The 115,343-nt window shown below is 66.1% G+C and carries 95 protein-coding genes, 1 tRNA gene and 4 pseudogenes (2 of these 100 running past the window's edge); 70 read left to right on the forward strand and 30 right to left on the reverse strand.

Annotated features, from left to right (window positions below; genetic code table 11):
- The 11 genes from AADZ55_RS10380 to ilvA all read left to right on the forward strand — a co-directional run.
- Window positions 1–1,082 carry the 3' portion of a lysophospholipid acyltransferase gene (locus tag AADZ55_RS10380; RefSeq protein WP_085324830.1) on the forward strand. Its footprint begins 856 nt before the window's first position, so the window shows 1,082 of its 1,938 coding nt (coding positions 857–1,938); its start codon lies beyond the left edge, outside the window; it ends in the stop codon at window positions 1,080–1,082.
- Window positions 1,083–1,210: 128 nt separating this feature from the next.
- Window positions 1,211–1,444 (forward strand): hypothetical protein, encoded by a 234-nt coding sequence (locus AADZ55_RS10385; RefSeq protein ID WP_242670072.1) that lies wholly within the window; start codon window positions 1,211–1,213, stop codon window positions 1,442–1,444.
- Between the two features lie 9 nt (window positions 1,445–1,453).
- Window positions 1,454–3,205, forward strand: coding sequence for a fumarate reductase (quinol) flavoprotein subunit (gene frdA / locus AADZ55_RS10390; protein WP_085324727.1), 1,752 nt, complete (start codon window positions 1,454–1,456; stop codon window positions 3,203–3,205).
- 2 nt (window positions 3,206–3,207) lie between these two features.
- Window positions 3,208–3,951 (forward strand): succinate dehydrogenase iron-sulfur subunit, encoded by a 744-nt coding sequence (gene sdhB, locus AADZ55_RS10395; RefSeq protein WP_085324728.1) that lies wholly within the window; start codon window positions 3,208–3,210, stop codon window positions 3,949–3,951.
- A complete protein-coding gene (locus AADZ55_RS10400) occupies window positions 3,948–4,328 on the forward strand; it encodes a fumarate reductase subunit C (protein ID WP_085324729.1) in 381 nt (126 codons plus the stop codon). The genes sdhB and AADZ55_RS10400 overlap by 4 nt, the downstream gene beginning before the upstream one ends.
- On the forward strand, window positions 4,325–4,702 hold the full coding sequence (gene frdD / locus AADZ55_RS10405; RefSeq protein WP_085324730.1) for a fumarate reductase subunit FrdD: 378 nt from the start codon (window positions 4,325–4,327) through the stop codon (window positions 4,700–4,702). The genes AADZ55_RS10400 and frdD overlap by 4 nt, the downstream gene beginning before the upstream one ends.
- Before the next feature lie 67 nt (window positions 4,703–4,769).
- Window positions 4,770–5,378, forward strand: coding sequence for a TetR/AcrR family transcriptional regulator (locus AADZ55_RS10410; RefSeq protein WP_085324731.1), 609 nt, complete (start codon window positions 4,770–4,772; stop codon window positions 5,376–5,378).
- Window positions 5,379–5,537: 159 nt separating this feature from the next.
- Window positions 5,538–5,969, forward strand: coding sequence for an MmpS family transport accessory protein (locus tag AADZ55_RS10415; protein WP_423202375.1), 432 nt, complete (start codon window positions 5,538–5,540; stop codon window positions 5,967–5,969).
- A complete protein-coding gene (locus AADZ55_RS10420) occupies window positions 5,966–8,839 on the forward strand; it encodes an RND family transporter (RefSeq protein WP_085324733.1) in 2,874 nt (957 codons plus the stop codon). Before AADZ55_RS10415 ends, AADZ55_RS10420 begins: the two co-directional genes overlap by 4 nt.
- 31 nt (window positions 8,840–8,870) lie before the next feature.
- Window positions 8,871–9,317 carry a nitroreductase family deazaflavin-dependent oxidoreductase gene (locus tag AADZ55_RS10425; protein ID WP_085324734.1) on the forward strand — a complete coding sequence of 149 codons (447 nt, stop codon included), beginning with the start codon at window positions 8,871–8,873 and terminating at the stop codon, window positions 9,315–9,317.
- A gap of 34 nt (window positions 9,318–9,351) precedes the next feature.
- On the forward strand, window positions 9,352–10,641 hold the full coding sequence (ilvA, locus tag AADZ55_RS10430) for a threonine ammonia-lyase (protein ID WP_085324735.1): 1,290 nt from the start codon (window positions 9,352–9,354) through the stop codon (window positions 10,639–10,641).
- Between the two features lie 47 nt (window positions 10,642–10,688).
- On the opposite strand, the gene AADZ55_RS10435 is transcribed toward ilvA, so the two are convergent.
- A complete protein-coding gene (locus tag AADZ55_RS10435) occupies window positions 10,689–11,378 on the reverse strand; it encodes a pyridoxamine 5'-phosphate oxidase family protein (protein WP_085324736.1) in 690 nt (229 codons plus the stop codon).
- A 41-nt stretch (window positions 11,379–11,419) separates the two neighbouring features.
- Between AADZ55_RS10435 and AADZ55_RS10440 the strand changes: the two genes are divergently transcribed.
- Window positions 11,420–12,751: an aminotransferase class I/II-fold pyridoxal phosphate-dependent enzyme gene (locus tag AADZ55_RS10440; protein ID WP_085324737.1), complete on the forward strand. Its 1,332-nt coding sequence runs from the start codon at window positions 11,420–11,422 to the stop codon at window positions 12,749–12,751.
- Window positions 12,752–12,792: 41 nt separating this feature from the next.
- On the opposite strand, the gene treZ is transcribed toward AADZ55_RS10440, so the two are convergent.
- The 6 genes from treZ to AADZ55_RS10470 form a co-directional block, all read right to left on the reverse strand.
- Complete coding sequence (gene treZ, locus AADZ55_RS10445; RefSeq protein WP_085324738.1) at window positions 12,793–14,541, reverse strand: malto-oligosyltrehalose trehalohydrolase; 1,749 nt, start codon at window positions 14,539–14,541, stop codon at window positions 12,793–12,795.
- On the reverse strand, window positions 14,534–16,828 hold the full coding sequence (gene treY / locus AADZ55_RS10450; RefSeq protein ID WP_085324739.1) for a malto-oligosyltrehalose synthase: 2,295 nt from the start codon (window positions 16,826–16,828) through the stop codon (window positions 14,534–14,536). Before treY ends, treZ begins: the two co-directional genes overlap by 8 nt.
- Before the next feature lie 3 nt (window positions 16,829–16,831).
- Window positions 16,832–19,015, reverse strand: a complete 2,184-nt coding sequence (gene glgX, locus AADZ55_RS10455; protein WP_085324740.1) for a glycogen debranching protein GlgX — start codon at window positions 19,013–19,015, stop codon at window positions 16,832–16,834.
- Between the two features lie 37 nt (window positions 19,016–19,052).
- The gene (locus AADZ55_RS10460) at window positions 19,053–21,239 is read right to left on the reverse strand and encodes an acyltransferase family protein (protein ID WP_085324741.1); all 2,187 of its coding nucleotides are present in this window, start codon (window positions 21,237–21,239) and stop codon (window positions 19,053–19,055) included.
- Window positions 21,240–21,340: 101 nt separating this feature from the next.
- Window positions 21,341–22,123 carry an NlpC/P60 family peptidoglycan-binding protein RipD gene (ripD, locus tag AADZ55_RS10465; protein ID WP_341286290.1) on the reverse strand — a complete coding sequence of 261 codons (783 nt, stop codon included), beginning with the start codon at window positions 22,121–22,123 and terminating at the stop codon, window positions 21,341–21,343.
- A 218-nt stretch (window positions 22,124–22,341) separates the two neighbouring features.
- Window positions 22,342–22,791: a hypothetical protein gene (locus AADZ55_RS10470; RefSeq protein ID WP_207569066.1), complete on the reverse strand. Its 450-nt coding sequence runs from the start codon at window positions 22,789–22,791 to the stop codon at window positions 22,342–22,344.
- Window positions 22,792–22,874: 83 nt separating this feature from the next.
- On the opposite strand from AADZ55_RS10470, the gene AADZ55_RS10475 reads away from it, so the two are divergent.
- The 7 genes from AADZ55_RS10475 (at window position 22,875) to AADZ55_RS10505 (ending at window position 28,750) form a co-directional block, all read left to right on the forward strand.
- On the forward strand, window positions 22,875–24,203 hold the full coding sequence (locus AADZ55_RS10475; protein ID WP_085324832.1) for an adenosylmethionine--8-amino-7-oxononanoate transaminase: 1,329 nt from the start codon (window positions 22,875–22,877) through the stop codon (window positions 24,201–24,203).
- A 4-nt stretch (window positions 24,204–24,207) separates the two neighbouring features.
- A complete protein-coding gene (locus tag AADZ55_RS10480) occupies window positions 24,208–25,434 on the forward strand; it encodes an 8-amino-7-oxononanoate synthase (protein ID WP_085324743.1) in 1,227 nt (408 codons plus the stop codon).
- On the forward strand, window positions 25,431–26,123 hold the full coding sequence (gene bioD, locus AADZ55_RS10485; protein WP_085324744.1) for a dethiobiotin synthase: 693 nt from the start codon (window positions 25,431–25,433) through the stop codon (window positions 26,121–26,123). Before AADZ55_RS10480 ends, bioD begins: the two co-directional genes overlap by 4 nt.
- The gene (locus AADZ55_RS10490; protein ID WP_085324745.1) at window positions 26,123–26,632 is read left to right on the forward strand and encodes a 2'-5' RNA ligase family protein; all 510 of its coding nucleotides are present in this window, start codon (window positions 26,123–26,125) and stop codon (window positions 26,630–26,632) included. Before bioD ends, AADZ55_RS10490 begins: the two co-directional genes overlap by 1 nt.
- A 151-nt stretch (window positions 26,633–26,783) precedes the next feature.
- Complete coding sequence (gene bioB, locus AADZ55_RS10495; protein ID WP_085324746.1) at window positions 26,784–27,833, forward strand: biotin synthase BioB; 1,050 nt, start codon at window positions 26,784–26,786, stop codon at window positions 27,831–27,833.
- A gap of 12 nt (window positions 27,834–27,845) precedes the next feature.
- A complete protein-coding gene (locus tag AADZ55_RS10500) occupies window positions 27,846–28,073 on the forward strand; it encodes a hypothetical protein (RefSeq protein WP_085324747.1) in 228 nt (75 codons plus the stop codon).
- An 11-nt stretch (window positions 28,074–28,084) separates the two neighbouring features.
- The gene (locus tag AADZ55_RS10505) at window positions 28,085–28,750 is read left to right on the forward strand and encodes a DUF2567 domain-containing protein (protein WP_242670076.1); all 666 of its coding nucleotides are present in this window, start codon (window positions 28,085–28,087) and stop codon (window positions 28,748–28,750) included.
- Between the two features lie 5 nt (window positions 28,751–28,755).
- Here the strand turns inward: AADZ55_RS10505 and AADZ55_RS10510 are convergent, their stop codons facing one another.
- The gene (locus AADZ55_RS10510; protein ID WP_085324834.1) at window positions 28,756–30,096 is read right to left on the reverse strand and encodes a lipase family protein; all 1,341 of its coding nucleotides are present in this window, start codon (window positions 30,094–30,096) and stop codon (window positions 28,756–28,758) included.
- 247 nt (window positions 30,097–30,343) lie between these two features.
- Entirely contained in the window at window positions 30,344–31,054 is a 711-nt protein-coding gene (locus AADZ55_RS10515) for an NUDIX hydrolase (protein WP_085324749.1), read from the reverse strand.
- A 48-nt stretch (window positions 31,055–31,102) separates the two neighbouring features.
- Between AADZ55_RS10515 and nadA the strand changes: the two genes are divergently transcribed.
- The 4 genes from nadA to AADZ55_RS10535 are packed head-to-tail and all read left to right on the forward strand — an operon-like array spanning window position 31,103 to window position 35,412.
- Window positions 31,103–32,152: a quinolinate synthase NadA gene (nadA, locus tag AADZ55_RS10520; RefSeq protein ID WP_085324750.1), complete on the forward strand. Its 1,050-nt coding sequence runs from the start codon at window positions 31,103–31,105 to the stop codon at window positions 32,150–32,152.
- Window positions 32,152–33,762 carry an L-aspartate oxidase gene (locus AADZ55_RS10525; protein ID WP_242670074.1) on the forward strand — a complete coding sequence of 537 codons (1,611 nt, stop codon included), beginning with the start codon at window positions 32,152–32,154 and terminating at the stop codon, window positions 33,760–33,762. Before nadA ends, AADZ55_RS10525 begins: the two co-directional genes overlap by 1 nt.
- Window positions 33,762–34,619: a carboxylating nicotinate-nucleotide diphosphorylase gene (nadC, locus tag AADZ55_RS10530; protein WP_085324752.1), complete on the forward strand. Its 858-nt coding sequence runs from the start codon at window positions 33,762–33,764 to the stop codon at window positions 34,617–34,619. The genes AADZ55_RS10525 and nadC overlap by 1 nt, the downstream gene beginning before the upstream one ends.
- Before the next feature lie 34 nt (window positions 34,620–34,653).
- Window positions 34,654–35,412 carry a class I SAM-dependent methyltransferase gene (locus tag AADZ55_RS10535; protein WP_085324753.1) on the forward strand — a complete coding sequence of 253 codons (759 nt, stop codon included), beginning with the start codon at window positions 34,654–34,656 and terminating at the stop codon, window positions 35,410–35,412.
- 19 nt (window positions 35,413–35,431) lie between these two features.
- On the opposite strand, the gene AADZ55_RS10540 is transcribed toward AADZ55_RS10535, so the two are convergent.
- Window positions 35,432–35,842 carry a nitroreductase family deazaflavin-dependent oxidoreductase gene (locus AADZ55_RS10540; RefSeq protein ID WP_085324754.1) on the reverse strand — a complete coding sequence of 137 codons (411 nt, stop codon included), beginning with the start codon at window positions 35,840–35,842 and terminating at the stop codon, window positions 35,432–35,434.
- A 71-nt stretch (window positions 35,843–35,913) separates the two neighbouring features.
- Here AADZ55_RS10540 and hisD point away from each other — a divergent pair, with 71 nt between their 5' ends.
- Genes hisD through AADZ55_RS10585 form a run of 9 tightly spaced genes read left to right on the forward strand, consistent with a single transcriptional unit; the run spans window position 35,914 to window position 43,518 of the window.
- Window positions 35,914–37,269 carry a histidinol dehydrogenase gene (gene hisD / locus AADZ55_RS10545; RefSeq protein ID WP_085324755.1) on the forward strand — a complete coding sequence of 452 codons (1,356 nt, stop codon included), beginning with the start codon at window positions 35,914–35,916 and terminating at the stop codon, window positions 37,267–37,269.
- Window positions 37,266–38,408 carry a histidinol-phosphate transaminase gene (locus AADZ55_RS10550; protein WP_085324756.1) on the forward strand — a complete coding sequence of 381 codons (1,143 nt, stop codon included), beginning with the start codon at window positions 37,266–37,268 and terminating at the stop codon, window positions 38,406–38,408. Before hisD ends, AADZ55_RS10550 begins: the two co-directional genes overlap by 4 nt.
- The gene (hisB, locus tag AADZ55_RS10555; protein WP_085324757.1) at window positions 38,405–39,037 is read left to right on the forward strand and encodes an imidazoleglycerol-phosphate dehydratase HisB; all 633 of its coding nucleotides are present in this window, start codon (window positions 38,405–38,407) and stop codon (window positions 39,035–39,037) included. Before AADZ55_RS10550 ends, hisB begins: the two co-directional genes overlap by 4 nt.
- Window positions 39,034–39,666, forward strand: coding sequence for an imidazole glycerol phosphate synthase subunit HisH (gene hisH / locus AADZ55_RS10560; RefSeq protein WP_085324758.1), 633 nt, complete (start codon window positions 39,034–39,036; stop codon window positions 39,664–39,666). The genes hisB and hisH overlap by 4 nt, the downstream gene beginning before the upstream one ends.
- A 9-nt stretch (window positions 39,667–39,675) precedes the next feature.
- Window positions 39,676–40,413: a bifunctional 1-(5-phosphoribosyl)-5-((5-phosphoribosylamino)methylideneamino)imidazole-4-carboxamide isomerase/phosphoribosylanthranilate isomerase PriA gene (gene priA / locus AADZ55_RS10565; RefSeq protein WP_085324835.1), complete on the forward strand. Its 738-nt coding sequence runs from the start codon at window positions 39,676–39,678 to the stop codon at window positions 40,411–40,413.
- Window positions 40,414–40,441: 28 nt separating this feature from the next.
- Window positions 40,442–41,236 carry an inositol monophosphatase family protein gene (locus tag AADZ55_RS10570; protein ID WP_085324836.1) on the forward strand — a complete coding sequence of 265 codons (795 nt, stop codon included), beginning with the start codon at window positions 40,442–40,444 and terminating at the stop codon, window positions 41,234–41,236.
- Window position 41,237: 1 nt separating this feature from the next.
- Window positions 41,238–42,035, forward strand: a complete 798-nt coding sequence (gene hisF / locus AADZ55_RS10575; RefSeq protein WP_085324759.1) for an imidazole glycerol phosphate synthase subunit HisF — start codon at window positions 41,238–41,240, stop codon at window positions 42,033–42,035.
- Window positions 42,032–42,379, forward strand: coding sequence for a phosphoribosyl-AMP cyclohydrolase (hisI, locus tag AADZ55_RS10580; RefSeq protein ID WP_085324760.1), 348 nt, complete (start codon window positions 42,032–42,034; stop codon window positions 42,377–42,379). Before hisF ends, hisI begins: the two co-directional genes overlap by 4 nt.
- 56 nt (window positions 42,380–42,435) lie before the next feature.
- A complete protein-coding gene (locus tag AADZ55_RS10585) occupies window positions 42,436–43,518 on the forward strand; it encodes a calcium:proton antiporter (protein ID WP_085324761.1) in 1,083 nt (360 codons plus the stop codon).
- Here the strand turns inward: AADZ55_RS10585 and AADZ55_RS10590 are convergent.
- Window positions 43,495–43,974: a peroxiredoxin gene (locus AADZ55_RS10590; protein WP_085324762.1), complete on the reverse strand. Its 480-nt coding sequence runs from the start codon at window positions 43,972–43,974 to the stop codon at window positions 43,495–43,497. The genes AADZ55_RS10585 and AADZ55_RS10590 overlap by 24 nt on opposite strands.
- A gap of 106 nt (window positions 43,975–44,080) precedes the next feature.
- Between AADZ55_RS10590 and AADZ55_RS10595 the strand changes: the two genes are divergently transcribed.
- The 11 genes and pseudogenes from AADZ55_RS10595 (at window position 44,081) to AADZ55_RS10645 (ending at window position 56,144) form a co-directional block, all read left to right on the forward strand.
- Window positions 44,081–45,634 (forward strand): anthranilate synthase component I, encoded by a 1,554-nt coding sequence (locus AADZ55_RS10595; protein ID WP_085324837.1) that lies wholly within the window; start codon window positions 44,081–44,083, stop codon window positions 45,632–45,634.
- Window positions 45,624–46,319, forward strand: coding sequence for a TIGR02234 family membrane protein (locus tag AADZ55_RS10600; RefSeq protein WP_085324763.1), 696 nt, complete (start codon window positions 45,624–45,626; stop codon window positions 46,317–46,319). The genes AADZ55_RS10595 and AADZ55_RS10600 overlap by 11 nt, the downstream gene beginning before the upstream one ends.
- 89 nt (window positions 46,320–46,408) lie before the next feature.
- Window positions 46,409–47,227: an indole-3-glycerol phosphate synthase TrpC gene (trpC, locus tag AADZ55_RS10605; RefSeq protein ID WP_085324764.1), complete on the forward strand. Its 819-nt coding sequence runs from the start codon at window positions 46,409–46,411 to the stop codon at window positions 47,225–47,227.
- Window positions 47,228–47,262: 35 nt separating this feature from the next.
- The gene (gene trpB / locus AADZ55_RS10610) at window positions 47,263–48,519 is read left to right on the forward strand and encodes a tryptophan synthase subunit beta (RefSeq protein ID WP_085324765.1); all 1,257 of its coding nucleotides are present in this window, start codon (window positions 47,263–47,265) and stop codon (window positions 48,517–48,519) included.
- Window positions 48,519–49,331, forward strand: a complete 813-nt coding sequence (gene trpA, locus AADZ55_RS10615) for a tryptophan synthase subunit alpha (RefSeq protein ID WP_085324766.1) — start codon at window positions 48,519–48,521, stop codon at window positions 49,329–49,331. Before trpB ends, trpA begins: the two co-directional genes overlap by 1 nt.
- Entirely contained in the window at window positions 49,331–51,046 is a 1,716-nt protein-coding gene (locus tag AADZ55_RS10620) for a prolipoprotein diacylglyceryl transferase (RefSeq protein ID WP_085324767.1), read from the forward strand. The genes trpA and AADZ55_RS10620 overlap by 1 nt, the downstream gene beginning before the upstream one ends.
- 282 nt (window positions 51,047–51,328) lie before the next feature.
- A pseudogene (locus tag AADZ55_RS10625) lies at window positions 51,329–51,723 on the forward strand (NINE protein).
- Window positions 51,713–52,144, forward strand: a complete 432-nt coding sequence (locus AADZ55_RS10630; protein ID WP_085324770.1) for a DUF2752 domain-containing protein — start codon at window positions 51,713–51,715, stop codon at window positions 52,142–52,144. Before AADZ55_RS10625 ends, AADZ55_RS10630 begins: the two are co-directional and overlap by 11 nt.
- 111 nt (window positions 52,145–52,255) lie before the next feature.
- Window positions 52,256–53,674, forward strand: a complete 1,419-nt coding sequence (pyk, locus tag AADZ55_RS10635; protein WP_085324771.1) for a pyruvate kinase — start codon at window positions 52,256–52,258, stop codon at window positions 53,672–53,674.
- Window positions 53,675–53,726: 52 nt separating this feature from the next.
- Window positions 53,727–54,611, forward strand: coding sequence for an acyl-CoA thioesterase II (locus AADZ55_RS10640; RefSeq protein ID WP_085324772.1), 885 nt, complete (start codon window positions 53,727–53,729; stop codon window positions 54,609–54,611).
- 76 nt (window positions 54,612–54,687) lie between these two features.
- Window positions 54,688–56,144, forward strand: a pseudogene (locus AADZ55_RS10645) (bifunctional lysylphosphatidylglycerol flippase/synthetase MprF).
- On the opposite strand, the gene cydC reads toward AADZ55_RS10645, so the two are convergent.
- The 8 genes from cydC to AADZ55_RS10685 all read right to left on the reverse strand — a co-directional run bounded on the left by cydC (window position 56,078) and on the right by AADZ55_RS10685 (window position 65,707).
- On the reverse strand, window positions 56,078–57,856 hold the full coding sequence (gene cydC / locus AADZ55_RS10650) for a thiol reductant ABC exporter subunit CydC (protein ID WP_085324773.1): 1,779 nt from the start codon (window positions 57,854–57,856) through the stop codon (window positions 56,078–56,080). The pseudogene AADZ55_RS10645 and the gene cydC sit on opposite strands and share 67 nt — an antisense overlap.
- Window positions 57,853–59,475, reverse strand: coding sequence for a thiol reductant ABC exporter subunit CydD (gene cydD / locus AADZ55_RS10655; protein WP_278248592.1), 1,623 nt, complete (start codon window positions 59,473–59,475; stop codon window positions 57,853–57,855). The genes cydC and cydD overlap by 4 nt, the downstream gene beginning before the upstream one ends.
- A gap of 62 nt (window positions 59,476–59,537) precedes the next feature.
- On the reverse strand, window positions 59,538–60,578 hold the full coding sequence (gene cydB, locus AADZ55_RS10660; RefSeq protein WP_085324775.1) for a cytochrome d ubiquinol oxidase subunit II: 1,041 nt from the start codon (window positions 60,576–60,578) through the stop codon (window positions 59,538–59,540).
- Window positions 60,579–60,596: 18 nt separating this feature from the next.
- On the reverse strand, window positions 60,597–62,054 hold the full coding sequence (locus AADZ55_RS10665; protein ID WP_085324776.1) for a cytochrome ubiquinol oxidase subunit I: 1,458 nt from the start codon (window positions 62,052–62,054) through the stop codon (window positions 60,597–60,599).
- Between the two features lie 78 nt (window positions 62,055–62,132).
- Window positions 62,133–62,723 (reverse strand): HdeD family acid-resistance protein, encoded by a 591-nt coding sequence (locus tag AADZ55_RS10670; protein ID WP_085324777.1) that lies wholly within the window; start codon window positions 62,721–62,723, stop codon window positions 62,133–62,135.
- Window positions 62,724–62,750: 27 nt separating this feature from the next.
- Window positions 62,751–64,079 (reverse strand): adenylate/guanylate cyclase domain-containing protein, encoded by a 1,329-nt coding sequence (locus tag AADZ55_RS10675; RefSeq protein WP_085324778.1) that lies wholly within the window; start codon window positions 64,077–64,079, stop codon window positions 62,751–62,753.
- 141 nt (window positions 64,080–64,220) lie between these two features.
- A complete protein-coding gene (locus tag AADZ55_RS10680; protein WP_207569067.1) occupies window positions 64,221–65,552 on the reverse strand; it encodes an adenylate/guanylate cyclase domain-containing protein in 1,332 nt (443 codons plus the stop codon).
- Window positions 65,553–65,630: 78 nt separating this feature from the next.
- Window positions 65,631–65,707: transfer RNA gene (locus tag AADZ55_RS10685), tRNA-Leu, on the reverse strand.
- A 91-nt stretch (window positions 65,708–65,798) separates the two neighbouring features.
- On the opposite strand from AADZ55_RS10685, the gene AADZ55_RS10690 reads away from it, so the two are divergent.
- The gene (locus AADZ55_RS10690) at window positions 65,799–66,458 is read left to right on the forward strand and encodes an ANTAR domain-containing response regulator (protein WP_085324779.1); all 660 of its coding nucleotides are present in this window, start codon (window positions 65,799–65,801) and stop codon (window positions 66,456–66,458) included.
- A gap of 44 nt (window positions 66,459–66,502) precedes the next feature.
- Here the strand turns inward: AADZ55_RS10690 and AADZ55_RS10695 are convergent, their stop codons facing one another.
- Together AADZ55_RS10695 and AADZ55_RS10700 are read right to left on the reverse strand one after the other, a co-directional pair.
- Window positions 66,503–67,705, reverse strand: a complete 1,203-nt coding sequence (locus AADZ55_RS10695) for a lipid-transfer protein (protein WP_085324780.1) — start codon at window positions 67,703–67,705, stop codon at window positions 66,503–66,505.
- On the reverse strand, window positions 67,705–68,241 hold the full coding sequence (locus AADZ55_RS10700) for a Zn-ribbon domain-containing OB-fold protein (protein WP_085324781.1): 537 nt from the start codon (window positions 68,239–68,241) through the stop codon (window positions 67,705–67,707). The genes AADZ55_RS10695 and AADZ55_RS10700 overlap by 1 nt, the downstream gene beginning before the upstream one ends.
- Before the next feature lie 132 nt (window positions 68,242–68,373).
- Between AADZ55_RS10700 and polA the strand changes: the two genes are divergently transcribed.
- Window positions 68,374–71,055, forward strand: coding sequence for a DNA polymerase I (gene polA / locus AADZ55_RS10705; RefSeq protein ID WP_085324840.1), 2,682 nt, complete (start codon window positions 68,374–68,376; stop codon window positions 71,053–71,055).
- On the opposite strand, the gene AADZ55_RS10710 is transcribed toward polA, so the two are convergent.
- Window positions 71,052–71,684 carry a LysE family translocator gene (locus tag AADZ55_RS10710; RefSeq protein WP_085324782.1) on the reverse strand — a complete coding sequence of 211 codons (633 nt, stop codon included), beginning with the start codon at window positions 71,682–71,684 and terminating at the stop codon, window positions 71,052–71,054. The two genes, polA and AADZ55_RS10710, sit on opposite strands and share 4 nt — an antisense overlap.
- 181 nt (window positions 71,685–71,865) lie before the next feature.
- Between AADZ55_RS10710 and rpsA the strand changes: the two genes are divergently transcribed.
- Window positions 71,866–73,311: a 30S ribosomal protein S1 gene (rpsA, locus tag AADZ55_RS10715; RefSeq protein ID WP_085324783.1), complete on the forward strand. Its 1,446-nt coding sequence runs from the start codon at window positions 71,866–71,868 to the stop codon at window positions 73,309–73,311.
- 14 nt (window positions 73,312–73,325) lie between these two features.
- On the forward strand, window positions 73,326–74,540 hold the full coding sequence (gene coaE / locus AADZ55_RS10720; RefSeq protein ID WP_085324784.1) for a dephospho-CoA kinase: 1,215 nt from the start codon (window positions 73,326–73,328) through the stop codon (window positions 74,538–74,540).
- A 39-nt stretch (window positions 74,541–74,579) separates the two neighbouring features.
- Here the strand turns inward: coaE and AADZ55_RS10725 are convergent, their stop codons facing one another.
- A complete protein-coding gene (locus AADZ55_RS10725; protein WP_085324842.1) occupies window positions 74,580–75,023 on the reverse strand; it encodes a DUF402 domain-containing protein in 444 nt (147 codons plus the stop codon).
- A gap of 136 nt (window positions 75,024–75,159) precedes the next feature.
- Between AADZ55_RS10725 and uvrB the strand changes: the two genes are divergently transcribed.
- Together uvrB and AADZ55_RS10735 are read left to right on the forward strand one after the other, a co-directional pair.
- Window positions 75,160–77,325, forward strand: coding sequence for an excinuclease ABC subunit UvrB (gene uvrB, locus AADZ55_RS10730; RefSeq protein ID WP_207569068.1), 2,166 nt, complete (start codon window positions 75,160–75,162; stop codon window positions 77,323–77,325).
- On the forward strand, window positions 77,322–78,740 hold the full coding sequence (locus AADZ55_RS10735; protein ID WP_085324785.1) for an MFS transporter: 1,419 nt from the start codon (window positions 77,322–77,324) through the stop codon (window positions 78,738–78,740). The genes uvrB and AADZ55_RS10735 overlap by 4 nt, the downstream gene beginning before the upstream one ends.
- On the opposite strand, the pseudogene AADZ55_RS10740 reads toward AADZ55_RS10735, so the two are convergent.
- Window positions 78,729–80,436: pseudogene (locus AADZ55_RS10740) on the reverse strand (glycosyltransferase family 39 protein). The gene AADZ55_RS10735 and the pseudogene AADZ55_RS10740 sit on opposite strands and share 12 nt — an antisense overlap.
- 189 nt (window positions 80,437–80,625) lie before the next feature.
- Here AADZ55_RS10740 and AADZ55_RS10745 point away from each other — a divergent pair.
- Window positions 80,626–81,066 (forward strand): universal stress protein, encoded by a 441-nt coding sequence (locus tag AADZ55_RS10745; protein WP_085324786.1) that lies wholly within the window; start codon window positions 80,626–80,628, stop codon window positions 81,064–81,066.
- Window positions 81,067–81,088: 22 nt separating this feature from the next.
- Here the strand turns inward: AADZ55_RS10745 and AADZ55_RS10750 are convergent, their stop codons facing one another.
- Window positions 81,089–81,775, reverse strand: a complete 687-nt coding sequence (locus AADZ55_RS10750) for an MBL fold metallo-hydrolase (RefSeq protein WP_085324787.1) — start codon at window positions 81,773–81,775, stop codon at window positions 81,089–81,091.
- A 106-nt stretch (window positions 81,776–81,881) separates the two neighbouring features.
- Here AADZ55_RS10750 and uvrA point away from each other — a divergent pair, with 106 nt between their 5' ends.
- Window positions 81,882–84,803: an excinuclease ABC subunit UvrA gene (gene uvrA / locus AADZ55_RS10755; protein ID WP_085324788.1), complete on the forward strand. Its 2,922-nt coding sequence runs from the start codon at window positions 81,882–81,884 to the stop codon at window positions 84,801–84,803.
- Window positions 84,804–84,902: 99 nt separating this feature from the next.
- Here uvrA and AADZ55_RS10760 read toward each other — a convergent pair whose 3' ends face one another.
- From AADZ55_RS10760 to lysX, 3 genes are read right to left on the reverse strand one after another with little or no spacing between them, the layout of a single operon-like run.
- The gene (locus tag AADZ55_RS10760) at window positions 84,903–85,160 is read right to left on the reverse strand and encodes a hypothetical protein (RefSeq protein ID WP_085324789.1); all 258 of its coding nucleotides are present in this window, start codon (window positions 85,158–85,160) and stop codon (window positions 84,903–84,905) included.
- Between the two features lie 9 nt (window positions 85,161–85,169).
- Window positions 85,170–86,639: an alpha/beta hydrolase gene (locus AADZ55_RS10765; RefSeq protein ID WP_085324790.1), complete on the reverse strand. Its 1,470-nt coding sequence runs from the start codon at window positions 86,637–86,639 to the stop codon at window positions 85,170–85,172.
- A 57-nt stretch (window positions 86,640–86,696) separates the two neighbouring features.
- Window positions 86,697–90,032, reverse strand: coding sequence for a bifunctional lysylphosphatidylglycerol synthetase/lysine--tRNA ligase LysX (lysX, locus tag AADZ55_RS10770; RefSeq protein ID WP_085324791.1), 3,336 nt, complete (start codon window positions 90,030–90,032; stop codon window positions 86,697–86,699).
- A gap of 418 nt (window positions 90,033–90,450) precedes the next feature.
- Here lysX and infC point away from each other — a divergent pair, with 418 nt between their 5' ends.
- From infC to AADZ55_RS10790, 4 genes are all read left to right on the forward strand, one after another.
- Window positions 90,451–91,056, forward strand: a complete 606-nt coding sequence (infC, locus tag AADZ55_RS10775) for a translation initiation factor IF-3 (RefSeq protein WP_085324844.1) — start codon at window positions 90,451–90,453, stop codon at window positions 91,054–91,056.
- Window positions 91,057–91,096: 40 nt separating this feature from the next.
- Window positions 91,097–91,291, forward strand: a complete 195-nt coding sequence (gene rpmI, locus AADZ55_RS10780; RefSeq protein WP_085324792.1) for a 50S ribosomal protein L35 — start codon at window positions 91,097–91,099, stop codon at window positions 91,289–91,291.
- A gap of 61 nt (window positions 91,292–91,352) precedes the next feature.
- The gene (rplT, locus tag AADZ55_RS10785) at window positions 91,353–91,742 is read left to right on the forward strand and encodes a 50S ribosomal protein L20 (RefSeq protein ID WP_085324793.1); all 390 of its coding nucleotides are present in this window, start codon (window positions 91,353–91,355) and stop codon (window positions 91,740–91,742) included.
- Between the two features lie 18 nt (window positions 91,743–91,760).
- Window positions 91,761–92,531, forward strand: coding sequence for a TrmH family RNA methyltransferase (locus AADZ55_RS10790; RefSeq protein WP_085324794.1), 771 nt, complete (start codon window positions 91,761–91,763; stop codon window positions 92,529–92,531).
- Between the two features lie 6 nt (window positions 92,532–92,537).
- Here AADZ55_RS10790 and AADZ55_RS10795 read toward each other — a convergent pair whose 3' ends face one another.
- Window positions 92,538–93,593 (reverse strand): oxygenase MpaB family protein, encoded by a 1,056-nt coding sequence (locus AADZ55_RS10795; RefSeq protein WP_085324795.1) that lies wholly within the window; start codon window positions 93,591–93,593, stop codon window positions 92,538–92,540.
- A gap of 361 nt (window positions 93,594–93,954) precedes the next feature.
- On the opposite strand from AADZ55_RS10795, the gene AADZ55_RS10800 reads away from it, so the two are divergent.
- From AADZ55_RS10800 to pheT, 5 genes are all read left to right on the forward strand, one after another.
- A complete protein-coding gene (locus AADZ55_RS10800) occupies window positions 93,955–94,896 on the forward strand; it encodes a PE family protein (RefSeq protein ID WP_085324796.1) in 942 nt (313 codons plus the stop codon).
- A gap of 102 nt (window positions 94,897–94,998) precedes the next feature.
- Window positions 94,999–95,913, forward strand: a complete 915-nt coding sequence (locus AADZ55_RS10805; protein ID WP_207569070.1) for an adenylate/guanylate cyclase domain-containing protein — start codon at window positions 94,999–95,001, stop codon at window positions 95,911–95,913.
- A 21-nt stretch (window positions 95,914–95,934) separates the two neighbouring features.
- Complete coding sequence (locus tag AADZ55_RS10810) at window positions 95,935–96,729, forward strand: rhomboid-like protein (RefSeq protein WP_085324798.1); 795 nt, start codon at window positions 95,935–95,937, stop codon at window positions 96,727–96,729.
- A 195-nt stretch (window positions 96,730–96,924) separates the two neighbouring features.
- A complete protein-coding gene (pheS, locus tag AADZ55_RS10815; RefSeq protein WP_207569071.1) occupies window positions 96,925–97,974 on the forward strand; it encodes a phenylalanine--tRNA ligase subunit alpha in 1,050 nt (349 codons plus the stop codon).
- Complete coding sequence (pheT, locus tag AADZ55_RS10820) at window positions 97,974–100,487, forward strand: phenylalanine--tRNA ligase subunit beta (protein ID WP_085324799.1); 2,514 nt, start codon at window positions 97,974–97,976, stop codon at window positions 100,485–100,487. The genes pheS and pheT overlap by 1 nt, the downstream gene beginning before the upstream one ends.
- Before the next feature lie 122 nt (window positions 100,488–100,609).
- Here pheT and AADZ55_RS10825 read toward each other — a convergent pair whose 3' ends face one another.
- A complete protein-coding gene (locus tag AADZ55_RS10825; RefSeq protein ID WP_341286291.1) occupies window positions 100,610–103,681 on the reverse strand; it encodes a PE family protein in 3,072 nt (1,023 codons plus the stop codon).
- A 655-nt stretch (window positions 103,682–104,336) separates the two neighbouring features.
- Between AADZ55_RS10825 and argC the strand changes: the two are divergent.
- The 10 genes and pseudogenes from argC to AADZ55_RS10875 form a co-directional block, all read left to right on the forward strand.
- Window positions 104,337–105,396, forward strand: a pseudogene (gene argC, locus AADZ55_RS10830) (N-acetyl-gamma-glutamyl-phosphate reductase).
- Entirely contained in the window at window positions 105,393–106,607 is a 1,215-nt protein-coding gene (gene argJ / locus AADZ55_RS10835; RefSeq protein ID WP_085324802.1) for a bifunctional glutamate N-acetyltransferase/amino-acid acetyltransferase ArgJ, read from the forward strand. Before argC ends, argJ begins: the two are co-directional and overlap by 4 nt.
- The gene (gene argB, locus AADZ55_RS10840; protein WP_085324803.1) at window positions 106,604–107,494 is read left to right on the forward strand and encodes an acetylglutamate kinase; all 891 of its coding nucleotides are present in this window, start codon (window positions 106,604–106,606) and stop codon (window positions 107,492–107,494) included. Before argJ ends, argB begins: the two co-directional genes overlap by 4 nt.
- On the forward strand, window positions 107,491–108,681 hold the full coding sequence (locus AADZ55_RS10845) for an acetylornithine transaminase (RefSeq protein ID WP_085324804.1): 1,191 nt from the start codon (window positions 107,491–107,493) through the stop codon (window positions 108,679–108,681). Before argB ends, AADZ55_RS10845 begins: the two co-directional genes overlap by 4 nt.
- A complete protein-coding gene (gene argF, locus AADZ55_RS10850) occupies window positions 108,678–109,604 on the forward strand; it encodes an ornithine carbamoyltransferase (protein ID WP_085324805.1) in 927 nt (308 codons plus the stop codon). The genes AADZ55_RS10845 and argF overlap by 4 nt, the downstream gene beginning before the upstream one ends.
- Window positions 109,601–110,083, forward strand: coding sequence for an arginine repressor (locus AADZ55_RS10855; RefSeq protein ID WP_085324806.1), 483 nt, complete (start codon window positions 109,601–109,603; stop codon window positions 110,081–110,083). The genes argF and AADZ55_RS10855 overlap by 4 nt, the downstream gene beginning before the upstream one ends.
- Before the next feature lie 12 nt (window positions 110,084–110,095).
- Window positions 110,096–111,301 carry an argininosuccinate synthase gene (locus tag AADZ55_RS10860; protein ID WP_085324807.1) on the forward strand — a complete coding sequence of 402 codons (1,206 nt, stop codon included), beginning with the start codon at window positions 110,096–110,098 and terminating at the stop codon, window positions 111,299–111,301.
- Entirely contained in the window at window positions 111,298–112,710 is a 1,413-nt protein-coding gene (gene argH / locus AADZ55_RS10865; RefSeq protein WP_085324808.1) for an argininosuccinate lyase, read from the forward strand. The genes AADZ55_RS10860 and argH overlap by 4 nt, the downstream gene beginning before the upstream one ends.
- 109 nt (window positions 112,711–112,819) lie before the next feature.
- Complete coding sequence (locus AADZ55_RS10870) at window positions 112,820–113,881, forward strand: type III polyketide synthase (protein WP_085324809.1); 1,062 nt, start codon at window positions 112,820–112,822, stop codon at window positions 113,879–113,881.
- A gap of 203 nt (window positions 113,882–114,084) precedes the next feature.
- A protein-coding gene (locus AADZ55_RS10875; RefSeq protein ID WP_085324810.1) for a type I polyketide synthase crosses the window boundary here: on the forward strand, window positions 114,085–115,343 show its start. The gene runs 5,131 nt beyond the window's last position; the window shows 1,259 of its 6,390 coding nt (coding positions 1–1,259); the start codon lies at window positions 114,085–114,087; the stop codon falls past the right edge of the window.

Here is a 115,343-nt window from a genome sequence, read left to right on the forward strand (position 1 = left end):
ACTTCGGCGAGCCGCTGCCGCTGCGCAAGCGCCTCGAGGAGATGCGCGCCGACAGGTCGGGGATCGGTACCGAGATCGAACGCATCGCGTTGGACGTCGAGCACCGGATCAACCGCGCTACACCGGTAACTCCTACTGCCGTGGTGAGTTTGGCGCTGCTGGGCGCGGACCGCTCGTTGTCCATCAGTGAGGTCCTGGCGACGGTCCGCCCGTTGGCCAGCTACATCGCGGCCCGCAACTGGGCGGTGGCCGGCGTGGCCGATCTGACGAATCGGTCGACGATCCGGTGGACCTTGCACGAGATGGTCGCCTCCGGCGTGGTGAGCGTCTACGACGCAGGCACCGAAGCCGTCTGGGGTATCGGCGAGGACCAGCACCTGGTCGCGGCGTTCTACCGCAACACCGCGATCCATATCTTGGTCGACCGGGCCATCGCGGAGATGGCGTTGCTGGCGGCCACCGAGGTCGCTGAGGTCGCTGGGGTCTCCGGGAACGCCGAGACCGCTGGGGTCGCCGCGACCTCCGCGACCTCCGAGAACTCCGTGAGCGGCTGGGTTTCACCGGCGACCGTGCGTGACGAGGCGTTGAGCTTGCGCGAGTTGCTGAAGTTCGAGTTCTTGTTCTCCGGCCGGGCGCAGTTCGAGAAGGACCTCGTCGACGAGGTGCTTCTCATTGGGCCGGTGGCCGACACCACCAAGCCCGCGGCCGCAGCCGATGTGCGGCGGCTGCTGGAATCGGCTGACGTGCTGCTGGCTCACCTGGTGCTGCGGCCGTTCCTCGATGCGTACCACATCGTCGCCGACCGGCTGGCCGCCCACGAGGACGACGTTTTCGACGAGGATGTGTTCCTCGCCGAGTGTCTGCAGGTCGGCAAGCAGTGGGAGCTGCAGCGCAGAATCGCCAGTGCCGAGTCGAGGTCGATGGAGCTGTTCAAGACCGCACTGCGGCTGGCTCGACATCGGGAGCTGGTCGACGTTGCCGATTCTGCGGACATCGCCAAACGCCGACAGCAGTTCGCCGACGAGATCGCTACGGCGACAAGACGGGTCAACACACTCGCAGAACTGGCCCGGAGGCGATGAGCGGGGCGTTTCTAGTTCTGCGCCGCGAGTCGTCCATCACGAACGGGTCAAACGGTGGACGCGCAATCGCGCCGGGCATAGGCTGAACGTGATCTAGATCACTTGCCAGCAACGGAGGAGGCGGGACTATGGTCGCGACCACGACGCACTTCCCGAAGCAAAAGGCGCCCTGCGGGCACATGGTTGACGGCGACCACCACGTCGAGCGCGACGACGAGGGCCTCACCTATGACGACTTGAGGTACTCCTGCGGGTGCCGCGAAATCCGGCATTTCTACCACGACGGATCCATGCGGCTACGCACGATTCGACACAATGGAAAAGTGTTGCGGGACGAGCACAGCGGCGATCACGAAGCGTAAGCCACCGCGATGACCGCCACGCACAACATCGTGGTGATCGGGGGTGGCGGCGCGGGTCTGCGCGCCGCAATAGCGATAGCCGAAACGAATCCGCACCTCAGCGTGGCGATCGTCTCCAAGGTGTACCCGATGCGCAGCCACACCGTCTCGGCAGAGGGTGGTGCTGCAGCGGTCGTGGGTGACGACGACAGCCTCGACGAACATGCGCACGACACCGTGTCCGGTGGCGACTGGCTGTGCGACCAAGACGCGGTCGAGGCCTTCGTGGCCGAGGCGCCGAAAGAGTTGTTTCAGCTCGAGCACTGGGGTTGCCCCTGGAGCCGCAAGCCTGATGGGCACATTGCCGTTCGCCCATTCGGCGGAATGAAGAAACTCCGTACCTGGTTTGCCGCGGACAAGACGGGATTTCACCTGCTGCACACCTTGTTTCAGCGTACGCTCGCATACCCCGACATCGTGCGCTATGACGAGTGGTTCGCGACCACGTTGCTGGTCGATGACGGCAGGGTATGCGGTCTGGTCGCCATCGAGCTGGTGAGCGGGCGCATCGAAACGATTCTCGCCGACGCGGTGATCCTGTGCACCGGCGGATGCGGGCGGGTGTTTCCGTTTACCACCAACGCGAACATCAAGACCGGCGATGGAATGGCGCTCGCGTACCGGGCGGGCGCCCCGCTGAAAGATATGGAATTCGTCCAATACCACCCCACCGGACTGCCGTTCACCGGGATCTTGATCACCGAGGCCGCACGAGCTGAAGGCGGCTGGCTGCTCAACAAGGACGGCTACCGCTATCTGCAGGACTACGACCTCGGCAGGCCCACGCCCGAGCCCAAGCTGCGCAGCATGGAGCTCGGGCCGAGGGATCGTGTGTCCCAGGCGTTCGTGCACGAGCACGAGAAGGGAAGGACGGTCGACACCCCGTACGGACCTGTCGTCTACCTCGACATCCGGCACCTCGGCGCCCGCGTGATCAACGAGAAGTTGCCCTTCATCCGTGAGCTGTGCCGCGACTACCAGCACATCGACCCGGTGAACGAACTTATCCCCGTGCAACCCGTAGTGCACTACATGATGGGAGGCGTCCACACCGATATCGATGGCGCCGCAACGCTTCCGGGGCTATACGCCGCGGGCGAAACAGCATGCGTGAGTATCAATGGCGCCAACCGACTGGGCTCGAACTCGCTGCCGGAGCTGCTGGTATTCGGTGCTCGAGCGGGCCGCGCTGCCGCGGATTACGCAGTGCAACTTGGAAAGACGGACCGCGGCCCGTCGTCCGCGGTGCGGGCTCAGGCACGCACTGAGGAGTTGCGGCTGGAACGCGAGCTCAGTCGCCATGCTGCGGGAGGCGAACGAATCGCGGACATTCGGGCGGATATGCAAGCGACGTTGGAAACCGCCGCGGGAATTTACCGGGACGGTCCCACCCTGACCAAAGCGGCCGACCAGATTCGAGTGCTGCAGGAACGATTCGCCAAGGCTGGCATCGACGATCACAGCCACACGTTCAATACCGAGCTGACTGCGTTACTCGAGTTGTCGGGGATGCTCGACATTGCACAGACGATCGTCGAATCTGGTTTGCGCCGCGAAGAATCCCGTGGTGCGCATCAACGAACCGACTTTCCGAACCGCGACGACGAGCATTTCCTGGCGCACACACTGGTTCATCGAGAATCCGACGGAACAGCGCGAGTCGGCTACCTTCCGGTCACGATCACGCGCTGGCCCCCGAGCGAACGCGTGTATGGGAGGTAGGGATGGCGGACCGAATCGTCATGGAGGTATCCAGGTATCGGCCCGAGACCGAGTCGGAGCCGGTCTTTGAGGCCTACGAGGTTCCCCTCACCCGCGAGTGGGCGGTCCTCGATGGTCTGAACTACATCAAGGATCACCTCGACGGAACGCTAACCTTCCGCTGGTCGTGCCGCATGGGTATCTGCGGCAGCAGTGGCGTGACCATCAATGGCGACCCAAAACTGGCGTGCGCGACGTTCCTTGCCGACTACCTGCCCGGACCGGTACGAGTGGAGCCGATGCGAAACTTCCCGGTCATCCGCGATCTCGTCGTCGATATCAGTGACTTCATGGCCAAGCTACCGAGCGTCAAGCCCTGGATCATCCGGGACGATGAGCGCTCCGTCGAGGATGGCGAATACCGGCAGACCCCGGCCGAATTGGACGAATTTAAGCAGTTCAGCATGTGTATCAACTGCATGCTGTGCTACTCGGCATGCCCGGTCTATGCGCTGGACCCCGACTTCCTCGGTCCCGCGGCCATCGCGCTGGGGCAGCGCTACAACCTGGACTCGCGCGACGAGGGCGCGCCGGATCGCCGGGACGTGCTCGCCGCGGCCGACGGCGCGTGGGCGTGCACCCTGGTGGGCGAATGCTCGACGGCGTGTCCAAAAGGCGTCGATCCGGCCGGCGCGATCCAGCGCTACAAGCTGACCGCGGCAACGCACTCACTGAAGAAGCTCCTGTTCCCGCGGGGGGCCCAATGACCACCTATCGTCAGCCGGTCGACCGGTATTGGTGGGCCAAACGGCGGTCCTACCTGTGGTTCATGCTGCGCGAGAAGAGCTGCGTGTTCGTGGCCTGGTCCGTGCTGTATCTGGTGCTGCTGGTGCGCGCCGTCGGAGCGGGTGCAGATACCTACCAACGATTCCTGGACTTCAGCGCCCATCCGCTCGTGGTTGCGCTCAACATCGTCGCGTTGATTTTCCTACTGCTGCACGCAATTACCTGGTTCGGTCTGGCGCCTCGTGCGATGGTCATTCATATTCGGCGCCGCCGCGTTCCTGCCCGCGCGGTCCTTGCGGGGCACTACGCGGCATGGTTGGTGGTGTCGGTGGCCGTTGCCTGGATGGTCATTTCATGAATGGCGCGACGCCGGATCGAAGGGCTCGCCGTCCGTCAGCAGAGCCTTTCCTGTGGCTGCTGTTCAGCGCGGGGGGCATGGCGACCGCCCTCGCTGTGCCCGCCCTGTTGTTCCTATTTGGATTGGCGTTTCCGCTTGGGTGGCTCGCTGCGCCGGACCACGCCCACCTGCTGACGATGGTGCGCAATCCGATTATCAAGCTTGGTTTGCTGGGCCTTGTGGTGTTGGCCCTGTTCCACGCGGCACACCGGTTCCGGTTCGTGCTCGAACACGGGCTGCAACTGGGCCGGTTCGACCGGGTGATCGCCATGTGTTGTTACGGCACGGCCGTGTTGGGGTCGGCGGCCGCGGGTTCGGTATTGCTGACCGCGTGAGGCCGTTGGCCGGGCGCTTCGGTCACCGACACGGTACGGTACTGGCCGGTACTGCCACGGCGGCTCTATGGTAGGCGCTGTGACCCAGATAGCGGATCGCCCCACTGGACCCTCACCCTGGTCGCCGCGCGAGACCGAGTTGCTTGCGGTCACGTTGCGGCTGCTACAGGAGCACGGCTATGACCGGTTGACGGTGGACGCCGTTGCGGCGAGTGCCCGCGCCAGCAAGGCGACGGTGTATCGGCGCTGGCCATCGAAGGCGGAACTGGTGCTGGCCGCGTTCATTGAAGGCATCCGCCAGGTCGCGGTGCCGCCAGATACCGGCACGCTGCGCGACGATTTGCTGCAACTGGGGGAGCTGATCTGCCACCAGGCGTGCCAGCACGCCAGCACCATCCGCGCGGTGCTCGTCGAAGTGTCGCGCAATCCCGCTCTCAACGACGTCTTGCAGCATCAGTTCCTCGACCAGCGGAAAGCCCTGATCCAGTACATCCTGCAGCAGGCCGTCGACCGCGGTGAGATCTCCGGCGCGGCCGTCAACTACGAACTCTGGGACCTGTTGCCTGGCTACCTCATCTTCCGGTCCATCATCCCCAACCGGCCCCCCAATCACGACACGGTGCAAGCCCTTGTCGATGACGTGATACTCCCCAGCCTCACCCGATCTGCCGGCTAAAGCGCGGGTGCGAACGGGTGGGCAACCCGTGTCTTGTAGCGTCCGGTCCCGTACCGTACTGTTAAAACCGCAGATCCCCGCTGCAAGCATGGAGCGTTGTCCATGTCCGAGCAATCGCGTCGCCGGTTATCGAAAGGCTAACGGGTGAATGGGATTTCGGTGACTGGTCTGGTCAAACGCGGCTGGATGGTGTTGGTGGCCGTGGCGGTGATCGCGGTCGCGGGATCTAGCGTCTATCGGCTGCATGGCATCTTCGGTTCGCATAATGACACGTCGACTGCGGGTGGCATCGCGAATGAGATCAAGCCTTTCAACCCCAAGCGAGTAACCCTCGAGGTCTTTGGCGCGCCCGGGACCGTGGCAACGATCAACTATCTGGACGTCAATGCTGCGCCGCAGCAAGTCCTCGATACCACCCTGCCGTGGTCGTACACGATAACGACGACACAACCCGCGGTCTTCGCCAACGTTGTCGCGCAAGGCGACAGCAGTTCCATCGGCTGCCGTATCACCGTCAACGGGGTGGTCAAGGACGAAAGGATTGTCAACGAAGTGAGTGCCTATACGTTCTGCCTCGACAAATCCTCATGAGTAACCATCAGGTGCGGCGGCCGTTGGTGCCGCACACCATCCGACGGCTTTCGCTGCCGATCCTGCTGTTCTGGGTGGCCCTGGCCGCCATAACCAATATTGCCGTACCGCAATTGGAGGTGGTCGGGGAAGCGCACAACGTCGCACAGAGTTCCCCGGACGCACCGTCGCTGCAGGCGATGAAACGCATCGGCAAAGTGTTCCGCGAGTTCGATTCCGACAGTGCGGCGATGATTGTCCTGGAAGGCGATGAACCCCTGGGCGACGATGCCCACCGGTTCTATGACACCCTGATCCGCAATCTCTCCAACGACACCAAGCATGTCCAGCACGTTCAGGACTTCTGGGGCGATCCGCTGACGGCGGCGGGCGCACAGAGCACCGACGGCAAAGCCGCCTACGTTCAGGTCTATCTTGCCGGCAATCAAGGCGAGGCTAGATCGATCGCGTCCGTTGACGCGGTGCGCGACATTGTGACTCACACGCCACCACCGGCTGGGGTCAAGGCCTATGTCACCGGCGCGGCGCCGCTCATCACCGATCAGTTTCAAGTGGGCAGCCAAGGAACCGCGAAAGTCACCGGGATAACTCTCCTGGTGATCGCGGTGATGTTGCTTTTCGTCTACCGTTCGATCGTCACCATGATCCTCGTGCTCGTCACGGTTCTTATCGAGTTGGCGGCGGCCCGGGGAATCGTCGCCTTCCTCGGAAACTATGGGATTATCGGGCTCTCGACGTATGCGACCAATCTGCTGACGCTACTGGTCATCGCCGCCGGTACGGACTACGCGATCTTTGTCCTCGGCCGCTATCACGAGGCGCGCCACGCTGGACAGGATCGGGAAACGGCCTTCTACACAATGTTTCGCGGGACCGCCCACGTCGTCTTGGGTTCGGGCCTGACCGTTGCCGGAGCGGTGTATTGCCTGAGCTTTACCCGGCTGCCCTACTTTGAAAGCCTGGGCGTTCCCGCCTCGATCGGCGTCGTTGTTGCCCTGGCGGCAGCGCTGAGCCTGGCCCCGGCCGTTCTCACCATGGGTAGCCATTTCGGTCTCTTCGAACCCAAGCGCACGATGAGGACTAGGGGATGGCGGCGCATCGGCACGGCCATCGTGCGTTGGCCCGGCCCAATTCTTGCGGTGACGTGCGCAGTCGCATTCGTTGGTCTGCTCGCGCTGCCGGGATACCAGACCAGTTACGATGCCCGCGACTACATGCCCGCTACCGCCCCGGCCAATATCGGCTACGCGGCCGCGGAGCGGCATTTCTCTCAGGCGCGGCTGAATCCCGAACTGCTGATGATCGAGACCGATCACGATATGCGGAATCCGGCCGACATGCTCATCCTGGACCGGGTCGCCAAGGCCGTCTTCCACCTCCCCGGTATCGCCTTGGTGCAGGCCATGACCCGGCCCTTAGGAACCCCGATCGACCACAGCTCGATACCGTTTCAGATCAGTATGCAAAGCGTCGGCCAGATTCAGAATCTGAAATACCAGAGGGACCGCGCAGCCGATTTGCTGAAGCAGGCCGCGGAGCTGGGGAAGACGATCGCCATTCTGCAACGTCAGTATGCCCTACAGCAGGAGCTGGCGGCCGCTACTCACGGCCAGGCAGAAAGCTTTCACCAAACGATCGCTACGGCAAATGAATTGCGAGACAGGATCGCCACCTTCGATGACTTCTTCAGACCGATTCGTAGTTACTTCTACTGGGAAAAGCACTGCTACGACATCCCGAGCTGTTGGGCGCTGAGATCGGTCTTCGACACCATCGACGGTATCGATCAGCTCGGCGAGCAGCTGGCGAGTGTGACCGCAACCCTGGATAGGTTGGATGCGATCCAGCCGCAACTGGTGGCGCTGATACCGGAACAGATCGCCAGCCAAGAGATCAATCGGGAGCTGGCGCTGGCAAACTACGCCACCATGTCGGGGATCTACGCGCAGACGGCGGCCTTGATTGAAAACGCGGCCGCGATGGGACAAGCATTCGATACCGCCAAGAACGACGATTCCTTTTACCTGCCTCCGGAGGCTTTCGACAATCCCGATTTCCAGCGTGGCATGAAATTGTTCCTGTCGCCGGACGGTAAGGCCGCTCGCATGATCATCTCCCATGAGGGCGATCCCGCGACCCCCGAAGGCATCTCGCATATCGACTCGATCAAGAGGGCAGCTCACGAGGCCGTCAAGGGAACTCCCATGGCGGACGCCAAGCTCTATATTTCCGGCACCGCCGCGACCTTCAAGGACATTCAAGACGGCGCCAAGTACGACCTTTTGATCGCCGGAATTTCCGCGCTCAGCCTGATCTTGCTGATCATGATGATCATCACGCGAAGCCTGGTTGCAGCGCTCGTTATTGTGGGTACGGTAGCGCTGTCGTTAGGCGCTTCTTTCGGCCTGTCCGTGCTGGTTTGGCAGCACATTTTCGGTATCCAGCTGTACTGGATCGTGCTTGCGTTGGCGGTCATCCTGCTCTTGGCTGTGGGATCGGACTACAACCTGCTCCTGATTTCTCGATTCAAGGAGGAAATCGGCGCCGGATTGAAGACCGGCATTATCCGTGCGATGGCCGGCACCGGCGGGGTGGTCACCGCTGCCGGCTTGGTGTTCGCCGCCACGATGTCCTCGTTCGTATTCAGTGATCTGCGGGTGCTCGGCCAGATCGGGACCACCATCGGTCTCGGGCTGCTTTTCGACACGCTGATCGTGCGTGCGTTCATGACGCCGTCCGTCGCAACGCTACTCGGGCGCTGGTTCTGGTGGCCGCAACCAGTGCGCCCGCGGCCTGCCAGCAAGATGCTTCGGGCGTATGGACCACGTCCTTTGGTTCGTGACCTGCTGCAGCAGCGACCGGAGGGCTAAACCGCCCCTACAGTGCCCCTAAAGTGGTGACATGCCGCTTTCAGGGGAATATGCGCCCAGCCCACTGGACTGGTCGCGCGAGCAAGCCGACAAGTATATGGAGTCCGGCGGAACCGACGGTACGGTTCTGCAGGGAAAGCCAGTTATCCTGCTGACCACCGTCGGGGCCAAGACCGGCAAACTCCGCAAGACGCCGTTGATGCGAGTCGAGCACAACGGCGAGTACGCAATCGTCGCATCGCTGGGTGGGGCGCCGAAGAACCCGGTCTGGTACTACAACGTCGCGAAGAACCCGCGGGTCGAGCTGCAGGACGGCACCGTCACCGGCGACTACGACGCCCGCGAGGTGTTTGGCGACGAGAAGGCCATGTGGTGGAAGCGCGCCGTGCAGGTCTGGCCGGACTATGCCGCCTACCAGACCAAGACGGACCGCCAGATTCCGGTGTTCGTGCTGAGCCCGGTGCCCGCGGGCAGGTAGGCGAGCGGATGGGAGGGCGTGGCACCATTAACCGGTGTCCGCCGAACTGAGCCAGACCCCCAGCAGCTCATCGCTGCCGTTACTTTCCGCGGCAGACATCGACCGTGCCGCCAACCGGATCGCCCCGGTGGTCACGCCCACCCCGTTGCAACCCAGCGATCGGTTGTCGGCGATCACTGGCGCCACGGTCTACCTCAAACGCGAAGACCTGCAGACGGTGCGCTCCTACAAGTTGCGCGGGGCCTACAACCTCTTGGTGCAGTTGTCCGACGAGGAACTGGCCGCCGGCGTGGTGTGTTCCTCGGCGGGCAACCACGCGCAGGGCTTCGCCTACGCGTGTCGCTCACTGGGGGTGCACGGTCGGGTCTACGTGCCCGCGAAAACACCCAAGCAGAAGCTTGACCGGATCCGCTACCACGGTGGAGAGTTCATTGAGTTGATCGTGGGCGGATCGACCTACGATCTCGCCGCTGCGGCGGCGCTTCAGGACGTCGAACGCACCGGCGCCACGCTGGTGCCGCCGTTTGACGATCTGCGTACCATCGCCGGCCAGGGCACGATTGCCGTCGAGGTGCTTGGCCAGCTCGACGACGAGCCGGACCTGGTGGTGGTCCCGGTGGGCGGCGGCGGCTGCATTGCCGGCATCACCACCTACCTGGTCGAGCGGACGGCGAACACGGCGGTGCTGGGTGTCGAGCCGGCTGGTGCCGCCGCCATGATGGCCGCGCTGGCGGCCGGCGAGCCGGTCATGTTGGACCACGTCGACCAGTTCGTTGATGGCGCCGCGGTGAATCGGGCGGGCACGCTGACCTATGCCGCACTGGCCGCAGCCGGAGACATGGTGTCGATCACCGCCGTCGACGAGGGTGCGGTGTGCACCGCGATGCTCGATCTGTATCAGAACGAGGGCATCATCGCCGAACCCGCGGGTGCGCTGTCGGTCGCCGGCCTGTTGGAAGCCGACGTCGAGCCCGGGTCGACCGTGGTGTGCCTGATTTCGGGCGGCAACAACGACGTGTCCCGTTACGGGGAGGTATTGGAACGCTCGCTGGTCCACCTGGGCCTCAAGCACTACTTCCTGGTCGACTTCCCCCAGGAGCCCGGTGCGCTGCGCCGATTCCTCGATGATGTGCTCGGACCCAACGACGACATCACCATGTTCGAGTACGTCAAACGCAATAACCGGGAGACCGGCGAGGCGCTGGTGGGTATCGAGCTGGGATCGGCAGCGGATTTCGATGGCCTGCTGGCCCGGATGCGGGCGACCGAGATTCACATCGAAGCCCTTGAGCCCGGTTCACCGGCATACCGCTACCTGTTGTAGTGGCGCCTGCGGGCATTCGGCCGTGAGCGTCCCAAGTTGTACGGGTTTCACGGCGTGTCGGCGTACAGACATGCGCGCTCGGCCGGTTCGCACAGGTATGACGGCAGCGGCGCGGTGGGATCGAGGTCCTCATCCGGCTCCGGTGGTCCGGCCATCAGTCTGAGCGGCACGACGCCGGCCCAATGCGGCAGCGTGCGGTCTGCTGGATCGTCGACCGCACCGCCGCTGCGAATCTTGGCCGAGACTTCGACGAGGTCAAGGGCGAGCACCGCGGTGGCGGCAAGCTCGCGTGCGTTCGGGGTCCGGCAGTCCGCAGCGCGTCCGGATCGGATGTGCTCGAGCAGCGCATGCAGAGCCCGTAGCTTTTCGGCCTGATCCGCGACGACACGTGCCGCACCCACCACGACCACCGAGCGGTAGTTCAGGGAATGGTGCATTGCCGCCCGGGCCAGCACCAGCCCGTCCACCAGGGTCGCCGTGACGCAGACCGGCAGGCCCGACGGCGCCGCCTTGGCTGCCAGCATTGGGCCGCTGCCACTGGAGCCGTGCAGATACAGGGTTTCGTCGAGGCGAGCGTGCGTTGTCGGCAACACCACTGGCTTACCAGCGCTGATGTAGCCCAGGTGGCAGATTAGCGCCTCGTCGAGGATGCGATGCACGATTTTGCGGTCGTAGCGAGCGCGTTCCCGATAGCGGGTGGGCGTGGTTCGTGGTGTGGGGCGGTACGCGGTGTCCAACGGATTGCCTTCGAATATTGTACTAATTCATAATAATTTCTGTGCCAGTACAACACATCTTAGCGGGGTCGGGTGCCGCGGCAATAGCCGCCAGCGTGGAGGACGCCATCTCGCGGGGTGCCCTGGCGCCCGGCGATGCGCTGCCGCCGGTCCGCGAACTCGCCGCCCAGCTCGGGGTGAACGCCAATACCGCCGCCGCGGCCTATCGCCTGCTGCGCGATCGTGGGGCGGTCGAAACCGCGGGACGGCGCGGTACCCGAGTGCGGGACCGGCCGGCGACCACGCCTCGGTCCCTGCTCGGGCTTGACGTCCCCGCAGGTGTGCGCGACCTGTCGACCGGCAATCCGGACCCTGCGCTGCTACCCACCGCAGACGCGCGATCTCCGCAATCCGGTTCTCGCCCAACACCGCTGCTGTATGGGCAGCCGGCAATGTCGCCAGAGCTGGTCGCATACACCCGCGCCGCGCTGAGGGTGGATGGCGTCCCGGCCGATCACGTCGCGGTGACCAGCGGGGCGCTGGATGGTATCGAGCGCGCGCTCGTCGCTAACCTGCGTCCGGGTGACCGGGTGGCCGTCGAAGATCCGGGCTGGGCTAACCTGCTTGATCTTCTTGCGGCGCTGGGACTTTCGGTTGAGTCGTTGCGGGTCGACGATGACGGGCCGCTGGTTTCCGACCTCGCCCGAACGTTGGACCGCGGTGTGCGGGCAGTCGTCGTTACCACTCGTGCGCAGAACCCGACCGGCGCGGCGCTAACCGCCGATCGCGCCGCGGCGCTACGCAGCTTATTGGCCGGCCGGGCCGAGGACCTGCTGCTCGTCGAGGACGACCACTGCGCCGGTATCGCCGGCGCGCCGCTACACCCGCTGGCGGGCTCGACCAACCGCTGGGCTTTCGTGCGGTCCGCATCAAAGGCGTACGGCCCCGACCTGCGGCTCGCCGTCCTCGTCGGAGATCAGCGCACCGTCGAGCGGGTGCACGGACGTCTTCGGCTCGGGCCGGGTTGGGTGAGCCACCTATTGCAAGATCTCGCGGTCAGTATGTGGTCCGATGAGGCGTCGACGCGCCTCATCCGCAGGGCCGAGGAGCGTTACACGGACAACCGCGCGCGACTACGCGCTGCGTTGGCCGCGCGCGGCGTCACCGCGTACGGCCGATCCGGGCTGAACGTATGGGTGCCCGTATCCGATGAGACGGTCGCGATCACCCGACTGCTCAACGCGGGCTGGGCCGCGGCTCCGGGAACACGGTTCCGGATTCACACCTCGCCGGGGATGCGCATCACCATCGCGGACCTGACGACCGACGAGACCGATTCACTGGCTGACGCGGTCGCCGAGGCGGTGCACGGCGCCGGTCGTCGGAGCGTCTAAGGCGGAGCGAGCGATGAGCAGTGCACGTCTAAAGTGGCTCATCATTGGCGCAACAGATCCACTGCCCGCAGTATCGCGAACGAGTGGGCAGGAAGCTCAGTGCTTCTATCACCGATGATCGGCGAATCCCAGGCCAGCATCAGCTCACCGCTGACCGGGACACTTGTCGCCTCGGTGCCGAGGTTGCAGGCGATGATCAGCCGGCCGCGGCGCATCACGACCCAGCGTTGCTCTTCGTCGTAGTCGACAACCAGGTGGTCCAGCCAGGGGTCAGCCAGGTCGGCCTCGGTGCGCCGCACGGCGATCAGATCGCGGTAAAGGCGGTGCAACCTGGCGTGTTCGCCGGAGTCCGGTTCGCCCCAGTCCAGCTTGGAGCGCAGGAATGTCCGCGGGTCTTGCGGGTCGGGAATGTCATCGGCGTCCCAACCGTGTTCGGCAAACTCCGCTCTGCGCCCCTCGGCGGTGGCGAGTGCGAGTTCGGGTTCTGGATGTGAGCTGAAGAACTGAAACGGGCTCGACGCCCCCCACTCCTCGCCCATGAAAAGCATTGCGGTATAGGGTGACCCGAGGGCCAGCGCGGCTTTGATCGCCAACTGGCCGCCGGTCAGATTCTGGGACGGACGGTCTCCGAGGGCGCGGTTGCCGACCTGGTCGTGGGTGCAGGTATAGGCAAGCAGTCTGCTGGCCGGGATCCTGGAAGTGTCCAACGGACGCCCGTGCCGCCGTCCCCGGAACGACGAATACGTGCCAGCGTGGAAGTAGCCGTTGCGCATCGTGTGGGCGAGAGTGGCCAGCGAGCCGAAGTCCGCATAGTAGCCTTGGCGCTCGCCGGATACCGCGGTGTGGATGGCGTGGTGGATGTCGTCATTCCATTGCGCGGTGATCCCGTAGCCGCCTTCCTCGGGCGGGGCGATCAACCGCGGGTCGTTGAGGTCGCTTTCGGCGATCAGCGACAACGGACGGCCCAACTGCCTCGACAGCCAGCGGGTCTCGTCGGCGAGTTCCTCGAGGATGTGGATGGCGGTAGTGTCCACCAGCGCGTGCACGGCGTCCAGCCGCAAGCCGTCGACGTGGAAGTCGCGCATCCAGCGCAGCGCACAGCCGATGATGTAGCGGCGCACCTCGTCGGAGCCGGCGTCGGCGATGTTGATGCCTTCCCCCCACGGATTGCTGGCCGAGGACAAGTACGGGCCGAACCGCGGCAAGTAATTCCCCGACGGACCGAGATGGTTGAACACCGCGTCGATCAACACACCCAAACCGCGAGTGTGGCATGCGTCGACGAGCCGGATCAGGCCGTCGGGACCGCCGTAGGGTTCGTGCACGCTGTACCACAGCACACCGTCATATCCCCAGCCGTGGGTTCCGGCAAAGGAATTGACCGGCATCAGCTCGACGAATTCGATGCCGAGATCGACCAGGTAGTCCAGCTTTTCGATAGCGGAGTCGAAAGTTCCTGCCGCAGTGAAGGTACCGACGTGCAGCTCGTAGATCACCGCGCCCTCGACCGACCGCCCGGGCCAGTCGGCGTCGGTCCAGGCCGCATCATGCGCCCCGGGCGGCTCCCACAGCTGGGAGCGTGCGTGTACCCCGTCGGGTTGCCGGGCTGATTGCGGGTCGGGAAGCACGGTGGGGTCATCGTCGAGCAGGTATCCGTAGCGGGCATCCGCCCGTGCCGCCACGGTCGTGTGCCACCATCCGTCGTCGGAGCGGGTCATCGCATGTACTGCGCCGTCGACGTCGAGGTGGACCAGCGTGGGTTTGGGTGCCCACACCCGGAATTCAGGCATCGCCGCGCACCAGCAGCACCACGGGCAGATTCGCGAACAGTTCGCCGGCCGGCGTCTGCCCGCTGGCCGCGGATCCGGTCAGGGTATCCGTCCAACAGCCGTTGGGTAGCGGCAGCACGGTGTCGCCCCAACCGGTTTGCTGGAGCCGGACCGTCCAGCGGGTCACCGCCACGAGGACGTCGTCACCGCGGCGGAAAGCAACGATATGATCGGCGGCCGGGCCGGTTGCCAGCACCGGTTGATATTCGCCGAGGAAGCAGTCCGGACGGGCGCGCCGCAGTCGAAGCGCCGCGGAAACCACTCGAATTTTAGGGTGCTGCAACGCGTTGAGCGCGGCACGCCGAGCGGCGAAGTCGACGGGACGGCGGTTGTCCGGGTCGACCAGGCTATCGTCGAATAGCTCGCTGCCCTGGTAGACGTCGGGTACGCCGGGCACCGTCAACGCGAGCAACTTCTGAGCGAGCGCGTCACTTTCGGCGTGCGAATTGAGGTGCGCCACGAGTCCGGTGAGCTCTGATGCCAGCGGACCGTCGAGCACCAGATCAAGCCAGCGGTGCACGTCGTCCTCGAACGCTTGGTTCGGGTTGTACCACGAGGTGTGCCATGCCGCTTCCCTGATCGCCTTCTCAGCGTAGGAGTGCAGCCGGCCGCGCAGCGGGGCGCTGAGCTCTGCGCTCACTGGCCACACCCCGAAGACGTTCTGCCACAAAAAATGTCCGGTCGCGGCATCAGGCGCGGGTGCAATGGTTTGGGCGCGGGTGACGAACTTCGCCCACAACGACGGCACTTGGGAGAGCACGCCGATGCGGGCACGCACGTCCTCGCTGCGTTTGGTGTCGTGGGTGGACACCGTGGTCATCGTTTGTGGCCACAACCGGGCACGTGCGGCGGCGCTGTGATGGAACTCCGCGGCGCCGACAGCAAACCGGCGCGGTTCGCCTCCCACCTCATTGAGCGACACCAGCCGGGCATCGCGGTAGAACATGCAGTCCTCGACGGCCTTGGCCGTCACCGCGCCGCACAGTTGCTGTAGACGCACGGCCGGTTCGCCGCCGCGGGCCAGGGCAGCGGCAATCACCTGCAGAGCGGGCGCCAATTGTGGTGTCGCCGTCTGGGTTTCAGCTAACGCCTTGGGCAGGACCGCGGCCTGGCCGGGGTAATCGCAGCGATAGACACCGATGTGGCTGAGCAGTGCTGCCACCGCGGCGGGCAACAACGGATGATCGGCACCGGCCGCCGCGGCGATGCACCGCCGCAATCGACGAAGTTCGCAGGCTAATGTGTCGACAGCCGCTTGGATCTTGAGGTCGGCCAACATCGCCGGCATCTCGTGATAGTCCATACCGGCGGATTCGACCAGCACTGTCAGCGCTGCCTCCCCTTGGGGGTCGATCAGTATGCCGCCTACTTCGCGCAGCACGTCGTAGCCGGTGGTGCCGGCCACCGGCAGGGCGGGATCCAACGCCTCGTCGACAGCGAGGATCTTTTCCACCACGATCCAAGCGTTCGGGCCGAGCAATTCGCGCAGCCGGGCCAAATAACCGCAGGGATCGGATAATCCATCGGGGTGGTCGATCCGCACGCCGTCGACGAGTCCCTCGGCGAACCAGCGAGCGACTTCGGCGTGGCTGGCGTCGAACACCGCGCGATCTTCCTGTCGCAGCCCCGCCAGTGAGGTGATCGAGAAGAAGCGGCGATAGCCGCACAGTCCGCTCCGCCAGCCGACCAGCCGATAGTGTTGGCGGGCGTGTATCTCGGGGCCGGTGCCCTGGTCGGTGCCGGGCGCGATCGGCAGCGCCAGATCGCCCAGCCGCAGTAGGTGGCCGTCGGCGCTGAGGTTGGCGACGTCGTCGTCAGAACCTAACAGCGGCAGGATGATCCGACCATCACCGAGCTCCCAGTCGATATCGAAGAACTCGGCATACGCCGAGGACCGGCCGAACTTCAACACATCCCACCACCACGGGTTCTGTTCGGGTCGGTCGATCCCGACGTGGTTGGGCACAATGTCGACAATCAGGCCCATGCCGCGCGCACGCGCCGCCGCGGAAAGCCGCGCCAGGCCGTCCGGGCCGCCCAGCTCGGGTGACACCTTCGTCGGGTCGGTGACGTCGTATCCGTGGGTCGACCCGGCGACCGCGGTCAGGATGGGGGACAGGTACAGATGCGATACGCCAAGATCGTCGAGGTAGTTCAGCAGGTTCTCGGCGTCGGCGAAGGTGAACCCGAATCCGCTCGACGGACCACGCATCTGCAACCGGTAGCTGGATACAACCGGAAAAGTCATGTGTCACAGAGTCTTACGTAAGACTAGAAGTGAGCGGGCGGCCCGTGAAATGTTGTCAGCGGCCGCCACCGTCAGGTCGGTGTCACCGACGGGATTGTTGGTATCCAGCTCTGCGGTCCACTGCTGCGCATAGTCGTCGTTCGGCATCACGAATTCCACGTCGTGGTCGTGCGCGTTGAAGCACAACAGGAATGAATCGTCTACGACCCGTTCGCCGCGGGCGTTCGGTGAGATGATGGCTTCGCCGTTGAGGAACACCGTCACGCACTTGTCGAACCCCCGGCCCCAATCCTCGTGTGTCATCTCCCGGCCGCTCGGCGTCAGCCAGGCGATATCGCGCACTTCGTCGCCACTTCGGATCGGTTCACCCTCGAAGAACCGGCGCCGGCGAAACACGGGATGCTTCTTGCGCAAGCTGGTCGCCTTGCGGGCAAAAGCCAGCAGATCGGCATTCTTGTCCACCAATGACCAATCCATCCAGGACAGTTCGGAATCCTGGCAGTAGACGTTGTTGTTGCCCTGCTGCGTGCGGCCGATCTCGTCGCCATGCGCAAGCATCGGCGTGCCCTGGCTGACCATTAGCGTGGCCCAGATGTTGCGCATCTGCCGGGCACGCAGCGCCAGGATGTCGGGGTCGTCGGTGGGGCCCTCGACGCCGCAGTTCCAGGACCGGTTGTAGCTTTCCCCGTCACGGTTGTCTTCGCCATTGGCCTCGTTGTGCTTCTCGTTGTACGAAACCAGATCGGTGAGTGTGAATCCGTCGTGGGCGGTGACGAAATTGATACTGGCACTGGGCCGGCGGCCGGTTGCTTCGTAGAGGTCCGATGAGCCGGTGAGCCGGGAGGCGAACTCGCCGAGGGTGGCCGGCTCGCCTCGCCAGTAGTCGCGCACGGTGTCGCGGTACTTGCCGTTCCACTCCGTCCACAGTCCCGGGAAATTGCCGACCTGATATCCGCCCTCGCCGACATCCCATGGTTCGGCGATCAGCTTTACCTGACTGACCACCGGATCCTGTTGCACCAGATCGAAGAACGCCGACAGGCGGTCGACGTCGTAGAACTCGCGGGCCAGGGTTGATGCCAGATCAAACCGGAACCCGTCGACGTGCATTTCGGTCACCCAGTACCGGAGCGAGTCCATGATCAGCTGCAGGGTGTGCGGGTGGCGGGCATTGAGGCTGTTGCCGGTGCCGGTGAAGTCCTTGTAGAACCTCAAGTCCTCGTCCACCAGCCGGTAGTAGGCGGTGTTGTCGATGCCGCGAAAGTTGATCGTCGGGCCCAGGTGGTTGCCCTCGGCGGTGTGGTTGTAGACGACGTCGAGGATGACCTCGATGCCGGCTTCATGCAGGCTGCGCACCATCGTTTTGAACTCGGCCACCGCGCTACCGGCTTGCCGGGTGGATGCGTATTGATTGTGCGGGGCGAAGAATCCGAAGGTGTTGTAACCCCAGTAGTTTCGCAAGCCGAGGTCCAGCAGCCGCGAGTCGTGCAGGAACTGGTGCACCGGCATCAATTCAAGGGCGGTGACATTGAGCTCCTTGAGGTAGTCAATGATCACCGGGTGGGCCAGCCCGGCATAGGTGCCGCGGAGTTCGGGCGGGACACCGGGATGGGTCTGCGTCATGCCTTTCACATGCGCTTCGTAGATCACGGTCTCGTTGTAGGGCGTGAGCGGTGCCCGGTCGGTCGCCCAGTCGAAGAACGGGTTGATCACGACGCTGGTCATGGTGTGGCCGAGCGAGTCGACCATCGGGGGAGTGCCGGTGTTGCCCGAGTCACCGTTTGCGTCGACCGCGCCCAGGTCATAGGAGAAGAGCGCCTGGCCGAAGGTGAAATCGCCGTCGAACGACTTGCCGTACGGGTCGAGCAGCAGCTTGCTGGGGTCACAGCGATGGCCGGCCGCGGGGTCGAACGGTCCGTGGACCCGAAACCCGTAGCGCTGGCCGGGGGTGATGTTCGGTAGATAGGCGTGCCAGACATACCCGTCCACCTCGTCGAGGGAGATCCGCGACTCGGCGCCGTCGTCGGCGATCAGGCACAGCTCAACCTTCTCGGCGATCTCGGAGAAGAGCGAGAAGTTGGTGCCGGCTCCGTCGTAGGTAGCCCCGAGCGGATAGGCGCTGCCCGGCCACACGGTGGGCAGGGTGGGCCCGGTCTCGCCGGAGGCCTCGGCGTTGTTCGACGGCATCACACGACTGTATCCAGGTGCCCGGCGGGTGCGGGCGTCACCACCAACCGGTGTTCGCCGCGATCTGCCGGCCGAGCTCGCTGGTCATCGTCCGCATGTAGGTGGGGGTCAGATGATGACTGTCGCGGTAGACCAGAACGTTTCCCTCGACCGCGCGGCAATCGTCGGGGCGGCATATGGCGTCGGACATATCGAGTGGCTTCAGCAGCGGGAACTGCGCGAGGAAGTCGAGGGTGGGATTCCGATCCGCCAGAACCTTGGAACGCGGGAGTCCGCAGGATTGCGGGTTGCCCCCCTTGGCCAGGCAGTCCGCCGGGGTAAACGGTTGGCCGTCTTTGACCAGCCATGGGGTATCCCGCATCGCCAGGACGGGAATGTCGTTGTCGGCGAACGTTTGCCAGATCCCGATGTAGGTTGCCGGCATCACGTCGCCGGGTTTGATGTTCCACGGTCGGGTCGAGGTCGTGAACACGTAGTCGGGGTGGTCGGCGACCAGCTTGTCCATCGTCGATTGCACCCAGTCGCGACACTGCGGATATGGGGCGTTGTTGCCCATGATCAGCGGGACTTCCTCGGTCGACAACGGGCAACCCATTTTGAGGTACGTCACCACCTTGAAGTGGTGCATGCGACCGAGCAGATCCAGTGCGGTGAGCCAATGTTCGGCGTGCGAACCCCCGGCCAGTGCGATGGTCCGGGGCGCGTCCGCGTCGCCGTAGGTGCAGTTGACCAGTGCCGGGTTGACGAAGTCGCTGATGCAGCCGTCCTGGGTGGAGACCGGCAGGTCGTCTTTGACTTCCAGGACGGTTGGCCGCATCCGCAGCTTGGGCACCCGGACGTGGTCGGTCAGAGCACGCGCACCGGGATAGTCGCGGGAACTCAACCCGCTCAGCTCTTTGCCTGCGGCGCGCTGGACGATGACGTGCTCGCGCCAAGTGAACGAGGTTGCGGTTAGGGCGACCCCAAGCAGCGCCACCACCGATCCCAGCGCAATCGTCGGCCGGCGCAGGCGCATTCGCCAGGGAATCGACCAGACCACGGTCGGCGATGTCGCGCCGGCGGGTGCCCGATATCGCAATGGGTCCTCGACCAGCCGGGTGGTCAGGTATGCCAGCAGCCCGGATACCAGCAGCACTGCCGTGCCTTCGACAAAGTTGGCGTGCCGGTGGCCGGTGTAGGAAAGCCAGAAGATGAGCAGCGGCCAATGCCACAGGTACAAGGAATAGGCCATTGCGCCCAGCGCGACCAGGGGGCCAGTGGCTAACAGACGATTGGGCAACGGCATCCGGTTGCGGGTACTGGGCTGGCCCTGCCGGTTGGCCCCGGCAAGGATCATCAGCAGCGTGGCTGCGACGGGTACCAGCGCCCACGGACCCGGAAATTCCTTGACGCCGTCGATCAGCGCGCCGCACGACACTATCGCCGCCAGTGAGACGGTGGCCACGGCGGTGCGCAGCCACATCGGCCACCGCACATAGGGCACCAGCGCACCGACCAGCACCCCGGCCAGCAACTCCCATGCGCGCGCGAAACTGTTGTAGTAGGCGGTCGCCTGGTAAGCCTGATGCGCAACGATCGCGTAGACGAACGAGGCCACCGTCAGCCCGCTCAGCAGCACCACGAACATGGTCCGCAGGTGCGGTGCCCGCGGGCCCCGAAACAGACCGCGCAGCAGGTAGGCGCACCCGGCAACCAGCAGCAGGAAGGCGAGATAGAACTGCCCCTGCACCGACATCGACCAGATGTGCTGCAAGGGGCTAACCGCTTCACCGGCCCGCAGATAGTTGGACACCGTGCCAGCCAGTTCCCAATTCTGGTAATACCCCAGGCTCGCCAGGCTCTGGTTAGCGAACGCCTCCCACCGAGTCTGCGGTTGCACGAGGATGGTGAGCAGTGCGCAGCCGGCGAGGACGACGACCAGCGCCGGGAGTAGCCGGCGGACCAGTCGGATCACTTCGGCTACCGGTGAGAGTGACAGATCCGGGTTGAGGGCAGCGCGAAGTATCTTTCCGCCGAAGAAGAACCCGGACAGCGCCAGGAACACGTCGACACCGCCGGAAACCCGGCCAAACCACACGTGGAAGACCGCCACCAGCGCGATCGCAACGCCGCGCAAGCCGTCGAGATCGTGCCGGTAATAACCCGTCGTACGCGTCCCCATGGTGATCGGAGCGAGCGGCTCCGCAGTGGTGGCCGATGGAGGAGGAGGTAACAGCGACAGCATGATCGACTGCTAATTTACCCAACCCGCCACCTGAATTTCTCGCTGAGCAGCGGGGAGCAAGGTGGCGGGCGTTCGGGAGGGGCAGAGATCAACCGGGAAAGTTACCGCCTGGTACCGATGGAACCCGGTTGCAATGGTGCCTGCTGGACCGGTGCCTGCTGGACCGGTGCCTGCTGTACTGGTGCCTGCTGTACTGGTGCCTGCTGTACTGGTGCCTGCTGTACTGGTGCCTGCTGTACTGGTGCCTGCTGTACTGGTGCCTGCTGGACCGGTGCCCGTGGTATCGGTCCTTGCTGCACTGGTGCCTGCTGTACTGGTGCCTGCTGTACTGGTGCCTGCTGGACCGGTGCCTGCTGCAATGGCGCCGGCTGGGTCCCGAGAGGCTGGGTCCCGAGAACCCGGACCAGGTAGGGCATCATGTCGCGGCCGCGCACGGGCGAGACTTGGACGGCATCGCCCACCTCCAGCATCTTGTCGTTCCCGAGGTACATCGCGACGCTTTGTGTCCCTTCGGGACCGTAGAAGATCAGGTCTCCCTTGCGTGCCTGCTGCGGCGGCACCTTCTGGCCGACCTTGTACATCTCGCCCGAGGAGCGTGGCAGCTTGATCCCGGCGGCGCCGTAGGCGTATTGGATCAGGCCCGACGCGTCGAAACCGACGGTGTAGATTCCCGTACCTTTCCCGCGACTCGGGCCGGTGATACCGCCGCCGGCCCAGGAGAACGGCACGCCGAGCTGGGACATGCCGCGCGCGATCACGGCGTCGGTCACCTGCCGGTAATCGATCGGGCGCGCGGCCGGGTCTGCGGCCGCAAGACCGGGTGCGGCCACCATCGGGGCGAGCATCATTCCCAGACCGATCGCGAAGGCGTAGATGCGTTTCATTTGGGTTCCAACCTTCCTGACCGTGCTGTATTCACACCAGTCACTACAGCCACTTTGGCAACAGAAGTGAGTCAGGGCCAGATCCACCAGGGTTTTTTTGTCGTAACGTGACCAGACGGTGACTGCCCACCTAATCCGGTGTGCGCAGTTGTGATTTCAGTCTCACCGGGACCCGCCGGCCCGCACCGGCGGGGCGACGTGTGATCGGTTGCCGGCCGTCAGTGCCAGTAGCGTTCGCTGAAGCCGGTCATCGCGTAGCCCGCCACAGAGGTGAGGGTGATGACCGCGATCGAGATGATCGGCCAGAAGGACATGTACCAGCCCTTCAACATGGATACGAACGGGCCGATTACGGCCGCGGCTATGGCGGCACCGATGCCGCCCCACACCACCGGGTAGATGTAGTAGTTGATGCCGAATGGCACCGGTGGGCAGTCATCCGGCGGGCACACGTTTTCGGTGAAGGCAAAGAGCTGTGCCGGCCAGCTGGTCATCGTGACCAAGGCCAAAAGCACCGCAAGTATCGCGACGGTACCTACCGCGTCCCAGGGAGCTATTCGCAGCGTGAGTACCCGCGGTGGGGTCTGATCGTCGAAGTCGTCGGGAAACGACTGGGATTCGGTGCCAGGGTCGGGGTGAGTCTCCTCAGGCTGATTCGGCGGTGCCATGCCTGCATGCTCCCGGATGGCAGTGGTTTTGGCGACCCGCAGCTGCGATGGGCCGCGGTGTGGCTGCGTTACCCTCGGTCTCCATGGCTGTGGCGTCTCAGGGGCTAACGCCCGAGCAGGTCAGTGCGATCGACGCCGCACACCTGTGGCACCCGTATAGCACCATCGGCGGTTCGAATGATGGGGGGGCGTTGCCGCCCGTGGTGGCGGTGGCCGCCCACGGCCCCTGGTTGACGCTGGTCCGCGACGGCCAGCTGATCGAGGTACTCGACGCGATGAGCTCCTGGTGGACCGCGATCCACGGTCACGGCCACCCGCTGCTGGACGCGGCGCTGGCCACTCAACTGCGCGTGATGAATCACGTCATGTTCGGTGGGCTGACCCACGAGCCGGCCGCCCGGCTGGCGAAGCTGCTGGTCGATATCACCCCGGCGGGTCTGGAGACGGTCTTCTTCAGCGACTCCGGGTCGGTGTCGGTGGAAGTCGCGGTGAAGATGGCGCTGCAGTACTGGCGCAGCCGTAAGCTGCCCGGCAAGCGGCGGCTGATGACCTGGCGGGGCGGCTACCACGGCGACACCTTCACGCCGATGAGCATCTGCGACCCCGATGGCGGCATGCATTCGCTGTGGACCGATGTCCTGGCCCGCCAAGTGTTCGCCCCACAGGTGCCGCGCGACTACGACCCCGGCTACAGCACCGCGTTCGAGACGCAACTCGCGCAGCACGCCGACGAACTGGCCGCCGTGGTCGTCGAGCCCGTCGTACAGGGTGCGGGCGGGATGCGCTTCCATGACCCGCGGTATCTGCGCGATCTGCGCGACATCTGCCGGCGCCACGAGGTGCTGCTGATCTTCGACGAGATCGCAACCGGCTTCGGCCGCACCGGCGAACTATTCGCCGCCGACCACGCCGGGGTGAGCCCGGACATCATGTGTGTCGGAAAGGCGCTCACCGGCGGATATCTCAGCCTGGCGGCGACCCTGTGTACGACCGCCATCGCGCGCACCATCAGCGTCGGTGAGGCCGGCGCGCTGATGCACGGCCCCACTTTCATGGCCAATCCGCTGGCCTGTGCGGTGTCGGTGGCCAGCGTTGAGGTGCTCCTCGGCCAGGACTGGCGCTCCCGCATTGCCGAGATCGGCGCCGGGTTGGCGGCCGGGCTGCAAGCCGCCCGAGGCTTGCCCGCCGTGAGCGATGTGCGGGTATGCGGCGCCATCGGCGTCATTGAATGCGACCGGCCGGTCGACCTGGCCGTCGCCACCCCGGCGGCGCTGGACGGCGGCGTCTGGCTACGTCCGTTCCGCAACCTGGTCTATGCGATGCCGCCCTATATCTGCGAACCCGCCGAGATTGCGCAGATCACCTCCGCGATGGTCGAGGTCGCGCGCGTCGTCGCTTCTCGTAGGCTCTAGGGCGATGAAGGCACCGATCGACACCCCCCCGAAAGCGGGTGGCGCCCCCGCACCTCTGGCCTGGCTGGAGGAGGTAGAGCGGAAACGCCGCCAGGCCGGGCTGCGTCGCGCGCTGCGGCCGCGTCCAGCCGTGGCCACCGAGTTGGATCTGGCATCCAACGACTACCTCGGTTTGTCCCAACATCCCATGGTCATCGACGGTGGCGTCCAGGCGCTGCGGGTCTGGGGTGCCGGTTCCACCGGTTCGCGCCTGGTCACCGGCGATACCGAGCTGCACCAGGAATTCGAGTGCGAACTCGCCGACTACGTCGGGGCATCCGCGGGGTTGCTGTTCTCCTCTGGCTACACGGCCAATCTGGGAGCCGTCGTCGGTTTGTCCGGTCCGGGCTCCCTGTTGGTGTCCGACGCCTACTCGCATGCGTCTCTGGTGGATGCCTGCCGACTATCGCGGGCCCGGGTGGTGGTGACGCCGCACTGTGATGTCCGGGCCGTGGATGCTGCCCTGGGCTCGCGTGCGGAGCAGCGCGCCGTAGTCGTCACCGACTCGGTATTCAGCGCCGACGGCACATTGGCCCCGGTTCGCGAATTGCACGAGGTCTGCCGGCGCCACCGTGCGCTGCTCCTCGTCGACGAGGCGCACGGCCTCGGCGTGCGTGGTGGTGGACGCGGGTTGCTATACGAGCTGGGGCTGGCGGGTGCGCCCGATGTGGTGATGACCACCACCCTGTCGAAGGCGCTCGGCAGCCAGGGTGGCGCGGTGCTCGGGCCGGCGCAGGTGCGTGCTCACCTGATCGATGCCGCCCGGCCTTTCATCTTCGACACTGGCCTGGCTCCGGCGGCGGTGGGCGCCGCGCGTGCCGCGCTGCGCGTCCTGAAGGCCGAGCCGTGGCGGCCCGAGGCGGTGCTGCGCCATGCCCGCGAACTGGCCCGAATCTGCGATGTAGCGCTCGGCGGCGATGCGGGCCGCGGCGAAGCCGGGCGATTCTGGTCCGAGATACCGCAGTCGGCGGTGGTGTCGGTGATCCTCGGTGATCCAGAGGTGGCCCTGGCCGCCGCGACGGCCTGCCTGGACGGCGGCGTGCGGGTGGGGTGTTTCCGGCCCCCGACCGTGCCCACCGGGACCTCTCGGCTGCGGCTTACCGCCCGCGCGTCCCTTCACGCCGCCGAGCTGGAAATGGCCCGGCGGGTGCTGACCGACGTCCTTGGCGGACGTCCGGTGGCGCGTCGTTGACCGTCCTGGTCGTCACGGGTACCGGTACCGGGGTCGGCAAGACGGTCGCGACCGCGGCGCTGGCGTGTTGCGCGCGTCAGGCCGGCATCGACGTTGCGGTGTGCAAACCCGTTCAGACCGGCACTGAGCCCGGTTCTGGCACCGGTGATGACGACCTCGCCGAGGTGCGTCGACTGTCCGGAGTGACCGTGCTCGCCGGGTTGGCGCGGTATCGCCTGCCGTTGGCTCCGGCGGCTGCGGCCGAGCAGGCCGGGATGCCGTTGCCCACCCGCGACCAGCTGGTGCAGCTCATTGGCGGCTTGGAATGTCCCGGACGGCTGACATTGGTCGAGGGTGCTGGCGGGCTGCTCGTCGAAATCGCCGATTCGGGTGTGACGCTGCGTGATATCGCCGCAGACCTGGGTGCCGCGGTGCTAGTGGTGGTCACCGTGGAATTGGGTACCCTCAACCACACGGCGCTGACGCTTGAGTCACTTGTCGTACCAGGGGTTTCGTGTGCCGGATTGGTTATCGGCAGTTGGCCGGTGAAGCCTGGGTTGCTGGAGGACTCGAATCGGACCGCGTTGACTCGGCTGGCTCCGGTGCGGGCGGCACTGCCCGCAGGAGCTGCGTCATTGAATGCAGCCGAGTTCGCGGCGATGAGCGTGACGGCGTTCGACCGCGACTGGGTAACCGCGTTGGTCCGTTGATGGTGCATTCGATCGAGCTGGTCTTCGACCGCGATACCGAGGCAACGATCCGTCGCATCTGGGACAACCTGGCTGGCGCCGGAATACCCAGCCAGGCGCCGGCCAGTCGTCCGCACGTGACGCTGGCCGTTGCCGAGCGCATCGACGCCGATGTCGACGAGTTGCTGAGTCCGCTTGCCGAGGGGCTGCCCCTGGGCTGCCTGATCGGCGCGCCGGTGCTGTTCGGGCGGTCCAATGTCGTGTTCGCGCGGCTGGTGGTGCCGAGCAGCGCTCTGTTGGACCTGCATGCGCGGGTGCACCGGCTGAGCCTTCCGTATTTGGCGCCGGGGCCGATGTCCAACAGCCTGCCCGACCAGTGGACGGCACATGTCACGTTTGCCCGCCGGGTCGGTGGCGCTCAACTGAGCCGGGCGCTGCGCATCGCCGGCCGGCCGCCGCAGCTCGATGGCCACTTCACGGGCTTGCGCCGCTGGGACGGCAACAAGCGCATCGAGCACCTCCTCGGCTGACTCAGCTGATCCAGCGAAAGCCCAGTAGGGCTCGGTGGGGGGTGACCGGATCACGTTTGTGCGGCCGGGCACGGCTACCCTAGGTTGGCAATTCCGTGCTCGACCAGCTTGGGCACGGATGGACGTGACAAGAACCCAGGGGAGTACTTGAGTGACTCAGGCGGCGACTGAACCGACCACCGACGCCGGCCGGGATGGCGTGGACAGCTCGGACATTCTGGCGGTGGCCCGCCAGCTTGTGCTGGAGCGCGGTGTGGGTTTGAGCCAGGACCAGGTGCTGCAGGTGCTGCAGCTACCCGATGATCGGCTGGAGGAGTTGCTGGCGCTCGCCCACGAGGTGCGGATGCGCTGGTGCGGACCCGAGGTCGAGGTCGAGGGCATCATCAGCCTGAAAACCGGTGGTTGCCCGGAAGATTGCCATTTCTGCTCCCAATCCGGCCTCTTCGCTTCGCCGGTGCGCAGCGCCTGGCTGGATATTCCCAGCCTGGTCGAGGCGGCCAAACAGACCGCCAAGTCCGGCGCCACCGAGTTCTGCATCGTGGCGGCGGTGCGCGGACCCGACGAGCGGTTGATGGCCCAGGTCGCAGCCGGTATCGAGGCAATCAACAACGAAGTCGAGATCAACATCGCCTGCTCGCTGGGGATGTTGACGGCCGAGCAGGTGGACCAGCTCTCGGCGATGGGCGTGCATCGCTACAACCACAACCTCGAGACCGCCCGCTCGTTCTTCACCAATGTGGTCACCACGCACTCTTGGGAAGAACGCTGGCAGACACTGTCGATGGTGCGCGAGGCCGGCATGGAAGTGTGCTGCGGTGGCATTCTCGGCATGGGGGAGACGCTGGAGCAGCGTGCGGAATTCGCGGCGAACCTGGCCGAGCTGGGCCCCGACGAGGTCCCGTTGAACTTCCTCAACCCGCGGCCCGGTACCCCGTTCGGCGACTTGGAGGTGATGCCGGCCAGCGAGGCGCTGAAGTCGGTGGCCGCCTTCCGGCTGGCGTTGCCGCGCACCATGTTGCGTTTCGCCGGTGGCCGCGAAATCACCCTGGGCGACCTCGGCGCCAAACAGGGCATTCTGGGCGGCATCAACGCCGTGATCGTCGGGAACTACCTGACCACGCTGGGCCGACCCGCAGAAGCGGACCTGGCGCTGCTCGACGATCTGCAGATGCCGATCAAGGCGCTCAACGCCAGCTTGTAGGAACTCGCAGCAGTGGTTCGGGATCTGGGTGGGCCGGTGGGAGCCGGGATCTACAACGTCTACACCGGGGAGCCGGTTGGCACGCCCCCGCCCACCGCGGCGCAGTTGGGCCTTGAGCCTCCTCGGTTCTGTGCGGAATGCGGGCGCCGGATGGTCGTTCAGGTTCGACCCGACGGCTGGTGGGCTCGCTGCTCCCGGCACGGACAGGTGGACTCGGCCGACTTGGAGGCACAGCGGTGACCGACCAGTCGCTGCCTTCGGTGCCGTCCGGCCCCGAGCTTTCCGGCGCACCGCGCACATCGCGGACACGCGCGATCCTCGCCGTGGTATTGGGTCTGTCGGCGACCGGCGTGTTGGTCGGTGGGTTGTGGGCGTGGATTGCTCCGCCGATCCACGCCGTGGTGGCCATGACTCGCGCGGGTGAGCGGGTGCACGAGTATCTGGGCAGCGAATCGCAGAACTTCTTCGTCGCACCGTTCATGCTGCTGGGGCTCTTGGGTGTGCTGGCGGTGGTGGCGTCAGTACTGGTGTGGCAATGGCGGGAACACCGCGGACCGGGGATGGTCGTGGGGCTTTCGATCGGGTTGTCCGCCGCGGCGGCGTTCGCCGCTGCGGTTGGCGCACTACTGGTTCGGCTGCGTTACGGCGCGTTGGACTTCGACACGGTGCCCCTTTCCGGCGGTGACCACGCGATAACGTACGTCACTCAGGCACCGCCGGTGTTTTTCGCCCGACGGCCACTGCAAATTGCCGCCACTTTGATGTGGCCGGCTGGCACAGCATCGTTGGCATATGCACTGCTTGCAGCCGGGACGGCGCGCGACGACCTGGGCGGATATCCGGCTGTCGATCCGCCGTCGAGCACGCCTACGGAAGCCCCGGAAGCTCCTGACGCCCCACCAGCACCGGTGTCATAGCGGCGTCAGAGCGGACGGCGGCTCAGCTTCCTGCCGGTGATGACCTTGGCCGCGATTACGGCCAGCCGCGCCATTCCCGCGTAGGTCATCGGGTTGAACATGGTCGGCCACGTGGTCCGAATGAGATGGTCGGTCAGGGGCCGCCGGGCGAACCGGTCGGCGAGCCAGCGAAGCGTCATCGGGGCAGACAGCGGGTGCAGGCAAACATGTTCGCTGAACGCGTCGCGATGGTAGGTGACGTCGGCGCCGCCGGCTGAGTAGGCGTCGGCGAGCGCGTCGATGTCATCGACGTCGATGAGGTAGTCGTGCACTGCCTGCACGATCAATACCGGTGGTGTGGGCACGGCGGCGCCCAGCTTGATGTCGTCGAAGACGTGGGAGACCTCCGGTGTCGACAAGATGTCCTCAAGCGGTTCGTCGAGGAAGTCACCCATGTCTCTGCCGGCCATCCGGAGAACCGCGCCGACGGTTGTCATCTTTTCCAGCTGCTGGAGCAGCTGGCGACCCTCGTCGTTGGCGTGTTTCTTGATCACCCGGTCCAGATCGGGGTAGCTGTGTTGGAGCGCAGCCACGACCAACGCCGGCAAACCGGCAAAGAAGGTGCCGTTGAGGCGGCGGAACGTGTGGCCAAGGTCACTGACGGGGGATCCCAGCACCGCACCGACGATGTCCAGCTCGGGTGCGTATTCGCCACACGCTTCGGCGGCCCACGCGCTGGCCAGTCCGCCGCCGGAGTAGCCCCACAGCCCGATCGGCGCTGTTGGGGACAACCCGATGTGTTCGGAGCTCAGGGCAGCCCGGATCCCGTCCAGGATTCGGTAGCCGGGTTCATGCGGCGAGCCCCATAGCCCCTTCATCCCCTCATGGTCGGGCACCGATACCGCCCATCCTTCGGCAAGTGCGGCGCTGATCATCAGCAGCTCCAGCTGGGGCAGTGAGCCCAGGGCCTTGGCACGCCGCCGCAGTGCGTAGGACGGAAAACAGCGAGACGACATCGCATCGATAGCGCACTGATACGACAGCAACGGGCAGGTCTGCCCCGGAGCAAGCTCTTCGGGGACGATCACCGTGGTCACCGTCGCCTCGGGGTTGCCGTACATATCCGTCGTTCGGTACAGCAGCTGGGTAGCCGTGATGGGCTGTGGAACCAAGCCCAGAAACGCCAGCTCGACGCCGCGCGAGCGCAGCACCGTTCCGGGCGCAGCGTGCTGGTAGCCGGCGGGTGGGAAGTAGAACGGATCGTCGGATGGCAGCAGCGGTCGAACTTTGCGCTGCAATTCCTCATGCGACGGCCGGCCGATCCATTCGGCGCCGGTCGCGCCCGCCAAATTGCCGAGCTCTACCACTAAGGCTCCCTTCATGGCCATCGGGCATTCTCGCGCGCGAGTGTTCAGGTCAACGGAATGGCAGCGCGGTTTGCCCGTCGAAGTCCTGCGCCGGCACGCATTCGGCGCCAGCTGCCCTTATCCGGCTCTTATAGTCTTATCCAAGCTACAGGATTCGAGGGCCCACCCAGACCGCAGCGCTGCGTGGCGCCTATCACATGCGCATTACAACTGGGCTGCCCGGATGCTCCTGGGGCGCACGCGACGATCAGAGCTGGCCGGGAGGCCGCAGTGCGGCGAACTCGTCAGTGACCCTGAGCTGGGAGTCGGTAAACCGGTACAGCGCCGCGGGGCGGCCACCACTGCGGCCGGACTGCGCGATGGTTCCGGTCTGGGTGATGACTCTGCGACGGGCAAGCACTCGCTGCAGGTTGGTTGCGTCGACCTGGTAGCCCAGTGCGGCGCCGTAAATGTCGCGGAGCGTCGAGAGTGCGAATTCTCTTGGAGCCAAAGCGAATCCGATATTTGTATAGGACATTTTGGCAACCAGTCTGGTGCGGGCATGGGTCACCATCGGGCCGTGATCGAATGCCATCAGCGGCAGCGAACTCACCGGGTGCCAGCGGGTGTCTGCCGGCAGCTCGGGGGTGGCGGGAGAGGGCACCAACCCCAAGTAGGTCGACGCGATCATCCGGATGCCCGGCAGCCGGTGCGGGTCGGAAAACACCGCGAGCTGTTCCAAATGGGACAGTTCGCGCAGATCTACCTTCTCGGCCAGTTGGCGCCGAACCGAGGTGGTCATGTCTTCGTCGGTGCGCAGCCGTCCGCCCGGCAACGACCATGCGCCACGTTGTGGCTCCCTTGCGCGTTCCCATAGCAGCACGTTGAGCTGCGGCTTTTCCGTACCGCGGCTCGTCGGAACGCCACGGACCTGAAATACCACGGCCAGCACTTCGTGGGCGGTGCTACCATGGGCCATGTTTTCGATTATAAGTCGAAAACCTCCTGGAGTGCGGAAGGAGCGGTAATGACGGTGCTGAATCGTACCGACACGCTCGTGGATGAACTGTATGCCGACATCACCAACTCGCCGATCGGCTACGCCGGGGTTGACGGTGACGAACAGTGGGCTACCGAGATTCGCCGACTGGCGCAGTTGCGTGGGGCCACCGTACTGGCGCACAACTACCAGCTGCCCGCGATCCAGGATGTCGCCGACCACGTGGGGGATTCGCTGGCGCTATCGCGGATCGCCGCCGAGGCACCGGAGGACACCATCGTGTTCTGCGGGGTGCACTTCATGGCCGAGACCGCAAAAATTCTCAGCCCGGACAAGATCGTGCTGATCCCGGATCAGCGGGCGGGCTGCTCGCTGGCGGACTCGATCACTCCCGACGACCTGCGGGCCTGGAAAGACGAGCACCCCGGCGCCGTCGTCGTCTCTTACGTCAACACCACAGCCGCCGTCAAGGCGCTCACCGACATCTGTTGCACCTCGTCAAATGCGGTCGACGTGGTCGCGTCCATCGACCCCAACCGCGAGGTGTTGTTTTGCCCGGACCAATTCCTCGGTGCACACGTGCGCCGGGTGACGGGCCGCAAAAATCTGCACGTGTGGGCCGGCGAATGCCACGTACACGCCGGGATCAACGGAGACGAGCTCGCCGACCAGGCTCGCGCACATCCCGATGCCGAACTGTTCGTACATCCGGAGTGCGGATGCGCAACCTCGGCGCTGTACCTCGCCGGCGAAGGAGCATTCCCGGCCGAGCGGGTAAAGATCTTGTCCACCGGCGGGATGCTCGACGCGGCGCACGCGACGCGCGCCCGTAGGGTTCTGGTGGCCACCGAGGTCGGTATGTTGCACCAGCTGCGCCGGGCAGCACCGGATGTCGACTTCCGCGCGGTCAACGACCGTGCATCGTGCAAGTACATGAAGATGATCACCCCCGCGGCCCTGTTGCGCTGCCTGGTGGACGGTGCCGATGAAGTCCACGTCGATCCGGAAATCGCCGCTGCAGGCCGGCGCAGTGTGCAGCGGATGATCGCAATCGGCCAACCGGGGGGCGGCGAATGATGGCCGGTCCCGTTTGGCGGGATGCGGCCGACGTCGTCGTGGTCGGCACGGGCGTTGCCGGGCTGGCGGCCGCACTGGCCGCCGACCGCGCCGGGCGCAGCGTCGTGGTGCTCAGCAAGGCTGCCGAGACACGCGGTGTGACCGCGACACACTACGCGCAAGGCGGCATCGCGGTGGTGTTGCCGGACAACGACGACTCGGTCGACGCGCACGTCGCCGACACCCTGGCCGCGGGCGCGGGCCTGTGCGATCCCGACGCGGTGTACTCGATCGTCGCCGACGGCTACCGCGCGGTCACCGATTTGGTAGGGGCCGGAGCGCGGTTCGATGAATCGGTCCCGGGCCGGTGGGCGTTGACGCGTGAAGGCGGGCACACGCGGCGACGCATCGTGCACGCCGGCGGCGACGCCACCGGCGCCGAGGTTCAGCGGGCGCTCGATCATGCCGCCGGGATGCTCGACATCCGAACCAGCCACGCGGCGTTGCGAGTTCTCCACGACGGCACGGTGGTGACTGGGGTATTGGTGCTGCGCCCGGACGGATGCGGCGTAATCAGCGCTCCGTCGGTGATCCTGGCCACCGGCGGGCTCGGGCACCTGTACACCGCGACCACCAACCCGATGGGCTCCACCGGCGACGGCATCGCCCTCGGATTATGGGCCGGCGTCTCGGTCAGCGATCTCGAATTCATCCAGTTCCACCCCACGATGCTTTTTGCTGCCGGTCGCGGCACCCCCACCGGCCACAGCGCCGGGGGGCGGCGGCCGCTGATAACCGAGGCCATCCGCGGTGAGGGCGCGATATTGCTTGACAAGCAAGGCAATTCGATAACAGCAGGCGTGCATCCGATGGGCGACTTGGCGCCGCGCGACGTCGTCGCAGCCGCCATTGACGCGCGGATGAAGGTCACCGGCGATCCGTGCGTCTATCTCGACGCCCGCGGTATCGAGGGCTTCGCGTCCCGGTTCCCGACGGTCACGGCAGCCTGCCGGGCTGCCGGTATCGACCCCGTCCGCCAACCGATCCCGGTTGTTCCGGGTGCGCACTACAGCTGTGGCGGGATCGTAACCGATGTCTACGGCCAGACCGAGCTGCTTGGGTTGTACGCCGCGGGCGAGGTGGCCCGCACCGGGCTGCACGGTGCCAACCGGCTGGCCTCCAACAGCTTGCTGGAAGGGTTGGTGGTCGGAAACCGCGCCGGAAAGGTTGCAGCCGCGCACGCCGCGGCGACCGGGCGTTCGCGTGCGCCCTCGCCAGCGACATGGCGCGAACCGATCAGCTACCCGGCGCTGGGGCGCGGCGACCTGCAACGAGCGATGAGCCGCGACGCCTCGGTGGAGCGCACCGCGACCGGTCTGCACCGGTTGCGCGACACGCTGTCCGAAGCGCAGCTTCGCAACGTCGCGGGCTGTCGCGATCTCGAGGATGTGGCGCTCACCCTGGCCGCTCGGACGGTGACCGCCGCCGCGCTGGCCCGCATCGAAAGCCGTGGCTGTCACCATCGCGCCGACTATCCCGATGCCGGGCCGGACCAAGCGCGCAGCAGTGTGGTCCGATTGGCGGGTGAGGGCGATTCGGTTCGGGTGGAAGCCCTCGCGGCGGTGGGTTGATGAGGCTGGTCGACGACGAGCTGGCCGCCGCTCGAGACACCATTGCGCGCGGTCTCGATGAGGACCTGCGCTACGGGCCCGACATCACGTCGATGTCGACGGTGCCAGCGGGCACGATTGCCACCGCGGCGATGGTGCCCCGGGAACCCGGCGTGATCGCCGGGGTTGACGTCGCGTTGCTGGTGCTCGATGAGGTGATTGGTACGGCGAATTACCAGGTGCTCGATCGTGTCGAGGACGGTGCCCGGGCGCAGCCCGGCGAGGCACTGCTGACGGTGCGGGCCGAAACGCGCGGCCTGTTGACCGCGGAGCGGACCATGCTGAACCTGATTTGCCACTTGTCTGGGATCGCCACCGTGACGGCGGCCTGGGTCGATGCGGTCCGCAACACCAAGGCCAAGGTCCGCGATACCCGAAAAACCCTGCCCGGCCTGCGTGTGCTGCAAAAGTACGCGGTGCGTGTGGGTGGCGGCGTCAACCACCGGATGGGGCTGGGTGACGCGGCAATGATCAAGGACAATCATGTTGCCGCCGCGGGATCAGTGCTCGCCGCGCTACACGCGGTACGGGAGGCGGCACCCGATTTGCTGTGCGAGGTCGAAGTGGACTCGCTCGAGCAGCTGGATGACGTGCTGGACGAGAAACCCGAGCTAATCCTGCTGGACAACTTCTCGGTGTGGCAGACACAGATGGCCGTACAACGACGCGACGCGCGCGCGCCCGGTGTCTTGCTCGAGGCGTCTGGCGGGCTCAGCCTGCAGAACGCCGCGACGTACGCCGGAACGGGTGTGGACTATCTCGCCGTGGGTGCGTTGACTCACTCGGTTCGCGTCCTCGACATCGGTTTGGATATGTAAGCCGGCGCAGCTCCGGCCGGATAGCGTGGGCGGGATGGCGCGAACGATGGAAGATCTCGTGGCCGAAGCCGCAGCAGCACCCGTCGACGGCTGGGACTTCTCCTGGTTGGACGGCCGCGCGAGCGAAGAACGCCCCTCATGGGGCTATCAACGACAGCTGAGCCAGCGGCTGGCGAATGTGACGGCTGCCCTAGACCTGGAAACCGGCGGAGGCGAGGTGCTGGCCGGCGCGGGCAACTTCCCGCCCATCATGGTTGCCACCGAATTGTGGCCACCCAACGCGGCTTTGGCGACCAAGCTGCTGCATCCGCTTGGCGTGGTCGTCGTCCGCACCGGCGACAAGCCGCCGCTGCCCTTCGCCGATGCGGCGTTCGACCTGGTGACCAGCCGCCACCCCAGCGCCCGCTGGTGGACCGAGATTGCGCGGGTTCTCCGGCCAGGCGGCACCTACTTCGCACAACACGTCGGACCCGCCACCCTGTGGGAATTGCGAGAGCACTTCCTCGGGCCACAACCTCACGGTGGGGCCGACCAGTACGCAGACGTGGAACGCACCCGCATCACCGACGCAGGCCTCGAGGTTGTCGACATGCGGATGGAGCGACTGCGGGTGGAGTTTTTCGACATCGGCGCCGTCGTTTATTTTCTGCGTAAGGTGATCTGGCTTCTGCCGGACTTCACCGTCGAGCGCTACCGCGATCGGCTGCGCACCCTGCATGAGCGAATCCAAACGGAGGGCCCATTCGTCACCTACGCGACTCGCGCACTCATTGAGGCCCGCAAACCGTCCTGATGCGGCCGGGGCCCCAGGTTCAGGCGATATCGCCGACGAATACCCCGATCCGGCGTAGCTGCAGGCGCGCCATCCGCGGCAGCCCGTCGCCGTCGGAGCCGGCTGGCACGATCCGGGCGTTGACGACATGCACAACGCTGCGGGCAAAGTGCACGTCGGCCTCGCCCGCGGCCAACACGTTCTTGACCCAGTCTGTCTTGCCGTGCCCGAGCGCGATCGCCAGCACGCGGTCGTTGCGGTAGGCGGTAACGATGGTCTGGTACGGCTTTCCCGACTTGCGACCGCGGTGCTCGATGGTTGCCGTTCCGGGCAGGTAGCGCGCAATCGGTTTGAGCGCCGAGTTGATGTATTTGATCTGGAAACGCTCAAACCAGGGCGGGAACACCATCGGGACGCCCGGTGCGTTGTTGGGGTGATCCTTTGCGGACATGGCGGCTCCTCTTTGCCGGCCTTTTTACTGCACTGTACCGGTCGGATATTGACTTGAGCTGCTCTGGGACAATGGTCCACGTGACCGCGCCGCCACCTGTCCTGACCCGTATCGACTTGCGGGGAGCCGAGTTGACGGCTGCCCGGCTGCGGGCCGCCCTGCCACGCGGTGGCGCCGATGTGGAAACCGTGCTGCCGAAGGTACGGCCCATCGTGGCGGCCGTGGCCGAGCGCGGGGTGGAGGCCGCGCTGGACTTCGGCGCTTCGTTCGACGGTGTGCGGCCACAGACCGTCCGCGTGCCGGACGCAGCACTGGACGCTGCGCTGGCCGGTCTGGACTCCGATGTCTCCGACGCGTTGCGGGTGATGATCGAACGGACCCGCGCCGTGCACGCCGACCAGCGCCGCACCGACGTCACAACCACGTTGGGCCCGGGCGCGACGGTCACCGAGCGGTGGGTCCCGGTCGAGCGGGTAGGCCTGTACGTGCCGGGGGGCAATGCGGTGTACCCGTCCAGCGTGGTGATGAACGTTGTGCCCGCCCAAGCCGCCGGTGTCGACGCGCTGGTGGTGGCCAGCCCGCCGCAGACCGGCTCGCAGGGTGGCTTCGTCGGATTGCCGCATCCCACCATCCTGGCTGCGGCCCGGCTGTTGGGCGTTGACGAGGTCTGGGCTGTCGGTGGCGCCCAGGCGGTGGCGCTGCTGGCCTACGGCGGCACCGATACCGACGGCACACACCTGGCGCCGGTCGACATGATTACCGGGCCGGGCAACATCTATGTCACGGCTGCCAAGCGGCTGTGCCGCTCCCAGGTGGGCATCGACGCCGAAGCGGGGCCAACCGAGATCGCCATCCTCGCCGACCACACCGCCGATCCGGCGCATGTGGCTGCCGACCTGATCAGTCAGGCCGAACACGACGAGATGGCTGCCAGCGTGCTGGTCACTCCGAGTGCGCAACTGGCCGACGCCACCGACGCCGAACTGGCTGCGCAGCTGCGGACCACGGTGCACCGCGAACGGGTGACGGCAGCGTTAAGTGGACGCCAATCGGCAATCATCCTGGTCGACGACGTGGACGCCGCCGTCTTGGTCGTGAACGCCTATGCCGCTGAGCATCTGGAGATTCAGACCACCGACGCTGGGCGGGTTGCCGGCCGGATACGCTCGGCCGGAGCCATTTTCGTCGGTCCGTGGTCCCCGGTGAGCCTCGGCGACTACTGTGCGGGGTCCAACCATGTGCTGCCGACCGCGGGGTGCGCCCGGCATTCCAGTGGTCTGTCAGTACAGACCTTCCTGCGCGGTATCCATGTCGTGGATTACACGGAGGCGGCCCTCAAAGATGTTTCCGGACACGTGATCACGCTGGCCAAGGCCGAAGACCTGCCTGCGCACGGTGAGGCGATACGGCGGAGGTTTGAGCGATGACCCAGTCAGGACGGCGGATCACGCTGGACGATCTGCCGCTACGCGATGACTTGCGTGGAAAATCACCTTACGGCGCACCGCAATTAGCTGTTCCGGTGCGGCTGAACACCAACGAGAACCCGCACCCTCCTACCCAGGCGTTGGTTGACGATGTGGTGCGATCGGTGCGGGAGGCGGCCAGCGACTTGCACCGGTACCCCGACCGCGACGCTGTGGCGCTGCGTACCGAACTGGCCCGCTACCTGAGCGTGCAGACCGGTATCCAGCTCAGTTTCGAAAACGTATGGGCAGCCAATGGGTCCAATGAGATCCTGCAACAACTACTCCAGGCGTTCGGCGGCCCGGGGCGCACCGCAATCGGTTTCGTCCCGTCCTACTCGATGCACCCGATCATCTCCGACGGCACCCACACGGAGTGGATCGAGACGGTCCGCGCCAATGATTTCGGTCTCGATGTCGATGCCGCCGTCGCCGCCGTGATCGATCGCAAACCCGATGTGGTGTTCATCGCCAGCCCCAACAACCCTTCCGGACAAAGTGTTTCGCTACCCGATCTGCGTAAGCTGCTCGATGTTGTGCCTGGAATTGTGATCGTCGACGAGGCTTACGGTGAGTTTTCCTCGCAGCCCAGCGCGGTGTCGCTAGTCGAGGAGTTTCCGACCAGGCTCGTCGTCACCCGCACCATGAGTAAGGCTTTCGCTTTCGCCGGAGGCAGGCTCGGATATCTGATCGCAACGCCGGCGGTGATCGACGCGATGTTGCTGGTACGGCTGCCGTATCACCTGTCGTCGGTTACGCAAGCCGCCGCCCGCGCCGCGCTGCGGCACTCCGACGACACCCTGAGTAGCGTCGCCGCGCTGATCGATGAACGCGAGCGGGTTACCACGGCGTTGAGTGGCATGGGTTTTCGAGTCATTCCAAGCGATGCCAACTTTGTGTTGTTCGGTGAGTTTGCCGATGCACCGGCCGCCTGGCAGCGCTATCTGGACGCCGGCATTTTGATCCGCGACGTCGGGATTCCCGGCTTCCTGCGCGCCACCACCGGGCTGGCCGAGGAGAACGATGCTTTCCTGCGGGCAAGCGCCCGGATCACCACCGACCTGGCCCCGGCCACCCCCAGTCCGGTAGGAGCACCATGACAGCCACTGAAACACGGAAAGTCGTCCGTCGTGCGCGTATTGAGCGGCGTACGCGCGAATCCGACATCGTCATCGAGCTCGACCTCGACGGCACCGGGCAGGTGGCCGTGGATACCGGTATCCCGTTCTATGACCACATGCTGACGGCGTTGGGCAGTCACGCCAGCTTCGACCTTACGGTGCGCGCCCAAGGCGATGTCGAGATCGAAGCACATCACACCGTCGAGGACACCGCGATCGCGCTGGGCACCGCACTTGGGCAGGCCCTCGGCGACAAAAAGGGCATCCGCAGGTTTGGCGACGCCTACATCCCGATGGACGAAACGCTGGCCCACGCCGCCGTCGACGTGTCCGGCCGGCCCTATTGTGTGCACACCGGGGAGCCGGATCACCTGCAGCACACCACTATCGCGGGCAGCTCGGTGTCCTACCACACCGTCATCAACCGACACGTGTTCGAATCGTTAGCGGCCAACGCCCGCATCGCGCTGCACGTGCGCGTCCTGTACGGGCGCGACCCGCACCATATCACCGAAGCGCAGTACAAAGCCGTCGCCCGCGCGTTGCGCCAGGCGGTCGAGCCCGATCCCCGGGTCGTGGGCGTACCGTCCACCAAAGGTGTTCTGTGACTAAGCATTCCCGGCCAAAGTCGGTGGTAGTACTCGACTATGGTTCCGGTAATCTGCGGTCGGCGCAACGCGCGCTGCAGCGGGTCGGTGCCGCGGTCGAAGTAACCGCCGACTACGGGGCCGCGGTAGCCGCCGACGGTCTCCTGGTGCCTGGTGTCGGCGCTTTCGCGGCGTGCATGAGCGGGCTGCACACCATCACCGGAGAGCGGGTCATTGCCGAGCGAGTGGCGGCCGGACGACCGGTGCTGGGGGTGTGTGTCGGCATGCAGATTCTGTTCGCGCGTGGGGTCGAGTTCGGCGTCCAGACCCAAGGCTGCGGGCAGTGGCCGGGAGCTGTGACCCGGCTGGTGGCCCCGGTGGTCCCGCACATGGGCTGGAATGTCGTGACTGCCGCTCCGGGCAGTGCGCTGTTCAAGGGTTTGGACATCGACGCCCGGTTCTATTTCGTGCACTCCTATGCTGCGCAACGATGGGAAGGGTCATCCGACGCGCTGCTGACCTGGGCCACACATCAGGTACCGTTCCTGGCTGCGGTGGAGGACGGGCCCCTGGCCGCCACCCAGTTTCACCCGGAAAAGAGCGGGGAGGCCGGTGCGGCCGTACTGAGTAACTGGGTTGAGGGACTTTAAAGGATGCCGGTGATGTCGCTGATACTTTTGCCCGCAGTCGATGTGGTTGCGGGTCGTGCCGTGCGCCTCGTTCAGGGGAAGGCCGGCAGCGAAACCGAGTACGGCTCGGCGGTGGATGCCGCACTGGGCTGGCAGCGCGACGGCGCCGAGTGGATCCACCTGGTCGACTTGGATGCCGCGTTCGGCCGCGGTTCCAACCGCGAACTGTTGGCGGAGGTGGTGGGCAAGCTCGACGTCGACGTCGAGCTGTCCGGCGGTATCCGCGACGACGATTCCCTGGCCGCGGCGCTGGCCACCGGATGCGCCCGGATCAATGTGGGTACGGCGGCGCTGGAAGACCCGCAATGGTGTGCGCGAGTGATCGCCGAACACGGCGACAAGGTCGCCGTCGGCTTGGACGTCCAAATCGTCAATGGCGAGCATCGGTTGCGCGGGCGTGGCTGGGAAACCGACGGCGGCGACCTCTGGGATGTACTGGAACGCCTCGACGGTCAAGGATGTTCGCGGTTCGTCGTCACCGATGTCACCAAGGACGGCACGCTCGGTGGCCCCAATCTTGACCTGCTGGCCGGTGTTGTCGATCGCACCGACGCCCCGGTGATCGCCTCAGGAGGTGTGTCCAGCCTGGATGACCTACGCGCCATTGCCACTCTCGCACACCGCGGTGTGGAGGGGGCCATCGTGGGCAAGGCCCTCTACGCCGGGCGGTTCACCCTGCCGCAGGCGCTGGCCGCGGTGCGGGAGTAGATCCGCGGTGGAGCAGGGCGCGGCAGACCTGGACACATTGGTGGGGAAGGCATCGGCAATCCTTGATGCCGCAACGGCTCTCTTTCTCGCCGGTCACCGTGCCGATTCGGCAGTCCGCAAGAAGGACAACGACTTCGCCACCGAAGTCGATCTTGCGATCGAGCGGCAGGTCGTCGCTGCGCTGGTCGCGGCCACCGGTATCGAGGTGCACGGCGAGGAGTTCGGCGGCGCGGACGTCGACTCGCCGTGGGTGTGGGTACTGGACCCCATCGACGGCACGATCAACTATGCCGCCGGATCGCCGATGGCCGCGATCCTGCTGGGCCTGCTGCACGACGGAGATCCGGTGGCCGGGCTGACCTGGTTGCCTTTCACCGACCAGCGCTACATGTCCGTGGCGGGTGGTCCGCTGATAAAGAACGGTGTATCGCAACCGGCGCTGGCTCCCGCCGAGCTGGCCACCACGCTCATCGGCGTTGGCACATTCAGCGTCGACTCACGGGGCCGGTTCCCGGGGCGCTATCGACTGGCGGTGCTGGAAAGTCTCAGCCGAGTTTCGTCGCGGCTGCGCATGCACGGTTCCACCGGCCTTGATCTCGCCTTCGTTGCCGATGGGATACTCGGCGGTGCAATTAGTTTCGGAGGTCAGGTCTGGGACCACGCCGCTGGGGTCGCGTTGGTGCGGGCCGCCGGCGGTGTGGTCACCGACCTGGCCGGGAAACCGTGGACCCCGGCATCGCGTTCTGCCTTGGCGGCGGCACCGGGTGTGCATGCCCAGATTATCGAGATCATTTGCAGCATAGGGGAACCGGGGGACTACTGAGGTGTATGCCGGCAACGCCCTTGCGGTACGCGTGATCCCGTGCTTGGACGTCGACGACGGGCGGGTGGTCAAGGGCGTCAATTTCGAGAATCTCCGCGACGCGGGTGACCCCGTGGAACTCGCCGCTATCTATGACGCAGAGGGCGCAGACGAGTTGACCTTTCTCGACGTGACCGCGTCGTCGTCGGGACGAGCCACCATGTTGGATGTGGTGCGTCGCACCGCCGAGCAGGTGTTCATCCCGCTGACGGTGGGCGGCGGGGTGCGCACAGTCACCGACGTCGATGTCCTGCTGCGCGCTGGGGCCGACAAAGTCGCCGTCAACACGGCCGCCATTGCCCGCCCGGACTTGCTGGCCGATATGGCACGGAAGTTCGGCTCGCAGTGCATCGTGTTGTCCGTCGATGCTCGCACGGTTCCGGTTGGAGCAACCCCGACACCGTCCGGTTGGGAGGTCACCACCCACGGCGGTCGTCGCGGCACCGGTATCGACGCCGTGGAGTGGGCAGCCCGCGGGGCGGACCTCGGGGTGGGGGAGATCCTGCTGAACTCGATGGACGCCGACGGCACCAAAGCCGGGTTCGACCTGGCGATGCTGCGTGCGGTCCGTGCCGCGGTCACGCTGCCGGTAATCGCCAGCGGCGGCGCCGGGGCCGTGCAGCACTTCGCCCCGGCGGTTGCCGCGGGAGCCGATGCGGTATTGGCGGCCAGCATCTTTCACTTCCGGGAGCTGACGATCCGTCAGGTGAAGGCCGCCATGGCCGCGGAAAATATCACCGTGAGGATCACCGACCGATGAAGCTCGACCCTGCGATCGCCGGACGCTTGAAACGCAACGCTGACGGATTGTTCACGGCCGTCGTACAGGAGCGCGGCAGCGGTGACGTGTTGATGGTCGCCTGGATGGACGACGAGGCTTTGGCTCGCACCCTTCAAACCCGTGAGGCTACCTACTATTCGCGGTCCCGCGCTCAACAGTGGGTCAAGGGCTCGACGTCCGGCCATACCCAGCACGTTCACGCGGTGCGCCTGGACTGCGATGGCGACGCCGTATTGTTGACGGTCGACCAGGTCGGTGGTGCCTGTCATACCGGCGACCACAGTTGCTTCGATGCCGCCGTGCTGTTGGAACCCGAGAGCTAGTCCCGTCAAAGGGGGGTCGCGCGGCCGGCCGGGGGCGTCGATGAGAATGGCGGTCGATGGTGAAACGAGTGTCCTGGACCGTTGTGCTGCCCTTGCTTGCCTTCGTCGCGCTAGTACTGACCTGGGGAAAGCACATCGGACCGGTGGTGGGCGTGGGGGAGGCGGTGCTGCTAGCCGGTGCTGTCCTGGCCGCGGTCAACCACGCCGAGGTGGTCGCGGCGCGGGTGGGCGAGCCGTTCGGGTCGCTGGTGCTCGCGGTCGCGGTGACGACCATCGAGGTGGCGCTGATCGTCGCGCTCATGGTGTCCGGCGGGGACGAGGCGGCGACGCTTGCCCGCGACACCGTCTTCGCCGCGGTGATGATCACCACCAACGGGATCGCCGGATTGTCCCTGCTGCTGGGTTCGCTGCGCTACGGCGTGACGATGTTCAACGCCCACGGCAGCGGCGCCGCGCTGGCCACGGTCACCACGCTGGCGACGCTGAGCCTGGTGCTGCCCACGTTCACCACCAGTCAGTCGGGCCCGGAGCTATCACCCGGCCAGCTCATCTTCGCCGGCGTCGCCTCGTTGGGGCTCTACCTGCTGTTCGTATTCACTCAGACGGTCCGGCATCGCGACTTTTTCCTGCCGGTGGCGCAGAAGGGCGTAGTCGAGGATGACACCCATGCCGACCCGCCGAGCACCCGCTCGGCGCTGGCGAGCCTCGGATTGCTGCTCGTCGCGCTGGTCGCGGTGGTGGGTCTGGCCAAGGTGGAATCGCCAATAATCGAGCGTGTGGTCTCGGCGGCCGGGTTTCCGCAATCCTTCGTCGGCGTGGTGATCGCCACCCTGGTGCTGTTGCCGGAGACACTTGCCGCGGCCCGCGCGGCGCGGCAAGGCCGTCTGCAGACCAGCCTCAATCTGGCGTATGGTTCCGCGATGGCGAGCATCGGGCTCACCATCCCGACTATCGCGCTCGCCTCCCTCTGGCTCAGCGGCCCGCTGGCGCTTGGCCTCGGTCCCATTCAGTTGGTGTTGCTGGTGCTGACGGTCGTGGTCAGCGTGCTAACCGTGGTTCCCGGCCGGGCTACCCGACTGCAGGGCGAGGTGCACCTGGTGTTGCTGGCCGCGTACCTATTTCTCGCCGTTGTCCCCTAGCGGCGCCGCCCGTAGCGTCGCCAATGCTTTGTCGGCGTGGGTGTGCATGCTGAACTCGCTGGTGATCACGTCCAGCACCGTGCGGTTGGTGTCGATGACGAACGTCGTGCGTTTGACCGGCAGCAACTTGCCGAGCAGACCGCGCTTGACCCCGAACTGGGTGGCGACGGTACCTTGAGCATCCGAAAGCAGCGGGTAGTCGAAATGCCGCAAATCGGCGAACTCGGCTTGCTTTTGAACGGGATCGGCGCTGATTCCGACCCGGCTGGCTCCGACCTCGGCGAAATCTTGCGCCAAGTCGCGGAAGTGGCAGGCTTCTTTGGTGCAGCCAGGCGTCATCGCCGCCGGATAGAAGAACAGGACCACGGGCCCGTCGGATAGTAGGGCGCTGAGCTTGCGTGGCGTGCCCGTCTGATCGGGAAGTTCGAAGTCGGCTACCGTGTCGCCAGTTTTCATGGACGTCAGGCTACGCCCGATTGCCCGACTGATCGCACGCCCCTTGCGCGGCGTGCATCGTTGGGCTAGGCCCAAGGCTGATCAGCGCATCTGGGAGGATGCTTCGGTGCACGTCAACCTCGCAGCCACCACCTCGCGGGAGGATTTCCGCGTCCTGGCGGCCCAGCACCGGGTGGTTCCGGTGACTCGCAAGGTCTTGGCCGACAGCGAGACTCCGCTGTCGGCCTACCGCAAGCTCGCCGCCAACCGCCCGGGTACGTTCCTGCTGGAGTCGGCCGAGAACGGCCGGTCGTGGTCACGGTGGTCATTTATCGGCGCGGGGGCGCCGACGGCGTTGACCGTGCGCGGGGGGGAAGCGGTATGGCTGGGTGCGGCGCCCAAGGACGCTCCGACCGGAGGAGACCCGTTGCAGGCACTGCGGGCCACCCTGGAGTTGCTGGCTACCGAGGACCCTCGCCAGTGCAAGCCGGGGCTTCCGCCGTTGTCGGGCGGCATGGTCGGCTTCTTCGCCTATGACATGGTGCGGCGCCTCGAACGCTTGCCGGAGCTGGCCGTTGATGACCTCAACCTGCCGGACATGCTGCTGCTGCTGGCCACCGATGTGGCGGCGGTCGACCATCATGAGGGCACCATCACGCTGATCGCGAACGCCGTGAACTGGAACGGCACCGACGAGCGGGTCGACTGGGCCTACGACGACGCGATTGCGCGACTGGACGTGATGACCGAATCGCTCGGCCAGCCACTGCCATCGACGGTGGCCACGTTCAGTCGCCCCGAGCCGCGGCACCGTGCGCAGCGCACCGTCGATGAGTACGGTGCGATCGTCGAATATCTGGTTGAACAGATCGCCGCCGGTGAAGCCTTTCAGGTGGTGCCGTCCCAGCGCTTCGAGATGGACACCGACGTCGATCCCATCGACGTATACCGAATCCTGCGGGTAACCAACCCAAGTCCGTACATGTATCTACTACAGGTACCGAATAGTGATGGTGCGATTGACTTTTCGATTGTCGGCTCGAGTCCGGAGGCGCTGGTAACGGTCCACGACGGCTGGGCGACGACGCATCCGATCGCCGGAACCCGGTGGCGCGGAAAGACAGACGAAGAGGACGTGCTGCTGGAAAAGGAATTGCTGGCCGACGACAAAGAACGTGCCGAGCATCTGATGCTGGTCGACCTCGGCCGAAACGACCTGGGCCGGGTCTGCGCGCCCGGCACCGTTCGGGTCGAGGATTACAGCCACATCGAACGGTATAGCCACGTAATGCACCTGGTGTCCGCGGTGACCGGGATGCTTGACGAAGGCCGCACCGCGCTGGACGCCGTGACCGCCTGCTTTCCGGCCGGCACGCTGTCGGGGGCGCCGAAGGTGCGGGCCATGGAGCTGATCGAAAAGGTGGAGAAAACACGGCGCGGTCTTTACGGCGGTGTGGTCGGCTACCTCGACTTCGCCGGCAACGCCGACTTCGCCATCGCCATCCGCACCGCACTGATGCGCAACGGCACGGCCTATGTCCAGGCAGGTGGTGGTGTGGTGGCCGATTCCAACGGCCCCTACGAATACAACGAGGCGAGGAACAAGGCGCGGGCCGTGTTGAACGCGATCGCTGCCGCCGAGACGCTGGCCGCACCGGGCGCGAACGGCAGTGGCTCCTAATACCAGCAGCGTCCGGCCCGACCGCCGGGCCAGGCTGACGATCGGCATCGCCCAATTGCTGTTGGTGGTCGCCGCTGGCGCGCTGTGGACGGCGTCTCGGCTGCCGTGGGTAGTCATCCGGTCGTTCGACGAGCTAGGGCCGCCGAAGGAGGTGACCCTGTCTGGCGCGTCGTGGTCGGCGGCTCTGCTGCCGCTGGCGCTGCTCATGCTGGCCGCAGCCGTCGCGGCGCTCGCGGTACGCGGCTGGCCGTTGCGGGCGCTGGCCGTACTGCTGGCAGCGGCGAGCTTCGCGGTGGGCTATCTCGGCATCAGTCTGTGGGTGATCCCGGATGTTGCGGCGCGCGGGGCCGATCTTGCCCATGTCTCGGTGGTGACGTTGGTGGGAAGCGCGCGGTGCTACTGGGGCGCGGTGGCGGCCGTACTGGCGGCGGTGTCCGCGTTGATCGCCGCCGCTTTGTTGATGCGCTCGGCTTCGCTTTGCGGGCCGGCCGGCGGGGACACCGTGAAATATGCGGCGCCGGCTGCCCGCCGTTCGATGGCCCGGCGCCACGCCGCCAAGGTGGCCGGCCAAGCGGTCCCGCAGGACAAGGCGCCGGAGATGTCGGAACGGATGATTTGGGAAGCTCTTGACGAGGGCCGCGACCCGACCGATCGGGAGCATGAGTCTGACACCGAGGGGCGGTGACGGACCGCGCGCTGACGGTCGCTACCCTTCATGAACGTCGTCGAAATTGACTAGCGCGTGTGGGTGACAGTGGGAAGGGAACGGCAGGCATGAGTCCGGCAACCGTGCTCGACTCCATCCTTGAGGGAGTCCGGGCCGATGTTGCCGCGCGCGAAGCCGTCGTAAGCCTGGAGGAGATCAAGGCTGCCGCCGCCGCCGCGCCGCCGCCACTCGATGTGATGGCCGCCCTGCGTGAGCCCGGTATCGGTGTCATCGCCGAGGTCAAGCGCGCCAGTCCTTCGGCAGGCCCATTGGCGACCATCGCCGACCCGGCGAACCTGGCCCAGGCCTATCAGGATGGCGGCGCCCGGATCATCAGCGTTTTGACGGAAGAGCGGCGCTTTCGGGGATCGCTCGGCGACCTCGATGCGGTGCGGGCCGCGGTTTCGATTCCGTTGTTGCGCAAAGACTTTGTGGTGCAGCCCTATCAGATTCATGAGGCGCGCGCGCACGGTGCCGACATGTTGTTGCTCATCGTTGCGGCTTTGGACCAGCCGGCGTTGGTGTCGATGCTGGACCGCACCGAATCATTGGGTATGACGGCCCTCGTCGAGGTGCACACCGAGCAGGAAGCCGACCGCGCGCTGAAGGCCGGTGCCAAGGTGATTGGCGTCAACGCCCGCGACCTCACGACGCTGGAGGTGGATCGGGATTGCTTCGCGCGAATAGCTCCTGGTCTGCCGACCAATGTGATCAGGATTGCCGAATCGGGAGTTCGTGGCACCGCTGATCTGTTGGCGTACGCGGGTGCGGGCGCCGATGCGGTGTTGGTGGGTGAAGGTCTGGTCAAAAGCGGTGACCCGCGCGCGGCGGTTGCCGATCTGGTTACCGCGGGCGCCCATCCGTCCTGTCCGAAGCCGGCTCGCTAGCCGTTGATGAGCCGCGCGCACGTTGAGCCCTGGTGATGGCAGATCTATCCGGCCCGGATCTCCCGCGCACAAGTGCTGCCATCGCCGAACGGACCAGCCACGATCCTGATTCAGGTGGTCATTTCGGCGTTTACGGTGGTCGCTACGTTCCCGAGGCGCTGATGGCGGTGATCGAGGAGGTTACCGCCGCCTACGAAAAAGAGCGCGTGAACCCGGACTTTCTGGACAACCTCGACAAGCTTCAGGTGCACTACGCCGGCCGGCCGTCGCCCCTATACGAGGCGACTCGATTGAGCCAGAACGCCGGTTCGGCACGAATTTTCTTGAAGCGAGAAGACCTGAACCACACCGGTTCTCACAAGATCAACAACGTGCTCGGTCAGGCACTGCTGGCTCGTCGGATGGGCAAGACCCGGGTGATCGCCGAGACCGGTGCCGGCCAGCACGGGGTCGCCACGGCCACTGCATGTGCGTTGCTCGGCCTGGACTGTGTCATCTACATGGGTGCGGTCGACACCGCGCGTCAGGCACTCAACGTGGCGCGAATGCGACTGCTCGGTGCCAAGGTCGTCGCGGTGCAGACGGGCTCGAAGACGCTCAAAGACGCCATCAACGACGCGTTCCGGGATTGGGTCACCAACGCCGACAACACCTACTACTGCTTTGGTACTGCGGCCGGACCGCATCCGTTCCCAACCATGGTGCGAGATTTCCAGCGGATCATCGGCATGGAGACACGCGTGCAGATCCAGGGGCAAGCTGGTCGGTTGCCTGATGCTGTCGTGGCGTGTGTCGGAGGTGGGTCCAATGCCATTGGCATCTTCCACGCATTCCTCGATGATCCCGGTGTGCGCTTGGTCGGATTCGAGGCGGCAGGTGACGGCGTCGAGACCGGCCGGCACGCCGCGACCTTCACCGGTGGATCGCCCGGGGCGTTCCAGGGGTCGTACTCGTATTTGCTGCAGGACGAGGACGGCCAGACCATTGAATCCCATTCAATCTCGGCGGGTCTGGATTATCCCGGGGTGGGCCCGGAACACGCGTGGCTCAAGGAGACCGGGCGCGTCGACTACCGGCCGATCACCGACTCCGAGGCGATGGATGCGTTCGGCCTGCTGTGTCGGATGGAGGGCATAATCCCGGCCATTGAATCCGCGCACGCGGTAGCCGGCGCACTCAAGCTGGGCGTTGAGTTGGGGAGGGGCGCGGTGATTGTGGTGAACCTGTCGGGTCGCGGCGACAAGGATGTCGAGACGGCCGCCCGGTGGTTCGGCTTGCTGGACAACGGCTGATGATGACTGTGGAACAGAGCGAGGCAAGCAGGCTCAGGCCGGTTTTCGACTCCTGCCGCGCCGATAACCGGGCAGCACTGATCGGCTACCTGCCAACGGGCTACCCGGATGTGCCGGCGTCGGTGGCCGCGATGACGGCATTGGTCGAATCCGGTTGCGACCTGATCGAAGTCGGGATTCCGTATTCGGATCCGGGGATGGATGGTCCTACCATCGCCAGGGCCACCGAGGCGGCGCTTCGTGGGGGAGTGCGGGTTCGGGATACCCTGGCCGCCGTCGAGGCCATCAGCACGGCCGGCGGACGTGCGGTGGTGATGACCTACTGGAATCCCGTGCTGCGCTACGGGGTTGATGCATTCGCGCGGGATCTGGCGGCGGTCGGGGGACTCGGCCTCATCACGCCCGATCTCATTCCCGACGAAGCGCAACAATGGCTCGTGGCATCCGAGGAACATGGGTTGGATCGCATCTTCCTGGTCGCGCCGTCGTCAACGCCAGAGCGCTTGGCAGCTACCGTCGAGGCGTCGCGTGGATTCGTTTACGCGGCGTCGACAATGGGGGTGACAGGGGCCCGTGATGCGGTGTCGCAGGCCGCACCCGAACTGGTGGGCCGGGTGAAGGCGGTTTCTGACATACCGGTCGGCGTCGGTCTGGGTGTGCGGTCGCGTGCGCAAGCCGCGCAGATCGCCCGCTATGCCGACGGTGTCATCGTCGGTTCCGCATTGGTGTCGGCGCTAGCCGACGGATTGCCTAGATTGCGGGGGCTGACCGAAGAGCTCGCTGCCGGTGTACGACAAGGGATGTCCGCATGATGGGGGTGTTGCCCACCTATATTCCCAGCCCACCACGCGGGGTTTGGCACCTTGGGCCGCTACCCGTTCGCGCCTACGCGGTTTGCATCATCACCGGCATCATTGTCGCACTGCTGATCGGGGATCGACGTTTGGTTGCCCGCGGCGGCGAGCGCGGCATGACCTACGACATTGCTTTGTGGGCTGTGCCTTTCGGCTTGATTGGCGGCCGGCTCTATCACCTGGCCACGGACTGGCAGACATATTTCGGCGACGATGGCGCCGGGCTGGGCGCAGCGATGCGAATCTGGGATGGGGGCCTGGGGATCTGGGGTGCGATCGCCCTCGGTGTCGTCGGCGCGTGGATTGGCTGCCGGCGTCGTGGCATCCCGCTACCCGTCTTCCTTGACGCGGTGGCGCCGGGAGTCGTCTTGGCGCAGGCCATCGGTCGCCTCGGAAACTACTTCAACCAGGAGCTTTACGGCCGGGAGACCGTTGCGCCGTGGGGCCTGGAGATCTTCTATCGTCGAGATCCCACTGGATTCATCGATGTTCATTCTCTTGACGGCGTCTCAACGGGGCAGGTGGCGTTCGTCGTGCAACCGACGTTCCTCTACGAATTGATCTGGAACGTTTTGGTATTCGCAGCATTGATCTACATCGACCGCCGGTTCACTATCGGCCACGGGCGGTTGTTCGGGTTCTATGTTGCTCTCTACTGCATGGGCCGATTCTGCGTTGAGCTCCTGCGCGACGATCCAGCCACACTCATTGCCGGCATCCGGATCAATTCGTTCACGTCGACCTTCGTGTTCATCGGCGCCGTGGTCTATATCCTCTTGGCGCCAAAGGGTCGTGAGGATCGGGCGGCCCTGGGTGGCAGCGAGTATGTGGCCGGCGACTCGCTGGAATCCCAACCGGCAGCAGAACTCGCGTCGGTTGCTTCCGGGTCCGCCGCGACCGCCGTTGGGCCGGTTGCCCCGGGTGAATCCGACCAACCGGATGATGCCGCGGAAACCAGGCAATCTGCCGAGCCTGCCGAACCCGAGACCACGAAAGCGCAAGCCCCTGACGCGGTGACTGAGAAAGCCGAAGTCGCCGAGCCCGAAACCGACCTCGAGGCCGAGGGGGAAGAAGCTGAACTTCCGGGGGCCGAAGCCGAAGCCGAAGCCGTCGAGCCCGAAGCTTCGGAAGCCGAGGCGGAAGAACTCGAAACCGCCGAGCCCGAGGCGCAAGAGGTTGAAGTCACAGCCCCCGAGGCGCAAGAGGGCGTGGCCGCGGAATCAGAAGCTGCAGAGTCCGCAGCGGAAGCGGAGGCTGCCGAGTCTGAAGTCGTCGAGGCGGGAGTCGCCGAGGTCGCCGAGGAGTCCGAACCCGACATTGAGCGGGAAGAAGCGGGTGACTCCGCGGGTGAGGCGCCCGCACAACACGACGACGTCGAAACCGCATTGGCCGCGGTCGATGAGCCAGGGCAGCTGGCTTCCGAGGTGAACGACGAAACCGAGCCGGAGGCGTCGAGCGAGCCGGCTGAGCTTCACACAGAGCAGGCGAGCGTCCAGAGTGCCGAAGCGGCGGTGCCCGACGAACCCGATGAGAAGGGCGACGCGGGCTCGCCGGATGAGTCGGCGGTCACCGAACCTGGGAACGACACCGCGGCGCCAGACAGCACGCAAGTCGAGCGCGATCTCAGTCAAAGACGACGCCGCTGGTGGAGGCTCGGACGGCGACAACAATGACGGCAGCTGCGCGGCCCCTCGGTGGTGCGGTGGTTGTCGGCGGGCGACACTAGCGCTCGCAGTCGCGCCACAGAAGAGGTCATAGCGACGGACAACTTCGGCGGATTCATTCGCGAGGTCATAGGCATCCAGCCGGTGCTGCAGATCCTCAGCGCCGCCGGGCAGCGCCTGCGCAGACCCCTGCGTCACCAACGGGTCGACCCGCAGCCGGATCGGGCGCACCTGCGTCCGGCGCAAGGGGTCGAGACTGCCGGCCGAGTCGCAAGTCCGGCTCGATCTGGCATGCTAAAAGCGTGACCGATCCCCGACAGTACGGTGCCTCCGAGCCGGGTTGGCAATCGCCGCCATCTGGGTATCCACCGCAATATCCGCAATATCCCGGGCCTGGGTCCTACTTCGATCCGTCGGCGCCATTTGGGCGGCACCCCGTTACCGGCCAACCATTTTCGGACAAGTCGAAGATTGTCGCTGGTCTGTTGCAGTTGCTTGGACTGGTTGGCATCGCTGGGATCGGGCGAATCTACCTGGGCCACACCGGGCTGGGTATCGCGCAGCTGCTCGTGGGCTGGCTGACGTGCGGATTGGGTGCTGTCATCTGGGGCGTCATCGACGCGTTGCTGATACTGACCGACAAAGTCGGCGATCCGTGGGGTCGCCCGTTGCGCGATGGGACCTAGCCGGGCCTCCGGCGCACCGACAGCGGGTGCGCAGCGGGGCCGGCGCCATGGTCGCTACGCGGCAGCCAGCACCGGCGCGCTGCTGATCGGCGCGCTCGGCTACATCGCACTCGTCGACCCGCACAACACGAATTCGCTGTATCCACCGTGTCCATTCAAGTTGCTCACCGGCTGGAACTGCCCCGCGTGTGGCGGCCTGCGGATGACGCACGATCTGATGCACGGTGAGCTGGCGGCCAGCATCAACGACAACGTCTTCCTGCTTGTCGGCAGCCCCGTGCTGGCCGGTTGGCTCGTGCTGCGCCGCCGCCAAGGCCGAACAGCGCTGCCGATACCGGTGATGATCGCGGTTGCGATTGCGGTTATCGCGTGGACGGTGCTGCGTAACCTGCCGGGTTTCCCGTTGGTGCCGGGCAATTAGCCCATCGCCGCACCGGTGCGGCTGGTTGGCCGGGCCGCCCGCGGTTGTGTTGGTCGGTGCGCTACCCGGCCGCTGCCGCCAGTATCACCGGCGCGACTATGCTGTGTCGTCGTGATAAGACGCGGGAAGATCGTCTGCACCCTCGGTCCGGCCACCCAGCGGGACGACTTGGTCAGAGCGCTGGTCGAGGCCGGAATGGACGTCGCCCGAATGAACTTCAGCCACGGCGACTACGACGATCACAAGGTCGCCTACGAGCGGGTCCGGATAGCCTCCGATGCCACCGGGCGTGCGGTCGGAGTGCTCGCCGACCTGCAGGGCCCAAAGATCAGGCTGGGACGCTTCGCCACCGGACCCACCTATTGGGCCGACGGCGAAACGGTTCGGATCACCGTCAGTGACTGCCCAGGCAGCCACGACCGGGTGTCGACCACCTACAAGCGGTTGGCCCAGGACGCGGAAGCCGGCGACCGGGTGTTGGTCGATGACGGCAAGGTCGGATTGGTGGTCGACGCCATCGAGGGCGACGACGTGGTCTGCACCGTCGTCGAAGGTGGCCCGGTCAGTGACAACAAGGGCATCTCGCTACCGGGAATGAACGTGACCGCCCCGGCCTTGTCGGAGAAGGACATCGAGGATCTCACGTTCGCGCTGAACCTCGGCGTCGACATGGTGGCGCTATCCTTCGTCCGCTCGCCGTCCGATGTCGAGCTGGTCCACGAGGTGATGGATCGCATCGGGCGACGGGTGCCGGTGATCGCCAAGCTGGAGAAGCCGGAAGCTATCGACAATCTCGAAGCTATCGTGCTGGCGTTCGACGCCGTCATGGTCGCTCGCGGCGACCTAGGAGTTGAACTTCCGCTGGAAGAGGTCCCGTTGGTGCAGAAGCGGGCCATCCAGATGGCCCGCGAGAACGCCAAACCAGTCATCGTGGCGACCCAAATGCTCGACTCGATGATCGAGAACTCCCGGCCGACCCGAGCCGAGGCCTCCGACGTCGCCAACGCCGTGCTCGACGGTGCGGACGCCCTGATGTTGTCCGGGGAAACGTCGGTGGGGAAGTACCCGCTGTTGGCGGTCCGGACAATGTCGCGAATCATCTGCGCGGTCGAGGAAAATTCAACGGCCGCACCGCCGTTGACGCACATACCCCGGACCAAACGCGGGGTGATCTCGTATGCGGCGCGCGACATCGGCGAGCGACTCGACGCCAAGGCCCTGGTCGCGTTCACCCAGTCCGGCGACACCGTGCGGCGACTGGCCCGCCTGCATACCCCGCTTCCGCTACTCGCCTTCACCGCGTGGCCGGAGGTGCGCAGCCAACTGGCTATGACCTGGGGCACCGAGACGTTCATCGTCCCGAAGATGCAGTCCACGGATGGCATGATCCGTCAGGTCGACAAGTCGCTGCTCGAACTCGGTCGCTACAAGCGTGGCGACCTGGTGGTCATCGTCGCGGGTGCGCCGCCGGGCACAGTGGGCTCGACCAACCTGATCCACGTGCACCGGATCGGGGAAGACGACGTCTAGTCCGGCGACAAGCGGGCCATCGAATCGCGCCCGAAGGAGCGAAGAGCAGGCCGTGCCTGCCGGTAAACCCATGTCCGATTTCGATGAACTCCTGGCGGTCCTGGACCTTAACGCGGTCGCCGACGATCTGTTCATCGGATCGCATCCCAGCAAGAACCCGTTGCGAACATTCGGTGGTCAGCTCATGGCGCAGTCGTTCGTCGCGAGCAGCCGCACACTGCCCCGCCACGATCTACCGCCCAGCGCATTCTCAGTGCACTTCATCAACGGCGGTGACACGGCCAAAGACATCGAGTTCCACGTGGTGCGATTGCGCGATGAGCGGCGCTTCGCCAACCGGCGCGTCGACGCGGTGCAGGACGGCACGCTGTTGTCCTCGGCGATGGTGTCGTACATGTCCGGTGGTCGCGGGCTTGAGCATGCTGTGGCTCCGCCGGAGGTGGTGGAGCCCCAGATGCGGCCGCCGATCGGCGAGCTATTGCGCGGCTACGAGGAGACCGTCCCGCATTTCGTCAAGGCGTTGCAACCGATCGAATGGCGCTACACCAACGACCCGGCCTGGATCATGCGGGATAAGGGTGATCGGCTTGCCTACAACCGGGTCTGGGTCAAGGCGCTGGGGGAGATGCCTGACGACCCGGTGCTGCATACGGCGACAATGCTGTATTCCTCGGACACCACCGTGCTGGACTCGGTCATTACCACCCATGGTCTTTCGTGGGGTTTCGACCGGATCTTTGCGGCGTCTGCCAATCACTCGGTGTGGTTTCACCGGCAGGTCAACTTCGATGACTGGGTGCTCTACTCGACGTCGTCGCCGGTGGCCGTCGATTCCCGCGGGCTGGGTTCCGGCCATTTCTTCGATCGCTCGGGGAAACTCATCGCCACCGTGGTCCAGGAGGGCGTGCTGAAATATTTCCCCGCCTCCCCCCGATAGAGAGGTGGGACACCCGTCGGATTTCGACTCGGCATGGCCGTGATCAGGCGTAACGTTCCTGATAGCGATGTGTCCGATGGCGGCAGCGACGGGCGAACCCGGCTGAATTGCCAGCGAGCGAACCCGGAGGTGGCTGTGAACGTGGGGCCGGTCGATGTCGTACCGCGGCTCCGCGGTCGTGAACGGGTAGTCGTTCACGTCGATTCGCGCATGGCCCGCTGGATCGGTGCGTTGGCGCTGGTGTGTGCGACATGCTGGCTGATCGCGCTGCTCGCCGGCGACTACCGGCATGCGGACTGGGCGGCGGCGGGTCGATTGGGCTGGTCGCTGACCGTCCTGGCAGCGGTGGCATTCATTGCTCGCGGCATCTTCCTGGGCCGCCCGGTCACGGCGATGCACGCGACCGTCGCCGGGCTGTTTCTGCTCGGCGGACTGGCTGCCCATGTGTTGTTCTTCGATCTGCTCGGTGAGGTGCTGATAGCCGGGTCGGGATGGGCGTTGATGTGGCCGACGTCGGCGCATCCGCGACCCGAAGATCTGCCCCGCGTATGGGCATTGATCAATGCCACCAGCACGGACTCGCTGGCTCCGTTTGCCATGCAGGCAGGCAAGTGCCATCACTTCAGCGCGGCCGGCACCGCGGCCCTGGCGTATCGAACCCGGATCGGGTACGCGGTGGTCAGCGGCGACCCGATCGGCGATGAGGCGCAGTTCCCCGAGTTGGTCGCGGATTTCGCGGCCATGTGCCACATGCACGGCTGGCGAATCGTGGTCGTGGGGTGCAGTGAGCGACGGCTCCGGCTGTGGGGCGACCCCGCCGTGCTCGGGCAGTCGCTGCGGCCAATACCGATCGGCCGGGATGTCGTCATCGACGTGTCCAGCTTCGCGACGACCGGGCGTCGATTCCGCAACTTGCGGCAAGCGGTGAAACGCACCCACAACTTCGGAATCACGACCGAGATCGTGGCCGAACAGGAACTCGACGACCAGCGGCTGGCGGAGCTGACCGAGGTGCTGCTGGCTTCACCGAGCGGCGCCCACACCGATCGTGGCTTTTGTATGAACCTCGACGGGGTCCTGGAGGGTCGATACCCCGGAATTCAGCTGATCATCGCGAGGGACGCGTCAGGCCGGGTGCAAGGCTTCCACCGGTACGCAACCGCCGGCGACGGCAGCGACATCTCCCTGGATGTTCCGTGGCGGCGCCGCGGGGCCCCGAACGGGATCGACGAGCGGCTGAGCGCCGACATGATTGCGGCGGCCAAAGATGCTGGAGTACAACGGTTATCGTTGGCGTTCGCCGCATTCCCCGAGCTTTTCGACAACAAGAAGCGCAGCGGGCTGCAGCGTGTCTGCTATGCGCTGATCCATATTCTCGATCCGTTGATCGCTCTCGAATCGCTGTACCGATATCTGCGCAAGTTCCACGCGCTTGCGGAGCGGCGTTACGTGCTGATATCGATGGCTCAGGTCATTCCGTTGGCGTTGGTCTTGTTGTCCCTGGAGTTCATGCCGCGACGGCGACACCTCTGAGCCGTTCCAATGGACAGTTCGGCGCACTCAATGTCGGTGGGCAGCTGGTGAGTAGCTACCACCACGGTCCGTTGGGCGGTCATCAGCCGGGAGTCTGGGGCCAGCAGATCGCGGAGAACCAGGTCGGCGGCGGGGGCGTCGAGGTGCTCGGAGGGTTCGTCGAGCAGCACGATCCGGGCGGGGGAAAGCACCGCCCGGGCTAGCAGTAACCTCCTGCGTTGCCCCGCCGAGACCGCTTGCGCGCCACCGGTCAACACCGTCGATAGACCCTCGGGCAGACTGGCGAGCCATCCGCTGAGGCCGACGCGGTCCAGGGCTTCGGTCAGTTCGTCATCCGGGCAGTCTCCGCGGGCGGTTAGCAGGTTGTCCCGGACGGTGGTGGCGAAGATGTGTGCATCCTCAGCGAAAAAGCTGACAGCGCTGGGCAATACATCGATATCGAAGTCGCTCAGGTCCACCTCGTCCAGTAGCACCCGTCCATGCGCCGGCGGCAACAAGCCGGCCAGCGTCATCAGCAGCGTCGTCTTGCCGGAGCCGCTCGCGCCGGTGACGGCCAGCCTGGCGCCCGGCGGTAGGTCGATCGTCACCCGGATCGACTGCGCCGCCTGGTGGCCGGAATAGAAGTCGGCAGTTAACCGCCCGGTACCCACGGGCAGTGGTGCCGACAACGTGGATTCGGTCGCTTGGGGGCCCATTGACGGAGTCAGGTCGAGCAGGCGACGGGCGGCGATGCGCGACCTCGTCAGCTGGACGGCGGCGGCGGGTAGTTGAACCGTGGCCTCAAATGCGGACAGCGGCAACAACATCAGGACGGCCAGAGTGGTGGGCGTGACGGCAGGGGCCATGCCGATACCGGCCACCACCGCGCCCAGCACGCTGACCCCGATTGCCGCGGTCGGCATCGCCGCGGCGACGGCGGCGGGTCGTGCGGCGGCGTCCAGCGCATCACCCCAGGCATGTTGGCGCCGTTGCGATTCGGCGATGACATCTCGCAGCGCGCCGGCGATGCGAAGTTCGGCGGCATGCTCAAGCGCAATCATTGCCGATGTGTCGCGCTCGGAATGATGTTGCCGGGCAATTGCCTCCTGTGTTGCCGCGGCTCTGCCGGCAAACCGGGGCGCGACAACACCGGCAACCAGCAGGCAGACGGCCAGGACCGCGGCGGCCGGCAGCGAAATGGCCGCGACGACCGTGGTCGCGGCCACCGCCAGCACCCCCGCGACGGCCATCGGTACCAGGGCACGCACCAGCATGTTGGCCAGTTCGTCGACGTCAGCGCCGACGCATGCAACCAGGTCACCACTACGCGGCCGGACGGCGGCTTCCGCCGGTCCATGTGCCAGCCGCTGGTAAATGAGCGTGCGGGCCCGGCCGGCGGCCCGTAGTGCGGTGTCGTGGGTGGCCAGTCGCTCGCAGTAGTGCAGCACGCCCCGGGAAATCGCGAACGTCCGCACCGCCACGACCGCCACGGACAGGTCCAGGACGGGCGGCATCTGCCAGGCCCGGGTGATCAGCCACGCCGAAACCCCGGCCAGCGCCAGCGCGCTGCCCAGTGACAGCACTCCCAGCGCGATGGCCGCGCTGATCCGGGGCAGCCGGGGACGCAGCAGCCCAGCTGCGGTGGGCAGGACCCGCTGCCGGCGACCCGCTGCACCCGGCTCGGCCGCGCTTGTGGTCGCCGTGGGATCGGACCGACGTGGGACGGGCTTCATCGTCGGCAACCATCCGAGGCGACCTCGACGATCCGGTCACCGACCGCGACGACTTGCTCGCGATGGGCGACGACCAGCACCGTCGCACCGGCGCGGGCACGCTGGACCACGGCGCTCAGCACGCGCTGTTCGGCAGGGGCATCCAGGTGCGCGGTCGGCTCGTCGAGCAGCAGCACGGCGGCCGGCGATCCAAGCGCGCGGGCCAAGCCCAGCCGTTGCCGCTGCCCCAGGGACAACCCGACACCCCCGCGCCCCAGCACGGTATCCAGCCCACTGGGCAACTCGTCCAGTACCGCGTCGAATCCGGCCGCGGCACACGCGCTGTCGAGGTCCGCCAAATCGCCAAGCAGAACCAAGTTGTCCCGGACGGTTCCCGGGACCAGCACCGGCCGCTGTGGCAGCCAGGACAATTGCGGCCACCACGCGGCGGGCGCCAGATTGGCGACGTCGACTCCGGCGACAGTGATTCGTCCTGACGACGGCGCGGTGAGTCCGGCGATCGCTTGCAACGTCGTGCTCTTGCCCGCGCCGTTTCGTCCGGTCAGCACCGTCACTCGACCGGGTTCGATCTCCGCGGTGAGGCCACACGGCGAGCGGCCGTCTCGGCCGGTGACACTGAGGTTCTCCAGGCGAATCACCGCGCCGCGGGCGGTTACCGTCCTTGGCCACTGAGTGCGTCCCGGTATTGGTGAGGCTGACTCGTCGAGCAGCGCGAATGCCTTGTCGGCCGCGGCTCTGCCGTCCGCCGCGGCATGGAACTCGACGCCAATGCGACGCAGCGGCCAATACACATCCGGCGCCAGCAGCAGGACCGTCAAACCGGCGGTCAGGCTCATCTCCCCGAACACCAGCCGCAGCCCGATGCCGACCGCGACCAGGGCCACACCGAGGGTGGCCAGCAATTCGAGCACCAGGGCCGACAAGAACGCGATCCGCAGCGTCGCCATCGCCGATCGACGGTGGGCGGCGGACAGTGCCGCGATGCGTCGTTCCGGGCCACAGGCGCGGCCCAGCGCCCGCAGCGTGGGGATGCCCGCGATCAGGTCCAATAACCGAGCCTGGACGGTGCTCATGGCGGCCAGCGCGGCCGCCGAGCGGTCGGCGGTAGCCAGCCCGACCAACACCATGAAGACCGGTACCAGGGGCAGCGTGATCACCACGATCGCCATCGACTCCAGGTCATAGAGCGCGATCACCGCCACCGTGGCAGGCGTCAGGATCGCCGCGAGCAGCAAGGCCGGCAGATAAGCAGTGAAGTAGGGCCGCAAGCCGTCCAGACCCCGGGTAACCACCACCGCGGCGGCGTCTCGCTGCGCAGCCAGTTCGCTGGGCTGTCGGGCGGTCACCGCCCTCAGCACCTGACCGGACAGCTCGGCGATCACTGCGCTGGCACCGCGCTGGGCCAGGCGTGCCTGTAGCCACTGCATCGTGGCACGTAGCCCCCACAGCGCCAACAGGATTGATAGCGGTCCCAGCCAGCCGCGCAGGCTGGACATCCCGGGGTCGGCGGGGTCGGGAACGACGCCGGCGACGATGCTCGCCAGCACGATCGCCGAGCCGACCGCGCAGCCGGAGATTCCGACGCCGCAGGCCACCGTGCTGGCCAGATAGCGGCGCAACGCGGCCGATGCCCGCCACAGTCGGGGATCCAGGGGCGCCCGCGCTTTCGAGGCCTTGGTGGTCAGGACGCGCGCCTCGCCAAACCGATGGGCGGCGGTATCCGTTCGGTTGAGATCCGTTGCCGGAAAACCCAATACGTCCATGCCTGGTACGCCACCGTCAGTGGCGCGAAGAACGCCGTCACCCAAGTCATGATCTTGAGGGTGTAGGGGGTCGATGACGCGTTGTAGATCGTCAGGCTCCACTGGTGACTCAGCGTTGAGGGCACCAGGTTCGGGTACAGCGCGCCGAACAGCAGCACCACCACGGCCGCCACCACCACCAATGTGCATACGAACGCCCAGCCGTCTGATGTGCGCCGCCACGCCAATACCACCGCCGCCGCCTGCGCGAACACCGCCACCGCCAGCACCAGCCAGGTCCAGTCCTTGCCGTACGACAACTGCGTCCAAAGTCCAAAGCCCGCAACCAGTATCGTCACTGGAAGCGACAGCCACGCAGCGAATCGATACGCATCGTCGCGGATCGGCCCGGAGGTTTTCAAAGCGACGAACACCGCACCGTAGAGCAGGAACAGCCCGGCCGTGGCCAAACCGCCCAGCAGCGTGTAGGCATTGAGCACGTCGCCGATCGACAGGGAAACATGGCCGGTCGCGTCCACCGGGAGTCCGCGAACCAGAACGGCGAACGCCACACCCCACAGCACAGCGGGCAGCCAGGATCCCGCCGCGATCCCGAAGTCCGCCCCGGCCCGCCATTTCGGGTCGTCGATCTTGCCGCGCCATTCGATGGCGACGGCGCGCAGGATCATGCCGAACAGGATCGCCAGCAGCGGTAGATACAGCGTGGAGAACACAGCCGCATACCAGCCGGGAAACGCGGCGAATATGGCTGCGCCGGCAGTGATCAGCCAGACTTCGTTGCCGTCCCAGACCGGTCCGATGGTGTTGAGTGCCGTGCGTCGGTGGGTCTCCGGATCACCGACGCCGACGTGTGCGAACGGCTTCATCAGCATGCCCACGCCGAAGTCGAAACCCTCCAGGATGAAGAAACCGACGAACAGCGCCGCGATGACACCGAACCACAATTCTTGGAGTCCCACCGGTCAGCTCCTCTCGGGTCAGTAGGCGAAAGACAGTGGCGCCACCTCGTCGGCGCCGGGAGACGCGGGCGCAGCCGGTTCGGCGTCGTGTTCCAGGGGACCTTCGACGATGTAGCGCTTGAGTAGCCAGCACCAGATGACCGCGAGCGTCGCGTAGACCAGGGTGAACGTCACTAGGGAGGTGACGACCACCGGGGCGGCGTGATCCGAGACGCCTTGTGTGACGGTGAGTCGAACCAGCTGATCGCCGGTCGGGTTGGGGACGACGACCCAGGGCTGGCGACCCATCTCGGTGAACACCCACCCGGCGCTGTTAGCCAGGAAAGGAGCGGGAATGGTCAGCAGCGCCAGCCAGGAGAACCACCGCTGATCGGGGATCCGGCCGCCACGGGTGAGCCAGAGCGCAACCAACGCGAACAGAACCGGGATCGCCATCAACCCGATCATCATGCGGAACGACCAGTAGGTGACGAACAGGTTGGGCCGGTAGTCGTTTGGTCCGAAGCGCTGTTGGTACTCCCGCTGCAGATCGCGGACACCCTGCAACGTGACGCCGCTGGTCCGGCCTTCGGCGAGGAACGGCAGCACGTAGGGCACCTCGATGACACGGGTGAGGCTGTCGCAGTTGTTCTGCCTGCCGACCGTGAGGATGGAGAAGTCCGGATCGGTTTGGGTGTCGCACAGCGATTCCGCCGAAGCCATTTTCATCGGTTGTTGCTGGAACATCAGCTTGCCTTGGTGGTCGCCGGTGAAGAACAAACCGGCGGTGGCCCCCAGCGCAACCCAACACCCCAGGATGGTGGCGGGCCGATACATCCCTTGGGTTTCGGCGCCGGTGTGGGCCGTACTCGAACGGACCAGCCACCAGGCGCTCACCGCGGCGACGAAGGTCCCCGCGGTCAGCAGCGCACCGGTGACGGCGTGGAAAAACGCCGCTTGCGCAGTGTTATTGGCAAGCAGCGCCGTGATGCTGTTCAACTCGGCGCGCCGGGTGGCGGGGTTGTAGTGCGCGCCGACCGGATGCTGCATGAACGAGTTTGCCGCGATGATGAAGAACGCGGACACGTTGACCGCGATTGCGACAATCCAGATGCATGCCAGATGCACCAGCCGGGGCAGCCTGCTCCAGCCGAAGATCCACAGCCCGATGAAGGTGGATTCGAAGAAGAACGCGGCTAGGCCCTCCATGGCCAGCGGGGCGCCGAAGACATCGCCGACGAACCGGGAGTACTCGCTCCAGTTCATGCCGAACTGAAATTCCTGCACGATCCCGGTCGCTACGCCGATGGCGAAGTTGATCAGGAACAACTTGCCGAAGAATTTGGTGAGGCGATACCAGGCGGGGTTGTCGGTAACGACCCACAGCGTTTGCATGACGGCGATCAGGGGGGCCAGGCCGATGGTAAGCGGTACGAAGATGAAGTGGTAGACGGTAGTGATACCGAACTGCCACCGCGAAATGTCGACGACATTCATCTGTCATCTCCCGGGACTACGGGGCCGACTGATTGGCTACGACGAAGTGTAGTAGACGGGGGCGGGCCCGCGCCAGCGTCACCGGTGCAGCGTCTGCGATGCCTTGCGGATGGCGAACGATGACGCGATCTCACATGCGCCGATCACCACGAGCCAGATGCCGACGACCAACGCCAGTATCCAGATGGATTCGAACGGCGACGCCATCACGACAATGCCGGCAATGAGGCTGATCACCCCGACGAAGATCGACCATCCTCGTCCCGGCAGCATCGGATCACTAACCGCGGAAACGGTGGTGGCCACGCCGCGGAATATGAACCCGATGCCGATCCAGATGGCCAGCAGCAGGACGGCGTCACCGAAATGGCGAAAGGCCAGTACGGCCAGGATGAGCGAGGCGGCACCGCTGATGAACAACAGGATCCGGCTGCCCGCCGAAACATGCAGGCTGAACGCGAATGCGACCTGCGCAACGCCGGTGATCAGGAGGTAGACACCGAACGCCACGGCAGCAACCAGGATGGATATTCCCGGCCAGGCCAGTACCAGGATGCCAAGGATCAGCGACAGAATTCCCGATACCAGGGTGGATTTCCATAGATGCGGCAACAAGCTGGGGACAGGGCTCATGACGGGGCTTGGTTCCATGGGCGCAGTGTGACACATGTGGCGGTTCCGGCATAGGCTTGCCGGTCAGACCCGGGCCGTGCGTGGTTCGCCCCCGAGCACGTCACCAGAATCTGCGGTTGCCTTGCGGCCGAGGAGATACCAAGTGCGCATGACGCCTTTTCCCTTGACGCTGATGTGGCCGCGCTCCCGCAACACGAAGTCGTCCTTCAGGCGCACGTAGACATCATCGGGCACCTGGATTTGTCCCGCCGAGTCGGTGGTTTCCATCCGGGACGCGACATTGACCGCGTCGCCCCATACGTCGTAAAAGAACCGGCGAGAACCCACGACGCCGGCGACCACCGGTCCGGTGGCCAGCCCCACCCGCAACGGCACTGAGCGGCCATGCGGATCCGTCAGTCCGGCCGCGACGCCGACCATGTCGAGCGCGAAGTCCGCCAGCGCCTGGACGTGGTCCGACCGTGGTCGTGGAACCCCGCTGACCACCATGTAAGAGTCGCCGGTGACCTTGATTTTCTCCAGACCGTGCTTGTCCACCAGCGCGTCGAAGGCGCTGTACAGGCGGTCCAGGAACCGCACCAGATCGGCCGGTGCGGTGTTGCTGGCGCGCTCGGTGAAGCCAACGATGTCGGCGAACAGGACCGAGGCCTCGTCGTACTTGTCGGCGATGACATGCCGCTCGGGCGCCTTGAGTCGCTCGGCGATGCTGGCCGGCAACATGTTGGCCAGCAGTGCCTCCGAGCGCTCGTATTCGGCCTCCATGGCCTCCTCGGCGCGTGCGGTATCCCGCAGCGCGAACCACACCGTTGCGACCACCATCACGCACGCGGAGACGGTGGTCAGGACGAAACCCAGGGTCTGGGCCCACGGCGGCTGCAACCCGGTATCGCGCGGGACCGTGAACTCCAGCGTCATGATCAGGCCCGCGGCGACCGCCGCCAGTCCGCCCGCCAACGCGATGTGCTCAATGCCCACCAACAGGACCACCAGACAGGCCCCAACCAGGAAGAAGAGCTGCGTGCCCGAACCGGTGCCCACGGCCCAGCCGATGCAGAAGACGGACACATACGCCGCGCCGATAAACGTAAGCGGCGCAACCAATTCCCCGTAGCGGTGCAATAGCGGGACGATCGCGAAGACTACCGCGGCGGCAACGTTGATCGGCCCGACCTGCCAGGACCACGACCCGGTGGCCAGTTGCACGAGCATGAAGCTTGCACTCACCATCACCGCCAGCCATGCGGTGATGCTGAGTATGCGCTGGCGGCGCGCGACGGCTTCGGCGTAGTGCTGGCTGGGGGCGCGGGTTTGCCCCCGCACTGCCGCTACACAGTCCGGGCGTCGCGACGAGGCGTCTGACGCTAGTGGGGCGCCGCACTTCTTAGCCGCCACGTCAAAAGCGTAGCCGTTTAGCTCAAGGTCTACCGAGTTCGGCGGCCTGTTTGGGGTCTTCGCGTGCTGCCCTCGGTGGGAGTGGGCGCCTACGAGCGCGTCACTGTGCTTGGGCTGCAACAAATTTGGTTGTGCCGCAAGTCAGACGTGGGCAGTGCGCGGTCCTTCAGGAAGTCGGTCGTCGGAGCCTTCGACGGACTTGCGGCCGACGAGATAGCACGTTTGCATGACGCCTTTGCCCTTGACCTCGATGCAGCCGCGCTCCTCCAGCACAAAGTCGTCCCTGAGCCGTTCGCAGACCTCATCGGAGACTTGAATCTTGCCCACCGTGTCGGTGGTTTCCATCCGCGACGCTACGTTGACCGCGTCGCCCCATACGTCATAGAAGAATCGGCGCGAACCCACGACGCCGGCGACCACGGGTCCGGTGGCCAGGCCCACCCGCAGCGCCACCGGGTGGCCGTCCGGATCCTTCAGTTCAGCCGCGACGCCGACCATGTCGAGTGCGAAGTCTGCCAGCGCGTGTATGTGGTCGGGCCGCGGTTGCGGGACCCCGCTGACCACCATGTAGGAATCGCCGCTGACCTTGATCTTCTCCAGCCCGTACTTGTCAATCAGGGCGTCGAAAGTGCTGTACAGCCGGTCTAGGAACCGCACCAGGTCGGTGGGCGCGGTGCTGCTGGCCCGCTGGGTGAATCCGACGATGTCGGCGAATAGAACCGAGGCCTCGTCGTATTTGTCAGCGATGACTTCTTGGCCGGGCTCCTTGAGTCGTTCGGCGATGCTGGCCGGCAAAATATTGGCGAGCAAGGACTCGGAGCGCTCATGCTCGGCCTCCATGGCCGCCTCAGCCCGGGCGGTGTCTCTCAAGGAGAACCACATCGCGCCGACCACTATCCCGCAGGCGGAGACGGTGGTGAGGACGAAGGCCAGTGATTCGACCCAGGCTGGTTCCAGCCCGGTGTTGTTGGGGACGAGGAACTCCAGCGTGACGATCAAGCCGGCGGCGACTGCGGCTAACCCGACCGCCAGCACGATGTGTTCGATTCCCAGGAGCAGGACCACCAGGGATGCCGCCACCAGGAAAAAGAACTGCGAGCCCAAGCCGGTGCCCACGTCCCAGCAGCTGGCAAAGACCGATGCGTAAGCGGCACCGAGAAGGGTGAGTGGCGCAACTAGGCGTCCGAAGCGGCGAAGCAGCGGGACAATCGCGAAGACTATCGCTGCGCTGACATTGACCCACTCGAGCTGTGATGACCATGCTCCGATCGCGAGTTGCACGAGCACAAAGCCGACACACACGATCGCGGCCGACAAGGCGATGATGACAAGCACGCGCTGCCGTCGGGCTTCGGTTTCGGCGTTGTGTTGGCTGCGGGCGCGGCTTCCGGCCCGCACGGATCCGACACCATCCGCACGGCGCGACGAGCCCCCGGACCGCTGCGCCTGGGTTGCGCGCTTCTCAGCCGCCACGGACCAAAGCCTAGCCGTTGAGTGACGTTTAGCTGGGCGCTTACCGAAGTTGGCGGTTGTGTTCCGCGCGCATCTGCCTGGTGCCCTCGGTGGGATTCGAACCCACACTGGACGGGTTTTGAGTCCGTTTCCTCTGCCAGTTGGGATACGAGGGCTTGATCCGGCCTCCTACTTTAGAGGAGCCGTATCCCGACTCACCGCCCCCCGAGGTTCACCATCGCGGCCGCTCGCGACACAATGTCCGTCATGACCGGCCCCACCATCGACGCCGATGCCGCTGTCCCACGTCGGGTCCTGATTGCGGAAGACGAAGCGCTCATTCGCATGGACCTAGCCGAGATGCTGCGAGAGGAGGGGTATGACATCGTCGGGGAGGCCGGCGACGGCCAGGAAGCCGTCGAAATGGCCGAGCTTCACAAACCCGACCTGGTGATCATGGACGTCAAGATGCCGCGCCGTGACGGCATCGACGCCGCATCCGAGATCGCCAGCAAGCGCATCGCGCCGATCGTGGTGCTGACCGCGTTCAGCCAGCGCGATCTGGTCGAACGTGCGCGCGATGCCGGGGCGATGGCGTACCTGGTCAAACCCTTCACCATCAGCGACCTGATTCCGGCCATCGAGCTGGCGCTCAGCCGGTTCAGTGAGATCACCGCGCTGGAGGGCGAAGTGGCGACGCTGTCTGACCGGCTGGAAACCCGCAAGCTGGTGGAACGCGCCAAGGGCCTGCTGCAGGCCCACCAAGGTATGACCGAGCCGGACGCGTTCAAGTGGATTCAGCGTGCCGCCATGGACCGGCGGACCACGATGAAGCGGGTCGCCGAAGTCATTCTGGAAACTCTTGGCACACCCAAGGACACCGCGAAGGACGCCGCCAAAGACGCTAAAGGCGCTAAAGACGGCTAGTCCCCGGCGTGCAGTCCGCCGGCGCGCCCGGGGCGGGGCGGGGGCTATCGCGCCACGATCACCGACGAGCCATGGCCGAATAGGCCCTGATTGGCGGTGACGCCGACCGTCGCGTCCACCACCTGCCGGCCGGTGGCCTGACCGCGCAGCTGCCAGGTCAGCTCGCAGACCTGGGCGATCGCCTGCGCGGGGATGGCCTCACCGAAGCAAGCCAGCCCGCCGGAAGGGTTGACCGGGACCTTGCCGCCAATGCTGGTCGCGCCGCTGCGCAGCAGCGCTTCGGCTTCACCCTTTGCGCACAACCCGAGGTGCTCGTACCAGTCGAGTTCCAGCGCGGTGGACAGGTCGTAGACCTCGGCCAGACTCAGGTCTTCGGGCCCGATACCGGCTTCGGCGTAGGCGGCGTCGAGGATCTGATCCTTGAACACTCGGTCCGGTGCGGGCACGACCGCGGTGGAATCCGTTGCGATGTCCGGCAATTCGGGCAGGTGCTGAGGGTAGCGCGGGGTGACGGTGCTGACCGCACGCACCGAGGGCACCCCATTCAGGGAGCCCAGGTGCTCCCGGGCGAACTTCGCGCTGGCCACGATCAGCGCCGCCGCGCCGTCGGAGGTGGCGCAGATGTCCAGCAACCGCAACGGGTCGGCCACCACCTGGCTGGCCAGCACGTCGTCGACCGATACCTCCTTGCGGTATCGGGCGTTCGGGTTCTGCCGGCCGTGCCGGGAATTCTTGACCTTGACCTGCGCGAAGTCCTCGAGGGTCGCGCCGTAGAGATCCATTCGTCGCCGCGCCAGCAGGGCGAAGTACACCGGGTTGGTGGCCCCGATCAGGTGGAATCGCTGCCAATCGGGATCGCTGCGGCGCTCGCCGCCCACCGGCGCGAAAAAGCCCTTCGGTGTGGTATCGGCGCCGATCACCAGCGCCACGTCGCAGAAGCCGGCCAAGATCTGCGCGCGGGCGCTCTGCAGGGCCTGGGAGCCGCTGGCGCATGCTGCGTAGCTGGAGCTGACCGGTACACCGTTCCACCCGAGCTTCTGCGCAAACGTGGCGCCGGCCACGAATCCCGGATAGCCGTTTCGGATGGTGTCGGCCCCGGCGACCAATTGGATCTGACGCCAATCCAAACCGGCGTCCGCCAGCGCGGCCCGCGCCGCGACCACGCCGTACTCGGTGAAGTCGTTGCCCCATTTGCCCCAGGGGTGCATTCCGGCGCCCAGAACGTAAACCGGCTCGGGAGTGCTCATCATTTCCGCCGCTCTGCCCCGCAAGCGGGTGGGGCTACCTCCCACTTGTGGGGGAGTGCCCCCACCCCATCGCTTGGCTGCGCATCGTCGCCGGCGCGCGCGATCCTCCATCCGTAGACGATGCGCGCCACGCCGTCTTCGTCCGTGAACAGCGGCATGGTAGTCAGCTCCATCTCGATGCCGACCTTCAAATCGGCGGCCAGCGTGCCCTCCACCACTTTGCCCAGCACGATCAGTCCCTCGTCGGCAAGTTCCACCGCGGCGACCGCGAACGGCTCAAAGGGGTCCGGGGAGGGATAGGGAGGCGGCGGGGCGTACCGATTCTCGGTGTAGCTCCATAGCTTTCCGCGGGTCGACAATGCGACGGACTCTAGTGCGTCGCCTGCACAGGCTGGGTTGGGGCAGTTGTTGGCCCGGGGCGGGAAAACGTAAGTGCCGCACTGGGGGCACTTGCTGCCGGTCAGGTAGGGGTTGCCGGCCTCATCGGCGGCGAACCATCCCTCGATTGCTGGTTCTTGGTGGGTGACCTTTGGCACCGGGCCAGCCTACCCAGCACGAGCGCGAAACTGAAACGTGTTGCAGTTTTGCGGCCGGTTGCCGCGGATGGCGTGTCCCACCCGGTGCCTAGAGTGTGACCCGTGAGCGAGGATTCCGCCAAGCCGATACTGATGTTGCTGGATGGCAATTCGCTGGCGTTCCGCGCCTTCTACGCGCTGCCCGCCCAGAACTTCAAAACCCGGGGTGGGCTGACCACAAATGCGGTCTACGGCTTCACCGCCATGCTGATCAACCTGTTGCGCGACGAATCTCCGACGCATATCGCCGCGGCGTTCGACGTCTCCCGACAGACCTTCCGCTTGCAGCGCTACCCGGAGTACAAGGCCAACCGATCATCGACCCCCGACGAGTTCCACGGCCAGATCGACATCACCAAGGAAGTACTGGGCGCACTTGGCATCACGGTGCTCGCCGAGGCGGGATTCGAAGCCGACGACCTGATCGCCACGCTGGCCACGCAGGCCGAAAACCAGGGCTACCGGGTGCTGGTGGTGTCCGGGGACCGCGACTCTCTGCAATTGGTCAGCGACGACGTGACCGTGCTCTACCCACGCAAAGGTGTCAGCGAACTCACCCGCTTCACCCCCGCGGCCGTCGTCGAGAAGTACGGGCTCACCCCCACGCAGTATCCGGACTTCGCTGCACTGCGTGGCGACCCCAGCGACAACCTGCCCGGCATTCCCGGCGTGGGGGAGAAGACGGCGTCGAAGTGGATCGCCGAGTACGGCTCGCTGCAGTCGCTGGTCGACAACGTTGACTCGGTGCGCGGCAAGGTGGGCGATGCGCTGCGGGCGCACTTGGCCAACGTGGTGCGTAACCGGGAACTCACCGACCTGGTTCGCGATGTGCCGCTGGCGCAAACCCCCGACGCGCTGCGCCTACAGCCCTGGGACCGGGACCACATTCACCGGCTCTTCGACGACCTGGAGTTCCGGGTGTTGCGCGACCGGCTGTTCGACACGCTGGCCGCCGCCGGGGGCCGGGTGCCCGAGGTCGACGAGGGGTTCGAAGTACGCGGCGGCGCTCTGGAACCTGGCATGGTCGGGCAGTGGCTGGCCGAACACGCCGCCGACGGGCGCCGGTCGGGCCTGACCGTGGTGGGTACCCACCTACCCCACGATGGTGACGCCACCGCCTTGGCCATCGCCGCGGCCGACGGGGAAGGCGCTTACATCGATACCGCTACGCCGACCCCTGCCGACGATGCCGCCCTGGCGGCCTGGCTGGCCGATCCCGCCAAACCCAAAGCCCTGCACGAGGCGAAGCTGGCCATCCACGACCTGGCGGGCCGCCGCTGGACCCTGAACGGTGTCACCTCCGACACCGCACTGGCGGCCTATCTGGTGCGGCCGGGGCAGCGCAGTTTCACCCTCGACGACCTCTCGGTGCGCTACCTGCGTCGCGAGCTGCGTGCGGAAACGCCTGAGCAGCAACAGCTTTCGCTTCTCGATGAGTTGGACGAGTCGGGCGGGGTGGACGAGCAAACGGTCCAAACGACGATCCTGCGGGCGCGGGCCGTCGTGGACCTAGCCGACGCGCTCGATGTGGAACTGGCCCGCATCGACTCCACCGCTTTGCTGGGCGAGATGGAGCTGCCGGTGCAGCACGTGCTGGCGGGCATGGAGCGCGCTGGTATCGCCGTCGATCTGCCAATGTTGACCGAACTGCAAAGCCAGTTCGGCAACCAGATCCGCGACGCCGCCGAAGCGGCATACGCGGTGATCGGCAAGCAGATCAATTTGGGCTCACCCAAGCAGCTACAGGTGGTGTTGTTCGACGAGCTGGGCATGCCGAAGACCAAGCGGACCAAGACCGGCTACACCACCGACGCCGATGCCCTGCAATCGCTGTTCGACAAGACCGGGCATCCGTTTCTGCAGCATCTGCTCACCCACCGCGACGTCACCCGGCTCAAGGTCACCGTCGACGGCTTGCTGCAAGCGGTCGGCGCGGATGGGCGGATCCATACCACGTTCAACCAGACGATCGCGGCCACCGGCCGGTTGTCGTCGACCGAACCCAACCTGCAGAACATTCCGATCCGCACCGACGCGGGCCGGCAGATCCGGGATGCCTTTGTGGTCGGGGACCGATTTGCCGAGTTGATGACCGCCGACTACAGCCAGATCGAGATGCGGATCATGGCCCACCTCTGCAGGGACGAGGGCCTTATCGAAGCGTTCAACACCGGCGAGGACCTGCATTCCTTCGTCGCCTCCCGCGCATTCGGGGTACCGATCGATGAGGTCACCAGCGAGCTCCGGCGCCGAGTTAAGGCGATGTCGTACGGATTGGCCTACGGGCTGAGTGCCTACGGGCTGGCCGCCCAGTTGAAGATCTCCACCGAAGAGGCAAAGGTTCAGATGGACCAGTACTTCGCCCGATTCGGCGGGGTGCGCGACTACCTGATGGCCGTCGTCGAACAGGCCCGCAAGGACGGCTACACCTCGACGGTGCTGGGTCGTCGGCGCTATCTACCCGAGCTGGATAGCAGCAATCGCCAGGTGCGCGAGGCCGCCGAGCGCGCGGCGCTCAACGCGCCGATCCAGGGCAGCGCGGCCGACATCATCAAGGTGGCCATGATCGAGGTCGACAAGGCGCTCAGAGAGGCAAAGCTGGCCTCGCGCATGCTGCTGCAGGTACACGATGAGCTGCTTTTCGAAATCGCACCCGGCGAACGGGAGCGGGTGGAGGCGCTGGTGCGCGACAAAATGGGCGGCGCCTACCCGCTTGACGTCCCGCTGGAGGTTTCGGTCGGCTACGGCCGCAGCTGGGACGCCGCTGCGCACTAGCGGGTGTCGGCGGCCACGCCGACGCCCAAGGCCAGCAGGACGGCGCCGAGCGTGCGTTCGATGCGCCGGCGCACGTGCACCCTGGCAAGGATTTCGCGGGCCCGATCGGCGGCGAGCACGACGCCGACACACCACGCGGTGTCGACCACAAGCTGAATGGCCGCCAACACGAAAAGCGTGGGAAGTACCGAACCGCTGGACGGCAGGAACTGCGGCAACACCACGATCCCGAACGTGGCCGCTTTCGGGTTGGCGGCGATCGACACCAACGATGCACGGAATGCCGCGCCTGGTGTCCTGCCGCGGGGCGCGATGGGTACCTCGACGTCGGTTCGGTGCTGCGCGTGACGCCAGGCGCTGATGCCGAGCCAGATCAGGATCACCGCCCCGATGACATGCAGCGCCACCGACAGCGCGTGGTTGGCCATCAGCAATACCGACAGCCCGGCGCCGCCGGCCAGGGTCCAGCCCAACAACCCGATTTCGTTGCCGACAACGGCCGCCAGTCCCGACGGACGACCGTCGCGGACCGAGCGGTGCAGGAATAACGCGGTGGCGGGACCGGGCAGAACGGCGAGAACGATGCATGCCAGCAGGAATGCCGGCAGGACATGGACCAAATGCTGCATGACCGGAGTATCGCCGACCAGTCAAACCGGTTTACACAGCGCCGCGCACCACGCCGCCACACGCGCGGATTCTCGGCTGAGGCAGGCGCGGGTTTGTCCAGCGTGTACACCGTCGAGTAGCCTCGACAGGTAAATCCCAACTTGTCCCTACGACCAAACCTGTCCGGAGCAACCCAACAACATGCCGAGTCCCGCCGTCACCTCGCCGCAAGTAGCCGTCAACGACATCGGTTCCAGCGAGGACTTTCTCGCCGCAATAGACAAAACGATCAAATACTTCAACGATGGCGACATCGTCGAAGGCACCATCGTCAAAGTGGACCGAGACGAGGTGCTCCTCGACATCGGCTACAAGACCGAAGGTGTCATCCCCGCCCGGGAACTCTCCATCAAGCACGACGTCGACCCCAACGAGGTCGTTTCGGTCGGCGATGAGGTCGAGGCCCTGGTTCTCACCAAGGAGGACAAAGAGGGCCGGCTCATCCTCTCCAAGAAACGCGCGCAGTACGAGCGTGCCTGGGGCACCATCGAGGCGCTCAAGGAGAAGGACGAGGCCGTCAAGGGGACGGTCATCGAGGTCGTCAAGGGTGGCCTGATCCTCGACATCGGGCTGCGCGGCTTCCTGCCCGCCTCGCTGGTCGAGATGCGTCGCGTCCGCGACTTGCAGCCCTACATCGGCAAGGAGATCGAAGCCAAGATCATCGAGCTGGACAAGAACCGCAACAACGTGGTGCTGTCGCGGCGGGCCTGGCTGGAACAGACCCAGTCCGAGGTGCGCAGCGAGTTCCTCAACCAGCTGCAGAAGGGCGCCATCCGCAAGGGCGTGGTCTCCTCCATCGTCAATTTCGGCGCGTTTGTCGATCTCGGCGGGGTGGACGGTCTGGTGCACGTCTCCGAACTGTCCTGGAAGCACATCGACCATCCGTCCGAGGTGGTCCAGGTCGGCGACGAAGTCACCGTCGAGGTGCTCGACGTCGACATGGACCGCGAGCGGGTTTCGTTGTCACTCAAGGCAACCCAGGAAGACCCGTGGCGGCACTTCGCCCGCACCCACGCCATTGGGCAGATCGTGCCGGGCAAGGTCACCAAGCTTGTCCCGTTCGGTGCGTTCGTCCGCGTCGAGGAGGGCATCGAAGGCCTGGTGCACATTTCCGAACTTGCCGAGCGCCACGTCGAGGTGCCCGACCAGGTGGTTGCCGTCGGCGACGACGCGATGGTCAAGGTCATCGACATCGACCTGGAGCGTCGCCGGATTTCCTTGTCGCTCAAGCAGGCCAACGAGGACTACACCGAGGAGTTCGACCCGGCGAAGTACGGCATGGCCGACAGCTACGACGAACAGGGCAACTACATCTTCCCCGAGGGCTTCGACCCCGAATCCAACGAATGGTTGGAAGGATTCGACACCCAGCGCGCCGAATGGGAAGCCCGCTACGCCGAGGCCGAACGTCGGCACAAGATGCACACCACCCAGATGGAGAAGTTCGCCGCGGCGGAAGCGGCCGGAAGCAGCGGCGGCGACCAGTCGTCGAGCGGCAGCGCGTCGTCGGAAAAGGCCGCGAGTGGGTCGCTGGCCAGCGACGCCCAACTGGCCGCTCTGCGCGAGAAGCTAGCCGGCAGCGCATAGTGACGCGTTAGCGGATGCTACGCATCGGGCTGACCGGTGGCATCGGCGCGGGGAAATCGGCACTTTCCACCACGTTCGCACAATGTGGCGGGATAGTTGTCGACGGGGATGTCCTGGCACGTGAGGTGGTCGAACCGGGCACCGAAGGGCTGGCTGCGCTGGTCGAAGCGTTCGGTGCCGACATCCTGCAACCAGACGGCTCACTGGACCGGCCAGCTTTGGCTGCCAAAGCTTTTCGGGACGACGGCGCGCGTGGCAAGCTCAACGGGATCGTGCATCCGCTAGTGGCCCGCCGCCGTGCGGAGATCATCGCAGCGGTCTCTGGGGACGCCGTTGTGGTGGAAGACATTCCGCTGCTCGTGGAATCCGGGATGGCCCCGTTGTTCCCGCTGGTTATCGTGGTGCATGCCGACGTCGAAGTGCGCGTGCGACGGTTGGTCGAGCAACGTGGCATGTCCGAAGCCGACGCCAAGGCCAGGATCGCCGCGCAGGCGACCGACGAGCAACGCCGTGCGGTCGCCGATGTCTGGCTGGACAACTCAAGCAGCCCAGCGGATTTCGTCGAGCGAGCCCGCGACGTGTGGCACAACCGGATACTGCCGTTCGCGCACAACCTGAGCACCGGTCAAATCGCCCGTGGACCGGCGCGGCTGGTGCCGGCCGATCCGAGCTGGCCGGACCAGGCCCACCGCATCGTCGCCCGGTTGAAGACCGCCTGCGGGGACCGCGCGGTAAGCGTCGACCATATCGGTTCGACCGCGGTGCCGGAATTTGATGCCAAGGACGTCATCGATATCCAAGTCACCGTCGAATCCCTCCTGGTGGCCGACGAACTCGCCGAGCCGCTGCTGGACGCCGGTTACCCGCGCCTCGCGCACATTACCCGCGATACCGCGAAAACCGATGCCCGTAGCACCGTCGGCCGCTATGAGCACAGTGGCGATCCCTCCTTGTGGCACAAGCGCATTCACGCCTCAGCGGATCCTGGTCGGCCGACAAATGTGCATATCCGGGTGAACGGCTGGCCTAATCAGCAGTTCGCCCTGCTGTTCGTCGACTGGCTGAGAGCCAACCCCGGTGCACGGGCTGACTACCTGGCCGTCAAGCGCAGGGCCGACGCCGGTGGGGACGGAGACATCGAGCGCTATGTCACGGCCAAGGAGCCCTGGTTTACCGACGCATACCGGCGGGCGTGGCAGTGGGCCGACGCTGTCGGATGGCGGCCGTAGCCTGTCGGGTGCGCTCCGCCAACTTCTTCGCGGCGCCGATCACCCAGAGGCACGCCAGCTGATCCCCATACCGTTGGTGGCCAGCCAAGCCTGCAGGTCATAGCCATTGTGGGCCAAGCCGTCAATGGCGGTCACGGCTCGCCGCACGGCGAGTTCGGCGACCTCCGGGGTGAGCAGTCCATGGCGCACCGCATCGAGCAGTTCGTCGACATCAGCCAATTCGGCGCCGCTGCCGGCGCGAACCTCAATGTCGAGGTAGTGGTCTTCGGAGCGCCACACGGTCGGGCCGCGGGTGTATTCGCCCACGTCGAGGTAGTAGTCGTGATCGCGCTCATGGCCCGGGTTGAAGTAGAAGACCGTGGCGCGTAGGCCTAACGATGGCAGCAGCCACGACTCGAGATAGTGGAACTGGGCCCGGCCCGGGGTGGGCCGGGCGAGGTAGAGCCCCCACGGGTGCACCGCGTACTCATCGACTGCTCGCACTATGCCCTTGGGATCGGTGTTGGTGCGGGCGACCAGGTCGAATGTCTCATGCTTCGGTGGGTGGATGGCGTTACCATACTTCGGCCGCACGGTGGGGACATCTGGTGTGTCGGTGCCGGGTTCTACCCTGGTTGGCATGGCTTTCGCTACCGAGCATCCGGTCGCGCATTCGCAGTACCGCGCCGTCGAGGAGATTGTGCGGGCCGGTGGCCACTTCGAGGTGGTCAGTCCGCACGCTCCGGCCGGGGACCAACCGGCCGCCATCGACGAGCTGGAGCGGCGGATCCGGGCGGGGGAGCGCGACGTGGTCCTGCTCGGCGCCACCGGGACCGGTAAGTCGGCGACCACCGCGTGGCTGATCGAACGTCTGCAGCGGCCCACCCTGGTGATGGCGCCGAACAAGACACTTGCCGCCCAGCTGGCGAACGAACTGCGAGAGATGTTGCCGCACAATGCAGTCGAGTACTTCGTGTCGTACTACGACTACTACCAGCCGGAGGCCTACATAGCCCAGACCGACACCTATATCGAAAAGGACAGTTCCATCAACGACGACGTGGAGCGGCTGCGGCACTCGGCGACGTCTTCGCTGCTGTCCCGTCGCGATGTGGTGGTGGTGGCCTCGGTGTCGTGCATCTATGGACTGGGCACGCCGCAGTCCTATCTGGATCGCTCGGTTGAAGTAGCGGTTGGCACCGAGGTGCCCCGGGACGGCTTGCTGCGGCTGCTGGTCGACGTGCAATACACCCGCAACGACCTGTCCTTCACCCGCGGTTCGTTTCGGGTGCGCGGCGACACCGTGGAGATCATCCCCTCCTACGAGGAGCTGGCGGTTCGCATCGAGTTCTTCGGCGACGAGATCGAGGCGCTCTACTACCTGCACCCACTGACCAGTGAGGTGATCCGCCAGGTCGACTCGCTGCGGATCTTTCCCGCCACCCACTACGTGGCCGGTCCCGAGCGGATGGCGCACGCGCTCTGTTCCGTTGAGGAGGAACTGGCCGAGCGGCTCGCCGACCTCGAAAGCCAGGGCAAACTGCTCGAGGCGCAGCGGCTGCGGATGCGCACCAACTACGACATCGAAATGATGCGCCAGGTGGGGTTCTGCTCGGGCATCGAGAATTACTCCCGTCACATCGACGGCAGGGGACCGGGTACGCCGCCGGCGACCCTGCTCGATTACTTCCCGGAGGATTTCCTGCTCGTCATCGACGAGTCACATGTCACCGTGCCCCAGATCGGCGGCATGTACGAGGGCGACATCTCGCGCAAGCGCAATCTGGTGGAGTACGGTTTCCGGCTGCCGTCGGCGTGTGACAACCGACCGCTGACCTGGGAGGAGTTCGCGGACCGGATCGGGCAGACGGTGTACCTGTCGGCAACACCGGGACCGTATGAGCTCAGCCAGACCGGTGGAGAGTTCGTCGAACAGGTGATCCGGCCGACCGGCCTGGTGGATCCGAAAGTGGTGGTCAAACCTACCAAGGGTCAGATCGACGACCTGATCGGCGAGATTCGCAAGCGCGCCGACGCCGACCAACGGGTGCTGGTGACGACGCTGACCAAAAAGATGGCCGAAGACCTCACCGACTACCTGCTCGAGATGGGAATCCGGGTGCGCTACCTGCACTCCGAGGTCGACACGCTGCGCCGGGTGGAGCTACTGCGCCAGCTCCGGCTCGGCGACTACGACGTGCTGGTCGGGATCAACCTGCTGCGCGAGGGCCTGGACCTGCCGGAGGTGTCGCTGGTGTCGATCCTCGACGCCGACAAGGAGGGATTCCTGCGGTCGACGCGCAGCCTAATCCAAACCATCGGCCGCGCCGCACGCAACGTTTCCGGTGAAGTGCACATGTACGCCGACAAGATCACCGACTCGATGACCGAAGCCATCGACGAAACCGAACGGCGACGGGCAAAGCAGATCGCCTACAACGCGGCCAACGAGATCGACCCGCAGCCGCTGCGCAAGAAGATTGCCGACATCCTCGACCAGGTCTACCGCGAAGCCGACGATACCGAGGCCACCGGGTCCATCCCGATCGGTGGGTCCGGGCGCAACGCGTCGCGCGGCCGGCGCGCCCCAGGCGAGCCCGGCCGCGCGGTGAGCGCCGGCGTGTTAGAGGGCCGCGACACCTCCGCCATGCCGCGCGCCGAGCTGGCAGACCTGATCAACGCCCTCACCGAGCAGATGATGGCCGCCGCACGCGACCTGCAATTCGAGCTTGCCGCCCGGTTCCGCGACGAGATCGCCGACCTCAAGAGGGAGCTGCGCGGGATGGACGCGGCCGGGCTGAAGTGACCGAAGCCACCGGCGAAACCGGCAGTTGGCGGGAGCTACTGAGCAGGTATCTGGGGACGTCCACCGTGCTGGCCGGTGGCGTCGCGCTGTACGCCACCAACGAGTTTCTGACCATCAGCCTGCTGCCGAGCACCATCGCCGACATCGGGGGCAGCCGGCTATACGCGTGGGTGACGACCCTGTATCTGGTCGGATCGGTGGTGGCGGCGACCACCGTCAACGTGATGCTGCTGCGCGTCGGGGCCCGCTCCTCGTATCTGATGGGGCTGGCCGTCTTCGGCGTCGCCAGCCTGGTGTGCGCGGCGGCCCCGAGCATGGAGATTCTGATAGCCGGGCGCACCCTGCAAGGAATGGCCGGTGGGCTGCTGGCCGGCCTGGGCTACGCGCTGATCAACTCGACCCTGCCCAAATCGCTGTGGACCCGTGGCTCAGCACTGGTGTCGGCGATGTGGGGGGTCGCGACGCTGATCGGACCGGCGACGGGAGGCCTTTTCGCGCAGTTCGGGCTGTGGCGGTGGGCGTTTGGCGTGATGGCGCTGGTGACCGCGCTGATGGCTGTGCTGGTCCCGCTCGCGCTGGACACCGGGCGGGTCGGTGCGACGCCGGTGGCCACCCCACGCAAGGTTCCGGTGTGGTCGCTGCTGCTGATCGGGGCTGCGGCGCTGGCGGTCAGTGTCGCCGCGCTTCCCCGTTACCTCGTCCAGACAGCCGGGCTGCTGGCCGCCAGCGCACTACTGGTCGGGTTGTTTGTGGTGGTCGACTGGCGAATGCACGCGGCGGTGTTGCCGCCCAGCGTATTTGGCTCCGGACCCTTGAAATGGATCTACCTGACGATGTCGGTGCAGATGATCGCCGCGATGGTCGATACCTATGTGCCGTTGTTCGGTCAACGACTGGGACACCTGACCCCAGTTGCGGCAGGTTTCTTGGGTGCCGCGCTGGCGGTCGGCTGGACGGTCGGCGAGGTCGCCAGCGCGTCGCTGACGAGTCCTCGAGTCGTCGGGCATGTCGTGGCGGTCGCCCCGCTCGTGATGGCGTCTGGGCTGGCGCTGGGCGCGGTCACCCAGCGCGCCGATGCGCCCGCCGGAGTAGTCGCGCTGTGGGCGCTGGCATTGCTGATCATCGGGACCGGTATCGGGGTTTCCTGGCCGCATCTGACGGTGCGCGCGATGGACTCGGTCGACGATCCGGCCGAGAGCAGCGCGGCGGCCGCGGCGATCAACATCGTGCAGCTGGTCGCCGGCGCTTTCGGCGCCGGGTTGGCCGGGGTGGTGGTGAACACGGCCAAGGGCGGCGAGGTGGCCGCTGCTCGGGGGCTCTACACGGTGTTCACGGTGCTGGCCGCCGTCGGCGTCTTGGCTTCCTACCGGGCCTCTTCCCAGGCGGCCAATCGCGACCGCAGCTCACCGCGTTGACTTGACGACCTGCGAGTAGTGGAATTGCCATCGCTCGACAATGCGGAAGCCGAGGTAGCTCGGGAATCGGTAGACGGGCGCGCGCCCGAGGGCGGTTCCCGGCGACAACGATTGTCCGACTTGGTAATCGGGCAGTGACTTGTCTCGGTTGGATATGGTCCACAGCGTGGGGCAGTTGTTGATCTTGGCCGTTGTCAGCCATACAGCGACGTGACCATCCCACAAAGCGCCGACCTTGGGTCCGTAGAAGCCGCGCTCCACGTCGATCAGTGACCGAAACGCCGCCGGACGGGCGGCGAGCAGTGCGCGGATGGGCCCGGGCCGCCAGGGCACGGTGTTGTCCACCAGCAGACAATCCCCCGGCTTGGCATGGGCGCCGATGACGTCGGCCACCTGGCTGTAGTCCCAGCCCTCTTTCGCGTATGGCCCGCGCTGCGTGAAGAAGTAGTTCGGAATCGCGGCGACGGCCAACAGCACCAAAACGCCGACGACAAACCGCGGCGTGCGGGCGATGGTGACGATGCAAACCGCCAGGACCACGGCTGCCGCCGGAGCGGTGAGGATCAGATAGCGCGGGTAATAGATCGGTTCGACGGTCGCCGAGTAGATCAGGACGACGGCGGTGGGAATGACGATCCACCCCACGCTAACGAGCACGAGCCGGCGAGTTTCGCCACCGGGCCCGCGCGCCCCGGCCAGGTGCGCCACGATGCCGGCAACGACGATGACGCCCGCGAGGATGGCGAACGGGACGCTGTGATCGAAATACTGCCGGTGCACGACGTCGAGAACGACGTTTCTGTTCAATCCTGCGATCCACCCGACCTGCCAAACCTGGCCGTGGGCGAACAGCACGAACGGTGTCATGGCGCCGAGCGCGCCCGCGGTGGCGCCCGTCCACCAGAGCACGGGCGATTTGCGTGATTTCCCGGACCTCAGCAGCCCCACCATCGCGGCGTACACCGGTACCAACAGGGCCAAGTTGATGCTGACCAAGATTGACAGCATCAACATCAGCGCATACCGCAGCCACCGCCACGGGCTGTGCCGGCGCACCGCGGTGACGAGCAGTACGGTCAGCCAGACAGCGGCCGCCACCGACAGTGCGGAGGAGCGCGCTTCGATCCCGGCCCACGTCACCCGAGGTAGAATGGCGAAAACGGCACCCGCACACACCGCTGTGGTCCGTCCGGACAACTGTTTGGTAAAGACCACCACGCCCGCGGCGGCCGCTCCAATGGCCAGAGAACTGGGAACCCGCGACCAGAACTCCGTGGGCGGAAATATGGCGAACCAGCCGTGCATCAGCAGGTAGTACAGCCCGTGCACGGCGTCGATATGGCCCAGCAGCTTCCACAGCTCCGGCAGCGTCCGGCTGGCTGAAGCCGAGATCGTCGCACCCTCGTCGAACCACAGTGATGGCCTACTCGCCCAGGCGCCGCTGATGACCGCGGCCAGCACGGCGATCGCCAGTGGGTCGAGCAGCCGGCCGGCCGGACGCCGGGGCGTGGCCGCGATGGCCGCTGCCCCCCGCCGAGGGCGTTGCTCAAGCATCGACACGGACATGATGTTTGTCACTGTAGGGCCCACCCAATGATCCTGGTCACCGGCCTTTTCCAGGGGCGAGCGGCGCGATGACGGGCGGACCCCCCGGACGGCCCGCGTGGCCCGCCGCTGTTCGCGGAAGACCTTGCATAGCAAGGCCTTCCGTGTTGAGTATGAGCATTCAACCGTGATGGCATCGGTAACATTGTCGGTCGGTTCGTCCCGACTGGCCAATTTCGGGTTGCGCCACGCCGCTGCGGTGTTGTTAATCTGACCTATCCGCATCGGGCAACGCGATACTGTCTGGGGTTGGCGTAGCAACCGACACCTGGGAGGGTAAATGAGCGCCTATCAGACCGTGGTGGTAGGAACGGACGGTTCGGACTCGTCGATGCGAGCGGTAGACCGCGCCGCCCGGATCGCCGGTCCAGACGCCAAGTTGATCATCGCGTCGGCATACCTACCCCAGCATGAGGACGGTCGCGCCGCCGACATCCTGAAGGAAGAAAGCTACAAAGTGACGGGCACCGCCCCGATCTACGAGATCCTGCATGACGCCAAGGAACGGGCGCACACCGCAGGTGCGAAGAACGTCGAGGATCGGGCGATCGTCGGCGCTCCGGTTGACGCACTGGTCAGCCTGGCCGACGAGGTGAAGGCCGACCTGCTGGTCGTCGGCAATGTCGGTCTGAGCACGATCGCGGGCCGGCTGCTGGGATCGGTGCCGGCCAACGTTTCCCGCCGGGCCAAGGTCGACGTGCTGATCGTGCACACCACTTAGCCGGTTGGGAGGCCGGTTGGATCTACCAGCCGCGCTCGCGCCATTCGCCGAGACTGGGGCGTTCGGCACCCAGCACCGTGTCATCTCCGTGGCCGGGGTAGATGACGGTGGAGTCGGCGTACACGTCGAACACCCGGGCGGTGACGTCCTGCAGCAATTGGGTGAAATCGCCGGGTTGCCAGGTCTTGCCGACTCCGCCTGGGAACAGGCAGTCGCCGGTGAACAACTGTGTCACCCCGCCGGTCGCGGGCCCTCCCAGGGCCAGCGCGACCGAACCGGGCGTGTGGCCGCGCAAGTGGATGACGTCGAACGTCAGCTCGCCGATCCGTACGGTGTCGCCGTGGGCCAGCAAACGGTCCGGTTTGACCGGAAGCGGCTCGGCGTCGATCTCGTGGGCTGCGGTCGGCGCGCCGGTGGCCGCAGCCACGGCTTGCAACGCCTGCCAGTGATCGAAATGCTGATGGCTGGTCACGATCAGGGACAACTTCGGTGTGTGGCGCCGGATCAGGTCGATGAGGATGTCGGCGTCGTTGGCGGCGTCAATCATCAGGGTTTCCCCGGTCGCGGAACATGTGATCAGGTAGGCGTTGTTGTCCATCGGGCCCACCGACGCCTTCAAGATGGTGGCGCCGGGCAGGGTGCGACGAGCCGCGGTGCCCGGTTCGACGTGGCCGGTGTAGTTGTCGTGGGGCTCGTGCCGGGGAGTCATAGCGGTCAGGGTACTGGGCCCCGACTGCTTGTCGGTATGGCCACATAGCATGGGAACGAGTTCTGTCTGTGAAGGGGAACCCCTCGTGAAAGGTAGTAAGCAGTAAGTGGCCGATCGCCTGATTGTCAAGGGCGCGCGTGAGCACAATCTGCGCGGCGTCGACCTTGACCTGCCCCGCGACGCGCTGATCGTCTTCACCGGCCTGTCCGGCTCGGGAAAGTCCTCGCTGGCTTTCGACACCATCTTCGCCGAAGGGCAGCGGCGCTATGTTGAGTCGCTGTCGGCCTACGCCCGCCAATTTCTTGGGCAGATGGACAAGCCGGACGTCGACTTCATCGAGGGTCTTTCCCCGGCGGTGTCCATCGACCAGAAGTCGACCAACCGCAACCCCCGCTCGACCGTCGGCACGATCACCGAGGTATACGACTACCTGCGGCTGCTCTACGCGCGTGCGGGCACGCCGCACTGCCCGATCTGCGGTGAGCGGATCGCGCGCCAGACCCCGCAGCAAATCGTCGATCAGGTGCTGGCGATGCCCGAGGGCACCAAATTCCTGGTGCTCGCTCCGGTGGTGCGCACCCGCAAGGGCGAGTTCGCCGACCTCTTCGACAAGCTCAACGCCCAAGGCTACAGCCGGGTGCGCGTCGACGGCGTGGTGCATCCGCTGGCCGATCCGCCGAAGCTCAAGAAGCAGGAAAAGCACGATATCGAGGTGGTGGTGGACCGCCTCACCGTCAAGGCCGCCGCCAAGCAACGGCTCACCGATTCGGTGGAGACCGCGCTGAACCTGGCCGACGGCATTGTGGTGCTGGAATTTCCCGACGACACAAGGCACGAGCGGCCCGACCATCCCTGCGAGCAGCGATTCTCCGAGAAGCTGGCCTGCCCCAACGGGCACGCCCTGGCCGTGGACGATCTGGAACCGCGGTCGTTCTCGTTCAACTCGCCATACGGCGCCTGCCCCGAATGCACGGGCCTGGGAATCCGCAAGGAGGTCGACCCCGATCTGGTGGTGCCCGACCCGGATCGCACGCTGGCCGAGGGCGCGGTGGCGCCCTGGTCGACCGGCCACACCGCGGAGTACTTCACCCGGATGTTGGCCGGTCTGGGGGACGCGCTGGGCTTCGACGTGGACACGCCGTGGCGCAAGCTGCCGGCCAAGGCCCGCAAGGCGATTCTGCAGGGCGCCGACGAGCAGGTGCATGTGCGTTACCGCAATCGGTACGGCCGCACCCGGTCGTACTACGCCGATTTCGAGGGTGTGCTGGCGTTCCTGCAACGCAAGATGGCCCAGACCGAGTCCGAGCAGATGAAGGAGCGCTACGAGGGCTTCATGCGGGACGTGCCGTGCCCGGTGTGTGCGGGCACCCGGCTCAAGCCGGAGATCCTGGCGGTGAGCCTGGCCGCGGGGGAGCGGGGCGCGAAGTCCATCGCCGAGGTCTGTGAACTGTCGATCGCGGAGTGCGCCGACTTTCTGAACGCGCTCACCCTCGGTCCGCGCGAGCAGGCGATCGCTGGACAGGTGCTCAAGGAAATTCAGTCGCGACTAGGTTTTTTGCTCGACGTCGGGCTGGAGTACCTGTCGCTGTCCCGCGCGGCGGCCACCCTGTCCGGCGGTGAGGCCCAACGTATCCGATTGGCCACCCAGATCGGCTCCGGCCTGGTGGGCGTGCTCTACGTGCTCGACGAGCCGTCCATCGGTCTGCACCAGCGCGACAATCGTCGTCTAATCGAAACCCTCACCCGGTTACGGGATTTGGGAAACACACTGATCGTCGTCGAGCACGACGAGGACACCATCGAGCACGCCGACTGGATCGTCGACATCGGCCCGGGCGCCGGCGAGCACGGCGGCTGCATCGTGCACAGCGGACCCTATGACGAATTGCTGCGCAACAAGGGGTCGATCACCGGCGCCTACCTGTCTGGCGCACAACGCATTGAGATCCCCGCGATGCGCCGTCCGGCCGACCCACGGCGCCAACTCACCGTCGTCGGCGCCCGCGAGCACAACCTGCGCGGGATCGATGTGTCTTTTCCGCTAGGTGTGTTGACCTCGGTGACCGGGGTATCCGGCTCAGGCAAGTCGACACTGGTCAACGACATCCTGGCCGCGGTATTGGCTAACCGGCTCAATGGAGCCCGGCAGGTCCCGGGCCGGCATACCCGGGTCACCGGGCTGGATCACCTGGACAAGCTGGTGCGGGTCGACCAATCGCCGATCGGCCGCACGCCGCGCTCCAACCCGGCCACCTACACCGGGGTCTTCGACAAGATCCGCACCCTGTTCGCGGCCACAACCGAGGCGAAAGTTCGTGGCTACCAGCCCGGCCGATTTTCATTCAACGTCAAGGGCGGTCGCTGCGAAGCGTGCACCGGCGACGGCACCATCAAGATCGAGATGAACTTCCTGCCCGACGTGTATGTGCCGTGCGAAGTGTGTCAGGGGGCCCGCTACAACCGGGAAACCCTCGAGGTGCACTACAAGGGCAAGACCATTTCAGAGGTGCTGGACATGTCGATCGAGGAAGCGGCGGAGTTCTTCGAGCCGATCACCGGCATTCACCGCTATCTGCGCACCCTGGTCGAAGTCGGCCTGGGCTACGTCCGGCTCGGCCAGCCGGCACCGACGCTGTCCGGTGGTGAGGCACAGCGGGTGAAGCTGGCGTCCGAGTTGCAGAAGCGCTCCACCGGACGAACGATCTACATCCTCGACGAGCCCACCACCGGGTTGCATTTCGACGACATCCGAAAGCTGCTCAGCGTGATCAGTGGTCTTGTCGACAAAGGTAATACCGTGATCGTCATCGAACACAACCTCGACGTGATCAAGACGTCGGACTGGATCATCGACATGGGCCCGGAGGGTGGTGCCGGCGGTGGAACCATCGTCGCCCAGGGCACCCCGGAAGGTGTTGCCGCGGTACCGGCGAGCTACACCGGGAAGTTTCTCGCCGAGGTCGTCGGCGACGGGAGAGCGCCGGCGAACTCACCGCGGCCCAATGGGCGCCGAAAAGTCAGCGCCTGAGTTCGTCGCGACATTTAACCCAAGCACCCGACACGCCCCCGAAAAGCGGGGGTGTGGTTTGTACCTCGCGAACTACCACCGGCAAACCTGGGTGCGATCTCACTCATCGGTGCGCATCGACTCACGGATCCGCGCGAGGCGCTCGGCTGCTGCGCGCTGCCGTTCCTCGTACTGATCTTCGACCTGGCGGCCTGCTGGGCTCTCGGTATCGAGTTCCGTTGCACCCAGAGCCGTTCCGTATCGGGTTTCGATCTTCTCGCGGACGGATTCGAAGGTCGGTACGCCCGCCCTGTCGTACCCGGGATCGGACTCCGAATTCGGTGTCGTGGCCTCCGGAGGTGTCGGTTCGTCTGGCATGCTGCCACGCTACTGCGATTGCTGCGCCGCAGGCGTGCCCGGCAACGGAATCCTGGGCACCCCCGGGGTGGCCAGCTGGCCGGCCAGCCATGGCAGCGTCGCCGCGAAAACCCGATCCGCGAATGGCCAGTCGTGCTTGCCCGGTTGGGCGACTACCGCGCAGTCGATGCCGTTGGCACGCCCGATCGCGCACAGTGCGTTGGCGGCGGCTGTCTGGTTGCCTGGGTTGGCAGCGGCATCCCGACCGGCCAGACGCATCGTGGGGGTGTCGGCGATCGAGTTTCCGGGTGACGGCGGGCCCGGCGTAGAGATCGCGAACCAACCGGAAATTCCGGTGTAGCGACCATGCCGGGTGATCACCGTGGTCGGGTCGAATGTCGCCCAGGCGTCTTCGTTGCCGCCGAACAGCCTGCTGATGGTTTGCGTCCTGTTTCCCGCATTCGGGTACAGATCACCGGCGATGTCGACAAACGCGCTGAACAGTGTGGGGTGCATGACGGTCAGATCTACCGCGCAGGTCCCACCCATCGACCAGCCCACTATGCCCCAGTTGGTCTCCTCGGGACTGACACCGAATTTCGAGACCATATAGGGCACAACATCTCTGGTTAGGTGGTCGGCCGCGTTGCCACGCCGTCCATTGACGCATTCGGTGTCGTTGTTGAAGGCACCGCCGGAGTCCACGAAGACCAGGACGGGAGCATTGCCATTGTGCGCGACCGCAAAGTCGTCGATCGTCTTCACCGCGTTGCCGGCTCGCGCCCAATCGGCGGGTGTGTTGAACTGGCCGCCGATCATCATCACCGCCGGCAGCCGCGGCGGCGGAGGATTCCCAGCACGTGAGTTGTGCTCCCGGGCGAACCAAGCGGGCGGCAGGTACACCAGTTCGCCGCGATGCTTGAAGTGCGATGCGTCGGACGGGATCAGCACCGGAAGCAGGCTGCCGTGCGCCGGCCGCGTCCCCTCGTCGGCCATCGCGGCAACGCTGGCCTGATCCGTCTGGTACGGCAGCGGGCCGAAGGTGAGTTGGTTCCACGCGGCCTGCACGGTCGGGAAGTAACCAACCCACAGGTTGAGCATCAAGGTCGCGCTGAGCAGACAGAGGGGCACGGCGAGCAGAGATGCGCCACGGCGCCACCACCGCGCGCTGCGCCAGCCCACGATCAGTACCGCCGCGGCCGCACCGGTCAACGCGACCCAGACGCACAGCGCGCTCGGCGGCGGTTCGTTGGCCAGGCCGTCGCCGGCGACGTAACAGCGCGTCCCCCAGGCCAGGGTGCCTCCGATAGCGGCGGCGGTCGGCAGCCAGCGTCGCCGCCAGTGCCGGGAGCGCCACCCAACCGCCAGCGCCAGCACGACCACGGTCACAACCTGGACGGTGATCGGTACCCAGCCGTGCATCAGCGATGTGTGACTTGCTGCCAACAGCTGCGTCGCGGCTGGCGGCGTTGACGCGGTCACCAGTCCATTCTGAGCCATTTGGAGCGGTGATTTCTTGGGGGTTCCTGTGATCCGGTTGGGGCGCACCGGCTCCGGTTAATGCGGTTTTGCCAGCGGAAAGGGCAGTGTTTCGCGAATGCTGCGTCCAGTGATCAGCATGACCACCCGGTCAATGCCCATGCCCAGGCCGCCGGTGGGCGGCATGGCGTATTCCATGGCGTGCAGGAAGTCTTCGTCGAGCTCCATCGCCTCGGGGTCTCCACCGGCGGCCAGCAGGGATTGCTCCTGCAGGCGGCGCCGCTGCTCCACCGGATCGGTGAGCTCGCTGTAGGCGGTGCCCAGCTCGATGCCCCAAGCGACCAGGTCCCAACGCTCGGCGACACCGTGCTGGCTGCGATGCGGCCGAGTCAACGGCGACACCGACGTCGGAAAATCGATGTAGAACGTCGGTTGTTCGGTGCGGCACTCGACGAGGTGTTCGTAGAGCTCCAGCACCACCGCGCCAGCATCCCACTGGGCGCGATAGGGAATGTGAACGGCGTCGCATAGCTTGCGGAGAGTCGGTAGGCCGGTGTCGGCGTCGATGCGTTCACCGAGCGCTTCGGAAATCGCATCATGGACCGTCTGCACCGGCCATACGCCGGAGATGTCGACCGGTTCGAGGCGGTCGTGGGTGCCGTCGGAGCCTTTGTCAGTCCGGGGCCGCATCGCGATGGGCGCCCCGTTGGCGGCCTGAGCGGCGTTCTGGATGAGTTCGCGGCAGCCGTCGATCCACTCCAGGTAGTCGGCATGCGCTTGATAGGCCTCCAGCAGGGTGAACTCCGGGTTGTGGCTGAAATCGACACCTTCGTTGCGAAAGGCGCGGCCGAGCTCGAAAACCCGCTCCACGCCTCCGACGCATAGGCGCTTGAGGTAGAGCTCTGGTGCGATGCGCAGGAACAGGTCCATGGAATAGGTGTTGATGTGAGTGACGAACGGTCGGGCGGTGGCTCCGCCGTGCACCTGCTGCAGGATCGGCGTTTCGACTTCGATGAATCCCTTGGCGAACAGCGTCTCGCGGATGGCGCGCAACACGCTGCTGCGAGCCGTGATCAGCGCACGGGACTCGACGTTGACCGCGAGGTCCACATAGCGGGTCCGGACCCGGGCTTCGGGGTCGAGCAGCCCCTTCCACTTATTTGGCAACGGCCGCAAGCACTTACCGATCAGGCGCCAGCCGCTGACGATTAACGACCGAGTTCCGGTCTTGCTGGCACCCATGTGCCCGGTCATCTCCACCAGGTCACCCAGATCGATCGTCGCGTTGAAGTCCGTGGTGCGGCCCTGTTCCAGACGTGAATTGTCCAGCAGCACTTGCATTTCGCCTGACCAGTCGCGTAGCTGGGTGAACAACACCCCGCCGTAGTTCCGTATTCGGAGGATGCGTCCGGACACCGAGACACTGGCCTGGTCGTCTGCGTCCAACGCCTGTGCGACCGTGTGACTGGGCGGTTGGCCTACGGGATAGGCGTCAATGCCGCTGTCCCGCAGCTTCTTTAGCTTGTTGAACCGAACTCGCACCTGCTCGGGCAGGCGGCGTTCGGCCTCGTCGCCATTCGTGAGGTCCGCTTGCCGCAGCTCGCTCACGTCCGGTGCCGAGCCGTCGCGGTGCAATAGGCCGGTGGCCGCCAACCGCTCGGGTACGGCCGGATGATGCCCGGTGTGTACTCTGTCGCGCCGACTGAATGGCAGCACGAGGAAACCCTCTGCGATCACCGAGGCGACGCCCACCCGGGGAATCACTCGGGCGTCTTCGTAGCAGGCGTAGCGCGGTACCCATTCGGGTTGGTACTTCATGTTCGACCGGTAGAGCGTCTCGAGCTGCCACCATCGGGAGAAGAAAATCAGCAGCCCCCGCCATAACCGGGCGATCGGGCCGGCGCCGAGTTGGGCGCCCTGCTCGAAGGCTGCGCGAAACATCGCGAAGTTCAGCGAAATACGACTGATACCAAGGCTCTCAGCGTGCAAGGCGAGCTCGCTGACCATGAGTTCGATGGTGCCGTTAGGGGATTGCGGAGAACGACGCATCAAATCCAGGGAGACACCGGTGGTTCCCCACGGCACCAGCGACAGGATCGCCACCACCTGGTTCTGCGGATCTATGGCCTCCACCAGCAGGGAGTCGGAGTCCGCTGGGTCGCCGAGGCGGCCCAGCGCCATCGAGAAGCCACGCTCGGTTTCGGTGTCTCGCCAGGCATCCGCACGCGTGCAGGTTTGCGTCATCTCGTCTTCGGAAATGTCGCGATGCCGTCGGAGGCGCACCGTCAAACCCGCCCGGCGGGCCCGCGTCACAGCCTGGCGCACCGCCCGCATCTCGGGGCCGGACAACTTGAAATCGGCTGGCCGCAGGATCGCCTCGTCACCCAGCTCGAGTGCGTTCAGTCCCGCTTCGCGATATGTCTGGGCCCCTTGCAAACTGGCGCCCATAACACCGGGTGCCCAGCCATAGGTCTGGCACAGCCGTAGCCAGGCGTCGACGGCCTGCGGCCATGCCCTGGGGTCACCTATCGGGTCGCCGCTGGCCAGGCAGACGCCGACCTCGACGCGATAGGTAATACACGCGCGGCCGCTGGGTGCGAATACCACCGACTTGTCGCGCCGGGTGGCGAAATAGCCCAGGGAGTCGTTCTTCCCGTATAGCTCCAGTAGCCCGCGGATAGCGGATTCGTCCTCTCCGGTCAGCGCATTGTCGGCCCGCTGCGATAGGAACAAGACGACCGCGGCAGCTATCAGAGCGAACGCCCCGAACAACCCGAAGATCGCGTTGAGCAGGACGTGCGGCCTGCCCGTGAACAGATCGGGATCGGCGAGGGCGAATCCGACCACCCGGTTGGCCACGTAACCCAACCGCTCTTCCGGCGCAAGCGATCCGGGGAACAGTTCGACCAGCCCCCATGACGCCAGGATTCCGACCACCGCGCCGGCGAGCCACACCGCCGCCGCCCTGAACAACGCGCCCTTGCGGACCTTCGCCCAGAACTCCCGATAGCCCAGCAACAGAACGACAGTTGCCACGACGTGCACGGCGAATCCGAGGTTCTCGCCCAGGATCTCGGCCGCGGTGTTGCCGCCCGCGGCGATATCGGCCACGTTGACGACCGCGGCAATGCCCATATTTGCCAGCAAAACCAACCAGGCAATGCGTTTGCGCGCCGTCAACGCGGCGGCCAGCAATACCAGCACAAAGGACCAGGCGAAGCTGGTGTCGGGGAAGTTGAACAGATAGTCGTTGATGAACTCGCGCGGAACCTTGATGATCCATCGAATCAACGGCGACACACTGGCGAGTAGCGACAGGGACGCGATCACGCCGACGGTCCAGCCGGCTGCCGCGGGAACCCAGTGATACCGGGAGTTCGGCCTACGCGCCGCGCGAGGCTTAGTGAGTGTCACAGACCGCGAGGATATTCCGAAAAGCCGGGAAATTCCCGGCGATGCAGCCAATTGTCGGACCGGATTGGCGCGTAACGGCCGCAGCCGAAGCCGGCTGGTTGACCGGATGACGCGTCATGGCTGTTAGACTGGACGCTGCGACCATCCCGGCGAAGGCCAGGGACAGTTAAGTGGAGTCCCACTCCCACCGCAAGCCACGAGATCGTTGAACGCTTTCTCAAGGCTCAGCGGTCCGGTCACAGGCATCTCGGAATGCCTGTTCTGCGCGCTGCGCAGGCGGCTTTGGGCCGCGATCGGTCGGCATTGGGCCCTGCTTGTGCAGGGCTTTTTTGCTGATTATTGGGTGTGTTCCACCGCTGATTCCGACCGGATCCAGGCAACTGTCGCGACTGGAACAGCAGCCAACGAGGGAGGCCCCATCAGCACTGAGACCCGCGTCAACGAGCGCATTCGCGTACCTGAAGTCCGATTGATTGGCCCAGGTGGGGAGCAGGTAGGCATTGTGCGTATCGAAGACGCACTTCGCGTCGCCGCGGACGCCGATCTCGACCTTGTCGAAGTTGCCCCGAACGCCAGACCGCCGGTCTGCAAAATCATGGACTACGGCAAGTACAAGTACGAGGCGGCACAGAAGGCGCGCGAATCCCGCAGGAACCAGCAGCAGACCGTCGTCAAAGAACAAAAACTGCGACCAAAGATCGACGATCATGACTACGAGACCAAGAAGGGGCACGTGGTCCGCTTCTTGGAGGCGGGATCGAAGGTCAAGGTCACCATCATGTTCCGCGGACGTGAGCAGTCGCGGCCCGAGTTGGGCTATCGATTGCTGCAGCGGCTGGGCGCCGACGTCGCCGATTATGGATTCATTGAGACCTCGGCCAAGCAGGACGGACGCAACATGACGATGGTGCTGGCGCCGCACCGCGGCGCGAAGACTCGCGCCAGGGCGCGCCACCCGGGTGAACCGCCAGCCGGGCCGCCACCGAAGCCAGATACCGGTGACACCAAAGCTTCACCGAACTAGCTCGCCAGCGAAAACAGCAGAACCTAGAAATCGAGGAAACATGCCCAAGGCCAAGCCCCACAGTGGGGCCTCGAAGCGGTTCCGGCGCACCGGCACCGGGAAGATCGTCCGGCAGAAAGCCAACCGCCGGCATCTGCTTGAGCACAAGCCGACCACCCGCACCCGGCGCCTGGATGGCCGCACGGTGGTGGCAGCCAACGACATCAAGCGGGTCAAGAAGCTGCTGAACGGCTGACCGTATCGCCAGCCGACCGCGGCACCTGACCAATAACGTCCGAACGAGAGTAGGAATATCCATGGCACGCGTAAAGCGGGCAGTCAACGCCCACAAGAAGCGGCGCACCGTCCTGAAGGCATCGCGAGGCTATCGCGGCCAGCGATCGCGGCTCTACCGCAAAGCCAAAGAGCAGCAGCTGCATTCACTGAACTACGCGTACCGTGACCGCCGAGCGCGTAAGGGCGAGTTCCGCAAGTTGTGGATCGCACGGATCAACGCGGCGGCGCGTGCCAACGACATCACCTACAACCGGCTGATCCAGGGCCTGAAGGCGGCGGGTGTCGAGGTGGACCGCAAAAACCTCGCCGACATTGCGATCAGCGACCCGGCGGCGTTCACCGCGCTGGTCGACGTCGCCCGGGCGGCTCTGCCCGACGACGTCAACGCCCCCTCCGGAGAGGCCGCTTAGCCCGGATCCGGATTTCCGGTGCTCACCGAACGCTCGGCCAGGGTGGCCGCTGCGGTCAAACTGCATCGTCACGTAGGCCGACGCCGCGCGGGGCGATTCCTCGCCGAAGGTCCCAACCTGGTGGCGGCCGCGTCGGCGCGCGGGCTGGTCCGGGAGGTGTTCGTCACCGAAGTTGCCGCGCGGCGGCACGAGTCTTTATTGGCTGCGCAAGAGGCGCCGGTTCATCTGGTGACCGAGCGGGCCGCAACGGCGCTGTCCGATACGGTCACGCCGGCCGGGTTGGTTGCCGTTTGCGACCTGCCGGCGACCCGGCTCGAGGAGGTGCTGACCGGTTCACCGCAGTTAATCGCGGTCGCCGTCGAGATCGGCGAGCCGGGGAATGCGGGCGCGGTAATCCGCATCGCCGATGCAATGGGGGCCGCTGCGGTGATCCTCGCCGGGCACAGCGTCGACCCATACAACGGCAAGTGTCTGCGCGCGTCCACCGGCAGCATCTTCGCGATCCCGGTCGTCGCCGCACCCGAGGCCCCCGCCGCCGTCACCGCTTTGCGAGCGGCCGGACTGCAGGTGCTGGCCACCACCGTGGACGGCGAGATGGCACTGGACGATGCCGATCTCGCGGCGCCGACGGCATGGCTGTTCGGGCCCGAAGCACACGGCTTGTCGGCCGAAATTGCGGACTTGGCAGACCACCGGGTGCACATCCCGATGTCCGGTGGGGCCGAGAGCCTCAACGTCGCGGCCGCCGTGGCGATCTGCCTGTATCAGAGCGCGCGGGCGTTGGGCTAGCGCCGATTACGCAACCTTTCGGTGGCCGCGCGCGGGTCGCAGGCCGGCCAGCGAGAGGGTGGAATGCACCAGCGATCCGGCGCGTTCCATCAGGGCCTTGGCGGGATCGAGCGCGGACCGGGTAATGGGATGGGCACGCGGTGGGAAGTAGTGCATCGGCAGCCCGCGTCGGTCCCGCGGCGGTGCCATGAAGCCGGGTGCTTCGACCAAGGGCGCGTCTCGGCGGGTCCGGCCGTCCGCTCGCCGGTAGGCGGCCAGCGCTCGCGGGTGCAACCGGATTTCGTCGGGCACCGCGAAGAACGCCAGCTCGACCAACTTGCCGAACACGCGCAGCAACACCTCGTCGCCAGGTGTCCAGTGCATTCCCGCCTTCTCCCGGATGGCCGGCTCGAATAGGCCCGCCGCGATCCACCGCTGCCCGGCCACCAGCGGCTTGAACAGCTGGTCCCAGATCGGCGTGGGCACCAGGACGAACTTTGGCTTGGGAATCCGCATCTGGAGCACATCCAGGGTCGCCTGATTGATCTCGAGCTTGTCGCGGCAGACCCGGTCCCAGTACTCCTGAAAGGCTTCCCACGACGCGGGCACCGGTCGCATGCTCATCCCGTACTGCCGATACCACTGCACGTGCTCCTCGAACAGCTGGCGTTTCTCAGCGTCGGTCAACCCCCCGCAGAAGTACTCGGCGACCTTGATGACGAGCATGAAGAACGTCGCGTGCGCCCAATAGAAGGTCTCCGGATTCAGCGCGTGATAGCGCCGCCCCTCGGCGTCGACTCCCTTGATAGTTCGGTGGTAGCCCTTGATCTGCTGGCCGGTCTGGGCCGCTCGATCACCGTCATAGACCACGCCCATGATTGGGTAGACCGACCGGGCTACCCGCTGCAACGGTTCGCGGAGCAGGATCGAATGCTCCTCGACACCGGCACCCAGCTCCGGATACATGTTCTGGATCGCGCCGATCCACACGCCCATCATTCCGGTGCGCAGGTCTCCAAAATACTTCCAGGTCAGCGAATCGGGCCCGAGCGGGTCGGCGGTTGTGCTCGATGCGACGGTCATGACTGCCTCCGTGCGCGCTTAACTGCGCTCACGATAGGCGTTGACAACGTGCGTTGTCTACGATTTGGGCATCTCCGGCCGCATCGTGTTACCGACTGTCTACCGCCGGGTGGCAAACGCGTGATCAGGCCGTTTGTTGCCGCGGTGAACCGGGCGAGGACATTGGACCGCTCTGCAGGCGCGCTCGCGGGCCGGGAATCCGGGGAAAGTTCCTGTGAGAGGTGTTGTCTAGAGCGCCAGAAAGATTTTAACTAGACCAGCATTGCCCAGCAGTACACTGTGTTTTTCGATGACTGTTATTCGCTGACAGTGTTCGATGACCACGTCGTGATTCCTGCGGCCAGTTGCAAGGAGACGGGCTATGTCGTTTCTCAACGTGGCGCCGGACACGGTGACGGCGGCGGCCGGGAATTTGGAAAGCATCGCGTCGGCGCTGGGCGAGGCCGCCGCGGCGGCGGCGCCCCCCACGGTTGGGCTCGCGGCCCCGGCAGCGGATCGGGTGTCGGCGGTCGTCGCGGCGATGCTCGGGACCTATGCCCGGGATTTTCAAGGCATCAGCGCCCAAGTGGCGGCCTTTCATGACCAGTTCGTGGGCGCCTTAAAGGGCGGCGCTGCTGCCTATGCCAGCGCCGAGGCGGCCGCCCAGCAGAGTTTGCTGAATGCGGTGAATGCGCCCGCCCAGGCGTTGTTGGGACACCCGTTGATCGGGCCTGGGACGGCCGACTACGCCGCCGCCGCCGTCACCGGTGGCGTCGCCCCGTTGCTGCTCGGTGGTGGCGGTCAGCTGTTGGGCGTTCCGTTCAGCCATCCGACGAGTGTGGACACCCCGTTCGGTCCAGTGACAATGACGCTCAATGGGTCAGCAGACGTGATCACGGGACAAGTCGTTATCGATTCCGGATCACTCGTCGCGCCCACACCGCTGGTGTACGGCGTCCATGCGATAGGTCCGGCCATCACCACGATGACCGCGCTGCAAAACAGCGGCGCGGCATTTGCCAACGCGGTGCAAACCGGGAATCCGCTGGCGGCAGCCGGCGCAGTTATCCACGCTCCTGGCGATGCGGTGAACGCCTTCCTCTTTGGCCAAACGGCGATATCGCAGTCGCTGGCGGCGCCACAGGGATCGGGCTACACCTCGGCGGGGATCAGCGTTCCGGTTGGCGGGCTGTTGGCTCCAATTCAGCCCGTTTCGGTCACGCTGACGTCGACCGACGGGGCGCCGACCGTCATTCAATTGAGCGGTCCGCAGACCGGCGGCATTGTTACCGCGCTGCTCGCCGACCTGGTCCCCGGCTTCTAGCACGCCACCCTAACCGTGTGATCAGCGTGTTCGTTGCGACTTACGACACATGCAGCCCGATCGTCATTGCCTGGTTCAGCACAGACCACCTACCCTTGCCAGGTGGAGGTCGGGCCTGACGATTCGGAGTCCGGCGCGCCCGCAGAGACGGCGATCGCCATGACCCGGCCAGCCGCTCGGCGACGTTCTGCCGCACAGTGGCTGCGCTCCGCGAACCAAAGTCCCGGCCTGGTTTCGTTCATCCACCGGGCGCGACGTATGTTGCCCGGCGATCCGGAGTTCGGCGATCCGCTGTCGACCGCCGGTGAGGGCGGCCCGCGTGCGGCGGCTCGAGCGGCCGGTCGGCTGCTGGGGGACCGCGATGCGGCGTCGCGCGAGGTCAGTCTGAGTGTGCTGCAAGTGTGGCAGGCCTTGACCGAGGCCGTTTCCCGCCGGCCGGCAAACCCGGAGGTGACGTTGGTGTTCACCGACCTGGTCGGTTTCTCCGCGTGGTCGTTGCAAGCTGGCGACGATGCGACCCTCACGTTGCTGCGGCAGGTGGCCCGAGCTGTCGAGTCCCCCCTGCTGGACGCTGGCGGGCACATCGTCAAACGGCTGGGTGACGGGATCATGGCTGTATTCCGCGATCCGGCGGTGGCGCTGCGCGCCGTACTTGTCGCCCAGGAGGCGGTGAAGTCGGTTGAGGTGGAAGGCTATACACCGCGAATGCGGGTCGGCATCCACACCGGTCGGCCACAGCGGCTGGCCGCGGACTGGCTCGGCGTGGACGTCAACATCGCCGCTCGGGTTATGGAACGCGCCACCAAAGGTGGCATCATGATCTCGGGCCCGACCCTCGACCTGATCCCGCAAAGCGAGTTGGACGCCTTGGGCGTCGTGGCCAGGCGGGCGCGCAAAACCGTGTTTGCCAGCAAATTGACCGGCATTCCCCCCGACTTGATGATCTATCGCATCAAGACTGTTAGAGAGTCGACAGCTACCGATAACTCAGATGAGACAAATCCCAATGCACATTAGAGCAATGCACATTAGAGCGCGATGATCTACGGCATCGCCTTCGGACTGGCCCGGGTCCGGTTCACCGTGGGCTACCTGGCGGCTCTTGCATCGGTCAGCACCACCATCCTGATGCTGGGTCCCCAAGTGCACGCCCGAGTGATTCGGCACGCCAGCACGAACCTGCACAACCTGGCCCATGGACACCTGGGAACGCTATGGAACAGCGCCTTTGTCATCGACGAGGGCCCACTCTACTTCTGGCTACCATGCTTGGCGTGTCTGCTTGTGCTCGCGGAACTGCAGTTGCGCAGCCTGCGGCTAACCGTGGCATTTGTCGTCGGCCATATCGGGGCGACGCTGCTGGTGGCGGCCGTGCTCGCCGGGGCGGTCGAGGTTGGCTTGCTTCCGTTGTCCATCAGTCGGGCCAGTGACGTCGGCATGAGCTACGGTGCCCTCGCGGTGCTCGGGGCGCTGACCGCGGCAATTCCCGGGCGGTGGCGGCCGGCGTGGATCGGATGGTGGTTGGCGCTGGGCGCCGCGACTGCCGCCATCGGCGGCGGCTTCACCGACGCCGGCCACGCGGTTGCATTGTTGCTGGGCATGCTGGTGACTGCCCGATTCGCCCGGCCCACCCGCTGGACACTCGTGCGGTATGCGTTGCTGCTGGTGGCGTCGGGGTTTTGCTTCGCGCTGCTGGCGCATACCGGATGGACCTTGGTGAGCGGGGTGGCTTTCGGAGTACTGGGTGCACTGGCTGCCACCGGGCTCAAGCGTTGGCGCAGCGCGCGCGCCACCCGGCTGCTGCGGGACTCGCTGCCGGTGCCGAGCCGCTGAGTCCCGCCGCGCACCGCGGATGAGGGGGCCCTCAGGTCGGCAACACGCGCGCCGAGTGGGATAGTCCGAATCACCTATGATTTCCACTTGCGCCACGCCGTTTGCGGACAGGTCGTGCGCGTCCATCAGTCCCCGTCCGCTCCGCGACCATGCGAGCGGCCCGAAACACCTCGTCAGCAAGGAGAGTATCGCCGCGTGGGTGATCAACCCGTCGAGTCGATGTTGGCGCCGGAAGTATTGACCAAGGCGGTCAACGCCGCCCAGCAGGCCATCGCTCTGGCGGACAACCTGGACGCGTTGGCGCGAGTCAAGACCGAGCACCTCGGCGACCGCTCGCCACTGGCGCTGGCGCGACAAGCGCTGGCCGCTTTGCCCAAACAAGAGCGCGCCGACGCCGGCAAGCGGGTGAACACCGCCCGCGGTGACGCCCAGCGCAGTTACGACGAACGGCTCGCGACGCTGCGCGCCGAGCGTGACGCGGCCGTGTTGGTCGCCGAGGGCATCGACGTCACGTTGCCCTCGACTCGGCAGCCGACCGGCGCCCGGCACCCGATCACCATGTTGGCCGAGCACGTCGCGGATACCTTCATCGCGATGGGTTGGGAACTGGCCGAGGGACCGGAAGTGGAGACCGAGCAGTTCAACTTCGACGCCCTCAACTTCCCTCCCGACCACCCCGCACGCGGCGAACAAGACACCTTCTACATCGCGCCGGAGGATTCTCGGCAGCTGCTGCGCACCCACACCTCGCCGGTGCAAATCCGCACCTTGCTGCAGCGAGAGCTGCCGGTCTACATCATCTCGATCGGTCGCACGTTTCGCACCGACGAACTCGACGCCACCCACACTCCCGTCTTCCATCAGGTCGAGGGCCTGGCGGTGGACCGCGGTCTGTCGATGGCGCACCTGCGCGGAACGCTGGACGCATTCGCGCGCGCGCAGTTCGGGCCGTTGGCGCGCACGCGGATCCGGCCACACTTCTTCCCCTTCACCGAACCATCCGCCGAGGTCGATGTGTGGTTTGCCGACAAGAAGGGCGGCGCCGACTGGGTGGAGTGGGGCGGCTGCGGAATGGTGCATCCGAACGTGTTGCGCGCCACCGGAATTGACCCGGATGTCTACTCCGGTTTCGCTTTCGGCATGGGTTTGGAACGAACCCTGCAGTTTCGCAACGGTATTCCCGACATGCGCGACATGGTCGAGGGCGACGTCCGATTCTCGTTGCCGTTCGGAGTGGGGGCCTGATGCGCGTACCTTACAGCTGGTTGCGCGAGGTCTTGAACGCTGGAGCTGCCGACGCCCCGGGCTGGGATGTGTCCCCGGGCGAACTTGAGCAGACGCTGTTGCGCATCGGCCACGAGGTCGAGGAGGTCATCACTCTCGGTCCTGTCGACGGCCCGCTGACCGTGGGGCGAGTGGTCGATATCGAGGAGCTGACTGGGTTCAAGAAGCCGATCCGGGCCTGCTCGGTAGACATCGGCGACCGGCAACAGCGCGAAATCGTTTGTGGTGCAGCGAATTTTGTGGTGGGAGATCTGGTTGTGGTGGCACTGCCCGGCACCACCCTGCCCGGCGGATTTGCCATCACGGCGCGCAAGACCTATGGCCGCAATTCCGACGGAATGATCTGCTCGGCAGCCGAACTCGGTTTGGCGCCGGACCATTCCGGGATCCTGGTGCTGCCGCCAGGGGCCGCCGAGCCCGGCGCCGACGGTGTGAGCGTGCTGGGCCTCGACGACGTGGTCTTTCACCTGGCCATCACCCCCGACCGCGGTTACTGCATGTCGGTGCGTGGTTTGGCCCGCGAGATCGCGTGCGCCTACGACCTGGAGTTTGTCGACCCCGCCAGCAAGCAGGTGGTGCCGCCGCTACCCGTCGAGGGCCGGGCCTGGCCGCTGACGGTGCGGCCCGAAACGGGGGTGCGGCGGTTCGCGCTGCGTCCGGTCACCGGGATCGACCCCGCCGCCGTATCGCCCTGGTGGTTGCAGCGCCGGCTGCTGCTATGTGGCATTCGCGCGACCTCCCCGGCAGTCGACGTGACCAACTACGTGATGCTCGAACTCGGCCACCCGATGCACGCCCACGACCGCAACCGGATCAACGGAGCCTTCGACGTGCGGTTCGCCCGGCCCGGCGAGACCGTCGTCACCCTCGACGACATCGAGCGCCGGCTCGACCCGGCCGATGTCCTTATCGTCGACGAGGTCGCGACCGCGGCGATCGGCGGCGTGATGGGTGCGGCAAGCACCGAAGTGCGGGCCGACTCCACCGATGTCCTACTGGAGGCGGCGGTCTGGGACCCGGCCGCGGTATCGCGCACCCAGCGGCGGCTGCATCTGCCTAGCGAGGCCGCCCGTCGTTATGAGCGTGTGGTGGACCCGGCCATCTCCGTGGCCGCTCTGGACCGGTGCGCAAGGCTACTCGCCGACATCGCGGGGGGAGTGGTGTCTGCCACCCTTACCGACTGGCGGGGCGACCCGCCGCGTGATGATTGGTCGCTGCCCCCTATCCAGATGGCCGTCGATCTGCCGGACCGCATCGCCGGGGTGGCCTATCCGCAGGGCGTGACGGCCAGGCGCCTGGCTCAGATCGGCGCTCGGGTGGCTGAAGGTGCCGAGGGCGCCGACATCTTGACCGTGACTCCACCGAGTTGGCGGCCGGATCTGCGCCAACCCGCCGACCTCGTCGAGGAGGTGCTGCGGATGGAGGGGCTGGAAGTCATCCCGTCGGTGCTGCCGTCGGCACCCGCGGGTCGTGGTCTAACGGCTAGGCAGCGGCGTCGCCGCGCGATAGGTAGGTCGCTGGCGCTGTCGGGGTATGTCGAGATCTTGCCGACACCGTTTCTACCTGCCGGTGTGTTCGAGCTGTGGGGGCTGCCGGCCGATGATCCGCGGCGCGTGACGACGCACGTGCTCAACCCGCTGGAAGCGGATCGTCCCCAACTGGCCAGCACCCTGCTGCCGGCCCTGCTGGAAGCGCTGGGGCGCAATGTGTCCCGAGGCCTGGTCGATACCGCGCTGTTTGCCGTCGCACAGGTGGTGCAGCCGACCAAGCAGACGCGTGGTGTCGGGCTGATCCCGGTCGACCGGCGGCCGACGGATGACGAGATCGCGATGTTGGACGCGTCCCTGCCCCGGCAACCCCAGCACGTCGCCGCGGTGCTGGCCGGGATGCGCGAACCGCGAGGTCCGTGGGGTCCGGGCCGACCGGCTGAAGCCGCGGACGCGTTCGAAGCGGTGCGCATCATCGCGCGCGCCAGCGGCGTGGACGTGGTCCTGCGGCCGGCCCATCATCTGCCGTGGCATCCGGGCCGGTGCGCGGAGATATTCGTCGGGGAAGCCTCCGTCGGTCACGCGGGGCAGTTGCACCCCGCAGTGCTGGAGCGCTCGGGCTTGCCGAAGGGCACCTGCGCGCTCGAGCTGAACCTGGATGCGATTCCCACCGTCGCGGCACTGCCGGCGCCCAGGGTGTCGCCGTTCCCGGCGGTGTTCCAGGACGTGAGCCTGGTGGTGTCCGCGGACGTCCCCGCTCAGGCGGTGGCCGACGCCGTTCGCGCGGGGGCAGGCGACCTGCTGGAGGACATTCAGTTGTTTGATGTCTTCACCGGCCCGCAGATCGGTGCGGAACGCAAGTCGCTGACCTTCGCGCTCCGGTTCCGCGCGCCGGATCGCACGTTGACCGAAGACGACGCGAGCGCGGCCCGCGCAGCCGCGGTGCAATGTGCGGCCGAGCGGGTCGGCGCCATCCTGCGTAGTTGAAGTAGGGCAACCACGCGTCAACGTGGAATGTGACGACGGCATTTCCGAGTGCCGCGTTCGCACCTCGCCGCGGTATTACGGGAAGCGACGGCAGATGCGGTCAGAGGTTCGGGCGACACGCCCTAAGCGCCGATTGCCTGCGCTAGCTGCGCGGGCCCGTAGTTCACCAGTGCGGGAACGATGCCACCGGCGGGCGTACCTTCGAGCGTCACGGTAACCGGCCCGATGACTGGTACCACCGCCGTAGCCTGGAAGGGCTGAAGAGGCGCGAGGATGCCCCCGACGGGAACGTGGACCGTCACCGGAATCCCCCCTGTCGCCGATGTTGGCAGAGCCAGCGGCAGCGTGGCCTCGCCATTGAGGAAGCCGTTGGCGACGTTGGCGGGAGCACCGACCAGTGCCGTAGCTGCCGCCTGCAGGTCTCCGGCCTGCACCGCGCTGATGAACGTGGTCGTGCTGTCTGCCAACGCGATCGCCGTGGTGATCGGCGAACCCACGGCATTAAGGGTCATCACCAGCGGCAATCCAAAGGTCATCACCCCGGTCAAGGTTGAAGTATCAAGCGAAAAGGCAATGTTGGTGTCCATGACCGTCGTGAGCACATTGGTGAAGTTCTGCGACGTGGCACCCGGGATGCTCAGGATGGGGAACAGGTCTCCCACCGGGCCGAGCAGCAGGATGTTCGACAAGTCACTTGCGTCTATACCACTGACGAAGAGCTTGGCCACCGCCTGTAACACGTCACTCACCGCGCCGCTGACGTTGCCTGCCGCGAGGGCTTGCAAGGCCAATTGCAGGCTCGGCGGTATGCCAGCCAGCCCAATGGCATAGTCCCTGGCGGCATCCGTAAGCGCGGTTAGGGTCAGCTGGCCGTAGCCGAACTGGTTGGCGAGGAGCTGTTGCAGGAACGGCGCCGGGTCAGCAAGCCAGGTAGTGCCGAGGTTCGCCAGGTTGGCGACCGTGTTGGCGATGAGGTTTTCGTACGGCCCAAGGATGGGAACACTGCTGCTCAGGCTGGCCGCCGCCACCGCAGCTGCACCCGGCGCACCGGCGGTCCCACCCTGGCCGAACAAAACCCCGCCGGTGCCAGCGGCACCGCCATTCCCGGGGGCCCCGGCCGGGCTGCCGGCGCCGCCGGCGCCGCCAGCTCCACCGTCACCGCCGCGACCGATCAAGGCGGCGTCGCCGCCGTGGCCGCCGTCGCCACCGGCCCCGCCGGCCTTAGTGCCGGACCCGGCGCCGCCCTCGCCGCCGGTTCCGCCGGTCCCGCCGTCGCCGACCAGTTGTCCGCCGTTGCCGCCGATTCCGCCAGCACCGCCTTTACCGCCGATGCCGTTGCCGCCACTGTGGGCCCCACCCGTGCCACCGGCGCCACCGTGCCCACCATTACCGAACGAGATGGCGGCACCGCCGGTACCTCCCATACCGCCGGTGCCGCCCTCAAGGCCATTGTCAGCGGTGCTACCACCGGCGCCGCCGTCCCCACCAGCCCCACCGTTGCCGTACGTCAATCCGCCGGTACCACCGTGACCGCCGTTACCGCCGGCACCGCCGGGACTTGCGAACAAGGTGCCAGAGTTTGCCCCACCGGTACCACCGACGCCGCCGGCACCGCCGTTGCCAAGAAGGAAAGCGTTACCAGCGTTGCCGCCGGCACCACCGACGCCGGAGCTAAATAGCGCTGCGGCCCCACCGGTGCCACCTGCCCCACCGTTCCCACCATTGCCAATGAAGCTATTGCCCGCGGCGCCGCCGGCGCCGCCGGCACCGGCGTTAGCCAATACGTTGGTAGCAGCCCCGCCGGTGCCACCTGCGCCCCCGTTCCCGCCGTTGCCGTACAGCAGCCCGCCGACGCCACCGGCCCCGCCGGCCCCGCCGGCTCCACTGGTGGCGCTGGCGAGGGAGCTACTCGTCCCACCAGTACCGCCGGTGCCACCTGCCCCACCGTCGCCGAACAAGCTGGCGTTGCCGCCAGCACCCCCGGCACCGCCGATGCCGGAGCCGAATAGTGGCACTGTCGTATCCCCACCGGTGCCACCGGCCCCTCCGGCACCGCCGTTGCCGTAAAGCAGCCCGGCATTGCCACCGCGGCCGCCTTCCCCGGCGTTCATGCCGACGCCCAGCAGTGACGTGGCGGTGCCGCCGGCACCGCCGGCACCGCCGAAGCCCCACAGGCCGACGTTGCCGCCGGCACCGCCAGCCAAGCCGCTGCCGGTGAGATCGCTGGCACCGCCGGCGCCGCCGGCACCGCCGTTGCCGACCAGCGTATTTCCGCCACTGCCACCGGCGGCGATGGTGCTCGATCCACCGTCACCACCGTTGCCGAAAAGTGCATTTCCCCCGCCGCCGCCAGCCTTCGAGGTGCTGGAACCGCCGGCACCTGCGTTACCGATCAACCCGGCGTCCGCGCCGGTCAGCCCCGACCCCGCCCCCGCATCGCCACCGTTGCCGTACACGAGCCCGGCGTGGCCCGCGGCGCCGCCGGACGGCCCGCTTCCGCCGTTACCACCGTTGCCGAACAGGAGGGCATTGCCGCCGGCCCCGCCGGCGCCGACAACCGTTGAGCCGATGCCGCCAGCACCACCCGCCCCGCCATTGCCATACAACAGCCCGCCGCCACCGCCGGCGCCACCCGCCCCGCCGGCGCCGGATCCGTTCGCGCCGCCGGCGCCGCCGGCACCGCCGTTGCCGACCAACCCGGCGGCCCCGCCATTACCCCCGGCACCGCCTTCGGGCCCGCCGGCACCGCCGTTGCCGCCGTTGCCGTACAACAGTCCACCGGGCCCGCCGTTTCCGCCGGCCCCTGACCCGGTCCCCGCCGCTCCATCGGCGCCGTCGCCGATTAGCGGGCGCCCCAGTAGCGTCTGGGCGGGCGCATTTACCGCGTTGAGCAGGGCCTGCATCGGCGACGCGTTAGCGGCCTCGGCGGCTGTGTAGGCAGCCGCGCCGCCGTTCAACAAGCTCACGAACTCGGCGTGAAATTCCGCCGCCTGGGCGTTGAGCGCTTGAAATTGCTGGCCGTACGCGCCGAACAGCCGCGAGACAGCCGCCGACACCTCATCGGCGCCAGCCGCCGCCAGCCCGGTCGTGGGGGTCGATGCGGCGGCAGCTGCTTCGCTAAGTGCCGAGCGAATACCAGCCAGATTGGCGGCCGCCGCAGTCACCAAATCCGGATTCGCGAGCAAGAACGACATGGCGATCTTCCCTTCGACTCCCTGCGGGCCAGCGCAGCTAGTTGATCTGCCTCACGGGAAATCGAGCTTAATTGTGTTCCATGTCATGTGAGGGAAAACGAGAATTTCCGCGGACGCAAACTCGATGTCCTATCATCGCCGCCCGCCGCCAGCCGGCCGGGACACACCTTGCTGGGTCGAGGTGAAGCCCGGTGTGCGTCGCGAACCTTCGAGCGGCCCGAGCTCGGCGAGCGGCTAGATCGAGTAGTTCAGGAGTCCGAAGAGCCCCCTGGTGGTGGCATGAAATATGTTGGTGTGCAATGAAAACCGAAACGCGAACCGGCTGAGGTGCAACCCCAATCGGACAAGCGGTGATATGACGGGGCCAACGCGCGACCGCTAGGGTGTGTCTCTCGAGTGCGAAGGCATCGACCGTCGAGGATTTGACCGCCGCCTCGGATAGGTACTATTTCTGACGAGTTCTGGTCGGCTGTCGATTTGGTGGCATCATTTCGGCTCTGGCCAACCCCGTGCCCAACAGCTCGCGAAGGCGATCGCGCTCGCCCGAGTCTGTCGAGCGTCGCGATTGTTCGGCGTTTTGGTGGCCAAGTTACCCACTAACTCGACGCTGGGGCGCAGCCCACGACGGAATGAGTTTGCAAACTTATGCATAATAATGCAGAATCGGTCAGGTGGCCAACGTGACAAGGGTGGCGGTTGCCGGCGCTAGCGGCTATGCGGGCGGTGAAATCCTCCGGCTGCTGCTCGGGCATCCGGCCTACTTCGAGGGCCGGCTGACGATCGGTGCGCTGACCGCAGCGGCCAGTGCCGGCAGCACGTTGGGCGAGCACCATCCGCATCTGACCCCGCTTGCCCAACGAATCCTCGAACACAGCGAGCCTGCCGCGCTCGCTGGCCATGACGTGGTTTTCCTGGCCTTGCCGCACGGACATTCGGCCGCGTTGGCACAACAACTCGGCCCACAAACCCTGATCGTGGATTGCGGGGCGGACTTCCGGCTCACCGACGCCGCGGCGTGGCAGCGGTTCTACGGCTCCCCGCACGCCGGCAGCTGGCCGTACGGGTTACCCGAGCTGCCCGGTGCGAGGGAGCGGCTGCGCGGCACGCGTCGCATAGCGGTGCCGGGCTGCTATCCGACCGCGGCCCTGCTGGCCCTGCTGCCGGCGGTGGCCGAAGATCTCATCGAGCCCACGGCCACGGTGGTTGCCGTCAGCGGTACTTCCGGAGCCGGTCGCGCGGTCAAGCCCGACTTGCTGGGCTCGGAAGTCATCGGATCGGCACGGGCCTACAACATCGCCGGTGCCCACCGCCATACCCCCGAGATCGTGCAGGGGTTGCGCGCCGTCACCGACCGCGACGTCGCGGTGTCGTTCACCCCGGTGCTGATCCCGACGTCTCGCGGCATCCTGGCCACCTGCACCGCACGCACTAGTGCACCGCTTTCCCAGCTGCGCGCGGCCTACGAAAAGGCTTACGGTGGCGAACCATTCATCTATCTGATGCCGGACGGGCAGCTGCCCCGCACCGGCGCGGTGATCGGCAGCAACGCGGCGCACATCGCCGTCGCGGTCGACGACGACGCGCAAACGTTCGTGGCGATCGCCGCGATCGATAACCTGGTGAAGGGCACCGGTGGTGCCGCGGTGCAGTCGATGAACCTGGCGCTGGGTTGGCCAGAGACAGACGGCCTATCGGTGGTCGGGGTCGCGCCATGACGCATCTAGCCGACGCGACAAGGCTGCTGCGCGCCCAAGGAGTCACCGCCCCGGCGGGCTTTCGGGCGGCAGGCGTCGCGGCCGGGATCAAGGCATCCGGCGCCCTGGATCTCGCGCTGGTCTTCAACGAGGGCCCGGACTACGTCGCCGCCGGAGTGTTCACCCGCAACAAGGTCAAAGCGGCACCGGTGCTGTGGACCCAGCAAGTGCTGACCGGCGGGCAGCTGCGTGCGGTAATCCTCAACTCCGGGGGCGCCAACGCCTGCACCGGGCCGGCCGGGTTCGGTGACACCCACGCCACCGCGGAGGCGGTGGCCACCGCATTGTCGGATTGGGGAACCGACACCGGGGCCATCGAGGTCGCCGTTTGCTCCACCGGGCTGATCGGCGACCGGCTGCCGATGGACAAGGTGCTTGCCGGTGTCACTCACGTGGTGCATGAGATGCATGGCGGGCTGACCGGCGGCGAGGAAGCCGCCCACGCCATCATGACCACCGATACCGTGCCCAAACAGGTTGCGCTGCACCATCACAACAACTGGACGGTCGGCGGGATGGCCAAAGGTGCGGGCATGCTGGCGCCGTCGTTGGCCACCATGCTGTGCGTGCTCACCACCGACGCGGTCGCCGAGCCGGTAGCGCTCGAACAGGCGCTACGCCGCGCCGCTGCCCGCACGTTCGACCGGCTCGATATCGACGGCTGCTGTTCCACGAACGACACCGTGCTGTTGCTGTCGTCGGGCGCCAGTGAAATCGCGCCGTCCCAAAGCGATCTCGACGATGCCGTGCTTCGGGTTTGCGACGATCTGTGCGCTCAGCTGCAAGCCGACGCCGAAGGCGTCACCAAACGGGTCACCGTGACGGTGACCGGTGCCGCCACCGAGAACGACGCGCTGATCGCTGCCCGGATAATCGCCCGCGACAGCCTGGTCAAGACCGCGGTGTTCGGCTCCGATCCGAACTGGGGCCGGGTGCTCGCCGCCGTCGGGATGGCACCGGTCACTCTCGACCCGAATCGGATCACCGTGTCGTTCAACGGTTCTGCGGTATGTATCGACGGAGTCGGAGCTCCGGGTGCGCGCGACGTGGACCTGTCCGACGCGGTCATCGACATTACCGTCGATCTCGGTGTTGGCGACGGACAGGCCGCCGTCCGGACCACCGACCTGTCGCATGCCTATGTCGAAGAGAACTCGGCCTACAGCTCATGACCCTGAATACCACCGCGATACCCACCCAGGTGAAGGCGCAGGTGCTGGCCGAGGCCCTGCCCTGGCTCAAGCAGCTGCACGGCAAGGTCGTCGTTGTGAAGTACGGCGGCAACGCGATGACCGACGACGCGCTGCGGCGCGCGTTCGCCGCCGATATGGCGTTTCTGCGCAACTGTGGCATCTATCCGGTGGTGGTACATGGCGGGGGACCGCAGATCACCGCCATGCTGCGGCGGCTTGGCATCGCGGGTGACTTCAAGGGCGGATTCCGGGTCACCACACCCGAAGTGCTCGACGTGGCCCGGATGGTCTTGTTTGGGCAGGTGGGCCGCGAGCTGGTCAACCTGATCAACGCGCACGGACCGTATGCCGTTGGTATCACCGGTGAAGACGCGCAACTGTTCACTGCGGTGCGGCGTAGTGTCACCGTCGACGGTGTGGCCACCGACATCGGCCTGGTTGGAGACGTCGATCAGGTCAACACCGCGGCGATGCTGGATCTCATTGCAGCGGGCCGTATTCCAGTGGTGTCGACGCTCGCGCCGGATGCCGACGGCGTGGTGCACAACATCAATGCCGACACCGCCGCGGCGGCGGTGGCCGAAGCTTTGGGGGCCGAAAAGTTGTTGATGCTTACCGATGTCGAAGGGCTGTACACCAGTTGGCCGGACCCGGGTTCGCTGGTCAGCGAAATCGATACCGCGACACTGGCGCAACTGCTGCCCACGTTGGAGTCGGGCATGATCCCCAAGGTCGAGGCCTGTCTGCGGGCGGTCGATGGTGGCGTGCCCAGCGCCCATGTTATCGACGGGCGGGTCGAACATTGTGTGCTGGTGGAGTTGTTCACCGAAGCTGGCACCGGCACCAAGGTGGTGAGCCGCCGATGACACGGACGGACAACATGCGGCAGCGGTGGGAAGCCGTGATGATGAACAACTACGGCACCCCACCCGTGGCCCTGGCCAGCGGCGACGGCGCCGTGGTCACCGACGTGGACGGCAAGACCTACGTTGACCTGCTCGGCGGCATAGCGGTCAACGTGCTGGGCCATCGCCACCCCGCAATTCTCGAAGCCGTCACGCAGCAGATGTCGACGCTGGGCCACACCTCCAATCTGTATGCCAGCGAACCGAGTATCGCGCTCGCCGAGGAGCTGGTCGCGCTGCTGGGCGCCGACAAGCAGACGCGAGTGTTCTTCTGTAACTCCGGCGCCGAGGCCAACGAGGTGGCGTTCAAGCTGTCCCGGCTCACCGGACGTACGAAACTGGTTGCCGCACAAGAAGCCTTCCACGGCCGCACGATGGGCTCGCTGGCGCTGACCGGGCAGCCGGCCAAGCAGGCACCGTTTGCGCCGCTGCCCGGAGACGTCACACACGTCCCGTACGGTCAGGCCGACGCGCTGGCCGCCGCGGTCGATGACGACACCGCCGCTGTGTTCCTGGAACCGATCATGGGGGAATGTGGTGTCATCGTCCCGCCCGAGGGCTACCTTGCCGCCGCCCGGGACATCACGGCGCGACACGGCGCCCTGCTGGTGCTCGACGAGGTGCAAACGGGAGTGGGCCGAACCGGCGCCTTTTTCGCCCACCAGCACGACGGCGTCACCCCCGACGTGGTGACCCTGGCGAAGGGGCTCGGTGGCGGGCTGCCGATCGGGGCCTGCCTGGCCGTCGGGCCGGCGGCGGAGCTGCTGACCCCCGGCCTACACGGCAGCACTTTCGGCGGAAACCCGATCTGTACCGCTGCGGCGCTCGCGGTGCTGCGAGTGCTGGCGGGCGATGGACTGGTCCGCCGCGCCGAAATACTGGGTAAGTCGTTGCGGCACGGTATCGAATCGCTGCACCACCCGCTGATCGACCAGGTGCGTGGCCGCGGATTGCTAGTGGGCATCGTGCTGACGTCGTCGTGCGCCAAGGACGCCGAGGTGGCCGCCCGACAAGCTGGCTTCCTGGTCAACGCGGCCGCGCCCAACGTCATTCGGCTAGCGCCTCCGTTGATCATCACCGAGCCCCAGCTCGAAAGCTTCGTCGCCGCACTGCCCGGCATCTTGGACTGGCCGCGGGGGGCCCCGTGACCAGGCACTTTCTGCGTGACGATGACCTGTCGCCAGCCGAACAGGCCGAGGTCCTCGAGCTGGCCGCCGAGCTAAAGAAAGACCCGTTCGGCCGTCGTCCCCTGGACGGGCCGCGCGGGGTTGCGGTCATCTTCGACAAGAACTCCACCCGCACCCGGTTCTCCTTCGAGGTGGGCATTGCGCAGCTGGGCGGGCATGCCGTCGTCGTCGACAGCCGCAGCACCCAGCTGGGGCGGGAGGAAACCCTGCAGGACACCGCAAAAGTGTTGTCCCGGTACGTCGATGCCATCGTCTGGCGGACGTTCGGCCAGGAGCGGCTCGCCGCGATGGCATCCACCGCGACGGTGCCCGTGGTCAACGCGCTCTCCGACGAGTTCCACCCGTGCCAGGTGTTGGCCGATCTGCAGACCATCGCCGAGCACAAGGGATCACTAGGCGGCTTGAGGCTGTCCTACTTCGGCGACGGCGCCAACAACATGGCCCACTCGTTGATGCTGGGCGCGGTGACGGCAGGCATCCATGTCACCGTCGCGGCTCCCGACGGCTTCCTGCCCGATCCGTCGGTGCTGGCCGCGGCCGAGCAGCGCGCGCAGGCGACCGGCGCCTCGGTCACCGTGACCGCAGACGCCAACGCGGCAGCGGCAGGCGCCGACGTGGTGGTGACCGATACCTGGACGTCGATGGGGCAGGAGGACGACGGGCTGGACCGCGTCGCGCCGTTCCGGCCGTACCAGGTCAACTCGCAACTTCTGGCGTCGGCCGACGCGGACGCAATGGTGTTGCATTGCCTGCCGGCCCATCGCGGGGACGAGATCACCGACGAGGTGATGGATGGACCGGCCAGCGCCGTGTGGGACGAGGCGGAAAACCGGCTGCACGCGCAGAAGGCGCTGTTGGTGTGGCTGCTGGAGCGGTCCGGATGACCGAAGTCAGCGCGAACCGGGCCGGCCGCCAGGCACGCATCGTGGCGATCTTGTCGTCGGCCGAGGTGCGCAGTCAAAGCGAATTGGCCGCACTACTGGCCGCGGAGGGGATCGAGGCCACCCAGGCCACGCTGTCACGTGATCTTGAAGAGCTGGGCGCGGTAAAGCTGCGCGGCGCGGACGGAGGCACGGGTGTCTACGTCGTGCCCGAGGACGGCAGCCCCGTCCGCGGCGTGTCGGGCGGTACCGACCGGATGTCGCGCCTGCTGGGTGAGTTGCTGGTGTCGACCGACGCGAGCGGCAACCTCGCGGTATTGCGGACGCCACCGGGCGCCGCACACTACCTGGCGAGCGCCATCGACCGCGCGGCCCTGCCCCAGGTGGTCGGCACCATCGCCGGCGATGACACCATCCTCGTGGTTGCCCGCGAGCCAATGACCGGCGCGGAATTGGCCGGCACCTTCGAGAACATTCGGTAAGGAGATTGGTTCATGTCAGAGCGCGTCATCCTGGCCTACTCCGGCGGTCTAGACACCTCGGTGGCGATCAGCTGGATAGGCAAGGAGACCGGCCGTGAGGTCGTGGCGGTGGCGATCGATCTCGGCCAGGGCGGCGAGGACATGGAGGTGATCCGCCAGCGGGCCCTGGACTGCGGTGCCGTGGAGGCCGTCGTCGTCGACGCCCGCGACGAGTTCGCCGAGGGCTACTGCCTGCCGACCGTCCTGAACAACGCGCTGTACATGGACCGCTACCCGTTGGTGTCGGCGATCAGTCGGCCGTTGATCGTCAAGCACCTGGTCGCCGCCGCCCGTGAGCACGGCGGCGGCATCGTCGCGCATGGGTGTACCGGCAAGGGCAATGACCAGGTCCGGTTCGAAGTGGGATTCGCTTCGCTGGCACCGGATCTTGAGGTGCTGGCGCCGGTCCGCGACTACGCGTGGACGCGGGAAAAGGCCATCGCGTTCGCCGAGGAGAACGCCATCCCGATCAATGTCACCAAGCGCTCGCCGTTCTCCATCGACCAGAACGTCTGGGGCCGTGCGGTAGAGACCGGCTTCCTCGAGCACCTGTGGAACGCGCCCACCAAGGACATCTACGCTTATACCGAAGACCCCACCGTCAACTGGAACACCCCCGACGAGGTGATCATCGGGTTCGAGCGCGGGGTTCCGGTATCGATCGACGGCAAGGCCGTGTCGATGCGCCACGCCATCGAGGAACTCAACCGCCGCGGCGGTGCGCAGGGCGTTGGGCGCCTAGACGTCGTCGAAGACCGGCTGGTGGGCATCAAGAGTCGGGAGATCTACGAAGCGCCCGGCGCGATGGTGCTCATCACCGCGCACGCCGAACTCGAACACGTCACCCTGGAGCGTGAGCTGGGCCGGTTCAAACGTCAGACCGACCAGCGCTGGGCCGAGCTGGTCTACGACGGACTGTGGTACTCGCCGCTGAAGGCCGCGCTGGAGAGCTTCGTCGCCAACACTCAGGCGCATGTGTCGGGTGAGGTCCGAATGGTGTTGCACGGCGGCCACATCGCGGTCAATGGTAGGCGGAGTACTGAATCCCTATATGACTTCAACCTGGCCACCTATGACGAGGGCGACAGCTTCGACCAATCGGCTGCCCGCGGGTTCGTCTATGTGCATGGGCTGTCGTCCAAGCTCGCCGCGCGCCGCGATCTGGCCAGCGAGGCGTGAGCACCAATCAGGGGTCGTTGTGGGGCGGGCGGTTCGCCGGGGGCCCGTCCGACGCGTTGGCCGCACTGAGCAAGTCCACCCACTTTGACTGGGTGTTGGCGCCCTACGACATCACCGCGTCGCGGGCGCACGCAAAGGTGCTGTTCCGGGCCGGACTACTCACCGACGAGCAGCGGGACGGGCTGCTGGCTGGCCTGGATAGCCTCGCCTCCGACGTTGCTGACGGCAGCTTCGGTCCGTTGGTCACCGATGAGGACGTGCACGCGGCGCTAGAGCGAGGACTGATCGATCGGGTCGGGCCGGACCTGGGCGGCCGGCTGCGAGCGGGCAGGTCCCGCAATGACCAGGTGGCCACGCTGTTCCGGATGTGGTTGCGCGACGCGGTGCGCCGGATCGCCGCGGGTGTGCTCGATGTTGTCGGTGCGCTGGCCGCCCAGGCCGCCGCGCATCCGGCGGCCATCATGCCCGGTAAGACCCACCTGCAGTCCGCACAGCCGATCCTGCTGGCACATCATCTACTCGCACATGCCCATCCGTTGCTGCGTGACGTGGACCGGGTCGTCGACTTCGACAGGCGCGCGGCGGTGTCGCCGTACGGCTCGGGTGCCTTGGCCGGCTCGTCATTGGGCCTGGATCCGGAGGCGATCGCCGCGGATCTGGGTTTCACCGCTGCCGCCGATAACTCCATCGACGCGACCGCTGCCCGCGACTTTGCTGCCGAGGCGGCTTTCGTATTCGCCATGATCGCCGTCGACCTGTCCCGGCTTGCCGAGGACATCATCATCTGGAGCTCGACGGAATTCGGCTACGTCACTTTGCACGACTCGTGGTCCACCGGTAGCTCGATCATGCCGCAGAAGAAGAATCCGGACATCGCCGAGCTGGCCCGCGGCAAGTCGGGGCGGCTGATCGGCAATGTGGCCGGACTGCTGGCGACGCTGAAGGCCCAGCCGCTCGCCTACAACCGTGACCTGCAGGAAGACAAGGAGCCGGTGTTTGACTCGGTGGCCCAGCTGGAGCTGTTGCTACCCGCGATGGCCGGGCTGGTGGCCAGCCTGACATTCAATGTCGAGCGCATGGCCGCGCTGGCGCCAGCCGGCTACACGCTGGCCACCGATATCGCTGAATGGCTTGTGCGGCAGGGTGTTCCGTTTCGATCTGCCCATGAAGCCGCCGGTGCCGCCGTTCGTGTGGCCGAGGAGCGTGGCGTCGGGCTGCAGGAGCTGACCGGCGACGAGCTGGCCGCTATCAGCCCCGAGCTGACGCCGCGGGTCCGTGACGTGTTGACCATCGAAGGCTCGGTGTCCGCGCGCAATTGCCGGGGAGGTACCGCACCGGGCCGGGTGGCCGACCAACTAAACGTTGTTGGTGAAGCCGCCGACCGGTTGCGGCGGCAGCTAATGCGCTGAGCGAATACCCGTTCCTTTGCCGGTGAATTCTTGGCACGCTAAACTTCGGGCTCAAAGTGACCCGATTGAACCATCTGGCCTTGATGTTCGTATCAAAGGGGTGGGACCAATGAGCGTCATCGCAGGCGTGTTCGGTGCGTTGCCACCATATCGCTATTCCCAGCATGAGCTCACCGACTCGTTCGTCAACGTCCCGGACTTCGAGGGTTACGAAGACATTGTTCGTCAGCTGCATGCCAGCGCAAAGGTCAACAGCCGCCACCTGGTCCTGCCGCTGGAGAGGTATCCGGGGCTGACCGACTTTGGCGAGGCAAACGCGATCTTCATCGAGAAGGCCGTGGATCTGGGCGTCGAAGCCCTGGTCGGTTCGCTCGATGATGCCGGCCTGCAACCCCGCGACCTCGATGTGCTCATCACCACCACGGTCACCGGTCTTGCGGTGCCGTCACTGGATGCCAGGATCGCGGGGCGGCTGGGGTTACGCGCCGATGTGCGGCGGGTGCCGCTGTTCGGCCTGGGCTGTGTGGCCGGGGCGGCCGGGGTCGCCCGGCTGCACGACTATCTGCGGGGTGCCCCGGACGGCGTCGCGGCCCTGGTCGCGGTCGAGCTTTGTTCGCTCACCTATCCGGGATACAAGCCAACGCTCGCGGGTCTGGTTGGCAGCGCGCTGTTTGCTGACGGGGCCGCGGCCGTGGTGGCCGTTGGGGAGAGTCGCGCCGAAGACGTCGGGGCACGCGGCCCGGACATCCTTGATTCGCGCAGCCATCTCTACCCCGACTCGCTGCGCACCATGGGCTATGACGTCGGCGCCGCCGGGTTCGAGCTTGTCTTGTCTCGGGACCTGGCGGCCGTTGTCGAGCAGCACCTGGGCAAAGATGTGACCACGTTCCTGTCCGCGCACGGTTTGAGCACCACCGACATCGGCGCCTGGGTGACCCACCCCGGAGGCCCCAAGATCATCAACGCGATCACCGAAACCTTGGCTCTGCCGCCGGACGCCCTCGAGCTGACCTGGCGCTCCCTGGGGGAAATCGGCAATTTGTCGTCGGCGTCGGTACTGCATGTGCTGCGGGACACCATCGCCAAGCCACCGCCCAGCGGAAGCCCGGGACTGATGATCGCGATGGGTCCCGGATTCTGTTCCGAACTCGTGCTGCTGCGCTGGCACTGATTCGCCGTGAACTTTCCCTCGTGCCGTAGGACCTCGCTTTTCGGGCCTTGAGACGTGATAGTGATGCGACGGCGACAAATCGGCGAGGCGAATGACCCGGGCCGCCTCGAGGTGTCCGACTCGACTGTCGCTACCGATGCACGCGCCGCGCCTGTCGCGCCGATCTTCACCCGTTCGTTCGAGTAGCACGGAAGGGCGGGTTAATGGACAGCACCCACGAAGAGCTCGTCAAAGCCTTGCGCAAGTCGCTGAAGGAAAACGAGCGACTGAAGCGACAGAACCGGGACCAGCTGGCCCGGGCCACTGAGCCGGTGGCGGTGGTGGGGATGGGTTGCCGCTATCCGGGCGGGGTGGACTCGCCCGAGGCGTTGTGGGAGATGGTGGCGCAGCGTCGTGACGTGGTCTCGGAGTTCCCGGAAGATCGGGGCTGGGATCTGGCCGAGCTGTTTGATTCGGATCCGGACGCGGTGGGGAAGTCCTATACCCGGTGCGGCGGGTTCTTGATGGACGTCGCCGATTTTGACGCCGAGTTTTTCGGGATCGCGCCCAGCGAGGTGCTGGCGATGGATCCCCAGCAGCGGCTGTTGTTGGAGGTGGCGTGGGAAGCGCTGGAGCGCGCGGGCATCGACCCGCTCACGTTGCGGGGTTCGGCGACCGGGGTGTTTGCCGGGGTGTTCCACGGCTCGTACGGGGGCCAAGGCCGAGTGCCCGGCGACCTGGAGCGCTACGGGCTGCGTGGTTCGACGTTGAGTGTGGCCTCGGGGCGGGTGGCGTATGCGCTGGGGTTGGAGGGCCCTGCGGTGTCGGTCGACACGGCGTGCTCCTCGTCGTTGGTCGCGTTGCATTTGGCGGTGCAGTCGTTACGGTCGCGGGAATGCGATCTGGCGCTGGCCGGTGGCGTCACCGTGATGGCCACCCCGGCGATGTTCATCGAATTCAGTCGGCAGCGGGCACTTTCTGCCGACGGTCGATGCAAGGCCTATGCGGGTGCGGCCGACGGGACCGGGTTCTCCGAGGGCGCTGGGGTGCTTGTCGTCGAGCGATTGACGGATGCGCAGCGATTGGGGCACCCGGTGCTGGCGGTGGTGCGCGGGTCCGCGGTGAATCAGGACGGTGCCTCCAACGGCTTGGCGACGCCGAATGGGCCGTCGCAGCAGCGGGTAATCCGGGCGGCGTTGGCCAGTGCGCGGCTTAGCGCGGCGGAGGTGGATGTGGTCGAGGGGCATGGGACGGGCACCATGCTGGGGGATCCGATTGAAGCGCAAGCAATCTTGGCGACGTACGGCCAGGGCCGCAGCGAGCCGCTTTGGTTGGGGTCGATCAAATCGAACATGGGTCATACGTCGGCCGCGGCGGGAGCGGCCGGGGTGATCAAGATGGTGCAGGCGATGCGGCATGGAATGATGCCGGCGACGCTGCATGTGGATGTTCCTACTCCGCATGTGGATTGGTCGGCGGGTTC

This window comes from Mycobacterium decipiens (assembly GCF_963853665.1).
Taxonomy (GTDB): domain Bacteria; phylum Actinomycetota; class Actinomycetes; order Mycobacteriales; family Mycobacteriaceae; genus Mycobacterium; species Mycobacterium decipiens.

Bases quoted from the DNA above. Each gene is read 5' to 3' on its own strand.
- nadC (WP_085324752.1), top strand. From the start codon at position 33,762: ATGAGGCTGGTCGACGACGAGCTGGCCGCCGCTCGAGACACCATTGCG.
- AADZ55_RS10590 (WP_085324762.1), bottom strand. From the start codon at position 43,974: ATGAAAACTGGCGACACGGTAGCCGACTTCGAACTTCCCGATCAGACG.
- AADZ55_RS10860 (WP_085324807.1), top strand. From the start codon at position 110,096: ATGTCAGAGCGCGTCATCCTGGCCTACTCCGGCGGTCTAGACACCTCG.
- uvrB (WP_207569068.1), top strand. From the start codon at position 75,160: ATGGCTTTCGCTACCGAGCATCCGGTCGCGCATTCGCAGTACCGCGCC.
- AADZ55_RS10550 (WP_085324756.1), top strand. From the start codon at position 37,266: ATGACCCAGTCAGGACGGCGGATCACGCTGGACGATCTGCCGCTACGC.
- AADZ55_RS10690 (WP_085324779.1), top strand. From the start codon at position 65,799: ATGACCGGCCCCACCATCGACGCCGATGCCGCTGTCCCACGTCGGGTC.
- trpA (WP_085324766.1), top strand. From the start codon at position 48,519: ATGATGACTGTGGAACAGAGCGAGGCAAGCAGGCTCAGGCCGGTTTTC.
- AADZ55_RS10750 (WP_085324787.1), bottom strand. From the start codon at position 81,775: ATGACTCCCCGGCACGAGCCCCACGACAACTACACCGGCCACGTCGAA.
- rpmI (WP_085324792.1), top strand. From the start codon at position 91,097: ATGCCCAAGGCCAAGCCCCACAGTGGGGCCTCGAAGCGGTTCCGGCGC.
- AADZ55_RS10470 (WP_207569066.1), bottom strand. From the start codon at position 22,791: ATGGCACCGCCGAATCAGCCTGAGGAGACTCACCCCGACCCTGGCACC.
- AADZ55_RS10425 (WP_085324734.1), top strand. From the start codon at position 8,871: ATGCCGCTTTCAGGGGAATATGCGCCCAGCCCACTGGACTGGTCGCGC.
- hisD (WP_085324755.1), top strand. From the start codon at position 35,914: ATGGTCCACGTGACCGCGCCGCCACCTGTCCTGACCCGTATCGACTTG.
- argB (WP_085324803.1), top strand. From the start codon at position 106,604: ATGACCCTGAATACCACCGCGATACCCACCCAGGTGAAGGCGCAGGTG.
- polA (WP_085324840.1), top strand. From the start codon at position 68,374: ATGTTGCTGGATGGCAATTCGCTGGCGTTCCGCGCCTTCTACGCGCTG.
- AADZ55_RS10825 (WP_341286291.1), bottom strand. From the start codon at position 103,681: ATGTCGTTCTTGCTCGCGAATCCGGATTTGGTGACTGCGGCGGCCGCC.
- rpsA (WP_085324783.1), top strand. From the start codon at position 71,866: ATGCCGAGTCCCGCCGTCACCTCGCCGCAAGTAGCCGTCAACGACATC.
- AADZ55_RS10585 (WP_085324761.1), top strand. From the start codon at position 42,436: ATGGTGAAACGAGTGTCCTGGACCGTTGTGCTGCCCTTGCTTGCCTTC.
- hisB (WP_085324757.1), top strand. From the start codon at position 38,405: ATGACAGCCACTGAAACACGGAAAGTCGTCCGTCGTGCGCGTATTGAG.
- AADZ55_RS10710 (WP_085324782.1), bottom strand. From the start codon at position 71,684: ATGCAGCATTTGGTCCATGTCCTGCCGGCATTCCTGCTGGCATGCATC.
- AADZ55_RS10630 (WP_085324770.1), top strand. From the start codon at position 51,713: ATGGGACCTAGCCGGGCCTCCGGCGCACCGACAGCGGGTGCGCAGCGG.
- AADZ55_RS10620 (WP_085324767.1), top strand. From the start codon at position 49,331: ATGGGGGTGTTGCCCACCTATATTCCCAGCCCACCACGCGGGGTTTGG.
- coaE (WP_085324784.1), top strand. From the start codon at position 73,326: ATGCTACGCATCGGGCTGACCGGTGGCATCGGCGCGGGGAAATCGGCA.
- AADZ55_RS10745 (WP_085324786.1), top strand. From the start codon at position 80,626: ATGAGCGCCTATCAGACCGTGGTGGTAGGAACGGACGGTTCGGACTCG.
- AADZ55_RS10385 (WP_242670072.1), top strand. From the start codon at position 1,211: ATGGTCGCGACCACGACGCACTTCCCGAAGCAAAAGGCGCCCTGCGGG.
- frdA (WP_085324727.1), top strand. From the start codon at position 1,454: ATGACCGCCACGCACAACATCGTGGTGATCGGGGGTGGCGGCGCGGGT.
- ripD (WP_341286290.1), bottom strand. From the start codon at position 22,123: ATGAAACGCATCTACGCCTTCGCGATCGGTCTGGGAATGATGCTCGCC.
- AADZ55_RS10460 (WP_085324741.1), bottom strand. From the start codon at position 21,239: ATGCTGTCGCTGTTACCTCCTCCTCCATCGGCCACCACTGCGGAGCCG.
- AADZ55_RS10670 (WP_085324777.1), bottom strand. From the start codon at position 62,723: ATGTGTCACACTGCGCCCATGGAACCAAGCCCCGTCATGAGCCCTGTC.
- AADZ55_RS10400 (WP_085324729.1), top strand. From the start codon at position 3,948: ATGACCACCTATCGTCAGCCGGTCGACCGGTATTGGTGGGCCAAACGG.
- trpB (WP_085324765.1), top strand. From the start codon at position 47,263: ATGGCAGATCTATCCGGCCCGGATCTCCCGCGCACAAGTGCTGCCATC.
- AADZ55_RS10420 (WP_085324733.1), top strand. From the start codon at position 5,966: ATGAGTAACCATCAGGTGCGGCGGCCGTTGGTGCCGCACACCATCCGA.
- AADZ55_RS10855 (WP_085324806.1), top strand. From the start codon at position 109,601: ATGACCGAAGTCAGCGCGAACCGGGCCGGCCGCCAGGCACGCATCGTG.
- cydC (WP_085324773.1), bottom strand. From the start codon at position 57,856: ATGAAGCCCGTCCCACGTCGGTCCGATCCCACGGCGACCACAAGCGCG.
- AADZ55_RS10475 (WP_085324832.1), top strand. From the start codon at position 22,875: ATGGCTGTGGCGTCTCAGGGGCTAACGCCCGAGCAGGTCAGTGCGATC.
- AADZ55_RS10795 (WP_085324795.1), bottom strand. From the start codon at position 93,593: ATGACCGTCGCATCGAGCACAACCGCCGACCCGCTCGGGCCCGATTCG.
- argJ (WP_085324802.1), top strand. From the start codon at position 105,393: ATGACGCATCTAGCCGACGCGACAAGGCTGCTGCGCGCCCAAGGAGTC.
- AADZ55_RS10515 (WP_085324749.1), bottom strand. From the start codon at position 31,054: ATGGCCCATGGTAGCACCGCCCACGAAGTGCTGGCCGTGGTATTTCAG.
- nadA (WP_085324750.1), top strand. From the start codon at position 31,103: ATGACGGTGCTGAATCGTACCGACACGCTCGTGGATGAACTGTATGCC.
- AADZ55_RS10845 (WP_085324804.1), top strand. From the start codon at position 107,491: ATGACACGGACGGACAACATGCGGCAGCGGTGGGAAGCCGTGATGATG.
- AADZ55_RS10760 (WP_085324789.1), bottom strand. From the start codon at position 85,160: ATGCCAGACGAACCGACACCTCCGGAGGCCACGACACCGAATTCGGAG.
- pheT (WP_085324799.1), top strand. From the start codon at position 97,974: ATGCGCGTACCTTACAGCTGGTTGCGCGAGGTCTTGAACGCTGGAGCT.
- treY (WP_085324739.1), bottom strand. From the start codon at position 16,828: ATGACTTTTCCGGTTGTATCCAGCTACCGGTTGCAGATGCGTGGTCCG.
- AADZ55_RS10410 (WP_085324731.1), top strand. From the start codon at position 4,770: ATGGTAGGCGCTGTGACCCAGATAGCGGATCGCCCCACTGGACCCTCA.
- AADZ55_RS10535 (WP_085324753.1), top strand. From the start codon at position 34,654: ATGGCGCGAACGATGGAAGATCTCGTGGCCGAAGCCGCAGCAGCACCC.
- sdhB (WP_085324728.1), top strand. From the start codon at position 3,208: ATGGCGGACCGAATCGTCATGGAGGTATCCAGGTATCGGCCCGAGACC.
- AADZ55_RS10810 (WP_085324798.1), top strand. From the start codon at position 95,935: ATGATCTACGGCATCGCCTTCGGACTGGCCCGGGTCCGGTTCACCGTG.
- frdD (WP_085324730.1), top strand. From the start codon at position 4,325: ATGAATGGCGCGACGCCGGATCGAAGGGCTCGCCGTCCGTCAGCAGAG.
- rplT (WP_085324793.1), top strand. From the start codon at position 91,353: ATGGCACGCGTAAAGCGGGCAGTCAACGCCCACAAGAAGCGGCGCACC.
- AADZ55_RS10665 (WP_085324776.1), bottom strand. From the start codon at position 62,054: ATGAATGTCGTCGACATTTCGCGGTGGCAGTTCGGTATCACTACCGTC.
- treZ (WP_085324738.1), bottom strand. From the start codon at position 14,541: ATGCCTGAATTCCGGGTGTGGGCACCCAAACCCACGCTGGTCCACCTC.
- AADZ55_RS10490 (WP_085324745.1), top strand. From the start codon at position 26,123: ATGGTGCATTCGATCGAGCTGGTCTTCGACCGCGATACCGAGGCAACG.
- glgX (WP_085324740.1), bottom strand. From the start codon at position 19,015: ATGCCGTCGAACAACGCCGAGGCCTCCGGCGAGACCGGGCCCACCCTG.
- trpC (WP_085324764.1), top strand. From the start codon at position 46,409: ATGAGTCCGGCAACCGTGCTCGACTCCATCCTTGAGGGAGTCCGGGCC.
- AADZ55_RS10800 (WP_085324796.1), top strand. From the start codon at position 93,955: ATGTCGTTTCTCAACGTGGCGCCGGACACGGTGACGGCGGCGGCCGGG.
- AADZ55_RS10525 (WP_242670074.1), top strand. From the start codon at position 32,152: ATGGCCGGTCCCGTTTGGCGGGATGCGGCCGACGTCGTCGTGGTCGGC.
- AADZ55_RS10540 (WP_085324754.1), bottom strand. From the start codon at position 35,842: ATGTCCGCAAAGGATCACCCCAACAACGCACCGGGCGTCCCGATGGTG.
- AADZ55_RS10765 (WP_085324790.1), bottom strand. From the start codon at position 86,639: ATGGCTCAGAATGGACTGGTGACCGCGTCAACGCCGCCAGCCGCGACG.
- AADZ55_RS10870 (WP_085324809.1), top strand. From the start codon at position 112,820: ATGAGCGTCATCGCAGGCGTGTTCGGTGCGTTGCCACCATATCGCTAT.
- AADZ55_RS10480 (WP_085324743.1), top strand. From the start codon at position 24,208: ATGAAGGCACCGATCGACACCCCCCCGAAAGCGGGTGGCGCCCCCGCA.
- hisI (WP_085324760.1), top strand. From the start codon at position 42,032: ATGAAGCTCGACCCTGCGATCGCCGGACGCTTGAAACGCAACGCTGAC.
- AADZ55_RS10695 (WP_085324780.1), bottom strand. From the start codon at position 67,705: ATGAGCACTCCCGAGCCGGTTTACGTTCTGGGCGCCGGAATGCACCCC.